Origin of the sequence: Brevibacterium moorei, assembly GCF_024580735.1 — a bacterium.
Lineage (GTDB): Bacteria > Actinomycetota > Actinomycetes > Actinomycetales > Brevibacteriaceae > Brevibacterium > Brevibacterium moorei.
This window is the reverse complement of record NZ_JANIJX010000002.1, coordinates 113,879-213,167: the sequence shown is the minus strand read 5'-3', so window position 1 is coordinate 213,167 and position 99,289 is coordinate 113,879. Positions and strand designations below refer to the sequence as shown.

The following is a 99,289-nucleotide window of genomic DNA, read 5'->3' as shown; positions in this document are numbered from 1 at the left end:
GGTCCCGGCGGATCACTGTGGATCCGCCGGGACCGCCGCCCCCGTCGTCAAGCCGCGCGAATCGGGGCGCGGCAGGGAGGGGTGCGGGACCCGGTCAGGCCGCGGAACCCTCGGTCGAGCCCGAGTCACCGGCCGTCGGATCGTCGAGCTTGTACTTCTTGGTCGCCTGGGCGGCCAGGGCCGAGTCGACCAGTCCGAGATCGGCCAGGCTGATGAGCGTCTGCACGACGACAGAGGCGGCATCGATGAGGTAGTGACGGCGTGCGGCCGGACGGGTATCCGAGATCGCATAGTCGTCGGCGCCCAGCGACACGAAGTGATTCGGCACGTACTGCCGGATCATATCCGGCACGCCACGGGAGAAATCACTTGTGGCGATGACGGGGCCGTCGGCGCCGGCCAGCTGCTGGGCGACGAAGGGCACGCGCGGCTCGGCCTCCGGATGGAGCAGCCGCTCGTCGTCGCAGGTCAGGCCGTCACGACGCAGTTCCTGCCAGCTGGTGACCGACCAGACGTCGGCGCTGACACCCCAATCCTCTGCCAGCATCTGCTGGGCCTGCAGGATCCACGGCACACCAACGCCGGAGGCCATCAGCTGGGCCTTGGGCGCTCCGGAGATCGCAGGTCCGTCCTTGAGCTTGTACAGGCCCTTGAGCAGGCCGTCGACGTCCAGGCCCTCCGGCTCGGGCGGCTGAACCATCGGCTCGTTGTACATCGTGATGTAGTAGCTGACGTTCGGGTCGCGGGAATCGGCCGGGTCGTACATACGGTGCAGACCGTCGCGCACGATGTGGGCGATTTCGTAGACATAGGCCGGATCGTAGGACACGATCGACGGGAAGGTCGAGGACAGGATGTGCGAGTGACCATCGCCGTGCTGCAGGCCCTCGCCGACCAACGTCGTGCGGCCGGCGGTGGCTCCCAGGATGAAACCGCGCGCCATCTGGTCGCCGGCGGCCCAGAATCCATCGCCGGAGCGCTGGAACCCGAACATCGAATAGAAGATGTAGAACGGGATCATCGGCTCGCCGTGCGTGGCATAGCTGGTGCCGGCTGCCGTGAATGCGGCGGTGGAGCCGGATTCGTTGATGCCCATGTGCAGCAACTGGCCGTCCGTGGCCTCCTTGTAGGCCAGGAACAGATCGCGGTCGACGGAGATGTAGTTCTGTCCGTGCGGGTTGTAGATCTTGGCCGTCGGGAAGAACGAGTCCATGCCGAATGTGCGGGCCTCGTCGGGAATGATCGGGACGATGCGCTTGCCGAACTCCTTGTCGCGCATCAGATCCTTGAGCACGCGCACAAAGCCCATGGTCGTGGCGATCTTCTGCTTGCCCGAGCCCTTGTAGCCGACCTTGAAGTCCTTGTCATCGGGCAGCTTGATCTGCGTGTACTTCGAGCGGCGCTCGGGGACGAAACCGCCCAGCTCGCGGCGGCGTTCGCGCAGGTACTGGACCTCCGGGGCGTCGGGGCCGGGGTTGTAGTACGGCGGCTTCTTCGGGTTCTCCTCGAGCTGCTTGTCGCTGATCGGGATGTTGAAGTGGTCACGGGCCAGCTTCAGATCCTCGATCGTGAGCTTCTTCATCTGGTGCGTCGCGTTGCGGGCCTCGAAGTGCGGTCCCAGTGAGTAACCCTTGACGGTCTTGACCAGGATGACGGTCGGCTGTCCCTTGTGCTCCATCGCCGCCTTGTAGGCCGCGTAGACCTTGCGGTAGTCATGGCCACCGCGTTTGAGGCCCCAGATCTGGGCGTCGGTGTACTCCTCGACCATGGCCTTGGTCCGGGGATCGCGGCCGAAGAAGTTATCGCGCACGAAACCACCGGACTCACCCTTGTACGTCTGGTAATCGCCGTCGGGGGTCTGGTTCATCAGGTTGACCAGTGCGCCGTCACGGTCGCGGGCCAGCAGGTCATCCCATTCGCGGCCCCAGATCACCTTGATGACGTTCCAACCGGCACCGTGGAACTGTGCTTCCAGCTCCTGGATGATCTTGCCGTTGCCGCGCACCGGGCCGTCCAGGCGCTGCAGATTGCAGTTGATGACGAAGGTCAGGTTGTCCAGGCCCTCGTATGCCGCGGTCTGGAGCATGCCGCGGCTCTCGGGCTCGTCCATTTCGCCATCGCCCAGGAAGGCCCAGGTGTGCTGTTGCGAGGTGTCCTTGATGCCGCGGCCCATCAGGTAGCGGTCGAACTGGGCCTGCGCGATCGCATTCATCGGCCCCAGGCCCATGGACACGGTGGGGTGCTCCCAGAAGTTCGGCAGCTGGCGCGGGTGCGGATACGAGGGCATGCCGAAGGGCTTGCCGTCGATGCGGTGGGAGACCTGCTGGCGGAAACCGTCGAGCTGGTCTTCGCTCATCCGGCCCTCGAGGAGGGACCGGGCGTACATCCCGGGGGAGGCGTGGCCCTGGAAGAAGATGTGATCGCCGCCGCCGGGGTGGTCCTTGCCGCGGAAGAAGTGGTTCAGGCCGACCTCGTAGAGTGTCGCGGCAGAGGCGTAGGTCGAGATGTGACCGCCGACCTCGATGCCGGGACGCTGTGCACGGTGGACGAGCATTGCGGCGTTCCAGCGGTTCCAGCTGCGGTAGCGGCGTTCGACCTGTTCATCACCGGGGAACCACGGTTCGTTCTCCGGGGCGATCGTGTTGATGTAGTCGGTGGTGACCAGGTTCGGCACGCCCACGTTCTTCTCGCGGGCCCGCTCGATGAGGCTGAGCATGATGTAGCGGGCGCGCTCGGGGCCCGCGTCCTTGACGACTCCATCGAGGGAGTCGAGCCACTCGCGCGTCTCCTCCGGATCGATGTCCGGTACCTGGGCCGGTAGGCCGTTGAGGATCGGACCGTTGCTCTTGTTGTCCAAGGCGCATTCCTTCCGCTTGGGATTTGGTCGGAAACGTTGTCTGCCCATGCCAGTTGAACGGTCGTTCGAAAGGTATGGAGTTTAGACTTTTACCGTCACTAGTTTATGACAGTCAGGGTCCCGATATGTCGTGGCCGGGCGCATTGTGCCCTGTCAGAGCCCTGATCGGGTTGTGGAACCGATCACCGGCGCTGGTCGGTGTCTCCCATGGTGGGACGGACGGGCACGTTTCTGGCCGGGCATTTGCCCGAATGCCGCTTCACATGAAAAATTAAGGAGTATGGCAACGACTTCCTCTAGTAGGACGAGCAATAAGGATTCCGCACCAACCGCAGCCACCGACCCGGGGGCGAACAATCCACTGGGGCTGAGCGCGGGACAGTACATTCAGGAATTGGGCTACGACGACGATGTCGACTTCGCGCTGCGCGATGCCATCGCACAGATCACGGGCGAGGACATGGCCGCCGACGACGTCGAGGACGTTTTCGACGCCGTGGTGATGTGGTGGCGTTCGGACGACGAAGATCTGGTCGACGGCTTGGTCGACGCTCAGACCATGCTCTCCGAGACCGGCACGGTCTATCTGCTCACCCCCAAGGCCGGGCGACCCGGACACATCAGCCCGGTTGAGATCAACGATGCGGCGCCCACCGCCGGCATGCACGTGACGACCACCGTCAGCGTCGGCCCGGACTGGTCGGGCGTGCGTTTGGTCGCCAAGAAGAGCAACGGCTGAGATGAACGGCGCGGCTCCGGTCCCCGGCGTTCCGGCGCCGGAACTGATTCTGCCGGACCAGTACGGCTCGACCTTCGTGCTCTCCGAGGCCAGCCGGGAGTCGGCAGTCCTCTTGGTGTTCTACCCGTTCGCATTCTCTCCTGTGTGCGGCCGGGAGATGTCACTGCTGACGGATCTGGCCCGGACCGGGGAACCAGGCGGCGGAATCCGTGCAGTGGGCATCAGCGTCGACTCGAAGTACACCCTGGCGGCCTGGAGCCGGGAGGCAGGGATCGGCATCGAGTTGCTCAGCGATTTCTGGCCGCACGGTGCGGCCGCACAGACCTATGGGGTGTTCGACGAACAGCGTGGTGCCGCCCGACGTGGTACTTTCCTCATCGACACCCACGGAATCATCCAACGCGCGGAGACCGGCCCTGTGGACCGGGTCCGCGACCTCGCTTCATGGTTGCACTGAGGAGGCCACACCATGCCCAGCATCTTCTCCAAGATCATCTCCGGTGAAATCCCCGGCACTTTCGTCTACCAGGACGACCTGTGCGTCGCGTTCCTGGACATTCAGCCACTGACCGCCGGCCACACGATGGTCGTCCCGCGCCAGGAGATCGACCACTGGCTCGATCTGCCCACCGAACTCAACGCACACCTGTTTACGGTGGCGCAGCTGATCGGACAGGCCCAGCAGGCCGCCTTCGGCTGCCAGCGGGTGGGCGTCATGGTGCAGGGCTACGAGGTGCCCCACGTCCACATCCATGTGTGGCCGACGAACTCGCTGAAGGACTTCCATGTGCTCGAGCGCGGCTCGGTCGCCTCGCCGGAGACCCTGGAGGCGGCGGCGGCCAAGATCCGCGCACAGCTGGGCGAGCAGGCCGCGACCGGCCCCGGCGCCACGGCCTGATGCCCGAGGGACATTCGGTCCACAGAATCGCGGCCCGCTTCGCCGACCTGATGGTCGGCAGGCGGGTCGCGGTGTCCTCGCCCCAGGGCCGGTTCGCAGCCGGCGCCGCGCTCCTCGACGGCCGGACGATAGAGGAGTCCTACGCGGTGGGCAAGCAGCTCTTCCTGTCCTTCTCCGGCGAGCTGTGCCTGCGGGTCCACCTGGGGCTCTACGGGGCCTGGGATTTCGCCCGGCTGACCGGGCAGGGGGAGCGCGCGGGGCAGACGGGCGAGTACTCGCTGGCCCAGCGCAGCATGGGCGCGCCCAGGAAATTGCGCGCTGGCCGGGTGACCCGGCTGCGGGCCGGTGAGAACGAGTTGCCCCGCCCGGATGAAACCGCGGCCGAAACCGTCGGCGGGCCCGTCTGGCCCCCGGAACCCGTCGGCGCGGTGCGTGCCCGCCTGCTGACAGCCGACGCCTGCGCCGATCTGCGCGGGCCCACCGCCTGCGAGGTCTTGGAGCCAGGGGAACTGACGGCCCGTTTGCGGAAACTGGGTCCCGATCCGCTGGTCGACGGCCGGGCCGCCGGGGGCCGCCGGTTCATCTCCGTGGCCCAGCGCAAGCGCACGCCGATCGGCACAGTGCTGATGGACCAGGCGGTGGTTGCGGGAATCGGCAATATCTACCGGGCCGAGCTGCTGTTCCGGGCCCGGGTGAACCCCCATACGGCGGCGAATGCCCTGCCCGTCGAGGTGCTGCGGGCCCTGTGGGACGATTGGTGCCGACTGTTGCCGATCGGCGTGGAGACCGGGGTGATCGTCACCCGTACCCGACTGCGCGGTGCGGCGAAGCAACTGGCCCTCGAAACGGTCGAGGGCCGACACGCGGTCTACGGTCGGGCCGGGCAGCCGTGCTACAGGTGCCACACCCCCGTGGCCCTGGAAGTCGTGGCCGGGCGCAAACTGTACTGGTGCCCCGGCTGCCAACTCGCCTGAGCCTGCAGCCGGGGCGCCGCGGGCATCACCAGGCGGCTTTGGCCCGCTGGACCTGCTTCATGCCGATGAACAGGCCGATGGCCGAGAGTACCCCGCCCAGTGCGACATAGGCCGAGATGCCCGCCGAGCCGGCGCCGGAGGCCAGCAGCGCCTGGGCGATCGAGGGGGAGAGGCCCCCGCCGAGTACGGCTCCCAGGTTGTAGGACACTGCGACCCCGGAATACCGGTGCGCCGGGTCGAACAGGCTGACGTAGAACGCGGCCATGGGACCGAAGACGAAGCTCAGTCCGATGTAACCGACGACCACGGCGAGGTAGAGGCCGACCACGGAACCCGAGTCGATCAGCAGGAAGTACGGGTAGGCCCACACCAGCTGGAACAGGGCCCCGCACATCATGACCTTGATCAGGCCGAAGCGGTCGGCGGCCCAGCCGGCGACGAAGACCGCGATCAGCATCCCCAAGCCGCCGACCAGTCCGGAGATCAGCGTGTCGGTCTGGCTGAACCCGATCTGCTTGACGGCGTACGACGTGGTGAAGGAGTTGATGATGAACATGAACTGGTTGAAGCCCAGGTTCACCAGGACGCCGGCGATGAGGAACGGCCAGGCGTGTGCGATGACGCCGGCCAGGGGCAGTTTGGCGACGGCACCGGCCTTGGAGATCTTCTTGAAGGACGGGGATTCGTCGATGCCCACGCGCACGTAGATGCCGATGATGATGAGGATGGCCGAGGCGATGAATGGGATGCGCCAGCCCCAGGTGGCGAAGGCGTCGCCGGTGAACAGGGCCGTGAGCTGGAATACGCCGATGCCCAGCAGGGTGCCGATGGGGGAGCCGGCTGTGACGAAGGCGCCGAAGAAGGCCTTGCGGCCGCGCGGGGCGTGTTCGGTGACCATGATGAAGGCGCCGGACTGTTCGCCGCCCATGAAGAAGCCCTGGAGGATGCGCAGGGACACCAGCAGGACGGGCGCCAGCGCACCGACCGTGCCGTAAGTGGGCAGGCACCCGATGAGGACCGTGCAGGTGCCGGTGGCGACCAGGCATATGACCAGCATGGTCTTGCGCGAGACCCGATCACCGAAGTGGCCGAAGACGATTCCGCCCAGGGGCCGGGACAGGAAGCCCGCGCCGAAGGCCATGAAGGACTGCAGCGTGCCCATCAGCGGATCGGAGCCGGGGAAGAACAGCTTGGGGAAGATAAGGCCCGCGGCCAGGCCGAAGATCAGGAAGTCGTAGAGCTCGATGCCGGTGCCGAAGGCGCTGGCGGTGGAGATCTTGCGCATATCCTTGGGGGATGTCTGATTGGCGGGCGCCGGGGACGCCGCCGCTGGAGCGGTCATAGGAGAACGGTCACTTTCGATTCCGGGGAGTTAACCGGAATATTATCCGCCCGCCGCCCGCCCCGACGCGCGTCGTCTCAGAGTGCAAGAATCACTTCAGACATGTGTTTCACGCGTTCGCGGCCTCCAGGGTCTGCCGGGCGATTTCCAACTCCTCGTTCGTCGGCACCACCAACACCGTGACCGGCGAATCGTCCGGGGATATCACACTGATGCCGGAGCCGGCTTGGGCATTGCGCACGGGATCGATGTGGATGCCGGCGAAGCCCAGCGTTGACAAGGCATCCGCCCGGACCGCGGGGGAGTGTTCGCCGACCCCGGCTGTGAACACGATGACGTCGGCCCCGCCGAGCTGTGCCAGATACGAGCCCGCATAGGCGCGCAGCCGGTGGACGTAGACGTCGTAGGCCAGTGCGGCATCCTGATCGCCTGCCTCCCTGCGTTCGAGGACGTCGCGCATATCGGATGCCCCGGTCAGGCCGAGGAGGCCCGAGCGCTTGTTGAGCAGCGTGTCAAGGTCACCGGTGGACATATCGGCGCGCCGGGCCAGGTGGAACAGCGCGGCCGGATCGATATCGCCGGACCGGGTGCCCATCACCAGGCCCTCCAAGGGGGTGAAGCCCATGGACGTGTCGACGGATTTGCCACCGGACACGGCAGTGGCAGACGCCCCATTGCCCAGGTGGAACACGATCTGTTTGAGTTCCTCCGGCTGCCTGCCCAGGAACTGGGCCGCGCGTTCGGAGACGAACTTCACACTGGTGCCGTGGAAGCCGTACTTGCGGATACGGTTCGACGTGGCCACCTTCTTATCGATCGCGTAGGTGTAGGCCGCCGGCTCGATCGTCTGATGGAAGGCCGTGTCGAACACCGCCACATGCGGCACCCGGGGGAAGGCGACCTCGGCGGCGTGGATGCCGGCCACAGCACCCGGATTGTGCAGCGGGGCCAGCAGGGAGAGCTCGTCGATGTTGATCTCCACCAGCGAGGTGATGACCGTAGGCGCGAAGAACCGGGCGCCGCCGTGGACCACCCGGTGACCCACGGCGACCGGCGGGTGCTCGTACAGGGAGGGCCCGTACTGGGCGAAGGCGTCGAGCATCACCCGGCAGCCGGCGGCATGGTCCGGGATCGGCAGGTCCTGGGTGAACACGCTGTCACCGCCCTCTGCGTGCGGCCAGTGGTGCACGGTGTGCCTGGCCCGGCCCATGTCCTCGCCGATCCGCTCGACCACCCCGGAGGCCAGCGGGATCTCCGCTTCGACGGCCATCAGCCGGTACTTGAACGAAGAGGAACCGCTGTTCATGACGAGCACGACGCTCATGACCTACCACCCTGTGCCTGGATCGCGGTGATCGCGATCGTATTGACGATATCGTCGACCAGCGCGCCACGGGACAGATCGTTGATCGGCTTGTTCAAGCCCTGGAGCACCGGCCCGATCGCCAGTGCGCCGGCGGACCGTTGGACCGCCTTGTACGTGTTGTTTCCGGTGTTGAGGTCCGGGAAGACGAACACCGTCGCCCGGCCCGCCACCTGCGAACCCGGCAGCTTCTTGCCGGCGACCGCAGCATCGGTCGCGGCGTCGTACTGGATCGGACCCTCGACTGCCAGATCCGGGCGACGCTGGTGGACCAGTCGGGTCGCCTCGCGGACCTTGTCGACATCCGCACCGGATCCGGAATCGCCCGTGGAGTACGACAGCATCGCCACCCGCGGCTCGATGTCGAATCCAGCGGCTGTGGTGGCCGAGGAGATCGCGATATCGGCCAGTTGCCCGGCATCGGGATCCGGTATGACCGCGCAGTCGCCGTAGACCAAAACCCGGTCGGCCAGTGCCATGAGGAAGACCGAGGACACGACCTGTGCGTCGGGGCGCGTCTTGATGATCTCGAACGCCGGCCTGATTGTATGCGCCGTGGTGTGCGCGGCTCCGGAGACCATGCCATCGGCCAGACCCTCGTGGACGAGCAGGGTGCCGAAGTACGACACGTCGGTCACGGTATCTGCCGCCCGGTCGTACGTCATGCCCTTGTGGGCCCGCAGCCTCGTGTAGACCTGGGCGAAGCGGTCGACATATCCGGGATCGAAGGGACTGATGACCGTGGCGGCGTCCAAATCGCAGCCCAGCTCCGCTGCCCTGGCGCGCACCTTCGCCTCGTCGCCCAGGATCGTCAGGTCCGCGATGCCGCGACCCAGCACGCGCGCCGCCGCCCGCAGGACTCGGTCGTCATCGCCCTCTGGCAGGACGATCCGCTTGCGGTCATTGCCCGCCCGCTGCGCCAGGCCGTACTCGAACATCAGCGGGGTGACGACCTGCGAGCGCGCCAGGCCCAGGCTCTTGGCCAGCACCCCCGCGTCGATGTGGCGCCGGAACAAATTCAATGCCGCATCGTAGCGTGTCGGCGAAGCCGCAGCCTGTCTGCTCTGCGTGCGCATCACGCGCGCCGCGGTGTCGAAGGTGCCGCCGGGGGTGGTCAGGACGGGCAGCGGCGAGCCCAGACCCGCGACGAGCCGGTCGACGGCCTCTGGCAGGTCGAAGGGGCCGTTGAGTACGATGCCGGCCAGGGATGGGAATGTGGCCGATGCATGGGCCAACAGACACGAGAGCAGCACCTCGGTGCGGTCGGCGGCGACGATCACCAGGGAGCCGTCGTGCAGGCGGGGCAGTACATTGTCCATCGACATGCCCGCCATCACGACTCCCATCACCTCGCGCTCGAGCAAGGCGGGATCCCCACCGACGAACTCAGCGCCCAGGCAGTCGCGTACATCGGCCACCGACGGCGCCACCAGAACCGGGTCCTCGGGCAGGGCCCACACCGGCAGCGCGGCATCCGTACCGCCGACCGGCGGAACGGCGCGGGCCGCGGCCTCGCGCACGGCTTCGGAGGTAGCCTCCAAAGCGTCCGGGTCCGCCCGGTTGACGGCGATCGCGAACAGTTCAGCCCGTTCCTGGCCGAGTTCGGAGAAAGCCACGGTGGCCACCTGCGCGAGTTCGGCCGGGGTGCGGGCGGTGCCGCCGCCCAAACGCACGTTCTCACCCTGTGGGGCGCGCCCGCCGAGTACCAGCAGGACCGGGGCGCCCAGGTTCGCAGCGATCCGCGCGTTGTCCGCCAGCTCGGCCGGGGTGGACACATCGGTGTAGTCGCTGCCGAGCACGACGACGAATTCGCACTGGGCCTCGACGGCCTTGAAGCGCTCGACGATGAGCGCCAGAGCGGCGTCGGGATCCGCGTGCAGCTGTTCATAGGTGGTGCCGATGCACGTCTCGTAGTCCAGGTCGGCGGTGGTGTGCTCCAGGAGCATGTCGAGGACGTAGTCGCGGGAATCCCGGGTGCGGGTGACCGGCCGGAACACCCCGACCCGTGGGCTGGTGCGGCCGATGACGTCGAGTACTCCGAGTGCGACCGTGGACTTCCCGGAGCGACCTTCTGCTGATGCGATGTATACGCTTGCGGACATGCCTCAGCCTAAACACGGATCGGGCGCCGAAGATAGTGCGGAGTCCGAATATGATCGCCGGGCGCTCGCAGGCTGGGATAGCTGGTCATCACAGGGGAAAAGGGCCACACTGGCGGTTGGTGAGCCCTTGCGGGCCCACCGGGAGCGACCGACAGTGAAGTCGGCGACATCGAAGGAGAGTAGTGATGAAACTCAAAGCGGCATTCATCTTCCTGGCACCGGGTGCCGATTGGCACACCGACAGGCAGACCGTCGAGACACCGGGGGTCGACCTGACGGTCGTCGGTGCTGCGGACTACGCCGATTCCGAGGCCGCGGCCCGGGAGCTGGCGGCCGCCGGGGTCGGCGCGATCGAATTGTGCGGGGGCTTCGGGATCGAGGGGACCGCGCGGATCAAGGCCGCGGTGCCGGATACCGTGGCCGTCGGCGTGGTCCGCTTCGAGAACCACCCCGGGCTGGAGTACAAGAGCGGCGACCAGCTGTTCGGGTGAGGTCGGGGACTGCCTGCACGGTGGGCTGCATCGGGACGCGGGAGAAGGGGCTGATCATCTCCGTTGGCAACAATGGTTGACAACTGACCGGTAGCAACATAGGTTGACTGCATGGAGTCAACACAGATAGCCGAAACGGCTGCCGACACACGGGATCCCCGAGCGGGGCTCAGAGCCATCTCCTCCCTGCGTGCGCTCACAGAGCGCCTGGAACTGGCGCAGGTTGAAGCAGGACTGTGGGCCGGGATGAGTTGGCAGGACATCGCCGGCGCGCTCGGAGTCTCACGCCAAGCGGTGCACAAGAAGTATGCGAAGCGAATCGACCCGTCGATTCCCGTCCCCAGGAGGACCCGATGAACAAGCTCAGCGTCCAAACCGCAACCAGTCACACTCTGTCCATCACGGCCATGGAGGAAGCGTCCCGCCGCAAAGAGCGGACTGCGGGGATCGACGACCTGTTCCTCGCCCTCGTCCTCAGTGAACAGCGTGCCGGCCAACTCCTACGGAGCCTCGGCATCACCCTGGAAACCGCTCGCGACGCCATAGAGCGGCAGCACGAGGAACAGCTGAACTCACTCGGGATCCGGACCGAGTCCCCACAGCCCGGCAGGATCACCTTCCATGAAACCGGAGCAGTGGATTGGCACCCCCGGGCTTTGGAAATCATCAAGAACTCGGCTCGGGATGGGAAGCGGGGCGATGCGGCAGCGATTCTGCGTGAACTGGTCGTCGAACCCAGCGGATTGATCGAAGCCGTGCTCGGGCGCCTGGGCACGACGCCCGCAACCGTGATCGCCCGACTCGACGAGGCCGAACGCCATGCCCACGACGCTGTGGGTGGAACCGAGGCGGATAGCCTGTCGGGGACACGGGAGTGCTTCGTGCCAGCCCCCATCGACCGGGTATGGGAGCTGCTGGCCGACCCTGCGCGAATGCCGGAATGGGAGCCAGGCACCGGATGGATCGAGGCTCCGCCCGCCGTGGTGAGTGTCGGTTCGACGTGGACGGCACACGCCGTGACCGAACACCCCGACGGCAGACCCTCCCGGGTGAAAGCGCAGCATCGATCCGCGCGAGTGGAGACAACCGACTGGCAGGAGGGGCTGCTGGGCGAATGGCGCTTCACCTGGCCCGATGCCCCGAAGGCCAACGCCCGCGTGATCCGGATCGAATTGGAGCCGGCCGCCGGCGGCAGTCACCTGCACATCACCACCGCGTGGGTGCACAAGGGTCGCCGGCGAAACGTCCTCCGGGCTGCAGCGGGCCGGGTGCTGCGACCGGTGCATCACTTCGCCATCTGGCTGCAGCTGAGCCAGTTGGCGGCGGCGATCAGCCGGGTGTTCCGGTGACCGGCCTCGGGCTCATCGAGAGTGCCGGCTATCTGAGAGCAGCAGGGGTCGCCACCTCGATGCTGGGCCAATCGGATATGTCCCGGCGCAGCTGCCGGTCATGGGTCGACATGACCACGGCGGCACCAGTCGCCCCCAGGGCCTCGGTGAGTTCATCGACGAGTGCGATGGAGAGATGGTTGCTCGGCTCGTCCAACAACAGCACGTGCGGCCGACGCGCCAGCACCAGGGCCAATTCGAGGCGCCGCTGCTGCCCCATCGAGAGCTCTGCCACCCGTTTGCCCGACTCGCCGGGCTTCAACAGGCCCAGCTGCGACAGGCCGATCGCCTCGGCCTGCGGCAGAACCCCATCCGCTAGGAGCGCAGCGAGGCGCGAGGCGTAGAGCTCGCTTGCGCGCAGCTGGCCGGGCAGCGCCGATTCCTGGTGCAGGAAGCCCAGCCGTGTGCCGCCGGATAACCGGGCCGAACCGGTATCGGGGGCCAGGTCACCGGCACAGACTCGGAGCAGGGTCGATTTGCCCGCACCGTTGGGGCCGAGCACTGCGAGCCTGCCGTGCTGTGAGAGCGAGAAGGACACCGGTCCGGCCAGTCGGCCGGAGACGCCGACCTGGTCGACGGTCAAGAGCGATGCTCCGGCGCGTACGTGCAGTTCGGGGAAGTGGAACACCTGGGGCGGCTGCGGAACCGTAATGGCGTGCGCCTCGAGTGCTGCCTGGCGACGGTGGACGCTCTGGACCAGACCGCCGGCCCGTGTGGCGCGGCCGTGCTTGTTCGTGCCCTTGTCCGGCCGCCAACCGGAGACCAGGCGATTTTGCGCGGAACTGAGGCTGTCCTGCAGGCGGCCTCGTTCGGCTCGTTGGCGCTCATACTCCTGCTCCCACCGTTCCCGCAGGGCGATGCGCCCCGTCCGGTAGCCCTCATATCCACTGCCGTAGATCGCGGGACGGCCGTCCGGAGTCGGATCGAGGTCGACGACGGTCTCGGCGAAGTCGGCAAGTAGCGCCCGGTCGTGGGTGACGACGGCAACGCCGCCGGACCTGGAGCGCAGCTGGGCCGTCAGGAATTCGAGACCGCCGCGGTCCAGGTGGTTCGTCGGTTCGTCGAGCAGGAGGAAGTCGGTCTCGGTGCCCAGCAGGCAGGCCAGCCGGACACGATACCGTTGTCCGACGGACAGTTCGGCCAGGGGCCTGGCCATATCGGAATCGGCCTGGAGTGCATCGAGGGCGATCCGGACGCGACGTTCGGCATCCCAGGCGTCGAGCGCCTCGGCGCGCTCCAAAGCGGCGGTGTATCTCTGGACTGCTGTCTCGGCTCCGCCGGCCAGGGCGCCGCTTGCCGCGTCGAGCTCGGCGAGTGCCGCCAGGGATTCTGCGATCGCCTCCGCGACTACCTGGCCCACAGTGCGGCCATCCGTGGCGTCGAACTCCTGTTCGGCCACGGCGATCGTGCCGATCCGGTCAACCGTGCCGGCATCGGGGGCGAGATCACCGGCGAGCACGTGGAGCAGCGTGGACTTGCCCCTGCCGTTCTCGCCGACCATCGCCACGCGCGACGTCGGCGAGAGGTTCAGATCGACATGGTTGAGGATTGGCGTTGCACCGCGTATGACGGAGACGTCGGTGGCAATGAGTTGCGCGCTGGAGCGCGCATGGGCGTGAAGTGATGAGGTTGGCACAGTAGATCCTTTGAACAAGCGCAGCCACTGGCTCGGAGGCCCGGAAAATGGGTGCGCGAAATGACGGTGACCCGCACAGGGGTCGGGAGAGGCGGTCGCCGCGGCTCGGAGGAATTTCGACGAGTGCGGTGGACCTACTCGGCCGTCACAGGAAATACAAATGCATGGGCGCAAGTCTAGCGCCCATCATCGGGCAGTGCTACGGCCGGTCCGTCCACTGTGCGCCGTGCCGGGCCAGTGGTCCGGCAGGATATGCCCAAACCGGCTGGACACCCGCTATATGGCCGGGCAACGGCACCCGTAGTGCGGGGCCCCAATCCGTTTGGGTCTCCTCCAAGCCGGGCTCGGCCTGATTCCCCGGCACCGGTGGTCCATCCGGTGGACTCATGGCATAGGGCAGATTGGCCGTGCCGATCAGCGAACCGGTGATGTGTGAGACGGTGGACGATGAGAGCCGACGGTGCAGCGCTCGGGTGATGGCCGTGGCCAGGAGCCACCCGCTCGCATGATCAAGGGCTTGGACGGGCAGCGGGACCGGCTCCTCACGGGCGTAGGCGGATGCTCCAGTGGCGGCGATTCCACAACTGAACTGCACGAGGCTGTCGAACCCGCGCCGATTCCGCCAGGGCCCCGCCCATCCATAGGCGTTGAGCTGTGCGGTGATGAGGCCCGGATTGAGGGCGGCCAAGCGGGCCCTGTCATAGCCGATGCGTTCCAGGGCATCGGCCCGGTAGCCCATCACAATGACGTCGGCCGTTCTGACCAGCTCCTCGAACGTGCTTCGCCCCGCACGGTTAGCCAGATCGAGCGCTGCCGCGCGTTTGCCCAGTGTGGTCTCAGACAACAGGGAGGCCACCTCGGTGAAACCTGGCGGGTCGATGCGCAGCACTTCGGCACCGTAGCCGGCGAGGATCTTGGTGTACACCGGCCCTGCGATGACGCGCGTGAGGTCGAGGAAGCGGACTCCGCTCAGGGGTAGATCCGCAGTGGTCTGCGCCCAGCCGACCCTTGCGGTGCCGGGGTGTTCCCGGACTGTGATCGGGGGAGCATCACGGGCGGCGCGACCCGCTGCGGAATCCAGCCAGGCCTCACGGGTGTGCAGGGTTGCTGCCGCGCCGCCCGCAGCGACGACGGCGCGCTCGATCTCCTCGGCCGGGAGTGTGGCCACCGCTGCCTCCACGCCGGCGCGGTCGTGAACGCCCAGCACATGGACGACTGCGTCACGGTGGTGACTGTAATTGGTGTGCAACCGGATCCAGTCGGTCGCAGTGCGATAGTCGCCCGCCAGGGGATCCCACAACGGGGCAGTTCCCAGCCGACTGGTGTGAACAGCCGTTCGGCGGCGAACGCGGCACAGGCCTCGGCGCTGTCGACGGTTACAGGGGCGGCAGGCCTTGCCCATCGGGCGGCGTGCAACCGAGCCAGCGCCAGCGTGGTGGCCGCGATTGCCCCGGTGGCCAGCCCCGTCACGTCGAAGGCGGAGGGAAGCACCTCCCGGGGGCCGGCGAAGGTCACCGCGTCGAGGGCCTGTGGCACCGTGGAGTCGGACGTGCCGGTGATCGCCCAGATGCGGGACAGGATGTCTGGGAAGGGTAGGGGTTCCGGGTACGACGCGGCCATGGTTCGATCATCCCCATTGGACCCCTACTGTCAAGCGATTCGTTACGTTCGGTTTCGATTCACCCTGGCCGGGTGGGCTCGTCATAGCATAGGATGAACATGTTCAGTGAACATGTTCATAAGGGTGGGGACGATGAAGACTCGTGACGTTCAGCGCCGCGCGACCAACGCGAAAGTGCTTGCAAGCGCGGACCGCTTGTTCCGCACCCAAGGATTCGCCCAGACGACCATTCGAGAAATTGCAGCCGCCGGCGGGGTGAGTGTCGGGACGGTCATGTCCGTCGGTGATAAAAATGCGCTGCTCCTGGAGTGTTTCGACCAGCGGATCCGCGAAGTCCATGTCCAACGAGGCGGTGCTGCCGATAGTCGGGTCCAGGCGGGCATCACCGAGCAGATCATGGAACTGTTCGGGCCATTCCTCCTCCTGTTCTCCAGTGACTTTGCTCTGGCGCGCACCTACGGTTCCATCCTGGTCCTGGGCGCACACGAGTCGTCGGTCTTCACGGAGTTGGCCGCGCGGCTGTCCGGTGAAATAGCCGCGGTCCTGCGCGAGGGAGGGGTACCCGTCGAGCGGGCCGCTGCGCTCGCCGGGGGAATCTACTTCGCATACATCGGGCGGCTCTTCACCTGGCCTGGTGATGCCCCGGATGTCCACGCACTGCGCGATAGTCTGCGCAGCGTGATCGCCGCACTCACCAAACACGCGGGGGAGGGGGAATGAGCCTGATCCCCGATCCCTGGTGGTTGTCCTGTCTCCTCGGCGCAGCGCTGCTCTTCGATGTGATCGTCTCGCTCCGGCCGCCGAGGTTCATCAGCGACTGCCTTGAAGGTGTGCGGTTCCCGCGTGATTGGTGGTGGGCGCTCGTCGTCGTCAAGGCGTGTGCGGTGGTGGGTTTGATCGCCGGTCTGTGGGTGCCCGGCGTCGGACTGGCCGCGCATGCCGGGGTCATCGTGTACTTCCTCTGTGCAATCGCAGCGCATCTGCGAGCGCGGTTTCCGGGGCGCGCGTGCTGGGTTGAACTGCCTGGGAATGTTCGGCCGTGCAGTCGTCACCCTGGTCTTCGGTTACCTGATCTAGGAACTGTGCATTCCGACGTTGACGACTTTTCCGCCGCTGTCGCGGTAGAAGAACCGGGTGACTCCCCATGGTTCTTCAGTGAGTGGATGCACGATCTCCAGCCCGGCCGAGCGGACTCGATTCAGCGCTTCGGCCACGTCGTCTACGAAGATCGAAACCGCCGGGTTCATCGGGGCGGAGGCGTCGGCGGTCATCAGACTGAGCTGATGTCCTTCATCGTCGCCAAGCGTGACAATCCAGCCATGGTCCATGAGCACGTCTAGCCCAAGAGCGGCCCGGTGTTCGTCGACTGCTTTGGACAGGTCCGTGACGGTCAAGTTCGGCACTACTCTGTGAACGATCATGCTGCCCATTGTGACAGCGGATGTGCGCGATGGCGGTGGCGTCGTACTAATTGAACAGAACTGCCATTCCGATTCACGCCCTGGCCGCCGGCGCCCTAGGTGTGAGGAGTGAGCGAGATGCTCGATGAGCTCGGTAGTGGGCACGATGACGCAGCTCGGGGAACCGGGGCCGGGGTGCGTGGCATGATGGGCCGCCAACCAGGCACACAGTTCCTCGACGGTTGCGAACGAGACGACGGCGAGCTCCTCTCCACGGTCGGGGAGGTTGCCTGCACGGCCCTCTACCTCGGGCCGGCCGCGAACGCGCGCTCCATCAAGGACACTGACATGACACCACGAATCAACGACTCACGCGGAGACCGCCCGGTTCCACCCCTGATCCTCGTCGGCCTGGGAGCCCAGATAGTCGGAGTAGCCGCGCAGGCCGCCTTCCACCTGTCCGATGGGAACCTGCCATCGTTGACGGAGGCGGGCACCTCTGTCATGGACCACGTCATTTCAAATGTGGGCGTCGTCTGCCTGGCGTGGCAGGCGGGGCGCTGGCTCCGCGGGCGGTCCGCATGGTCGACTCTTAGTAGGCGGCTCATGATGATCGGTACCGGCGTCGAGGTTGCAGGAGCGATGCCCGACGGGATCGGACACGTCGTCGGAGGCGAGTTCCGAGCCGCCTTCGCCGCCATCGGCGTTGGCTTCCTTCTGGTCTCAGGAGGTGCCATGATCAGCACTCGGTCCGCACACTAGACCGACCCCGCCAAGAGCTACCAGTCACCCATCCGCAAAACCGGATGAACCCCCATCCGAGTCCGGACAACACGAAGGCCCCGGAGGGAAAACTCCGGGGCCTTCGTGTCAGCCCTGTCGCGGCTCATCTGTCAACGATCTCGCGACTCAGGACGTGGGTGGGCCCAGAGGGACTCGAACCCCCGACCCCCTCGGTGTAAACGAAACAGCCCAACGCCGCCCCCGGCGTCGGCCGGACGACACGCCCGCCACCGCCGCCACCCAAACGCCGAACCAACCCGCCACAGCCGCCACCAACGCCACACGGGTACACGGGCGCGCGCCATTCCTGCGCCACCTCAATCACCCTGGATGATAGCCCCCAGCGAATCGTGATCCGCCCACGTCCGCACCATCCGCGCGAAGTCATCCCAGCTACCACCGGCATCCGCCACCGCACCATCGAACGAATCCCACGTGGCATGAGCCGCCACCGGCATCAGCTTGAACCCCGCCGGGGTCGCGCCATACGCGCTGATCTTCTCCCGTACCGCATCGACACCACCAGCCGCCAGCAGGTGCGCCTCATCCGTCAGGACGTAGATCGTGAACGGAATATCAGGGTCAGGGAACACGGCCAGCTTCGTGTCCTCGCCCAGCACATAGGCGGCGGCCTGCCCGATATGCGACCGGGTACCCACCGCCGGGGCTCCATCCTGCAGGCGGGCCTGCAACGCCTTCCGCAGGTCAGCCGCGTTCAATCCCCGATCCCGGGAACCCAACACCTGCGCCAACCACCGCAGCACCTTCTCATTGGCGCGGCCCGGGTCAACCCACACGCCCGCGTCCACATCGTCCAGCACGCCCGCCACCGCGGTGAGGAGACCTCCCGGCCCGTCGAGGAACCGCCGCAACGGCTCAGCGGGCTCCTGCAGAGCATCCTGGGTCCGGTACTGCTGGGGGAGCATGTCGTACAGCTCCCGCCCCATATCGTCCACCATCAGGTTCAACCCCCAACCACGGTCACAGTCACACTGTCCAGGTGGGGGAGAGCACCATACCCGGCATCCGTCAGCTCCACCACGTCCGCGGGCGCGCTACCGGTCTTCGCCACCGTCGCCGCCTGCACGTAGGCGACGCCCTCAGCCTTCGCCGCCGCCGACAGCACTTCGTTCTTCGACACGCGGGCCCGCCAATCCCATGACCCCGCCGACATGAACCCGGCCACAGCCTCCTCCACGGCCGCCACCACGTCCTCCGACACCGCGGTGGAGTCCTTCACAACCTCCACCGTGACCGTCACCCCGGTCACTACCGGCGTCACACAATGGACGACCAGCCCGGCAACAGCCTGAGCCGTCAGCGCGTTCCGTACCGTCTCCACCTGCTCCGGCGACAACACCCCGGCCCCGGCCTCACCGGACGACAGCACCGTGGTGACATGCCCCAGCGTCTCCACGTCTGGGTGGGCGGGGTCCAATAGGCTGTACGTCTTCGCCCGGTCCACGAACGGGAACGTTGCCGCCGCCAGGCTGAACTGGTCCGGCAACACCAGGGTGGACGTCTGCCGCGCAAACATCGCGGCCCCCCGGTCGAAGTACGATTCGTCATCCTCCGGGTCCATGCCGCCCGCAATCGCTCCCAGGAACCGCGCGGCCTCCACCTGCGGCAACGACTCCAGCACGTCCACCGGTTGATTCGCCACGCCGTTCAGTTCAGCGCCGACGTCCTCCGCCAGCACCCGCGCGGTACCCTTCAGCGTCTCCACCGTGGAGACCGTCACACCCTCCTGCGTCACCAGGTCGAACGACTCACCCGTCGTCTCATCCGTCCACCGCACCGTGGTGCCAGCCGGGACGGTCTGCGACGGGTCAGCACCGGAGAATGTGAACTCCACCAGCCCGGACGCCTGCGCGCCCGGGTCGCGCTCCAGGCCGTACACCTCCAACAGCTGCGCCACGACCTGCTGCGGCACGTCGTTGACCTCGAACATGACCATGCCCACCAGCACGCACATGGCCTCCAGCAGCACCATTTCAGTGTTCGACTCGTCCGGCGCCCACTCCGGCAGGGACACGCGCATCCGCGCCACCGCCGCATCCAGCAGTTCATCCTCCGCCGTGGTGTCGAACAGCTCCAGGTCTTCGTATTCCGGCACCTCGTCAGTAGCCACCGTCGTCCCCCTCATCCTCGTCTTCGTCATCGTCGTCGTCTTCCAGGTCTTCCGCGGTCGGCTCCAGGCTCAGCTGCCAATCCATCTCCGCCCGCTGCACACCCTCCTCCGGGAACACCGTCCGCACGTCCTGCAGTTCGATCTGCTCGAACCCGAATGTGGACAGGACCACCTGCACATCGGACTGCGTGAACCCGAAGAACACCGGATCGGGGATACCGAACTCTTCCGCCATTGGCCGCTCACCCAGCAGGGTTGACGCAATGACGGTGAGCACCTGCGCGCCCTCCTCCTCCGTGCCCTGGTCAACCGTCCGAACATTGCCCTGCGGGCCGATACTGAACGGGAACGCAATCACTCCACTCATGCCCCTAGAATGCCGCGCGGCCCGGCCCCCGGGTGGGAGCCGGGCCGTGCGGGCCGGAACGGTTATTCGGTTGGAGGTTCAGGGGTATCCCCGCCCGGGTCGGAATCCCCGCCAGGCGCGTCTACAACGCCCTCCGGGTCGTCCGCTGGGGGATTGTGGTGCCCATGCCCCACGAACACTTGCGGCTCATACTCCGAGTCACCCAGGGACACGTGAACGCACGCGCGGCACGCCTGCACCCCATCCTGATCCACATCCTGTTGCAGAACGGCCTCCGGCGTGTTCGCAACCACCGCGGCCACCGCCTGCGCCACCTGGTCTACGAACACGGCCGTGTCCTGCCGCAACAGTAGTTGGCGGTTCGCCTCCGCAATCCAGTCCGACAGCGCATCATCCGACATGCTGCTGAAGTCCGGGCCGCTCAATGCCGGGCCTCGTAATCATCCGGCACCGGCGTCGCATCCCGCTCAGCTTCGATCTGCGCATCCAACTCCGCCTGAGCCTGCACCGACGGGGTGGACTCGTCCGTGTCCTCGTCTACCGGGAGACCGTCATCTTCCATACCGTCGTCGCCGTCAGTGTCATCGTCGGTGTCTTCCAGGTCAACAACGTCCCCCGGTTCATCCCCGACGGGCACCGCGGTGGACTCCACCACGCCCCCGCCCAGGACTGCACCCGCAGCCCGGGCAACACCGGTCGGCTTCCACAGGCCGTAATGCGTGGACACGGCGATAGCGAACGTGCCCAGCGCGAGCACAAGCGCCTGGCCAATGTCGTAGGTCTTGCCCGCATTGTGCGCGGCCAGCGCTTCCGTCCCGATGGACGTTGCAATCGACAAGGCCGCCAGCAGGCACGCCTTCAGCCCAGCGTTGGCATTGAGCTTGGTGACCAGGCCGACGATGATCGGCAGGATCACGGCAACGACAACCTGGACCAGCTGCCAGGCGTCGAACGTGAAAGTGAGAGTGTTCATGCTGTTCTCCTAGTGTTTCGCGGCATACCAGGCCCAATCCGCCCGGCTGCCGTAGTAATGATTTGCGTCCACCGTGTGGCCCTGGAGCCGGTACGATTCCGTGTACTGCCACATGATCGGCCGCGCCCAATGCTTGAGAGTGCCCAGGACGGAGTTGTAGCGCGCCACCCACAGCGGATACAGCTTCGCTACCTTCGACCAGTCGTGCGCCAACTCCACCGCCCGGTACGTGTACAGCCACGGCGTCACGCCCGTCTGCGCCTTCACATAGTCCAGCCAGCGTTTCGCCGCCGCCGTGTCATGCTCCGTCGCCTTGTCCTCCCAGTCGAGGATCAGCACCGCTTTGCCCAGGTACGGGCGCGCGTGCTTCAGGAAATGCTTGGCCTCAGCGATGGAACCCCCGCGGGCGAAATGGTAGATCCCAACCGGGATTCCAGCCTTCTGTGCCTGCGCGATATACCCGGCCGCCGTCGGGTCCACATACGTTGTCCCCTCCGTCAACTTCACGATGACGAACGCCTGCCCGCTCTTGGCGAGGTTCAGGCCGGACTCCCAATGCGATATGTCAATCCCGTGCGACTGAGCCTTCAGCGCCGGGACGGGGGCGGCCCCATTGCTGGGGCCGACTATTTTCCCACGAGGCCCGCCGTCCGCAGGTCGTCCAGGTCCGTCGCCTGATTCGACGTGACCCGCAGGTACAGGCGGTGGTTGGCGTCCGTGAGTTCCCCAGCCGCACTGATCTGCTTCGTGGTCATCCCAGCGGTGCCGTTGATCTCCTTCTTCGCCAGGGTCCGGTAGACCTTCTTGGTCTTCGTGTGGATGATCACCAGGGACGCGACCGCGGTAGCTCCGGGCTTCAAATCCAGGAAGCGCAGGGTCTCCGTCACCACGAACTGCGTTCCCTTCCCCTTCGCCAGGTAAGCGCGGGCACTGTCCTTGTCGCTCACCTTCGCCGTGATCGTCTTGCCCTTGCCGATGTGCTGGTTACCCGTCTTGTGCAGGTACAGATCGGAACTCATGTTGAATAGCCCTCCTCCGGCTTTCGTGTATTTGGGCCGCGCGGCCCGCTTCACCTTCGACAGCGGCACCCACTTCTCGTAGACGCCGCCACCGTCACGCTGATTACCGCCCGACCCGGGAGTGGTATTCCCAGCCACAACCCGAACCTTGCTGCCAACGACCTTCGACGTGGCAATACTGAAATGCGAATACGTGTGCTCAACAGCATCACCCGGCTGAATATCATGCTTGGGAATGATCTTCATTCCGTAGTCGTCAGCTCGGTTGAAGAAATCCCGGACGCCAGCGGTCCGCGGGAAATCAACGTTCGGCTTCAGCCCGCATTGCTTGAACACCCACCAGCCAAAAACAACGCACCACGCCGCCCATTTTTGGTAGGCCTTCGGGTACTTCCCGCCGTAGTATTCGTCGTTGTATTCCACCGAGTTCGTGTAGCCAACCTCATGGACGCCGATCTGCGTCCGGGCCTTGGCGATCACCTGATTCGGTGTGACCATCCCGCCTCCCTGCCTGAGCTTCCCTTAACCCCCATAGGGTGACCGGAAACCGTGGCGGCGGGTGGGAGGTTACGGGTAGTCAATCCCATGCTCGGCAAGCACCTGCAGAATGTCGTACTTCTCCGCGCGCAGGGCCAGGTTCTCCTCCCGCGCCTCATCCAACTGCTTCAGGAACTTCGTACGCAGGTCCTCCAACTGCTGGTCGAAATGCTCCCGCATCTCCGCCATTTCATCCTGCAGCGACTCCAGCTTGCCGTTCAGCTCCTTGTTCTCCGCCTCGGCCTTCTTCCGCCGCTCAGCGTCGATCTTCCCCCGCTGCGACAGCACGAACGCCACCGCCAACACGACGGCCGCTATACCCAGCAGGAACGGGTCAGCGTGCGAAAGGCCAAAGTCACTCGGCATCCGCTTCTTCCTCCTTGTGAGCCACCACGGCAGTCACGAACAGCAGCCAGAACATGACGCACACGAACGCGGGAGCGGCCACGATACGCAAGCCGCCCTGCTCCGCGAACACCCGGAGAGTGCCCTGGAGCAGCACCCACGCCCACATGAGCCACACCGTCCCGGCCAGCGCGGTGGAGATAATGATCCCAGCTATCCACCGGAACAGGATCGTGCCGACGACGAGGGCCCCGGCGATAGCCTGCATGATGCCCCAGGCTTGCGTGCCGACGAGGTTGGCGAACGCGAACACTTCGTTCTCTGTCGTCTGGTCGATTGCCAGGTCAACCCCGGCAATGAGGGAGTACAGGCCCGCAGCCAACGCGGCCGCTGGGAACAACCAATATTGCGGCTGGCGGGACGCGTAGGGGGCAGTCCAAAACGGATGAGACATAACACCACCTCAGAACACGTACGTGAACGACACTTCGCACACGGGCAAGGCGTTAGTGCCAAGCCCCTCAACGTACAACCAACCGCCTGAGTCAATCCTGGCAATTTTCCCAGTATTCGTTAACGCGCAGGCCTGAACACGCGGTTTATAATCATTTAAGTAAAAAGCACTGTACGAACCACCGGAATCGCGCTTAAGATTCTTAATGCTTAATGTGGCTACATGACCAGCAAAACAAACATATACTTCTGGTTCAGCCCAGCCATTTTTAATGTCGCTTGAGTTGATGATAATATGAGCAACTATAGGAGAGATTTTTTCGGAAAAATAGTCTTTTGAAATCGCCGCATCTCCAGAAATCGGGTACTTACGTACAAGGATTTCTTTATTTGAATCTCGCATGACGATATTTCCAATAGGAGCAATTCCAGAAGGTACCGCAGAGCTTGCAGCGTCTAGCTTCGCCTTGTCCGCCGCAGACATGGCTCCACTAGTGGACGGTGTTGCAAGAATGGCTGTCTGGGAGTCCACGTAGGCTTTCGATGCGGCAACGTTCGCGGAATCCGGCACCGCAGGCACCCCGATCTGCCCCGACCCGAACCGCTGCACCAGCGCATTGCCAGTGGCCGCCGTGGTGGCCGTGTTCAGTTTCGCCTTGTCCGCCTTGTCCATCGCGCCATGCGCCGTCGGGGTGGCCAGGGGCAGGTTATGCACGTGATTCTGCCGCGCGTACAGGGCGGAGTTGCCAACGTTCGCGGAACCGCCCGCCACGATATTCGACGGGGCCCCCGTCGCCGCGCGCCCATCCACGTACGCCTTCGACGCCGCATCATACGTGTTCACAGGCACTTCAGGAACCGGGATAGACGCGTCCGCCTTCCGCAACACCAGCGCTCCAGGATTTCTTAGGTCCGAAGCGCCGTCGAGCTTCTTCTTATCCGCCGCCGACATGAGCCCATCCGTCGAAGCCGTAGCCGTCCGGCCGCCCACCAGCGTCCACGCCTTCCACGCATTCGTCACGAACGCCCGAACCCACACAGTCCCACCATCGGTCACGTACATCTGCGTGTAGTTCCCGGCCCCGTACTCATCCGCCACATACAGGGTGCCGTAATTCGTGACCGGGTATCCGTTCGCCAGAGTGGGCGCGGCTGCGGGCTGATACACGCCCGGCGTCTTCGCATTGTCGATGTTCGCTGGAGCCGTGCCCCGCGGGAAACTCGCATTCTTCGCCGCCGACTCGGCCGCCGACTTCGCGGAATCCACATAGGTCTTCGTGGCCGCATCGTTCGGGCCAACAGGGTCAACGAACTGCGCCCGCCCGTTGCCGTCCCGCTGAACCAGCTTCGACCCCGTAGGGGAAGCCGTGGCCCCAGCCAACGCGGCCCGGTCGGCAGCGGGCATGGCACCGTGTGCCGTCGTCGTGGCCAGGGGGATCGCATGGACGTGATCCGCGCGGGCCGCCACCGCAGACGACCCCTCCCCATTCGAGCCGCCAATCAGCACGGACGACGGAGTGACCCCGCCGACCCGCAGCACCTTCTCCCAGTCCGACCCAGACCACCGGTACAGGGTCTTCTCACCCTTCACCCACATCAGGGCGCGTGCCTCCGGCGTGGCAGGCCGATCCGCGTAGGTGGCAACCTCGTGATCTACGGCCACCTTCGCGTCCAGGACGGCCTGCTGCGCATCCCACTCAGCCCGGTTCGGGTGAGGGTCGGAACCGTCCGACCAACGATCCAGCTGCAGGCGGGGAGTCTTCGTAATAGCCATACCCGCATGGTGCCGCCGCCAGCCGCCTGCGTGGGGGAGGTTAGGCTCCCAGGACTCCCAACACGATCAGGTCATCCCGCGACCCATCCACCGCAGCCACCAGGACACGCTGCCCTTCTGCGTACGGCTCCGGGCCCTTCACCGCCTGCACCGGCCCCACCGGCTCATCCTGGAACCACCGCGGCACCAGCAGCCACACGCGGTCACCCGCCACGGACTTCACCGTCCCGCGCGTCACCACCGGCCCAGATTCTCCGGCCGTGAACTGCCTGGGCCTCCACCCCGTCTTCGCCATAGCCCTTACTCCAATCCAAGATAGGCGACGTTCGGCAACTCAAACGCCGCAGAATACCGGTCATCCTCCGGGGCCCGATTGATCGTCAACCCGTCCCCGAACGGCTCCGCCACCGCATCCGGCCCCACTACCAGGCACACCGCATCATCCTCAGCCCGCACCAACACGATCCCCGTCACGTCGTACGCCACCACAGCCTCATAACCCTCACGCTCCAGGAACGCAATCAGCTCCGCATCCTCCGCGGGCCAGTCGTCAGAGTTCAGTTCTCCCAGATCGGACAGCACATCGGCCAGGCAGATAGCCCACTGCGCGGGGGAGTCGTACAGGTCCAGGAAGTCCTCCACCAACCCATCAATCTCATCGCACTGCGCTGCAACCTTCGCGCCAATCCACCACCCATACAGGTCATCAGACACCGCGGCCTCCCCTCTACTTCTTCCCCGTCGTCTTCTTCGCTGGCGTCTTCTTCTTCACCCGCCGGGTAGTCCGCTTCACCGGCTTCTTCTTGTTGGTCGCGGCCTTCTTCTTTTTCTTCGCCGCCACCTTCTTCTTCCGCGAAGTCAACTTCTTCTTCTTCGTGGACCGCTTCTTCTTCTTCGCCTTCTTCTTCTTTTTCTTCTTCTTCCGGCTGTCCGTCGTCTTCTCCGGATTGATCACCCGCTGGCACTGCACCTGAACAGCCTCCATCGACGCCAGCGGGATCGTCACATTCGTCACGATCCACACGTCAGAGTTCAGCTTGGAGAAATAGCCCGTGAACTTCACAATGTCCCCGGGCTTGATCTCCTCCGCATCCGCCGAAATCAGGTTGAACGAACACTGCTCATGCGGCGTTGAATCAGCCGTGTACGAATACTCCGGAGACCCCGCCAGGCCAGCGTGCATCGACTTCGTGGACTTCCACCACAGGTTCCACCGGTTCACGCCCTTCGGCAGAGTCTTGAACCACGTCGGCCGCCCGCAATATCCGTACTTTCCCGCCTCGAACAGCCACAAGCCCAGCTCGTCCTTCAGGTTGTTCATCACGTCCCACGTGGACTGCTTCTCACCCCCGGACGGCTTCGTGCGAACGATCTTCTTCTTCCCCAAACCAGGCTGAACCACCGCAGTCAGCCCGGCTTCCTTGAACCGCTTTTTGATCCACTTGGACACGTCCTGCGTACCCCAGGACTTCCCGCCCGTCTGGTCCTTCAGCTTCGCCGTGCCCTTCGACCTGAGGGTGACGCCAACCTCCCCGTCATCCGGCTTCGCATCGTAGCCGCGCACCTCAAACCGCAACCACTTGTTGAACGTGACGGTGGAGCCCTTGCGGATACCACCCCGCCGGTACACGGTCATGCTCGTGTCGTCCTGCAGGGTGAGACTCATCTGGTTCACCTGGTCATACGCCAGGGACACGTTCGCGCCCGCCCGGACGTACCCGGTGAGGGTGCGGGAGCCCTGCGACGTGGACTTGAAGACAACCTTGCCCAGCCGGTTGTTGCCGTTGGCTGCCCTGTACTTGGTCGCCATTACGGGATCACAACCCGGCGGCTGTTATCGGCCCGTGCGGCGTTCAATACCGTGCATGTTGAGGAAGTGATACAACTGCCCGGCCGTCCGCAGCCCAAGCGCCTCAGCGATGCTCTTGACTGGCATCCGCAGTTCCTCATACATTCTCCTCAGTTCGCCCTCTCCAGGGCACGTGTTACCTTGCCCGCAATGGTGCAGCACCCTTGACTTAGTACCGCACATACTGCGGCCCCGGCGGGGGATTTCGTGACGATCCAGATATCCCATAACGCTGCCGGTGTTGCAGTTCATCAGGTCGGCCATGTCCTGAATGATCCAACGTTCGTCCACGTACATGCGGCGCAGTTCCTTCTCCCCGGGGCAGGTGTTTCCCTTGCCGCAGACGTGCCGCTTTGCGCGGGGCCGCTCTACCCGAACCGGAGCCGGGAGCGAAGCGGGTTCAGCGCGGAGGTAGGAGAACACCCGTTCCCAACCTTCTGCAGAGTCCCCGAACATTCCGAGACCGGTGTTGCACTTCCGGCACAGCGCCCCGCGAATCTTGCCCGTCTGGTGATCGTGATCCACCGCAACCGGGGGAGCCTCGCGGCAAATTGCGCACATGCCGCCCTGGCTTTCCACCAGGAACTCCCATTGGTTCTGTTCGATCTTGTACAGATACCTCCGGACGTTGATCTTTTGCCGTTCTGTGCTGTCCCGAATTTCTTTCGTCATGCCATTATTATATCAATTCCAGCTGTCAATCAGGGGATGACAATCTTACGACCAATGCGCAATCTCCTGGGCTTGATTGGGCGGTTGGCCGAGGCAATGCGCTTCCATTTGTAGGGGTCTTTATAATACTTGCGGGCCAAATCCCAAAGCGTATCACCCTTCTTAATCTTGTGATAACGCTTCTTCTTGCCCTTCTTCTTTTTCTTCGCCTTCTTTTTCTTGCCCTTCTTCTTTTTCTTCTTCGCCTTAGCCTTCACCGTCGGAATATCCGACGCCTCCGTCAACGTCAGGGTAATATCCGCGCGGGACACCTCACCCTTCTTGTTCCGCGCGGTCACGTCAATGGACCACTCCGAAATGATCCACCACAGGCCCTCCTCCAGCGCGGGACTGCCCGACCCGGAGAACCTGATCTGCGTGCCAGCCTCCGCGCGGGTCCGGAACCACTTAGCTTGCGTCTCACACGACGTCTGGAGGTTGGCCGCGCCCACGGTCACCTTCCACGACAGGGTGCGCAGCTTCCGGTTGCCGTACCGCATCAACGGCTTCAGCCCGGAACGCTTCACCTCCTGCCACTCGGACCCGCCGCCCGCGTTGATCTCCCGCGGCTGCCGCATCTTCCGGTCCCCGAGCACGTACGTGTACCCGTTCTTGTCCCGGATGATCGGCCGCCCGCCAATGAACCGGCTATCCGCCACATACGACGGGCCCAGCAGCGCCTTCTTCTTCGCCATTACCGGCGCTCCTCCCACTCACGCAGCACGCGTTCCATACCTTCTTCAATGCCGTCCTGCAGACGCTCCTCCAGGTCGTCCACGCCGTACACGTCACCCGTCACAGTGACCTCCACCGTGACCATGCCGCCACCACCGGCGGGGGCCGCCTGCATCTGCCGCAGTCCAGCCGTGAGGAGGTCCGACTGCGGGCCCGTCAGCACATACTCCGACGACGACGACAGGTTCAACCCGGCCCCGCCCGGCGGCATGAACCCGCCGTTGTCGTACACGCCCAGGCTCGTCGGAATCACGCCGCCCTGGTCATACCAGTGGTGCGACTGCCAAAACGCCTTCGCCTTGGCGAAGTTCCCGAACCGGCCGTCCACATACCGCTTCATAGCCTGGAGCTGGAACTCCATGCTGTACTGCGACAGCGGAGCCGCGAACCCCTGCTCATCGCACTGCATCGTGAGGAACTGGGGGAGTCCCGTTGCGGACGACGTACCGCCCGTGGACTTGTTATTCCACCCGGATTCCCGCTGGATGATCCAGTCCATGTCCTTGACCTCAGCCGGGCCCCAACCCTGCTGCAGCGCCCACGCAATGCCCTTGGCGCGCACGGCCATAGCCTTCCCCGCGGACACCCACTTGGAAGCCGTCTCCGCGATAGCACCACCGCCACCGAAAGGCGTGGCCACGGACACCAGCTTGTTGATCATGCCCTTCACCGCGCCACTGATCATGTCCGACCAGCCGCCCGCCTTCGGAATCTTCGCCAGCTTCTTGATCAGGTTCGTCAACGGGGACAGGTTGATGAGCGAACCCCCGCCGCCGCCTCCAGTCCGACCGCCGCCGGACACGAACTGCCCGCCGACGGTTGGCAGGTGGAACTTCCACGGGAACAGGCTGTCGTCGGCACCGCGCGCCCCGCCGCCGGTTGCCGGGCCGTGGTGGCCATAGCTCTCCACGTTCATGCCGCCCAGCGTGCCCGCCGTGTGACCAATACCGGAACCCGTGTTGGGAGACACGCCAATGGAGAACGCGGACCCCTGCAAGCCCGGCTGGAAGCCCGCCACGCCACGATTGCGACCGAACGACCCCGTAGCGAACAGACGATTGTACGGAGACCGGCCGGTGAGCACGTTCGTGATCGCGGACATGAACCCGGAGCAGTCATACCCGGCCGGTCCCGTACCGCCCCAGATGTACGGCTTGCCGACCTGGGACCGCGCCCACGCCTGCGCGCGGGACACCGCCGACGGCAGAGCGCCGCCGTTCTTCCCGGCCGCCGCCCACACGCCACCATCCGCGAACGCGCTGGAGGACTCCCCGCCGAACTTCAGATAGTTCGCCAGGCCGCGGCTCCCGCCCTGCTTGGCCGCCGTGTTCATCTGCGCGATACCGACGGGCCCGCCGACCGCGCGGGTGAACTCCGGCCGCATGATCGCCTCACCGCCGGACAGGTGCAGGCCGCCCGCGGTGGGGGAGTAGAAGTGATGCACGTCCCGGCCGGGCGTGTACCCGGGCATGACACCGCCGTCAGCGAACTTCACATCGGGCAGCGTCTTGTCCTTCATGCCGACAGCGTTGGCGATGCCGTTCCAGACCTTCTGGATACCGTTCGTGTAGACCGTGTTGACGATGAACTCAACGGGCTTCCGGGTGATTTCCTTCAGCTTCCCCCAGGCCGTCCCGATACCGTCTTTCGCCTTCTCGAAGGCGGTCTTCACCGCGTGGACGGCCTTCTTGATCCCTTCAAAGACCGGATCAATGATGGACGTCTTGACGTTGCGGATTCCGCCCGCCATGACGCTCCAGGCGGACTTGATCCCGTTGACGGTTGGCGTCCACACGCTGTCCTTCAGGAACTTCACGGCGGTGCCGACCGCTGACAGGGCGGGTTTCAGCAGATTGGTCCAGGCCGCCTTGATGCCGTTGACCATCAACGTCCACCCGGCCTTGATGCCATTTAAAGCGGGCTTGATCGCGCTGTTCCACAGCCAACCAGCGAATGCGCCAACAGCACTGAACGCCGGGCGGAGGACGGACTCCCATAGCAGTTTGATGCCGTTCACGAGGAAGTTCCAGCCGTTCTGAATCCATCCGAAAACGGGCTTCAGAACGGTGTTCCACAGCCATTGCGCCACCAGGGAGATAGCCGTGAAGACGGGCTTCAGCACGATCTTCCAGTACAGGCCGATTGCGGTTGCCAGGGCGAGGAACGCGAACTGAATGACGGTCCAGATAGGTTTGATCACGAAATTCCACAACCACTGTAGGGTTGTGGCGATGCCGGTCCAGACTGCCTGGAAGACCGGAACCACGCTAGTCTGGAACCATCCCACGACCGCCTGAACGGCCGTCATAATCCCCGCCCAAACGCCAGAGAACACGCCAGCGAACCAGCGAACGGCGGCCGGTATGACCTGAGTAAAGAACGGGATAATGCCACCCAACACCCCGGCCACGATATTCAGCGCCACCGTCACCACACGGGCAACCACCCCAAACACGGCGGAGAACACCGCGGCCAACACCTTCACGACGGGAATCAGGATCGCCGCCAGCACCTTCACCAGGACAGACACAATCGGCATGACGGCCCCGATGACAGCGCCGATAGCCTGCACCACGGGCGACAGAGCCCCGATGACGGAGGATATGGCGGGCATGAGGGCCTTCACCAGCGTCATCACCACGCCAATAACCGTCCCGATCAGCGGAACTATGGTCTGCAGAAGCGACTGGATCAGCGGGGTAGCCATCTTCACGACCTGCGCCAGCACCCCCGCCACCTGCATCAGAATGTCCTTCAGTCCGCCGCCCAACGCCGGGCCCGCGTCCTTGAACAGGGGGAGGAGGGTATCTCCCAGCATGGTCACCACGCCCATGAGCGCGGACCGGAGTTCCGGGGAGATAGCTACCAGCCCGGCCAGCACACCCACCAACGGGTTGATCGCCGGGAACAGGGAACCCAGCAGGGGAATCTTCGACAACAGGCCGGACGACATGGCAGCCAGACCTCCGAGCAGCGGAGCCAACACCGGGGCCATGTCCTGAATCGTCTTCACCAGGCCGTCCATCACACCGTCATCAGCGAGGGACGCAAATATCTTGCCCAGCTTGTCCGCAACGGGCTGCAGCGCCTTGCCGATAGCCTCCGACGCCGGGGCCAGTGACTTAGCCAGGGCGGAGATGAGTTTCTGCGCGCCCTGGCCCAGCACCGCAACCGTCGGGAAGATGCCTTCCAGCATGGTCGCGCCCATGCGACCCAGGGCCGCGTTGAGGTTCTGGAACGTGCCCGTGAGGGTGTTACCCATCTCGTCCGCCACCGTGCCGGAGGCTAGCTTCGCGGCCTTCGCGTACATGGCAAAATCGACCTTGCCGCCCGACACGAACTTGTTGAGTTCGTCGCCGGTTTTCCCCGTGACCTGCTGCAGGGCGGTGAAGATCGGCAGGCCGCGGTCGGCCAGCATGTTCAGGCTGTCCGTCTGTGCCTTCCCGCTGGCGGCCACCTTGTTAAAGATGATGCCCATCTCGCCCATATCGGACCCGCTGGCCGCAGCCGAGTTTGCCACGGTCTTCAGAACACCGGTCAGTTCTTTACCAGGCTTGATTCCAGCCGCGACGGCACCAGCGGCCGTGGTGGCAGCCGCGTCCAGGCTGAAAGCCGTACCGGAGACCGCCTCATTAGCGTTGGCCATGATCGTGTCCACGGACTTCGCATCGTTGCCAAGGCCCTTCAGCTTCGCTTGGGCGGCGTCGATGTTCGACAGGCGGTTGAAGCCCTTACCCAGCGCGGTTCCAAGCACGCCGACGACAGCGCCGCCAGTAACCTCCGCCGTCTTCTTGACGCCTTCCATGCCCTTCTTGAACGAGGACTCGAACGCGCCCGCGGCCTTCTGCCCCAGCGGAGCCATTTTCGACCCAAGCGCCTTGAACGGGGACGTAACCCGGTCGGCGGCGGAGCGGGTCCGGGTGGCGATACCGTTGACCGCTGACGTCACCCGGTCCGCGCCAGTGCGCGCGGACCCGCCCATCCGCTCCATCGCGGCCGACATTCCATCGGTCTTCTTCGCGGACCCGTCCATCGCGGACCCAGCCCGGTTCATGGCGTCAGCCATTGCGCCTCCGGTGCTGCCAACCTTCCGGCCGGAACCGTTCACCCGGTCCAGGGCCTTCTCGAACGCGCCCGCGCTCTTGGCCGCGCCCTCATACCCAAAATTCTTCTCGTCGGACGCCTTCGCAACGTCCTCCGTGGCGGCGGTGGCTCCATCCAGTGCGCTCGTAACCTGACGGATTTTCGCGCTCATCTGATCGCGCAGGTCGATTGTGAACTGGACTGTTTCAGCCACCGCCACCCCTCATTTCTTCTTGCCGATTTCGTCGGCCGCCCGCTTCTTCTCCTCCTGCACGTACAGGGCCGCAGCGAGACGGGCCGCCACCTTGAACTGATCCGGTTCCTCCAGGACCATCGCGGGATCGAGCTTGAACACTTCGCACACCAGCGCGGCCGCTTGCAGCTCGTCCTCCGCCTGGAGGAGGGGGATCAGTTGCTGGACATAGGGTTTCCCGCGATAACCTCCGAGCCGTACCCTGCGGCCTGCACCAGGGCATCGGAGAACGACGTGGCCAGGCCGTCACCCAGCAGCGCGCGGACACCATCCGCAGCATTCGTGACCCCGGTCAGCGACATCATTTCCTCCGAGCGGAGAGTCACCGCGTCCCCGTCGCCGTCGGTCAGCTTCTTGCCGCCCATGTACACGGCCACGGACTTCTCCACCAGCGCCAGCGCGGCAACCTTGCCCGAGTCCACGTCTTCCTTCTGACGCGAACCCTTACGCCGGGACCGCTTCTGCCACGTCTCCAGCTCCGCCGTGCTGATGTTCGCGTTGAACTCCAGTGCCAGGTTCACGCCCTCCAGCACGTCATCGGGCACGTCGTAGGTGACCGTGTTCGTCGTCTTCGACTCCACCGCGCGCTTGAGCCGCGACAGGGCCGAATCCAGGCCGAGCGTCTGCACCTCACTACCGGTCTCCGCCTGCGGCTGGTCACCGTCGTACGTGATGTTCTCCATGTCGTTCCCCACAGCTGTCTCCTCTTGGGGTTGTGCCCGCCCGCCCGTATGCGGTCGGGGCTCTACCGGATAGGTTCAGACAGAACGGCCCCGCCGGGTGGGAGGTACGCAGTAAAGCGCACCCCCGCACACGGCGGGGCCGTAACGGGGTGGGGACCAACAGGCTGTGATGTTGTGGGCAAGACGCCCATTGGCCCCCTACAGGCCCGCCCGGGAGACTCGGGCGGGCGGTCTATAGGGGTCAGGCCGAACGCGGAACTGCGAACGTAAACGTGACCTCAGCGACGTCACCACTGGAGGCGTCGGACTCCGGAATCTTGATCGACTTCAGCAGCGCATCCGGGTACGTGGTCGGCTTCCCAACCTTCACGAAGTCCGCATCCGTCGGCTGACGGCTGATCGTGTACGTAGCCGACCCGACCAGCTTCACCAGCTTGTCGATGATCGGCTGATCGCGCTGCGCCCGGTACGGGCGCGCCAGCTCCACATCGTTCGTCTTCGGCGGGCCGCCCAACTGTTCCGGGTAGGTCGCGCCACCCTCCCAGACCTCGGACGAATCCGCTTCGACGTCGCCGCCGGAGAACTTCGCCCACGTGTCCGGCACCGGGACGGGGCCGCCGGTGAGCGTGGTAATGAAAGACCGCTGAGCGGTCGCCTTGCCAGTTGCCATCGTCTTTCACCTTCCTTTCTGGTCAGAGGGCCGCGGTGAACGGAACCTTGACGATTTCGAGTTCGATCAGGTTGGCGGTCGGGGACAGGCGCACAGCCACACGCGCCATGATCTTGTTCTCCGCCAGGGTCGCCGGGGTGTTCAGCGAGTCGTCCACGGTGACCTGATAGCCGGGGTCCAGCTCGTTGCCCTCAGCGTCAAAGCTGGGGTAGAAGCCATTGCCGCGGGCGATGGGGTCCAAGACGCCCACCAGCGCCGACTCGATCTTCCCGGTGAGGAGACCGCGGCCGTCGATGGTGTCGAACACGAACTCCTCCAACGCCTGCTGGCAGGACACGGTGAGGTAGTTCAGCGTGTCCCGCGCGGTCAGCATCTCGAAGTGCTCCGAGTTCTCCGACAGGCTCCACCAGCCGTACAGGCGGGTCTTCCCGTTGCCGGTCATGATGCCGGTGACGTTCTGGTCCACCAGCTCCTCGTTGAGGGACTGGGAGACGTTATCCACGGTGCCCAGCAGCCAGTCGGCAGTGGAGAAATCACCCGCCGGGGTACGCCAGGGGCCGTAGGTCGCGTGCGCTTCGGAACGCTTCGCCGCCGCATAGCCCTCCGGCGGGCACTGGCGGGACGCGGAACCATCCGGCACCGTCACCCACGGGTACAGGATCGCGCCATAGTCCGCGGCCGGATGCTGGCCCAGCTCAGCGGCAGCACCCTCCACCTCGGACACCGGCGTGTCAACGTCCATCGCCATGAGCGCCACCCGGTTGAACTGCTGCGCATGGTTCAGCAGCACGTCACCCACAGTGTCGGCGGTCAGGCCGGGCAGGGCCACGGCTCCGGTCCCGTACTCGGTTCCGATCTGGCCCAGGGCGTCCGCGATGACAGCGCCGCCAGCGGCCGCGCGGTCGTCATCACCGGCAGTCAGTACGACGGGATCAATTGTGGCGGACGGCAGGCCGTTATCACCCGGAACAGGGGTAGCCACGAGGTACTTGGAGCGGCGGTTGATCGACTCAACCAGCTCCAGCACGGTCGCCTCCGTGAAAGACTCCACCCCGGCCGGACCGGTCACGGTCAGGCGGGAGCGGGCGGGAGCGAACGCGGTAGCGCCCACCTGCGTCACCACGATGGACACGCCAGCGGACCATGCGCCAGCGCTGGAGGCCGTCAGGGTGACAGTATCGGCGTCAGCGTTGTCCTTCAGGACCGCGTTGCCAGTCGTAGCGGCCGGACCGACCGCGCGCACGAACACGGCCTCACCTCCGCCCTCCTCGAAGAAGGATCGGATCGTGTCATACAGGGGCGAATTATAGGCAGTCCGCCCGCCAAACGTCGTAGCGAACGCGGCCGCGGAACGGACAATGGTGGGAGTGTTGGCGGGCCCGCGCTCAGCGAGACCAGCCAGGAAGAACCGGCCAGACGCGACACCGGTACCAGCCCGGCCCGCCTGCGCGGTCGTAGTGACGTGTACACCTACACGGCTCATGCTTCATCCTCCTCGGGATCATGAGTTTTCCCCCGCGGCTTGGACGCCGCAGGCTTGGAGACGGGAGCCGCCACAGGGGCGACCGGGGCCAGCACACCGCGTTCGATCAGCCGCGCGGTCCGCGGATCGGCCGGGTCACCCTTGCAGGTGCCCAGACCGTCCACAGTGTGCCCGGCAGAGTCGAAGACACGCGGCTGCATGTCATGGTTTCGATACTCCATACCCGTCACAATGGGGCACCCAACCGCGGCCGGGTGGGAGGACGGCCGTTTACGATTCCCACGGCACCGCAGCCACCGGAATATCCGCCGCCCGACCCATCGACGGGAACGGCGACCCCACCTGCTCGTCCGCGGTGATCGGGAACTCCACATACACGGCGGAGATGAACCGGTTGTTCCCGTCCGGCATCACGTCCCACGGTTCAGCGGACACACGGGTCGGATCAATCACAATGGTCTCCTCCGTCGTGATCCACTCCGGGGTAATATCCCGCCGCTCCAACACCACCGCGCGCACCGCCTGCTCATACAGGCGGGCCTGCCGCTCAGTCGTCTGCCGGGACGTGTGCCGCACCAGCGCATACACGCGCACCGTGTACCTGAACTCATAGGACTCAGTGAGCACCCCGGACTCCGGGGCCCGCAGGTCAACGTCCTTCTGGTCCACCGTCGTCCACGCGCAGAACACGCACGGCCAATCCCCGATAGACTCAATGGCCGGTTCCGCATCCAGGACGGGAGCGGGGTCGGGGAGTTCATCCGCGGGGAGCTTAAACGCCCTGCGCAGCCCGGCAATCTTCTCTACCAGCGCGGCCTCCATCCGTTCCTGCACGGCTCTCAGCACAGTGTCAGCACCCAGCATGACGATCCCCTTTCATCGGTTGTGCTCCAAAATCCACCGCTGCAACTGTTTCTCCACAGCGCGCTTGAACGTCTTGTCGGTCCGGATCAGCACCGGCCGGGCTGGCATCGTCTTGGTTCCGTTCTGGTGGTAGGCCGCGTACTCCACCAGCGTGCCGAACGTCAGCGTGCCATTGTGGACCGCACGGATACCGGACCCCGACGTGGTGAGTGACGTCTTCAGGTCGCCCGTCCGCTCCAGAATGCCCTTCCCCGGGTAGTGCTGGCCCTTCCACTTGGCGTACTCCTTCGACAGGGCCGCCCACTTCGGCGGGTAGGCCCCGCCCTCCTTCTTGAACTGCTGCGCCTCCTGCTCCTCGATCCACTTGGAGAGGTTCGTCAGGAAGCCGTCAACGTTCTTCAGTTGGCCCTTGATGCGGGACAGTTCGAGGTTCATATCCTCGATGCCCGTACCGCGAACCGTGAACATTTGAACCACGGGCTACCACCTCATGTAGTCGCGGATCGCGGGCCGGGGGAACCGGCCGCCAGACGGCCGCCCGCCCGAATGCCGCCCGCCGTCCTCAGGATGATCACCCAGCCAGTCTTCCAGTGCCTTCGCCAGCGCCTCCAGACCGTCCAGGTACCGCTGCCACAACACCTCCGAATACGCGGTGCCGTCCGCTATCGCGGCCTTCTCCGGGGCCGCGGCCGCATACAGGTACGATCCGGCCCCGTTGGCCACCACGTCCCGTCCGGACGCCACCACGGAATCGAAGATCAGCGAGGTGTCGCGCAGGTCCAGGAACCGCGCCAGGCGCGCCCGCACCCGGGACGCCACCTGCCCAATCCACTCCTCCACCATTTGCTCCGTCACATACCGTTCACCGTCACGAATCCGGCCACCGTGCTGCGTCTCCCCGGTACGCATCTTCACCGCCACCGTCATGTTCAGGTTCAGCACGTCCGTGACCTTGCATCCGAAATCTGTCTGCCCCGCCAGCGTTCCCGCCACCACGGCCACCACCCTTTCTGATATGACGGTGGCCCGGCCCTGCAATAGGACCGGGCCACCAATACGCTGCCTTCAGGCTTCTTCGAGAGCCCCGATACGGGCCCCGCGCTCCAGCTCCTCCGGCGTCACGCCGATCACGTCACCCTCCCGGGCCGGGACGACAACCCCGCCGACCTTCCGGCCGTACATCGTTGCCGTCACCCGCGCCCGAACTGGGGCCGCTTCCGGGGCCTCCGCCTCGGCAGGGGCTTCCACCTTGGCTTCCGGCTTCTCAGCCGGGCTCCTACGACCTGCCATAACGCGCCTCCGATCAGCTAATGCCCGTGATCTTCACGGCCGAGAACGGATCAGTAACGACGGGCACGCAGGCGCGCCACGCCTGAAGAACCTGCACCTGGCGGTGCTTCTCCTCATAGCTGTCCGCCTTCAGGCCGCCCTCCTCGTCACCGACGACACCCAGCGAGTTGCGGTCAGCAATCCACGCGGTACCCTTCGTGACCATAGGCGACTTGATCCACTCCAGCTCCAGCAGGCCGGAGAGGTCGCGGGACAAGACCGGGCTCAGCTCCTTCGTCTCCCGCGGCAGGGCGTCACGAACGTCCTTGCGGGTCTTCAACAGCAGCGCATCCTCCGGGTTGATCAGCGCGACATTCGACTGGTAGCCGTTGTCGTTGTCGTCCACGAGGGACTGCGCCCGCATCAGGTCCGCCAGCGGGTCCGCGGCACCATCGGTCCACGCGGTACCCGACGCATACGACGGGATCAGCGGGTCCGCGAGCAGCGTTGCCACGGCAATCGTGTTGGTCTTCCGCACGACAGTGTTCGCCAGGCGGGTGACCTTGTTCGTGTAGTATGCCTGATCGTTGCGGCGGATAGCCTCCAGCGACATGTCAACTTCACCGCCGTACTTCTGCACGCGCGCCAGACCCGGCTCAATATCGGTATCGGTCAGCTTCGGGAACTCAGCCCCGGCGTCGATTGCCTGCGCGTCACGCTCCAGGTACGGGTTGGAGATATTCCGGTCGAACACAATCGCACCACCGTCAGCGGGGGAAGCCCCAAACAGGTAGTCGATGATGTACTTGCCCTCGTTCAGGGATTCCAGACGCGACTGGATGCGGGTCGGGTTGACGACCAGGGCGGCAATGTCGGCCTGCGCCAACTTGGGGGGAAAGAACGAATTAACCACAGTTGTAGTTCCTTTCAGATGCTCAGCAGGACCGAGACAGGTTCACCGGCCGCCGCATCCGCGAGGGCCTGGCCGACAGCAGTAGCACGGTCAGCGGCCACAGCCGCCTTCCCGTCCGCACCTACACCGATGAGCGCACCAGCCGTAACGGCGGCTCCAGCGGTCACGGGCACAACGCCGCCGGTATGCACCAGCACGCGCTCCGCGTTCTCCGCATCCCGGGCAACCACGCCGAACGGGATGTCGTCCTCCCCGGCTGCGGCGATGTGCGGCGCATTGTAGACGCCGCCGGTCGCCAGCTTGACGAACGTGGCTCCGGTCAGGGCCGCGGTAGCCACCGCGGTAATGTCCTGGCCGGGCTTGAAGTAATGCAGCGAAGTAGCCATATCAGCGGGCCCCCCAAATCTGTGCTTCGTAGTCGTCCAGGGCCTTCTCGCGGGCCTCGGACATGCTGGACACCTCAGGTGCGATAGCGGACCCGAGTTCGTTCACGGGGACGACCTGCGCACGCTGGGAGAGCAGCGTGGTGATCGACTCCTCGTTGTCGTCCAGGGCGGTGCGCCAGGCGTCCCGCTCGGACGGGTGTAGGCGGCCCTCAGAAAGGGCCGTGTTGATGATCCCGTCACGGCGGTCAGCGTCCCGCGCGGCAGTCAGCTCAGCGAGCTGCGTGGCCATGGACTGATTGGACGCGGTGAGTTCGGAGAACTGCGCTTCGGACACCAGGACGGAACCGGTGGGGGCCTCGGACGCGGCCACCGGGTTCTCCCCGTCTTCACCGTCGCTGTTCTTGACGTCGGTGAACGCCTGAGCAATGGCCTCCACAGCCGCATCCGGGATTTCAATGGCCGTGTAGTCCTCACCCTCAGGCGGGTCCACTTCGACGGCCGAGAACAGGTCAGCGAGAGTTGCCATGCCCGTTCCTCCTTCGCTTGTTGAAAGGTTGTCGATCTGAGCTTGCGGGCCCGCGGGGGCGGCGGGTGGGACGTTGGCGGTTTGAGTTCCGGGCTGCTTCGGCACAAACGACCGGCCGGGGTCTTCCTCCACCTCCACCGGTTCGCCCGTGACCTCCACGACGCCCTGCGATTCCGTGTAGGTGCCCTGCATGTACCGCAGCTGCCCGGTGAGCGGGTCACCGTCAATGGTCGTGTACCAGTACAGGGTGTCGGTGAAGTCGAGGACTTCTCCCGCGCCCGGCGTGGCATCCAGCAGTGCCTTCCGCAGCTGTTCTGCGGACAGGGGATCACCCAACTTGAACGCCACCAGGGCCCCGGCGTCGGAGTCCAGTGCGGTCCCGTCGGACAGGGCCGCGTGAACGGTGCCGAGGCCCTTCACGGCCGGGGGAGTGGAGCCCAGCAGCGCAACCGCGGTCAGCACCTTCTTGAACTTCCGCACCACCTCACCCGCAGCGTCCTTCAGGGTGACGTTGGATCGGAACTCAGCCGACCGGTACGGGTACGCGGAATCCGCCTTCGCCGCCAGCTCCTCCGGGACGTTCACGAAATCCCCCAGGAGAGTCTGCCCGTCGTCGGAGAGCCGCACGTTGGCCACCTGCCCGTAGGCGGGTTCACCGTCCTGCCCCAGCTCCGGGAACCGCTGGTCAACGTGCCCGATCTTGATCACGGGCATGTCCAGGGTATTGTCGGCCGCCGCATCGGCCATTGCCTTCAGGTCCGCGGCCGTGACTGGCTGCGTCCCGCCGACGCTTGCATTCCAGGTGCCCGTACGGATCAGGGGGACACCCGGGATCGTTGTATATCCCATACCCGCATCATGCGGAGCCGGGGGCCGGTTTGGTGGGAGGGCGGCGGCGGGCACAAAAGAACCCCGGAATGCGAGCGAACATCTTGCCGGATATGACTCGCAGCCCGGGGCCTGGACCCTCAAGGAGGGCACACTCATGGTTGATTCTACGCGAAAGGCCCCCGCCTGAACGAATCAGACGGGGGCCTCCCACACCAGCCCGAGAACCACCCGGAGAGAATCACGCAACGCTAGGTCAGACACAAACGCGATCAAGAACAACTGTAGCGCATAACCCGGACGTCACGCACCATCATCTGATGATGCTGCGTCGATTACCTCAGCCGCGACGCCGCTGATAACTTCCTCCGGTTCGTCAAGGTTCCGCGCCCAGGCGATAAGCCGGGCTGACAGCTCACGCGGTATTGGACGACCGGCCTGCGTTGCAATCTGGTGAGTCACTGACAGTAGGGCGTCATCGAACTCACCCGCCATAACAGCAGCCCCGGCCGACATGTTCGTCTTCAGTCCAGCCTCAGCCGCGAACTGTAGAGCGTCCTTCAGTAGGGCAATTTCGTTCATGAGCGTCTCCTTGGATACCTAACATTATACTATAATAAGCTACTACCTGAAGCGTCCTCTTGGGGCAACGCTTTCCCGTCGAAACCTACGCGCACAACACCCGGTCCGTATACAGGATAGAACTTGCTGAGCACTCCGTTCCATCCAATCTGAACCCTGCAAAACACGCCAAATGCGAGCCCCGTAAGCACCCATCCAGAAGGCCCGTCATCCTGAACGGTTCCAGGCGATGAGAGAACCTGGCTCAAGGCCTGTTCGGCCTTGTCTGAGTCCCACCCTTCCGGAAACTTCGTCTTCCCGACCGCCCGCGAACTGCGCAGATGACCGCCAGCCCATTTCGGCTTGCCTGGGTCGCCGTTTTGAAACTTCGGTACGCCCGCCTTGTTGGTCTGCCGCCGACCACCGAGGATCGTCTCCCAACCGTTCCGGCCGACAACTACAGAGCTAATCGCATCTTCCGCAGTCGCAAGATTCGGCCTTCCAAATTGCTCCTCGTCATTGATGAACTTCACGGAGCGGAGCTGCTTGTTGCCAGCAGGTTCAGGCTCCGGCTTGGGTTCTGGTTCCGGCGGGTCTTCCGGCCGCCCCTCAGCGCCCCAGTCGATTACCAGAATGCCACGGCACCGGTTCCCACCCTCACAGTTCTTGTAGCCGGACACGGGATAGTCCACATATGCCTCATCCAGGCTGGCGTAGTCCTTCCCGTCGATGTGATCGCAGGGGATGCAGGTGGACCCGTCAAGCAATTCTGAAGCCCAGATGTCCTCCGGTTCGCGCTGCACCTCCGCCACTCCGTCCCGCCTCCCGGAACCGTGCTGCACCAGGGTCTCTTGGCGTGCCGCGTCCACTACGCCCTTGTAGGCGTGCCCGGCCGCGGCCTCCAGCGCGTCCCCTACGGTGGCTTTCTTCGGGTTGGCGGCCGCGGTGCCGAGTTGCTTCAGGACGTCCTGCCACAGAACCCCGGCTACCCCGGTCCCGGCGGCCTGCATCTGTTGCCACCCGGGGGTCTTCTTCATCCCGCGGGAGGCCATTGCGGCGGCAACCTCCACGCCCTGCCGTTCCGCCTCACCAATCACCGACTCCCGACCGCGTTCCCGTACGGTGGCCAGCAGCCCGGCGAGACGTTCCGCATACCCGGCCAGGGCCTTCTTCACGGCCTCCGGCGGGGCCAGTAGCATCCCGGCCAGCGCGGCCTGCAGTTCCTGTGGCGTGTCCACGGTGTCGGGTAGGTATTCGGTGACGGCGGCCAGCACGTCGTCCACGGCGGCCTTCGTGGCGGCGTTGACGGCGGCCTCCGCGTGCTTCAGGGTGGAGTCGATTTCTCCGAACCGTACCCGGGCGCGGATCTCGTGCGGATGCAGGGCCCGCTTCGCTCCCGCGAACGATTGCCCCGCCTCCGCCTCCTTCAGGATCAGCAGGCGTTCCGCTTCCATCAGCAGGGCCCGGCGCTCCAGGCGGCGGGCGACACCGCCAAGGGAGGTACGCCCACCCACGGTCACGCCTCCAGCTCCGACATGCGGGCCAGAATTGACTCCACCCGCGCCAGGGCCGTGTCGTCTTCGGCCAGGGTGGGAATGGGTGCCCCCGCGGGTGTTGGCGTGTCTACGTCCTGCTGGCGGGCTGTGGACGGGTCTGCCTCCGGGAGACCGGACCGGGTGCGCACATAGTCCTCCAAGCGGGCGTCCGGAGTGAGGAGACCCGCGGTGGTGAGCGTCGCCAGGGACTCCGACGTGATCGCCCCATTGTCAGCCAGGCGGCCGGGGGACATGACCGGGTACGGTTCATCCGGGCCCCAATTGACCTCCACCAGGTCGCGGATGATGTGCTCCGTTGCCACCTCCGCAATATCGTCCGCAACGGACTGGAGGGACGACAGGAAGAAATCCGTTTGGGATTCGCCCAGGCTTCGGGCCCCGGCGTCGTGGCCGAGGTCCAGGAACATTGCCAGGGCCGACCGGGAGGTCTGCTGGTCGTGGTAGTTCATGCGGGCCACCGCGTCCACGGTGGAGCCGGACACGCCCACCAGGCTGAAGTCGGATAGCCCATCTCCGACGGGGAGGGCAACACCCGCGGCTTCGCCCGCGCGGACGTTCCGCACGATCTCCTCCGCGTCCTCCTTCGCGCCCGGGATCGTCGGATCGTACTTCACCACGGGGATACCCATGCCGTTACGCTCCACCGACTGCGCATCAACCCGCATCAGAACGTCCTTGATCAGCCAATGCTTGTAGGCGGTACGGAGGATGGAACTGCCCGTCCAATCTCCGCCCTCCTGGTCGAGCACGTACCCGACCAGCCGGTCCACGGGAATGAAGATCGGTTCATGCACCCGGGTGAGGTCCAGGGGTTCCTGCCAGATACCGGCCAGGCCGCCGTCCCGCTCCACCTGAATCTGCGTGATGGTCTGCGGCATCCGCGGGGCCAGCTTCCGCAGGTGAATATGGGTGGGATCGGTGGGGGTGAAGTGATAGACCTGCTCGAAGAACATGTGGCCGTAGGCGAGCATGTTCAGGGCTTCCCGCACGTGGTGGCCCCACACGATTCCGTTCCTGCGCCGCCGGGTCCGGCCCTCCCCGGGAAGAGTGACGCCCAAGTCTTTCGTCACGAACTCCATAACCTCCGGGCGGACGTCATCCCCGGTGAGCTGCCAGTGCGCGCCCTGGATCGGCAAGCGGATCGCCTTCAGTAGGGACGCCACCTGCCCATCAGACCGTTTCATCTGGCTGTAGACGGCATTGCAGAGCGGGTATTCCAGCTCCCACGTGTGCTCGTCCGGGCGTGGCGTGTACGTCGTCTTGCGGTCCCTGCCCGGCGTGTACGACGCTTCCATGCCGCCAGGGTTGCCAAGTTCAGGTCGGATGATCGTCATAACGACACAATGCGGCCCCGCCCCCCGAGTGTGGGGGACGGGGCCGCTCAGCCGCATCAGTTGCCCGGAGTCGGGAAGGTGTTCCCGTCGATCACGCCGCCGGTCATCTCCGGGACGGGATCGGCTCCGAGGTCGATCACGCCGGGAGTCATGGCCGGGACGACGGTGGCGGGCGGGTTGGCGGCGGCCTGGCTGGGGGCGCAGGCGGCGAGGGTGAGGGCCGCGGCCGCGAGGGCGACGGCGAGGGTGTAGCGGTGCATGGTGATTAACTCCTTCGGTTCAGTTGGTGGCGGGCTGTTCGCCGTCTTCGATGTACACGCCCACGGTTCCGGTCTCGTCCACCCGTTCGATCCACACCTGGAATCCGTGCTCCCGGGCCTGCTGGTCGAGCGCTGCGAGGCTCTTGGAATCCAGGTCGTTGCCGTCCTGGACCCGCAGCACCTTCAGTGCGGGGGCCTGGCGCATGGCAATGGCCGTTGCGACCCTGAGGCGTTCGGCGGTGGAAGCCTGCTGCAGCGGCACGTCGTGGTAGGTGACGCCGGTGTCGTTGAATCCGAGGCCGGGCACGGGCATGTCGGCGGCGGCGAGGCCTTCCCGCTTCTGCTCGTCCAGTTCTCCGATCCGGGCGGTCAGGTTCTCGGACTCCTCCTTGGCGGCTTCCATGTCCGCGGTGAGGGCTTCCAGACGTTGCCGCTGCTGGAATGCTTCCGCCCGCGCGTCTGCCGCGCGCAGGTCCAGCTCCACTTCGTCGGGGTCGCGGTACAGCGCGTAATTGCTGTTCGCCTTGGACAGTTCCGCCTCCCACGCGCGGGTCTTATCCTCCAGCCGTTTCACATTGGCGCGGGCGTCTTCCAGGTCAGCCCGTGCGTTGTCCAGCCGGTTGTGCGCTTCCTCCATCACACCCCGGGCGTTCCTCGCCCGGGACAGTTCATCGGTGAGCGCGGCAATGTCCACCGGCTCAGCCGTCACGTCCACGTCCCCGAGTGAGCTGATAGCGCCCGCCAGGCGCTTCGCATCCCGGTTCACCGCGGTCCGCTGGTCGTACGCCTCCTGCCGGTCGGCTTCCAGCTGCGCCGGATCGAATGGCAACTCCACCAGGTCCAGCAGTTGCGAAACCTGATCGGCCGGGCGGAGGCGGAGGAACGCCGTCGGATCGAACGACAGGGAACCCAACAGGGCGTTGAGCACTGCCTGGGGGCTGGAGAGCTTCGCGCCCTCCTTCGACGTGACCTTCAGAGCGGGCATCTTCCCCTCCTGCCAGGTGCGCTCCACGATCAGGTCATCCAGCTCCAGGCGGACGCTGGCAGTGTGCGCGCCATGCCGGATCACGTCGGGGTTCTGCTTGGACGTGGTGGCGTTGTCCAGGGCGGACCACAGGGCGTCGAGCACGGACGTCTTGCCCTGCCCGTTGGCTCCGGTGATCTGCACCAGGCCGTCCGCGTCCGGGGTGATCCGTACGGCCTTCAGCCGCTTGTAGTTCTCCGCGCGGAGTTCCACGATTCGCTGCTGCTGGTATCCGGTGGTGGTCATGATGGTGTCTCCTCTTTCTGGGTGATGGTGATGGACTGAATCTGGGAGCGGAAGCCGATGATGACTTCCACGGTGGAGCTGGTTGGCATGTCGAGGCGGTAGGCGCGGGTGATGACCGCGGCCACCTCCTCCAAGGTCATGCCGGTCTTCTTGTCGAGGGCCTTGGAGGTGATGGACTGCTTCACGGTGTCCTTTCAGTAGACGGGGATGAGGGAGTCCAGCGGGTAGTCGCTGAACTTGGTGTTGGAGAACCACAGGCGGGCCTTGGTACGGACCTGGCGGCCGGTCTCGGTGTCGTAGCCGCTACCCGCGCGGTTGACGCGGTAGACGCGGGCGGGCCATTCCTCTCCGGCGGGGACGGCGTAGTCGTCAACAGAGATGGTGCGGGCGGTCTTGAAGATGCTGTGGTTCATGGCGGGGTCCTTCCGGGCGGGGCCCCGGGCCGGTTGGCCCGGGGTGTAACGAACGGGTTATGCGTCAGTTCGCGTAGTCGGAACCGGTGGCGTTGCCGGAGCCGAGGCGGCGGAGCAGTTCGTTCTTGATGTCGGACTGCTCGAAGGCGTCCCGGCGGTCAACCGCGTGGGTGAGGGCGTTGATCAGCATGTCGTTGGTCATCTTGGTGAAGTCCTGCATGATTCCTGCTTTCCGGGGGCCGTCCCCCTTGTTCGTGCTTGTAGTTATACTATAACATATTGCACGAGGGGACGGCAAACCCCGGCCCCTACTCCCACACGATCCGCAACCCCGGCACCTCCTCAACCACCTGAACCGCCACAACCTTCCACCAATCCAACGACGGCCAGAAGCTCAACCCCAACGCCTTCCGGTCCAGCGCCCACCGCTCCAGGTCCACCGGCGTCCGCGGTATAGCTATACGGCCCGGGCGTCCATCCCGCACCTGAACGCGAGTGTGCTGGCGGACCAGATAGTCAATGGCCTTCTCCGTCTCCTCCCGCCATGCGCTGAACTCCAGCACGACACCCGGCGGCATCGCCCGCTTGCCCTTGTCCCAGTCGCGCACGGTCCCCGAATCCACGTCCAGGCCCCGGGCCACGTCTCCAATCGACAAGCCCAGGTACACGCGGATAGCGCGGAACTCCGCCGCCGTCATCTCCGGCAATTCGTCTCCCATATCTCTCCTTCTCTCCATAACGGGGCCCAGGCCCGCTAGCGGTTGCCAGCAGGCCCGGGCCGGGTTCACTTCTCCTTGAACAGGTCTCCGAACGACGTTCGACCCCATCCGCCCAACTCCGCGCTGAACCAATGTACCCACGACGGCCCACAGTAGGCCCGATCCTTGCCGACGAACGCTACCGATTCGCCGTCATCGAACAGGTGCCCGTACGTCCCCCGGTCGGTCGTTCCCGGCTCCAGCTGGCGCAGGCAGTGCGCTTCAGCGTCCTTGTGCAGGTCGCGGGCGCGGGCCGCGTTCATGAGCGCGTCCATGCCGTCGTTGTCAGCGGCCAGGAAGTCGTCCATGTAGGCGCTGGCGAGCTTGCGGGCGGTTCGGGTGATGGTCTCCAGGTTGGTCATGGTGTGTAGTTCCTTTCGAGGGGGCGGGGCCGCTGTTGTTCGCGGCCCCGCCGGGGGAGTGATGGGGATCAGTACTTGCGGACGTTGTGGAAGTAGGGGTGGGTCGGAGTGAGGTGCGCCAGGGTGACGGGGGTTTCCGCGGGAACGTCCATGAACACGTCGCCGTACAGGTGGACGATGTAGTCGCTGGAGCGGTGGCAGGTCTTGATGAAGACGGGTTCGGTGAACTCGCGGTCGCCGATCTTGCAGAGCCATTCGCGGGGTTCGATGAGGTCGGCGGCGGTGGTGATCCCGGGGGTGTAGGCGGTGTTCATGGTGTGAGCCTTTCTGCTCGCGTTGCCGGGGGCTCATCCCCCGTGCTGATAGTTATACTATAACACTCTGCACGGCGGGAGGCAAAACCCGGGTCAAAACCCCCGATCCCGCAACCCCGCCGACACCGACCGAACCCGCTCCCGCCGACCAGCCACAGACTCCAACGACGACCGCCGCTGCCCCCGCAACACCAACTCCATCACCAAATACCGCAAGGCGTCAGGCACGTGGTCATTCACGTTATGCGTTGCCGCGTCCTCCGGGTTCCGCTTGTCCCGCGGCAGGGATGGAAGATCGCGGATCACGTTCACGCACGTCGAATACACCACCAGGCGCGGATGCCCCGGGCAGTCCTCCCGCCCGCACGATCCTTCGCACGGCCGGGGCCGCAACAGCTCGTCTATCATCGCCCACCCGGCCAGCCGGTCGGAGTTGGAGCGGTGCAGTTGCCCGCCAAAACGCTTGTAATACTCGTACGCGATTGAACCCTTGTCGGGCGCGTCAGAACCGGGCGCGAGCTTCGCCCCCGAATTGCCCATACGATTCCACATGGACCGGTCGGCCGCCACCGGCACCGGACGCCCACGGTCCCGCTCACCCTCCGCCTCCGAGTCCAAGATCAGCTGCGCCTGCTGGCTGGCCGTCATGTCCGTCTCCATCAGCTCCCGATAGATCACCACGGTGCCATCCGGCATGAGCGCACCCCACACGGCCGCGAACGGATCAGCCACGCCATAGTCCACGCCGACCGCCCGCGGATGACCGACCAGCTCCAGCGGGTAGTCTTCCGGCTCCACCACATGCAAGTCCCGCCGCCACTGCGGGAACCGGACGGAACCCAGGAGGATATCCCAGTCGCCTTCGATCATAGCCCGCCGCATCACCGGGTCCAGGCCCGACAACGCCTGCAAATATGCTTGCTGGTCCAGGTGGGGGTTGTCCGTCAGGCGTGACGGCACGTAGGCGCGCACGGTGCCCGTCTGCGTCCGGAACCGCTGGAAGGCGGGCGCGGGGGAGATGAACCGCTGCTTCACCCACGCATGGCCAATACCGCCCGGGTTCGCCGTCGCCAGGGAATGCGGCCTGATACCCAGCTCGTTCATCTTCTGCAGGACGGTCCCGGAAGCGCGGAGGCGGCCCCGCAGGTACGTGTACTGGTACTTCGTGAACTGGGTCAGCTCGTCCACCAACAACAGCTGGAGTTCCGCGCCCTGCCACTTCTGCACGTCGTCGTCGTACTGAGCGTGCCCCAGGCGGAACTCCGAGCCGTTCGGGAAGTAGAAGATCGCTTCGCCCTTGTTGAACGTCGCTTCGGTCGCGTACTCGCCAATACGACGGCGCAGCTCGTGAAGTTCCTGGTGGGTACGGCGGAGCAGGAGGACCGCTGAGCCGGGCACCAGGCGGCACATGCGCAACCCGGCGGCTATCAGGGCATACGATTTCCCGCCGCCAGCACTACCCCCGAACAGGAGTTCGTCCACGTCCAAGCTGAGCGCCAGCCGTTGTTTCTCCGTGGGGACAATGACCGGCCGCTCAACCCGCGTCAGGGTGGCCGTCAATCCTCATCCACCACCACGTCGATGATGTCATCATCGTCGGACGCTGGAGCTCCGGTGAGGGCGTGCGCCATGTTGTTCGTCAGCGTCTCCGCCTCCACGATGATCGTCCGCGTGGTGATCTGCGCGGCCTCCGGCTCCACGTTGACGCCCATCATGCGGTTCACGGATTCCTGCGTGCGGACGATCAGCCGGGCCGCGGCCAGGCGGTCCTTGGGGGAGTGGGTGGGAATGCGTTTCGTCTCCACCCCGTCCTCCGTCATCTCCGTGTGTTTCTCGGTCGCGTTGAGGATGCTGGCGGCCTGGCGGAACACGTTGTCGTACCGCTCCAGCGCCACCCGGCGCAGCTGGTCCACGCCCTCCACCTCGTTGCGCTTCAGGAGCTTCTTCACGGCCATGTAGGCGCTGGAGCGGTCTTTCCACCCCAGGGCTTCAGCTATCTGGTCGTAGGTGGCTCCGTTGGCGCGCAGCTGTAGGGCTTTCTGCGCCCGCATCTCGTTGTTCGTGTCGAGCTTCGGCCGTCCGCGTCCTCCCATCAGGCGGCCACCTTCCGGCGGCGGTGGCCAGCGGCCCCGGCGTGGGCGTCCAGCAGGGTGCGGGCGCGCTGCAGCCGGTACCGGTGCTCCCGCGCGTCCCGGCGGGTGTCTCCCAGCGGGTCCGCGGGGTCGGCCAGCATGGACAGGGCGGACGGGTGTCCGGACGCGGACAGGACGGGGAGGCCGCGCGCAAGGGGCCGGTCCTCCTCCGTGTACGCGTACAAGGGCAGGGCAGGGTCGGACACGTTCATGTCGAACAGGGTCAACTGCACGCCGGTGACGTGCTCCGCCAGCTCCCGGGCGGTATCGAACTTCGGCGGGGCCGGGCGGCTGGTCTCCTCCCAGAGCAGGCCCGCGTCAATCAGGTTGCCCAGCGCGGCTGAGAGGAGGGTCTGCCGGGGGATGCTCAGGTGCATGTCCGCGGCAATGTCCCGGGCGTAGGCTTCCAGCGCGTACCGGACGGCGGTGGCCACGGTCTCCGGGTCGTAGATGGACAGGGCAGGGTCTCCGAGTCGGAGCCAGCCCGCGCCCTGGCAGATAACGCAGGTGGGGCGGATGAGTTGGTAGGTGGTGCGGGTGCAGGCGGGGCACAGCATCCACGATGGTTCGACAGTGCGTTGGTTCACGGCGGTCTCCTGGCGCGTAACGAACGGGTTACACGTCAGGATACCGCTGGAGGCTGGTTACCAGGCTTGACGGTTCAGCGCGTGTCGCGTATCTACGGCCTTCGCGCGACGGTCTCGGAGGCGCTGGTTGAACTCGTAGGCGGCGGCGAGGGCTTCGGGGGTGCGGCCGCATCGGGTGGCGATGGTGTCTACTGGGGCGGCTAGTTCGGCCAGCCAGGTTATGTCGCCGGTAGTGTATTCGCGGGGTTCCGGGATGGGTGCCATACCCCCGATTATCCCATGTGTTCAGCCTTTGCGGCGGCGGAACGTGTAGGTGGAACCGCGCCAGAACCGGCGGGGCTGCACCAGTTCGACCTCCCAACCCTTCTCCAACATCTTCTCGTACTTCTTCCGGTCTTTCCGGTCTTGCACGATTAGGTTCATGACCTTGGTGTCGTACTTGATCCCGGGTTCGCGCGGGGTGGGGGTGCTCATGGTGTCGTTCTCCTTGCGGGTTGGGGTGGTGGTTTTCAGCCTACACGGGCCGGGCCCGAACCTGAGTTGGTCCGGGGCCCGGGTTGTTAAGCCGTCCGGCTCGGACGAGCGGATACCCTGCGTGCGGCTGCTACGCTACAGTGCGTTGATGGATTCGACCTTCACGGCCTTGAAGTTTGCTTCCTTGTTCTGGTGGCCGTGCGGTGCGAATACTTCCAAGCCGAGACGCTTGGCGGTTGCTGCGATTTTCTGCGGGGTTACTTCGAGGACGTACGCAAGTGTCATGAGGGACACGACTTCACCTTCGTGCATGGAAAGTGTGTATCCGGCGAAGTCTTTGGATTGAATGGTGTTGAGCGCGGTCTTGAGGTCTGCGGCGGTGAGTTTCGCGGTCATGGCGGGTTCCTTCCCGGTTAGCCGGGGGCTCGTTCCCCCGTGCTTATGTTTATACTATAACACATTGCACGGCTGGAGGTAAAGCGGCCGGGCGAACCACTGTCCGCCCGGCCGTCCCCTCACTCCGACTTCGGAGGCCGCCCACCGTGACCAGGCCGCCCGGCATTCCACCGGTCGATGGTCTCCGGGAGCCACCCCCGCGCCCGCCCGATCTTCGCATCCGGCTCCGGGAGCTGATACTTCGACAGGCTCCGGGAGTCAGCTAGGCCCAATCGGGCGGCCACGTCGGCTAGTGACAGGTAGTGGATCACCGGTGGTCCTTGCGTTCCGCGTTGGCTGCGCGGATCGACGCTACGGCCGTGACGATGGCTCCCGCGGCGAAGACGACCTTGAGGGCCGTGTGGTCTGCGGTCGTGCAGGCGATTGCCAGGGTGCAGGTGATTGCGGCTAGTGCTGCTGGTTTCATGTTGTTCATTGTCCTATCCTGGGGTGAGGCCCCGCCCGGAGCTAATTGGTCTAGTTCCGGGCGGGGGGTTCTGTTTACTCGTTATCCTCCTCGTCCTTCCGCTTCTTGTCTTCTCTCCGGTTCCGTTGATCCGAGTAGATCACGTATCCGAGTGAGATGATTCCGGCGGCTTGGCTGAGGTGGTTGAGTATCTCATCCCATGTCATGTTCACCTCCTTTCATACCTTTATTCTACCGTAGTCAACGGTAGAAAACAAATCCGGAGGCCCGCCAATCACCCCAACCTGAGATGATCCCGGAACACCGCCGCCACCTCACCAGGCCCCGCCGCCGACGTATCCACCTCCAACACCCGAACCCCAGCACCCTCCAAATCCTGCGCAGCATTCGCCGCAGCCGTCACCCTCCCAGCAACCCACGAATCCGACTGAGCCGACCCCCGCACAGCAAACCGCTCAGCCGTCACATACTCCGCCGCCACCAAATGCCCCACCAACAGATCACACGACGACGACAACGCCGCCAAGAACTTCGCCGTACCCAACCGCGCGCCCTCACCCACGACAATCTCCGGAACCCGGTTCGACAACGCCCACTCCACCGCCTGAGGAGACACCGCCATGCTCAGCCGATCCGTCCCCGGGAACCGGCCCCCGCGCACTCCCAGATACGCGCCCGACCGGCCCCGGAACGGCTGGACCTTCAGCAGCGGCCAAGCATCCCCGGCCGCGTCCGGCGGGTCCAACCGCACCCCGTTGAGCACATGCCGGACCGTCGTAGACTTGCCCGTCCCCGGCCCGCCAATCAGGTACACCGCCCGCCGCCTCACGTCGTCACCTTCAACGCCTTCAGCATTCCGCCGATAATCTCCGGCGCAGCACGGACGCCAGAATGATGAGCCGGGGGAACAATGATGCGCCGCCCGGCCTTCAGCGGCGTCAGATCATCCGGGTCTGCCCCGTACGGCCTCCAGCCCTCAACCGGCGCACCGACCTCCTCAACGATGACGCCGGGGAAGTGTGTCTGTAGCTGCTCGATGCGTTGTCCGAGATGCCTCAGCGCCGTATCCGGGTGACGCCGGGGAGTATGAATGCGGGAGGTTCCGATGAGGAACCGCCCGGGCTTGGACGGGACGGACGTTGCGTATGCGACGACAGACCGCTGAGGTCGTCCGTACAGCTGGAGCCCTCCAACCCTGTCCAACGCGTCCTGAGCTTCCGGGGGGAGCGTCAACCGCGCGGGCGCGGTCCACCCCCATTCGAGCCGGACTGTCCGGGAGGAGAAACCGTGAGCCACCGCGATTGTCGATCCCTCAGGCGCGGAATCCCGGCGGCGGCCCGCGAACCGTTCCCGCGTACTGGAGACAATCGCAGGCACGTCAACGATGTACGTCGTTTCGCTTGGCGGAGTGCACTTGACTCCGGGCCATAGTTCGACGGGCTTGTATTTGGCGTACTGCGGGGGCTTCTTCGAGAAAAAGGCGAACACCGCGGGGGTGACGGTCCCCTTCGGGAAGATACCCGACCGCGCCCAAACGTCCCAGGCGCGCTTGTTCTGGACGTAGCGCGGTTTGACGTCTGGCATTACTACACCGTTCGTCGCCTTCCAGGCGGTCACGGGTGAGTCGTTGTCGTTCCAGGTGAACTCGATCCCGTGCGCCGCCAACTGCAGGGCAAGCGCCGAACCGATCCACCCCATGCCCTCGATATGCAGGCTCATTTCTTCGCCTCCGCTTCACCGATGAGGTCCAGCGCCGATTGCACGATGACGGGCGCTAGACGGACTCCAGACGATCCCGCGCTGGGAAGTTCGATCCCGCTGGGCGCGCGCCTAACCGTGTAGTCAGGCCGGGCTGGGAACGGCCGCCAACCCTCAACGGGCGAATCGGCGTCTAAGACGGTCAATCCTGGGAACAGGGTTTCGGCCTGGCCTACACGCTTGGCGAAGTCCCTCAGCGCTGCTTCCGGCCGCCGGTTCGACACTCCGGGCCGGGACGACGTTCCCAGCTTGAACTGGCCGGGTTCGCCGGGGATGGACGTCACATGCACTTTCTCGAACTTGTTGACCAGGCCGTACAGCTCCAGACCGGCCCCGGAGTCGATGACTGCCCGCGCTTCGGCGGGTAGTTTGATCCGGGCTCGCGCGGTCCAGCCCCACACGTACCGCTTCAGCATCCGCCCGTTGCCCCGGGCGACGACTTCCAGCGATCCTTCCGGCGCAGAGTCCCGCCTGCGGTCCGAGTATCTGGAGCGCGCCCACTTCACGACCGCGGCCACGTTGACGATGTACGCCGACAATCCCGGGGCGCGCTTCACGCCCGGCCAGAACTCCAGCGGCCGATAGGTTCCGCCGTGGGGCACGGTGACCTGGGTGTATCCGAACGCGGCCCGGCAGGCGGCAGACTCCGGGAGTAGGCCCTGCGCATACCAGCGGTCCCACGCTTCCAGTCCGCGAACTGCCAGCGGGTCACCGTCGGGGTATACGACACCGTTGGAAGCCCTCCAGGCTGTCCGCCAGGAATCAATGTCACTCCACGTGAAGTCAATGCCGTTGCGTTCCAGGTTGACGGCCAGGGTGCTTCCGAGCCAGCCCATGCCGTCAAGGTGGACGGTCATCGTGTCACCAGCTTCCCGGTCTCCTTGAACACGCGTTTGCGGGCCTTGTCGGGGCCGGTCCACCCGTTGAGTTCTCCGAGGTACGCGTGGGGGAGTGATTCGTGGCGGGCTTGGAGGATCATGCCGCGCATTGGTTCGGGCGCTGCGAGTGTTACCGACAGCATCACGTCAATGTCCCGACCGGTGTAGTAATCCCCGTGTGTGAGGGCGTTGAAGTCGCACAGCATCGTCTCCGCGTGCTCCACTCTCACCGGCAGGCCTGTGCTCTCCGCCAAGCTGGAGGTTATCCGGCGGCCCAGCCTGTCAAGCTCCGCAACGTCCTCCGCGGAGTTCCCCGTGGGCGCGTTCGGGAAGATCAACCGCATTCCCTTCCGGGGCCCGGATGAGTCCTTGTGCGCCATGTCTCCGATAGCGAAAGGGGCGCTGAGGACTTCCAGCGCGATTTCCGCCAACTTGTAGCTCGCCCACCGGCCATTCCCCGGCACTGATTCGACCCGCCTCCGGAACTCGCGCCACGCTTCAGCGCGGGAGGTCGGGAGGCCGTCGAACAGGAACGTGTTGAGAGACCCGGCCGCGCGGGCGGAGTTCACCCAACCGCGCATGTTCGCAAGCAGGACGGATTCCGCCCTGTTGCCCCGTCGTTCCGTCGCGCAGGGGAGCTTCCTGGGCGGTTGCGCGGCCGGGCCCATGTTGGAGGTCAGCCAGACTTCCAGCGCTGAGGCGATGTTGTAGAACGTCAGATAGTGGACGCACAGCCATGCGGCTTGTTCCCGGCTCGCTCCAGTCGTGTCGATCAGGCGGGCCAGGATCGGGTACAGGGGGTCAATGTCGCGTGAAGTGATCTGGTTGTAGGTGAAGCGCGATAGGTCTCCCAGCGCTTTCGCGTTCACCTTCGCAAGCGCGGTTGTCACGCCTGTTCCTTGTTCAGGCCGAGCTGTTCGCGGGCTTCTGCTGCCATGCGGCGTTCCCGCTCAGTCCGGCGGGCGGCGGCCTGCGTCGTCTCCTCCGCGTATGTGCGGCAGTTCTTCATCCCCTGGAGGGCGTAGAACACGCACGTGTACCGGTAGGCCGTATCCTTCTTCCCCGGGCGGGGCTGCATCGGGGTGACGCCGTGGACGACTTTCTTCCCGAAGAACCATGACACGTCGCCGTCTCCGATTGGCAGGGTGAGGTCGTATTCGGGGAGGTGGAGGTGGCCGCCGTTCATGCCGTACCGGATCGACGGCATGGCACTCCAGGTGTCGAAGTTGTTGCCGTCCCGGTGGTAGGGGAGCGTGGTCGTCTGGTTGATGACGCCGGACGTCCAGAGGGACTTCTCTCCCAGACGCCAGTCGTTCAGGATCGACTCACCCAGCAGCGCCGAATCAGCGTCGAACTGGGACCGGTTCAGCTCCGCGAACTGCTCGGCAAGATCGACGGCCAGGCGGTCCAAGATGTCCTGAATCTGCGGCATGCGTCCGGAGAGGATCGACGCTGAACAGGCTTCCCTCCCGGCTATGGGGCGTTTCGGCATGAACCCGAACGATGCGCCCTTGCCGACCATTGCGCCCTTGCCGCGCAACTGCCGGGACATGATCTTGTCCGACCCGAGGAGGGCCGCGCGGAGTTCCTTCCGGCGGTCTTCCGGGAGGCGGGTCACGTAGGCAATATCGTCGCCGGTCTCCGCGTCAACCACGGCCGTGTATGTTCCGGGCCGCGGGGACTTGAAGCCCGGCGTCAGGGTTGTTCCTACGGGCGTGCCCACGAGGGCGCTTGCCGCGTCCGAGGTGAGGACGCGGGACGCTTGTACTTCCGTCCGTTCTCCGAGACTGAGCGCCGTCATGCCGCCCCCTCCGCGTGGTCGTCCTGGTGAACGGGGCAAGCGTTGCCGGTGAGGCGTTCGATTGCCGTGATGATCGTCCACGTGTTCGAGTCGGTCCCGTACTCCTCCGACAGGTCGATCAGCTGGTCGTCCAGCCAGGTGAACGCCGCCACGGGGAGGTTGAGAATCATGATGCGCTGCTCGTCGTTCATGCGGCTGCCATCGTCCGTGATCCCAGTCGATTCGACGCCCGCAGCTCCCGCATCCTCCGGCCCGTCTTCGTCGCCCCCAGTCTGGAAGTCGTCCAGGGTCAAGTCGTTCTCCATGAGGGCCTGGAGGTCGCTGAGGTCATCATCCGCGAACCCTGTGCCAGTCAGGTCATCGTCCCCGTCCAGCAGCAGCAGTTGATCCAGGAGTGCCTGATTATCCCAGGTGGCGTCGTCGGAGGTCTTGTTGTCGGCCAGGTTCATCTTCGACGCCCTGGTGTCGTTGACGTCGATCATGATCACGTCCACGGTCGGCCCGAACTTGTCCGGCTGCTCCCCGTGCAGCTCCACCAACGCCTGCCAGCGATGGTTTCCAGCGATGATCTTCCGGGTGGACTTCTGCACGATCAGCGGCTGGAACACTCCGTTGACCATCATGGATTCCTTCACTCCGGAGACGACACCCCGGCGGGCGTTGCCGGGCCAGGGGGTGAGGGAGTCGAGTGGGACGGCTTCGGTTTTGAGGGTGGGGGCGTTGCTGTTTTTCGTGTTGGTCACGGGGGTCTCCTGTCCCGGTCTCTTGTGTGTTTGGTTTCAGGGTGGCGCGGGGGTTGGTGGTTGGGTGGGAGGTGGCTGGTCTGGAGGGTTGCGGGATGGAGGGCGTCCCGGGTCTGGAGGTTTCTCCGGGCCCGGGACGTTGAGGGGTTGGGTTACAGGTATCGGACGATCCAGCAGGCGTCGGATAGTAGTTCTTCGAGGGTTGCGCGGGTGACGTATTTGCGTTTCCCGTCGAGCTGGAAGGGTTCTTGGCCGGTTTCTACTCTGTCGATGGTGTCGCGTATCCAGCGGGTTGGGACTCCTCCTATGAGCGCTGAGGCTTCTTTGAGGGTGTAGCCGCGGGGGTTGTTGGGCGGCGGTATGGGGATGAGGTTTCCGTGGGGGTCTTCGGCCATGATTTGTTTCCCGTTGGGGGTGTCTATGAGTGCCATGTTGGTGTCTCCTATTCGGTTTGTTCGCGGCCGTCGAGGCTGTGATGGGTGAGGATTGTCCCCTCGCCCTGGTGTTCGACGGTGGGGCCGCAAGGGCATTCGGTGCCGCCGGTGTGGGTGATGGTGTCGTGGATGGGTTTGACTTCCACCGTGGTTTCGACGGTCCAGCCGGGGTTCATGCGCGGGCCTGCTGGCGGTAGTGGTTGACGGTTTGGCGGTAGTCGTCGGTCTGGAAGTATGCGGCCCAGTCCGTGGGGCCTTCAGCGGGCTGTTGGCGGTCGGGTGGGGGTAGTGGTGGGAGGCCGAGTTTGGCCCTGTAGGCGGCCTGCCCGGCCCTCCCTACGCATTGAGGTGAACAATGGGTGCGGTGTTGGTAGATGGATTGGGTGTCGCCGGGTTTCGGTGGCATGTGATCGCCGCACACAGCGCAGGTTTTCGCGGGGTCGTTGGTGGCGGGGGTGGTGTCGCGGTATCGGGCGTTGATGGAGTCGTCCCGGCGGTTCGTTCCGGCGCATTTGGGGGAGCAGTATCGGCGTTTCCCGAATTGGGCTCCGTTCTCCTTCGGGCGGGGCTTCAGTGGGGTTCCGCAGGTCTCGCAGGGCTTCGGAGGGAAGATGCGGTCGTGGCGGGCGCGGACGGCTGCGGTGCGGCATGTCTTGTTGCAGTATTTGCGGCGGCCGTAGGCGGAGCGGGTTTCTCCGGGGTGCGGGTTCATTGCCTGCCCGCAGTATCCGCAGACTTTCCTCACGTACGGGTCAGGGTGGGGTATGTAGGTTCCGCGTTTGCGGCTCATTCGTCGGCCTCCAGTTGGTGTAGGGCGGCGTGGTATTGGCGGGTGAGGTCGGTGCGGGCGGTGGCCTGCTGCCATGCCCGGTGGGCGACGGGGAAGTGCTCCGCGATGATCTCTTCGATCTGCAGGGCGGCCTGCCGGGTCTCGTACTGGGCGTGGGGGTCGGTGCGGGCGGTGAGGATGAACAGCCAGTCTCGGAGGCGGGCGGACATGATCATGGCGATGTAGTGGTCCGGGCCGAGGACTCCGCGGGCCTGCTCCTTCGACCAGCCGAGGTTCAGTTTGGTTTCGTAGGCGTCCCACGCGGCCTGGTGCACGGCCCGGGTGGCGGTGATTCCGGCCTGGTAGGCGTCTTCCGGGAGGGTGGTGCGCTGGTAGTCCATAGCGCGGCCCTGCTGCGCTAGTGGCGCGCCTGCTGGGGGGAGGTAGAAGACTGGCTGAAGGGTGCGGTAGCGGGCGGATTCGATGGAGAATCGGGCGGAGTGGTGGCGGACCAGCTGGTCGCGGACGAACGTGGGCACCTCCAGACCGATCTTCAGGAATGCGTGATCGAACGGGGACACGTGGCCCTCGCTCCAGAGGGTGCCCACCATGTTCTCGTAGCCGGTCGTGTGACCCTCCAAGCCTTTTGTGGAGGTGCGGGCGTCGGAGGCGATGGTGGCGTCGTCGCCGTAGTGCCCCAGGTCGGTGACGGTCATGGTGTGGCGGTATTGCAGGTCAGTCACTGGCGTGCTTCTTTCGGTAGGGCGTTCAGGATTGCTTCAGCCATGTCCAGGGTGTTTCCGGGCGGGACGGGAGCGGTTGAGTATTGGGCGATGCTGGCGGCGTAGTCGAGCTGGTTGATGATGTACGGGGCTGCGGCCGTGAGCATGAGGAGGAGTTCCGCGTGGTTGCAGTCCGGGTCCACGACGTCTCCCAAGCTGTCCTGCACGTAGCAGCCGTCTGCCGTCCACGGGAACGGACTGAACACGGCGGTTGACTCGTACCAGCCTTCAAGCTCGTTGCGTGCCGCGATGAGCGTTTCGTATGGGGTCACAGTTCACCGTCCTCGCAGCGGGCGCGGAGCTGCTGTATGGCAACGGCCGCGCGGTAGGTGCGGGCGTCGTCCGGCGTTAGGGCGGGCTTGTCTTCGACCTGCTGGAACTCCTCGATGAGTTCTTCCAGCCACTCCCGGGCGGACGTGATGCGGCGTTTGATCAGGATCGTTTCAGCGCTCATCGTTGGCCCCCGTCTCGGGTTCCCCGAACGTCTGGAGGGCGTTGGCGCACAACTGCAATACCTGGTCGCCGGTCATGGTGTGTTCCGCGTAGATTCCCATCGGCAGGTTCTCCCCGGGGCCCACGCCGGTGATGACGGCTACCCACGACACCACTTCGGTGCCGGGCTGGGACTTCTTCACGGCCTTGCGGACGGCCTTGTCGATGATCTGTTGGGCGTTCATTCGTTGTCTCCTTCTTCGGGTTGCAGGATGGTGTCCTCGCACATGCGGAGGAGACCGAGTTGGGTGACCACGGGCATGTCGCCGGTGGAGTCGTAGGTGGTTACCAGGTCACCGTCGGTGGTGGCGTGGTAGTCGATGGTGATTCGGCCGATGAGGACGGCCCCTTCCAGCGGGTCAGTCATGCTGCACCACCGCGAGCCGGGGGACGTACGGGGCCGGGACCGGTTCCGCGGTCGGGGTTGCGGGCGGGATACCGGAGGCCAGAGCCGCGGTCGGGCACGGGTAGGGGACGGGCTGGCCGTCGTCATCCCGACACGTCTGGCACAGCTGGCCAAGCTGGACATTCTGGTGGATGACGTCACCCCACCGGTCCGTGGCGTGCTGGCAGTCCGGGACGGGGCAGGGGCCCTCCGGCGGGAAGATCGCGGCCATGCAGTACTCGAACTCCATCACCGGCTGGTGCAGGTCCATAACAGCCTGGAGGTTGTCGGCGGCGGTCATCGGGTGGCCTCCGGCGTGTACCGGCGTCCGTCCCGCAACACGATGTAGCGTTCCGGGTGGTTGAGGGCCATGTCGAGGTCGATCATGTGGTTGCAGTTCGGGTTCCGGCAGACGAACCCGCCGACGGGCTCCACCCATTGCAGCGGATACCAACCGCCGGTACACGGCCACTCGCAGAAGTGCATGTGCTCGGAGCCGTCCAGGTCGAGGAGTTGGAGGTTCATGCGCGGTCCTCCAATGCGACGAGGAAGTCCACGAACATCTGCGCGCGCCTCACGTACACCTGTTGTTCGGTGGGGGAGAGGTTCTGCCAGGGCCGGTCCGGGTGGGCGTTCGGCCAGTACTCCTGCAGGGCGGCTTTAGCGCTTGCGCGGAGGTTTTCTGCGGTGTCGTGGGCCGCGTGCAGGGCGTGGTTCCTGCGGCCGGTGACCGCGGTGCCTTCGAGGTCGGGGACGGTTCCTGCAGGAATATCCGTGATGTAGGGGCGGCCGGGTTCGATGCCGGTCTGGATGCCGCAGCCGCAGGTGATTGCTCCGTACTCGTTTGCACGCTTGGTCTCGTGGCGGTTCAGCGCCGCCTGGAGGATGTTCATGCGCGGGCCTCCAGCTGTGCGGCCTGGCGTCCGGCGTCACGTCCGGCGTCGAATGCGGCCATCATGTCCCCGGCCCGCTTCAGTTCCGCGCGGCCCAGGGCTTCTGCGTGGTCGGCCTGGATGCGTTCCAGGCGTTCCTGGTTCAGGCGGCGCTCCTCCGCCAGCTTCGCCTGATACATGTCGGCGTCCTCCTGGCGGGCTTCCCGGATGCGGGCCTCAGCGGCGTTCATGACCGCGCGGACGGTTTCAACCTGGATGGATTCCACCAGGGCGTTCACGTCGTCCATTGCCTCCCGGTGGATGCGGGGCCGGGACATGCTAACTTCGGGGAGGCCCTGGGTGCGGTGGTCGGCGTACAGGCGGCGGGCGTCGGTGAGGGTCAGGTTCAGCGCGGGGTGGGGGAGTTCCAGCCTGATTTGCTGGCAGGTGTGGCAGTGGAGCCAGTGGCCGGGCGTGTGGTCGTTGGAGCCGCAGAGTTGGCGGGTCATGGTCGGTTGGTCCTTTCGGGTGGGGCCCGGGCATTGGCGGGCCGGGCCGTGAGTATTCGGGAGGGTCAGGCGGCAGCTTTGCGGCGTTCCAGGTCGAGAATTTCCAGGAAGGAGACGCGTGCAAGGGCGCGGTCTTCGCCATCTTGTTCGAGGTCAAGGGCGTGGTGTTCGGCGTCGATCCAGTCCTGGACCAGACGGAGGCTGGCGGGGCCCCAGATGGTGTTCCGGCGGCCCTGGATGTGCAGGAACGTTCCTGCGGGGCGCGGGGGAACGAATCCGGCCGTGGTGTCTTCGACGCTGATGACGTCGCCTTCGATGTTGAGGTTAAGGGCCAGGTTGCCGGGCGTGCTGTTGACCAGTTGGGCGATGCGGTGGGTGACGGGGGCGATGTAGGTGTTGAGGTTCATGGCTGATTCCTTTCGGTGCCCCGGGCGCGAGGCCCGGGGCATGACGGGTGGGGTATGCGTCAGTTGCGGGTTGCGAAGCGGCGCTTCAGTTCCGCTTCCATGCTGGAGACTTCCGCGGAGAGCTGGTCTGCCAGGTCGTCGTTTCCGGCGGCGAATGCCTTGCCCATGTTGTAGGCCTTGACGTTCATGACGCCGATCAGTTCGTCTAGGTCCATGCCGGTGTGGTCGTTCATGGTGTTTCCTTTCCGGGGGCCGTCCCCCTTGGTGTTGATAGTTATACTATAACAGAATGCACGCGGGGAGGCAAAATCATTCCCCTGCCACCAACCCCCGCATGAACGCCGCCAGCACGTCCGCCGACCACACGCGCGGCTCCGTGTCCGTCCCGGCCTCCAACTGCTCCAGCGTCCCCAGGGCCAACGTCGCAGCCTCCGCGGCTGCTTGCGCGGCCTCCGCGCCCTGTCGCGCCTTCACCGCAGCATCCCGCGCGGCCTCCGATCCCGTGCGCGCAGTCTCCGCGGCCGCCTTGGCGGTATCGGCCCCGGACTTCGCCGTGTCAGCGCCCTCCTTCGCCGTCTGCGCCTGGGCACGCGCGGTCTCCGCCTGCGTCTTGGCCGTCCCCGCGGTGTCGGCGGCGGACTCAGCCCCGGCCCGGGCGTCTTCGGCTCCGGTCTTCGCGGTCTCTGCGGCCGCCTGAGCAGTAGCGGCAGACCCGGCCGCAGCCTCCGCGGCAGTGCGCGCTTTCCCTGCGGCACCCGCCTGGGTGGCGGCATCGTTCCCGGCCGTCTCCGCCTTCCCCTGCGCGGTCTCAGCGCGGCCCGCTGCCGTGCCCGCGGTAGTTGCAGCCCCCGCCGCCGTCTCCGCGCTGCTTCCCGCCTCATCCGCCGAACCAGCGGCCGCCGTCGCCACCTTCTGCGCCTGCACGGCCGCGGTCTCAGCGGCGGTGCGCGCGGTACCGGCGGACGCGGAATGGTCTTGCGCCGCCACGGCTGCCTGCCCTGCTGCGGTAGCGGATTCCCCGGCCGCATCCCGGGAACCGGTGGCCGTACCGGCGGCGGTCTCCGACCGTTCGGCGCTTTCAGCGGCGTCTTCCGCGTTCGTTCGGGCCATAGTTGCGGCGGCGGCCGCGTCCGTGCGCGCTTGGCCCACAGCCTGCCGGTCCGCGCCCGTCTGCGCCACAGCCTCATCGGCGGCGGCCTGCGCCGTCTCAGCTGCCGTGCGCGCAGCCCGCGCTCCATCCGCCTCCGCTTTGGCAGTATCGGCCGCAGCCTCCGCGCGGGCCGCCGCCTGAGCGGCGCCGTCCACGTTCACATAGGCCGCCTCAGCCCGGTCCGCGGCCCGGCGGGCATCATCCCGCGCGGCCAACGTATCCAGGTACACCTGTTCGTTCACGACCGGCTTGAACTCCGGCGTGGGCTCAATGGGTGCGGCCAACGGAAGTTGCAGCGGGTCTGCGGCCGTGTGCTTCGCCTCCACGCGGATACGGAATCCCGGTACGGTCCCGTCCGTCATGCGGAACTCCACGTCGTACAGGCCGACCATGAGCCACACGCCAGCCCGGCCGTCCCCGCCCAGCAGAACGCCCGTCGTGGGGTCGTAGGGGCAGACGATGGAATCCCGCACGACCGTCACCGGCGGCATGGCCAGTTGCGCGGACGGCACCACCGGCGTGAACAGGACATGCCCCGCCGCTGGGGTCGGGTCCGGGAGACTGTCCCCGTCCCGATCCTCCCCGTTCGGGCGGACTGCCCTGCCCGTCACAAACCCGTACTCAATAGCCATGCTGCCACTCCTCGAATTGTCGTCTCCTCACATAGTGCCGCCCTCCACCCCGGACAGGGTGGAGGGCGGCGTTTTCGCGGACCTGTCGACCCAGCTATTCACTGGGCAAGCGGCCGATTTCGACGGGTTTTCAGGCAGGGTGGTCGACCAGGGTTTCCAGCCATGCGTCGAGGCGTGGCGCGGCACCGTTCTTGACGGACCTCCAGCCGCGGTCGTAGGTGGACAGGGGAGCGGTTGACACCCATCCCGCGCTGGCCGCCGTGTCCCGCGCTGAGATTCCCGCCTCCTGCGACAGGGTGACGAACGTGTGCCTCAGCATGTGGGGGCGCACGGTCCGGCCGGTGCCCGCCGCTCTCGTTACGACGTCCATCCGGGAGTAGAGTTCATCCACCGTGACCGGGCCGCGCAGGCCCATCAGGATCGGCCCCTCGTCCCGCCCCTGAGCGTGCAGCCGGATTGCGGCGACGGTCCGCGGTGCCAGGGCCAGGCGGTCCGCGCGGGAGGCTTTTCGGCCGGGCAGGACGATCACGGGAACGCCCGCGGTCACGGTCACGTCCTCCAGCTGGGACTGGAGGGCGTCACCCCGGCGGAGGCCGTTGAGCGCGAACATGCAGCCCGCCGCATACACCATGCTGTCGGCGTCCCGGGCGGTATCCAGCCAGGCGGTGAGTTCGCCGGCCGATAGCCAATCCCGCCCGGTAACCGGTAGGCGGCGGTGGACTCGAACGTGCGCTCCCGGGTCATCGGCGGTGACTCGGGAGCGGTACGCCCAGGCGTAGAACGACCTGAGGCACCCCAGCGCGCGGCCAACCGTGGATGGTGCGCAGCCGCGCGCCCGCTCCTCCGCCGACCACGCTTCAATGTCGAGCGTGGACACTGCCAGCGGGTCCAGACCGCGCCCGGCGCACCAGTGAGCCCAGTGCTTCAGGATGCGCCTGTACTCGTAGTGGTTCGGGTAGGCGGTCAGGAACCGTTCAGCGTGGCCGGTGAAGTCGTCCATGCGGGGTTCTCCTTTCAGCTGGGCCTCAGTCCCAGCGTCTTGTATTCCTCCAGGTATGCGAACGGTGGTTCGGTGAGGCCCGCGGCCCGGTCTGCTTCCCGCCATTCGCGGGTGAGGCGGCGGCGTTCCGTCATCGTCAACTCCACAGCCCGGTCCAACACCGCGGCCACCTGGAAGGCAGGCGCGGTAATCGACGGCATGGAATCCTCCTGGGACGCCCGCCAGACGCCTATGGGTTCCACGCGGTATAGGTCACCGTGGCCGTACAGGCTGGCATGGAATCGGGCATACAGGCGGGAGCACGACGCATACACGCGGTCCGGGTGCAGGCTGGGTCCGTCCATCCCATTGAACGCCTCCCCCTGGGCGCGGGCCTCGCACCAGGGGCACCCGTCATGCTGCTTGCGTTCATGGCCGGGCTCAATCAGGTCTCCGGGCTTCAGGCCGGGGATACCGCCGTGGTACCAGCTCATGCGTTGACCGCCCTCACCAGGTGGTCGGCCAGCTCGTCGGTCGTGTACGACTTCCAGCCGGGGAAGGAGTCCAGCGCTTCCTTAAGATTCTGATACCGGGCCTCGTCTTCCTTGGACCTCTGCGGGGCACGCCGGTACACGCGGGTCTGGCGGCTGGATGACGGCCAATCGGAATCCGCAAACCTCGTGTGGAATCCGCGAGGCTCCAAACGATCAATCACCAGATCGCCCTTGCGCGGTGGCGCATCCTCGGTCAGCTCCGCCCGCTCCCAGACCTGCTGTAGGTACTCCGTCAGGTCCAGGTCGGCGGGCTGCTGGCTGTACCGGGTCAGAGCCCACTCGGCACCTTTTCTAAATGCGACTCTGGCTACCGCGTTTACACTACCGTGCCGTAGGAGCGCCTCTGCGTTAACAGCCCGCTCCCAGTCCTCCGGCAACGGCTTCTGCTGGTTGGCCTGCAGCTCGTCCAGGCGACGCTTCACGCCCTCGATGCCCGTACCCCGCCCCAGGTTGGTCATGGCCGGGTGGTCCAGCACCTCAAGCCACGCCTGCGCCTGCCGCTTCATCACCAGGTCCGCCTCCACCACGGGATAGCATCGGCCCTCCGCCATTTCGGCATCCGTAAACGCACCACCGCTTGCTGTTAGCCACCGGTATTTCACCCCAGGATCAGGGTCGCGGGTTAGCAGAACCTCCCCGGCTTCCTCGGTCTCCATAACCGCGAACCTCGCCCGGGCGAAGTCCTCTTTCGTGTAGCTCATCCCTCGTTCTCCTTCACATCGTTCTTGTCGATCCATGAGCCCCCGTAGAATAGTGGGGAGTGAACCAGGAACCTCTCGGTTTCCTCGTCATAGTCAACGGCCCGAGCGTTCGGGACCGTCACCCGGCAATCAAACGGCGTCACGGTCGCCCCCGATCAGCGCGGCCAAGACGCTCTCGGCCACGGTTTCCAGGTCCCACTCATCGGACACCACGCGGTGCTCATCTAGTGCCCGCTCTACCCGCTCCACAGCCTCGTCTCCCATCAGCGCGGCACGCACCGCCTCCGCTTGGTGGGCGATCCTGGCTCGATAGGCAGTCGAAACTCTCGCCTTGCAATTGCAGGTCCAGCTTTTCCAGTCACGGTTCAATTCGGAGAACTGGTGTCTTGCCAGCGTCTCCGCGATCACGTCAGTCATATTCCAGACACCTCATTCGGTCGATACTTCTTCTTCAACTCGCGCTCAATTGACCCTTCACGATCCGGTACGCCTGCGGGCACGCATCGTGATAGCCGTTCGCACACAGGTCACTCCGCCTAGCAGCCACCACGGTTGGCCTCCTTCGGCTTGTCTTGGTACTGCCACCACTCGGGCGCTCCTGGAACATCCGCAAACACCCTGCGGCGGATCATTACCCGCAACCACACCAGCCGGTACGTATCCCGCTCCCGCACGGGATGCCAAGCGAACCAGTTGTGGGCCCTGCCGTACGTGAACAGGCTCATGCCGCCTCCTTCAGTAGTTGGCAGACAGCCGCCAGGGCCTCCGCATGAGTCCGGTGGCGGGTGGTCTTCTGGATCCTTGTTGGTTCCAGAGGCGGAAGGAGCATTCCACGCCTGATCTGCCCCGTATCCGCGATCCACGGGCGCGAAGACTTCAGGAACTCCGACCTCCACACGGCCCCGCGCAGGTCACTCGCCATTGCTCACCGCCTCTTGGAACTCCGGGTGTTCCTCAAGCGCGTCCACGGCCTCCTGCCGGGTGCACTGCCCCGCTTGGATCAGCTTTTCGATGGGAGGGGTGAACTGGGCGATAGCGATGATCACTTCCGTTTCCAGCCCCCGTTCGATCCGCTGCTGGCGAGTCGGGTTCATTATCCGGATGCGGTGGCCCAGATTCCCGTACAGGTGTTCGTCAGCGGCCTCGCGCGTCTGGAGGGTCTGGCGGCAGGTCTTGCAGGCCCCGTAGGGTTTCCCCGGGGTCGGATCGAATATTCCCATGACGGTCTCCTTCACTTCGTCCAGAACAGGGCGGCCAGGGCGGCGGCCCCCATTGCTGCCAGCGACACCGCCAGCACGATCCAATCGGGCATCAGAACTCCCTCCCGTGTTTCGGCGGGCGGGACGTGTTGTATGCCAGCTTGGCTCCGATCTGCTGGGCCAGGGCGGTCTCCAGCCCGTACTTGCCCACCAGGTCGGCCAGGCGGATGATGACGTCCGCGATCTCCGGGAGGAATCCCTCCGGCTTCCCGTCCTCGCGGTGATACACGTGATCCATTGCGTTGCCGGACCGGAGTTCTTCCAGCGCCTCGGACAGTTCCGAATGGACCAGGGCCAGCTTCATGCCGACTTCGTTGTGTTGTTCCTGCTGGGTCTGCGCGCCTTCGCGGTCCCGGTCCCAGAAGCCTTTTTCGCGGGATGCCTGGTTGGCTGCCAGGCAGAGTTCGGCCAGGTCCACGCGCGGGGTGGTGGTGTTAGTCATTGTGGTTTCTCCGTTCAGTGGGGGTGAGGTCTTCGCAGCCGGTGAGCATGTCCCACCGGCCTTGTTCGCGGGCCTGCAAGAGCATGTCCCGGGTGATGCGTTCAGCAAGAAGTTGCGCAGCCGCGTATCCGACCGCCAGGGCCAGAACGATGGTGAGGTTGTTCCAGAACCGGCCGCCTTGCCAGTAGCGGTCGAGTGCAGCGGCCACGGCCACGCCGAACATGTAGCCGAACGTCCAGATTGTCGAGGTGATCCTGGAGGCTTTCCCGCGTTCCCGGGCCACGGTTGCGCCGAGGAACGTGCCCGGGGAGCGGAACAGGGTTCGGCGGTGTTCAGGGTCGATCCGCATCCGCGTTCTCCTTCCGCCGCTCGTACCCGGTCGGCTGATAGCCGGGCGGGGTGTAGAGCGTGTAGGTGCCGTCAGGGTTGAGGAGCCTCCAGCCGTCCCAGGCGAGGACGGGGATGGTTTCCGCGGGCCGGGGGTCGAACCTGTCGATCTTCCAGCCGTTGCGGCGGGCCAGGTCGGCGGCGGCCGGGTCGGATTCGATTGCGGTGTTGAACTCCCAGCACAGCAGGATGGTGTTCTCCGGGCCGTCCAGGCCCTTCGCTCCTCCCATCCCTCGGCCCCGCCTGTGTTGGATGCTGAGGTTGGAGCCGGTGCCGCAATGCGGGCACTGGCGGCCGTCCCGCTCGAACACCGTCTGTCTGTTCACGACCATGCCGGGTGCCGTTCCAGGCTGATCATCGCGGTCATGTCCCTGTCGGGTGCGGTCAGGGTGTCCAGGTGGATGTTGATGCTCTCCGGGCCACCCTCGAATGCTTCTTCTCCCAGGATGGTGAGCGAGTAGAGGGGGCGGGGTTGGCCGGGGAACTGGCCGATGAGGACGGCGGCGAGGATTCCGGACTTCTCGCCTTCCTCGGTTTCGAGGGTGACGTGGCGGCCTAGGTGGCCTTCTCCGATTTCGTGTACGGGGACTTTCACGGTGGTCATGGTGCGCCTTTCTTGGTTGGGGTGCCCGCGCCCGGGGTGGGCGCGGGGTGTAACGAACGGGTTATGCGTCAGTTGGTCCAGGCTTCGCGGATTGCGGCGGCGTCGTCTTCGCTGATTTCGGTGTCTCCGCCGTCGGTGGCGTTGAGGGTCTGGTCGAAGTCTGCGATGTGGTCCCAGCGGACGGGGGTGGTGATGCCGGATTCTTCGACGGTTCCGAGCTGGGTTGCGAGTTCGTTCAGGGTGATCATGGCTTGGAGCCTTTCTATCGGTTGGCCGGGGGCTCATCCCCCGTGCTCATATTTATACTATAACACATTGCACGGCTAGGGCAAAGCCAGCCGGGAAACAATCTCCTCCGCATCCAGGTACGGCAGCAGCGACACCTCGAACCGGAGCCGCTGAGGCACAGGGCCCCGCGCTGCGAGCCCCCGATCCACCCCTGCCGGGACGATCAGCGGGCCCGTCACGAACCGGTTGGAATCCTCATCCAGCACACCCATCCGCACCAACTGGTCAACCACAGCCTTCAGGGAGGGTTGCATATTTTGCGCGTCATACGCTTGCCGAGTCGCCTTCACCACGCCACACACCACCGTCGCCCGACCAACCGGCTTCAGGCCCCGCGCGGACACCGCGGTGAGCTGCGCAATGAGCTGCTTCCGGGTCACGGCCGCCCGCCAGTGCAGGCGGCCGTTCGCGTTCAGCGTCTCCTTCACTGGCATGGTGAAGGCAAACCGCGGGGGAGTCACTGGCCCGCTTCCTCCCGGAACCGTCGGAATATCAGGTCCAGGCCCTTCCCGGTGATCCGAACCTGAGGCGCGGACGACTCTCGAACTTCCCCGGTTTTCTGGTCCGTGTACACGCGCGCCTTCGGCTTGAACAATCCTTGGTTAACGTACTCCTGCCGGGCGTGCGGACGGCCCTTGGAGTCCCGATACAGGTAGTTCCAATCCACCAGCTTCTGCACCAGGCGCTTCTGCCCGACACGGCAGATGTTCTTATCGAACATGACCTTGGCGGCTTCCTCGTAGGACCACGACCCTGCGCTGTTCACGATGTGGTCCCAGGCCGCGACTTTCGGGCGTTGTTCCTCCACGGTGGCCTCCAACGCGCGGACCTTACGTGCGGAGATTTGGAGGGCCTGGTGGACGATCTCGTCTTCCGTGAGTTCCCGGGCGGGCGGGGTCACTTCCGCCTCGCGCGTCTTCACCGCGAAATATGCTTGAGCGGCGGCGACCTCCGGCTTGCGCGGGTCACCGTTCATCGCCACCAGGTAGGCGGCGAACCGGACTAGGTGGAAGTCCTCCCGCGGGCGGCCTCCGGTCTTTTCGGTGGCGTCACCGAAAAGGTCTTCCGGGCGTTGGCCCTGGTTCTGAGCGGTCATTCTCGCGCGGCTGATCGCCGCAGCGAAATTCCTCCAATCGGCCCCGTATCCCAGCAAGGGCATGAGGTCGCGGGCGGACCAGTATTCGGTGCCGTCCGGGCGGGTCCGGCGGATCGCATCGAACGGTGATCCAGTCGTGTCGGTGAAGAGGTCGAGTTGTGCGGTCATGGTCACTTCTCCTTGTCGTGCGGTTCGTGATTGCAGTCGGTACAGCAGGGGCGGCCGCGGTCCCGGGTGAGGATGGAGCAGGATTGCCGCGACGTACCGCAAGCGCACCTGAGGTACCGATCCCGGGCCGGGGGCTTCATGCCGGTTCGGCTTCGAGCAGGTACAGGTGGGCGTCGGCGTCCGGGTCCACTCCGGCCCGTGCGGCCGCCAGGCGGGCCTGGGCGTCGGACACGGCCATTTCCAGGCGGAGCAGTTCGTTCTCCGTGGCGGGCTGCGGGGGTTCCGGCCGGGAACGGCGGGCTTCCCGGTCCTCGTGCCGGACGCGGGCCAGCATGTGCTCACGTTCCCGGAACGCGGCCGGGAGGGCTTCCAGTGCCGCCGGGGTGAGTAGGGGCATGGTGGCCAGGGTCATCCGGCGGTTCATGCCGCCTCCTCCGGGGTCCAGGTGCCGGGCATCTGCCACATGGCCCGCTTCGCGTTCCAGACCAGGCCCTCGGTCGTGCAGCAGAAGCCCTCGGGGGACAGGCGTTTGCGGTGGGCGTTGCCGGATAATTCCGAGCTGAACGTCTCGTGGCAGAACAGGCAGTGCCGGGCATCGGGGCCGCTCCAGGTTTTCTTGCATTCGTTGCAGCGATTCTGTGCCATGATCGGTTTCCTTCCGTAAACGGCCCTAGGCGGGCCTAGAAATTGTTGAGTGGGTAGTTGGGTGGATTCGGGCCGATAGCCCGCCTACGGCGAGCCCCGGGGTGCGTAACGCACGGGTTACGCGTCACCGCGAGGTCACCTGACGGGACGGCCACGACTGAGCGAACTCCGCAAACGACAGGTTGGAGTCCAGATACGCCTGGTATGCCCGACGGTTCAACGTCCCCGCCCGGGCCCCGGCAATGATCCGCTTCCGCGCGGACCGGCCCAGGTCCGGCGCATCCTCATCCGCGGCAGTCAGGTGCAGGCTCCCCGTCAACCCCAGAGCGTCGTTCATGCGGCGCTTCTGCAGCGCTTCGACTCCGCGGGCAATGTGGGCGGGCTGAATCCAGTCCGCGGACTCCCGCCGGAACGCATCCACCGCGGCCTTGCAATCCTCCAGCGGCAGGTCTCCGATCACCTGGTGCCAAGCGGCGGCCGCATCGTCGGTGTTGGAACGGTTGTCGATCACGGACATGTACGTGAGCAGCGCGGTCATTTCGGTGAGCGTCATCGTCCCAGCAGCCTCCCCACCGTGTCCGACACCTGCGCGCCCTGCGCCGCATCGCGGTCCATCGCCCGCTGCAACACGGCCAGGTTCTCACTCATCCGGGCCTGCCGTTGAGCGTGCGCCGTGGATTCGGGGGTGCGGTCGGGGAGGGCTTCGTTCTCCCAGGCGTCGGCGTTGAGCCAGGTTGCGGGATTCTTCGTGAACTGGGGACGGCGGTTGGGGTCGTCACGGTAGGCGGCGGCCGCAGCCATGAGCGTGCTGGGGTTGGTGCGTTCCCGAGCTGCCCGCCAAGCCTTCAGCGCGGCCCGCTTGTCGGCCTTCTTCGGGTAGACCTTCCACCAGGCTTCAAACTCCTCCGGGTATCCGCCCTTCGGCGTGGACTTCCGTTTGGCCGGTTGCAGGTTGAACAGCTCTCCAGCGTCATCGGCCGGGCCGGGGTCGCTCGCGCGCACGCACGGCGGCGTAGCCGCCGGTTGTGACGCGTTAGCGTCACGTTGGTTTTCTTCCCCATGTTCTTCTTCAACCTGGTCTTCTAAGAACATAGTCTTCTTAGTCGCGGGTTGCCCGTCATTGGAGAACCCGTCAACGGGTTTCCCGACACCGGTGTGACCGTCACCGGTGAATGGGTCAGTCAGGTGGTAGTCCATCCCCGCGAACTTCCTCCCGGAATCTAGGCGCTGAACCCGGACCAGATACCCGGCTTCCTCCAGCTGTCGGAGCTGCGTCCGCACGGCATCGCGGCCCTCCTTCGTGGCCGCTTGCAACGACTCCACGGACAGTCTCCAGCCCTCCCGATGGGACATGATCTGCGCCAACAGGCCGCGGGCTCCGTTACTGATGCGCGTGTCCCTCAGGAACTCGTTGGGGATCATCGTGAACTGCGCTTCTCGCGCCAGGCGGTTCCGAACAATACTCACCTGGGAATCACCTCCAGGTGCAGTGCTGCCATGCTGGCGGCGGATGCTGATATGATCGACATATCCAACCATTCCTTTCAACTGGTGTTGGTGTGAGGCCCCGGGGTTCCTGCCCCGGGGCCTCCTTTGATTTTAGCCTAGTAGTGCGTAACCCGCGGGTCACGCGCCGGGCCTGACATACTGCCAAGCCCGACGCAAGAACAACCCTAGAACGGCGGTTCTTCACCGGTGGGATTTCCCCACCCGCCCGACTGCTGGCCGCCACCCTGAGCGGCCTGATTCGGGTTCTGGCCCCACTGCGCGCCCTGCGCCTGCTGGCTGTCCCAGGAGTCTCCGCCCTGCTGGTTGGGATTCTGGCCGCCCTGGAAGCCCTGGCCGGAGGATTGGTTACCCCCACCCGGATTGCCGCCGTACCCGCCACCCTGGCCGCCCTGCTGGCGTTCCCGGTGATACTGGATAGCCCACACCGACACCTGAAGGTCAGCAGCCGCCGCACCCTCCTTCGTCATGTACGGGTTCACATACCCGTTCCCGTACACGGTCACCTCCCGGCCCTTCCACAGCTGGCCCCGGTACCGGTCCATGTCCTCCTGCCCGATCACGCACGACACCCACTGCTGCTTCGTCTTGACGAACTGCCCGTCATTGCCCCGGTGGCCCTTCGTGTCGTTCACCGAGAACACGACGAACTGCTGCCCGTCCTCCCGGGTCTTCACCGCCGGGTCGCTGCCCAACCAGCCGTGAATCTCCATCCGATTCGTCATACTGCTATCCTCCCTTGCCGGACTGAGCCCGGCGATTCCAGACGGGCCGCTAGTCGGCCCGTCAAATCCGTACGCCCTGCCTCACGCAGGTACGTCACCAGCGTGTCCCGGGTGAACCCCAGGGCCGCGGCCACCTCCGCCAAATCCAGGTCCGTGTAGGCGGTGAAATGCTCAACCTCAGCCAGGCTGTCCAGGCTGATCTGCGACCGCTTCACCATCCTGAATCACCCCCTCAACCGGCTGCTGCTCCAACTCCGGATGCTCCACCGCAGCAAACACGTCCGACCCCATTTCCGTGTTCGACCGCACCCCACTGTCGGCGTACAAGCCCTGCTGGAGGTCGAACGACTTGGGCGCGTACTTGAGCGCCTGGAGGATCATCGTCTTGCGGGCCATAGCCTCGAAGTTGTCCCGCCACGGGCCCACCACGCTGCCGTCCCGCTTCTTCGCCATAGCGAACCTGTCCCGGTGGTCTTCCATCTGCTGCACGGTCCACGGCCGGTTCACCGTCACGGTCCCGTTGGTCAGCTTCACGACCGTGTACCAGCCCAACAGGCGGCCCGGATTCTGCCAGTCCACACGGTGCTCCAACCGGTCGTAGTCGTAGGAGAACCGCAGGTCGTCGTGCTCGCAAATGTCTATCACCTGCACGTCACCCAGCGCGGGGGACCGGCGGGCCAACTCCAGGTATCCCTGGTAACCGATGATGAGCTGCGCGACCATGCCGCGCTTCCACACGTTCATCGGGATCAACCAACCCATGCCCCCAACGCCCGGGCGGAGGTTCAACTGCGCCATTGTGACGAGACCGCCCAGCACGGTCACGGGGTCACACTGCCGCAGCTTCGGGTTCGCGCGGAACAACTGGATAGCGTCCGCGACAATCTGCCTGGCATTCCCACCGTCCGGCATCAGCGCGGCAAGCTGAGACTGCATGGACGCAATCTCCCTCTCAGCGCCGTCCCGCTGGTCCACGACCGGCTTCTGTTCGCCCGGCTGCAACAGGTCCGCGTTGGCGGACTGCATCCGCTCCTTCAAGTGATTTCCCATGATGGTTCCCTTCTTGGCCCTCAGGCCGTCTTCTTCTTAGCCGCCCAGAAAAAACGGGTGTAGGCGGATTCCTTCTTGTACTTCGCCGGGTCCAGGCCGTCTTCGACCATCAGCGCCTCATCCAGCCGGTGAGACACAACCCGCTTCAGCGTGCCCAACTTCCTGTCGCCTTGCATGATCACTCCACGGTCACCCACCAGGGCCCGCAACTGCGCCTCCCGGTCCGCCGCAATCTTCGCCGCAGCCTTCTCCGCCTGCTTCGCGGCCTGCATGTCCTCCAACAGCTGCAGGCCGTCGTCACCAATGTCCGCAATGTCCTCCGGGTCCGGGCGGGTCCAGGTCTCCTTCGCCCACCCGAGCGACGCCCCCGTCAACGGCGGCTCCACGCTCTTCTGCACGTACTCGGTCCAGAAAAACTCGGCCACCGTCAACATGTCCTCGATGAACGCGTCATCCCGCTCCACCACACGGATATGGAACCGGTCAGGATTCCCGTCGATCATCGCCGCCACATACGCCCGAGACCGACCGGTGACCGCCATAGCGGCCTGCACCTGCACCTCGGCATGGTCGGCTACCTGGTCATCCGCCCAATCGTCCTCCAGGTGCCACGATGTTGTCTTCGCCTCGAACAGCGCATCATCCCCGATCAACCCATCCGGGCTGTAGTGCAGCCACGGGTTCGGGATCGACCGGAGCATCCCGCACTCATCGACCTGTAGGCCGGTCTCCTCCTGGAAGATTCCCCGCACGACGGGCTCCAGCGCGTGCCCGACGTCGAACCGCCACGTGTGCGCGGTCTTGACTCCCATGACCTTCTGCATCCAGACGGAATGCTGGTCCGCCCAGGGGTTCAATCCGAGCACGGCGGACATGTCGGAACAGCCCAGTGACTTGTTCCGTTCCGCCTCCCACTCCGGTGTGTTCGACTTGACATTGGCTACTAGTTGGCAGTGAGTTGCCATATCAGCCGGAGTTGTCGTGATAAGAGCCATAGCGGCCTCCTAAACTAGTGGTGTGGGTAAGACAAAATTTGAATCACTGAGCGCTCTCGTTGAAGCGCGATTACAGGAACTCGGCTGGTCCGGACGCCAAGCCGGGCTGGAAGCCGCGAAACGCGGAATCGACATTTCCGCGACGACGATCAACAAGGTCCGCGTCAACCAGATCAACCTCACCGCTGAACGGATCGAAGCGCTGGCCGCGGTCCTGAAACTCCCGGTCGATGAGGTGATGGAAGCCGCCGGGCACGAATACCACGGGGACTTCGCATCGGAACTGCCGCGCGACGTGAACCTGCTAACCCGGTCCGAACGGGACGTGGTGCTGGCAGTCATTGGGGCATTCCTCGGCCGCCGTTAACCCAGTCCTCCAGGTCCGCCCGCCAGACCCTCCATTGCCCGCCCGGGCCGGTGGGCTGGCGGGCGTCGATCACCTGCTGCTGGAACAGGCGTTGCAGCGTGCGTTCGGAGAACTTCGTGAACGCGGCCGCCTCCTGCACGGTCATGAGTTCGTCGGTCATTGCCGCCACTCCCTTTCCGCGTCCGCGTACTCATCGGCCCAAGCGTCGAAGTCCGCCCGCTCATCCAGAGCGTCCAGGGCCTCTTCGTAGGCGCATTCCTCATTCCACTCAGCGATCCGATCCACGGCCGGTCGCCTCCTTCCAACACATGACTGCGCCGACGGCCAGGACGGTGACGGCGGGGAGAACGACGATGTTGCTGGGGCCCGCGTGGACTGCCAGATACCAGGTGGCCGCGGCCCCGGCCAGAACCATCGGGGCCCACAGGCCGAACGCCCGTCGGGCGCGGTAGGTCTTGGCCGGGTTCATGCCCGCGCCCCTGCGGTGAGGGCGGCGGCCGCGCGCAGTCGGGCGACGGCATCCCCGCTGATTGGCAGTTCCGGCTCCTCTGGGTAGGGGAGGGCCCGCGTGGTGGCCGACAGGCTCATGCCCAGCGCGTACAGGGTGGGGTAGTTCTTCGGGTCCGCGGCCGGGAGGGTGAACCCGGCTTCTTCAGCGATCATGGCGAGCTGATCGAACGCCAGGCGCTGCACCGTAACCTGCGGGTTATGCGTCGGTGAGGGCAAAGAATCAGGGGCCGTGGCTGGTGTTGCGGTTGGTATGCTGGGGGTGTTCATTTCGATCCTTTCGGGGTCTGGGTGGCCTCCTGGTAGGACAGGGGGCCATTCGTTTTTTCGGGGCTGATCATGCCGCCTCCTCCAGGTCGGAGACCACGGTGACCAGGCGGTCGATGGGGAGGCCGGGGAACTGAGCGGAGACCTTGCCGATGAAGTCCGCGCCAACGCCAACGCGGCCAGTGAGGGCGTTGCTGAGGGTTGTTGGGTTGATCCCCATCGCCTTGGCGGCCTCCTCTTGAGTCCTCCACCGGCGGGATTCGCGCAAGGCGTTGAAGGCCTCGCGGTTGAGCTGCATCCGGTAACGCATGTGTTTTTCACCTCCGTTCTTAGTGTTTACGCTAAGTCTATATTAGCGTAAACACTAACGCAAACGTCATGCGCAACCGCCCCCACACCCGTAGTTATTAGGGAGAAGCTGCGGGCGGGCGCGTATAGGTCTTAGTGTCCGCGCTAAGTACAATGGCGGGGTGACTTGGACAAACTGGATGCGAGAAACCAGCGGCGGAGCCAGCAACGCAGACATAGCGCGGACCACCGGCCGCTCATACGTCACCGTGTCCAAATGGCGAACCGTCACCCCCAGCGTCGAATCCGTCATCGCCTTCGCAGACGCCTACGGAGCCAGCCGCGCGGAAGCCCTCGTAGCCGCCGGATACCTCCGACCCGACGACCTCACCGGCCCACCCTCCCGCGGCCTCTCAGCCATACCCTCAGACGTCCTCCTAGACGAACTCCGCCGCCGCATCCGCGACCTCGAAGACCGGGCATCCTAATGGCCTACGCCCGCCGCACAACCTCCGGCCGCTGGTCCGCCCGCTACCGTGACGCCCTCGGCAACCTCCACACCGCCAGGGGCGGCCCCTGGCCCCACAAAGAGGCCGCAATACGCGCGGCCACCCTCCAAGAGGCCACAGCCCGTAGGCGCGGTTGGGAGACCGGAGACAGCAAACTCACCTGGAGCGCCTGGTGCGACGAATGGCTGAAGACCCGCGTGGTCGAAGACGCCACCGCCCGGGCCGACAAGCAGTTCATCGCGCGGCATATCCGCCCCAAATGGGGGAAAGCCCGCCTGGTATCCATCGGCCCCCACGACGTCCAGCAGTGGGTGACTCAGCTGCGCGAAGGCAAGGCCGCAACCAGCCTCCAACCGCTACGACCCAAGACTGTCGCGCGCATCCTCAACGTGCTTTCCTCCAGCATGACCGCGGCCGTCCGCGCGGGACACATCGACATGAACCCCGCCACCAACATCGCCATCGGCGGGGGAGAAGAAGACAACGAACGATACCTCACCCGCGAGGAGGTGCAGGCGGTGGCGAGCCAGCTGGAGCAGCAGCGCGCCATAGTGGTCTACACCCTGGCGTACACGGGCCTCCGATGGGGTGAGCTGGTGGCGCTTGATTGGTCCGACATAGACCCCCGACGGAAGACGGTACGGGTCAGCAAGACGTGGGTTAGGCAGACCAGACAGGTTAAGCCCTACCCGAAGAGCAAGAAGCCGCGCACGGTCCCCGTCCCGGAGTGGATCATGGAGGAGTTGCCGCACACGTCCCCGATCTTCACCGGCCCGGGCGGCGGCCGCCTGGCAGCCAAATCGTTCCGCCTGGCTCTCACCCGCGCCACGGAGGCGGCGGGAGTGGAGCCGTTCAGGATTCACGACCTCCGCCATACGTTTGCGTCATGGCTGGTGCAGGGCGGCGTCCCCCTGTTGGAGGTCGGGAAGATGCTCGGGCACCGGTCCGTCACGACGACGCAACGCTACGCCCACCTGGCTGAGGAACCGTCAGCCCTCGTCCGGGAACTCCTCGGATGACTGCTGAGCGTGGCGCGCCCGAGTGCGGGCCCGGCCCTTCAGGACATTGGCGACGTGTGCAGACCCGGATTTGAACCCGCATTCCTTGGCGATCCGGTACATGGACACACCCGCATCCACCGCGGCCTGCATGGCGGCTGCGCGGTCGTCGGCAATCCGTTCCCGCCGCTTCGCAATTTTCGCATATTCCGGGTATTTCGCCCGGGTGACGCTGGAAGGCTTGATCCCGTTGTCTTCAGCGATCATGGACTTCACTGTGTCGGCTAAAAGGTCCGCGTCCATGTACTGCGCGTGGAGGTTACGCACTACCTTCAGGTGCTTCTCCCACTCGGGGGAGACCTCAGTGACCTTCGGGCGTCCGCCTGGCATAACCTCTCCGTACATCATATTTATACTATAAATGCCGCGGATGAGAGGAGCTTGGAAGTGCGCCCTTTGCGCCATTTCTGCGCCATTCACATCCGCGCCCAACGGCGGCGAACCGCCGCCAGCCCCGGAATTACTGGGTGGGCCCAGAGGGACTTGAACCCCCGACCCCCTCGGTGTAAACGAGGTGCTCTAGCCAACTGAGCTATAGGCCCAACGGAAACCAAGTATGCCACAGGTGTGGTGGACCGCCAAAAGCGGAGTCAGGCCTCGGAGGCGGTGCCGACCAGCCTCTGCAGTCCGGCGGCGAAGACCTCCTCGGCGCTGGGCGTTCCGAGCGGCGAGGAGTTCCTCGCCGCTGCGCGCGCAGCCGAACCGGGCCCTGTGTCCAGCCGGGCCAGCAGGTCCCGATTCTGTTCGATCGCGGTCAGCCCCAGCACATAGCCGATCCACGCGTCGACCTCGCCGGTCCGGTCCGCGGCTGCCGCCGCTGCGGTCAGTGTGCCGGGCAGGACCTCGGTGCCGGCCTGAGCGTAGGCGACAGTGAAGATCTCCGCACCGTCGCGGTAGCGCAGCAACACCGTGCGCAATGCCGCGAGCGCCTCGGCGATCCCGGTCTGCGTCTCGGTGTTCGGGCCGCCCTGTCGCGAACCACCCTGCAGGGAATCGACCTGTGCGGACATGCGTTCGGCCAGCAGGACGAACACGTCCTGTTTGTTCTTCACGTGCCAGTACAGTGCCGAGGGTTGCACGCCCAGGTCGCGGGCCAGTCTGCGCATGGACAGATCGCCCAGGCCGAACTCGGTGAGGATCGCCAGGGCGGCGTCGGTGATGAGGGCGCGGGTCAATGCCATAGGGCGATCCTATCGGCACCGCCGGCGGCTCCCCGATAATCACCCTACAAACGTGTGCTTGCTCACTTTGGGTCGAATCGGGCCGTCTCGATTTGCGCGGCACCCTGGGACCGGATATTGTTTTATTCGTTGCCAAGCACGGCAATGAGAAGTGAATACGGGATATGGCGCAGGTTGGTAGCGCGCCTCGTTCGGGACGAGGAGGTCGTGGGTTCAAATCCCGCTATCCCGACAGATACCCTGGGTCTTCGGACCCGGGGTTTTTGTTTTCCCCAGACTCATACTCCACGGAGGCAGGCATGCGATCCGACCACCACCTGACCGAACTGCTGCGTCGCCTGGACGGGCGCAGCTACGGGGGATATAAAGAACTGCGCGGGGACTTCGACTTCGGCGATGTGATCGTCTCCATCGACAAGGTGCAGACGGACCCCTACGCCCCACCCTCGCTCATGCGCGCGGCCTTCGACATCCGCGACGCCGCCATTCCCTCCCACCTCATCGACGACCGCGAGGGCCGCATCGCCACCGCGGACTTCCTCACCCGCGCCTTCGAAGCGGCCATCGGCAACCGGGCGATCGGCGTGGGCCGGGTGGGTCAGGAGGTGCTGGAGCGGACCAATGTGCTCATCGCCCCGGACTTCGTCGAGGCCCGTCTATCGGTCCAACTGCCTGCCGCCGGTCGGCGCATCAAGGGCCGCGAGGCCGAACGCCTGCTGACCCGCGAACTGCCGGCGGCCGCTCGCGCCGGCCTGCTGTACGAGAACCTGGACCATGCGGCATTGGCCGCGCACGTCGCGCTGTACCGCGATCAACAGGCACTGCGCCGGGCCCTGCGCGAACGCGGCCTGGTGGCCTTCGTCGGTGACGGGGCGATCCTGCCGCGGCGCTCCGGCGATTCCGACCTGCCACTGGCCCGCGGTGCAGTGCCCTTCACCTCACCCGATTCGCTGCGCTGCACCTTCGAACTGCCCAGCGGACGCACGGTCACCGGAATGGGAGTGCCCGTGGGCATCACCGTGATCGTCGGCGGTGGCTATCACGGAAAATCGACGCTGCTGCGCGCCCTGGAGCGCGGCGTCTACCCGCATATCGCAGGCGATGGCCGCGAATGGGTCCTCACGGTCGACGATGCCGCGGCCATTCGCGCCGAGGACGGCCGGGCGGTGACCGGTGTGGACATCTCCCCGTTCATCTCCGGTCTGCCCTCGGGTGCCGACACCCGCGATTTCTCCACCACGAATGCCTCGGGGTCGACCTCGCAGGCGGCCAATCTGGTCGAGGCCGTCACCGCCGGGACGAGCGCGCTGCTGATCGACGAGGACACCTCGGCGACGAACTTCATGATCCGCGACGAGCGGATGCGCGAACTCATCCCGGCCGACCGTGAGCCGATCACCCCCTTCGTCGACCGGATCCGGCCCCTGTACGAACAGGCGGGGGTGTCCACAGTGCTGGTCGCCGGCGGCTCCGGGGCCTTCTTCGCAGTGGCCGACACCGTGGTGGCGATGGACGCCTATGTCCCTGCCGAGGTCACTGCGCGCGCCAGGGAGATCGCAGCCGCCCACGCCGAGCGGCCTGCGCCGGGGGAGGCCGCCGCAAACGAGACCACGATCGCGGGGCTGTTCGCCACCTCGGGCCGACGGGTGCCGGTCGCCGGCGCGCTGGAACCCGCCGATAAGCGCAAACCGGCGCGCGCCCGCGGCCTGGGGGAGATCCAGCTGGGCCGCGAGTCGATCGACATGTCTGCGGTGGGCCAGCTGCTCGACGCCGCGCAGACTGCCGGTGTGGCCGCTGCCCTCGAGCGGTTGTCCCGCCGGTTCGACGGCCGCGTCGACGCCCTCACCGCAATCGCCGAGCTCGCAGCCGAGCTGGATGCCGAGGGCCTGGACGCCCTGGCCGTCGGCCGGGCCAATCCCGGCCATCTGACGCGGCCCAGGATCCAGGAGATCCACACGGCGCTGTGCCGCTATCGCGGCCTGCGACTGTCCGCTGCGCGCCAGTAGGCGCGCACCGTCTCCGTAGGGCCGGAGAGTTCGGTCAGACCGGCGTCCACGATCGACACGGGACGCTCGTTCACCGCCCATTGCGCTTGCGTGGGGACGCGCACGTCGATGGCGTAATCGGCTGCCCGCCAGGCGGCGAGGACATCGTCCGGCGCCTCATCGAGGACGGCCTGCACGGCGTGACCCACCTGGGCCGCGGTCTTGCCCGTGCTCATCTGAAGACCGGGGTCGACCTCCACGATGACGATGGCATCCGCTGCGCTGTCGGCGGATCCGGTTGTATCACCCGACTCGTCCGTGCGCGGGAACTCGGTGCCGCCGACCTGCAGTCTGGACAGCTCCCTGGGCAGGGGCCGCAGGGGAGCCGGGGGATAGGCGCGGACCCGCGCGGTACCCGAGGCCCGGGTCACCCCGGGCAATTCGATCGCGTCACGCCAGCGCTTTCCATCGGCGCGGCGGGCCACCTTGCGCACCCAGCCGGCCCGCCAGTGTTCCACCGCCGAGCTCCAAACGCCGCTGCGGGACCGCTCATCGTCGAGCAGGGCCGCCACGGCGGCACCGGCGGCGCGCAACACCTCGGTATGGCCGGCAGGGTTCGCCCGATCGCGGAAGATCACCATCTGCAGTGCCCAGGGCTCGGCGTGGTCGGGCCGGAGCTGTTCTGCATCGGGCTCGCTCATGCCCCGTCCCCCTGGTGTGGGTGAACCGGGAGTACGCGCACTGCGTCGGCGGCGCTGAGCCCCAGTTCCACTGAGCGGTCGTCGATGCGCACCGAGACCGTTCCGGCGATCGGATTCGCCGAGACCAGGGTGAGCTCGGTGCCTACCTGCAGGCCGTGGCCGGCCAGATAGCGCAGCAGTTCATCGGACCGGTCGGAGACCCTGGCGACTCGGACGGTGACCTCCTGGGCCACATCGAGCAGGGGGATGGAGGAGTCCACGGCGACGGTGCCGTCGGCTGTCGGAATCGGATCTCCGTGGGGATCGTGGCTGGGATGTCCCAGGGCGGCGTCCATCTTCGCGAGCACCAGATCCGACAGGGCGTGTTCGAGCCGATGCGCCTCCTCATGGACCTGGTCCCAGGTCAGGCCCAGGGCCCGGACCAGGTAGGTTTCGAGGATCCGGTGGCGGCGCACGACGCCGATGGCGATCTGAGTGCCCGCCGGCGTCAGGGTGATGGCCCCGTAGGGGCGATAGTCGATGAAACCGTCGCGCGAGAGCTTCTTGAGGTTGGCGGAGACCGTGGGCGCGGTGACGCCGAGCTGTTCGGCCAGATCACCGGTCGACGGGCCCTGGCCGGGCAGTTCGTGGGCCTTCCAGATGATCGAGGTGTAGTCCTCGACCAGGCGGGAATTCATGGGAGTGGACATCGCCACGATTCTACTTTGATTTCGTCTGGGTCTGCGGTCGTGTAGCGTATAAGGTAAGGCGCGCCTACGAACGTTTGCGCGTCCGTGTGAACGCTCACCTGAACGAAGGAGAGAATCCTGTGAAGCATCAGTTGCCCGACCTCGACTACTTGAAATCCGTCATGGTCTTCAAGAACCCGGTGAAGAACCCCAAGACCGTCCGTCTTGCCAAGGCTCCGACGGTATGGGATCTGCGCCGCATCGCCAAACGCCGCACTCCCAAGGGCCCCTTCGACTACACGGCGGGCGCGGCCGAGGGTGAGGTTGGCCTGCAGCGGGCCTATGACGCATTCCGAGATGTGGAATTCCATCCGACCATCCTGCGTGATGTGTCGAAGGTCTCGACCTCATGGGATGTGATGGGTGCGCCGGTCGCCTATCCCTTCGGCATCGCCCCGACGGGGTTCACCCGGCTGATGCACGCAGCGGGGGAGCGCGCGGGGGCTGCGACCGCCCAGGAATTCGGCGTGCCGTTCGCCCTGTCGACCCTGGGCACGACGGGACCGGAGGCCGCGCGCGAGGCCGCGCCCACCGGGCGGCTGTGGTTCCAGTTGTACATGATGAAGGAACGCTACCGCTCCTATGAGCTGGTGGAGAGGGCCAAGGCGCAGAACTTCGACACCCTCCTGTTCACCGTGGACACCCCGGTGGCCGGGGCCCGGCACCGTGATAAGCGCAACGGCATGTCCTTCCCGCCCCAGCTGACCTTCAAAACGGTGCTCGACGCGGCACCCCGTCCGGAATGGTGGTTCAACTTCCTGACGACCGAACCCTTGGAGTTCGCGGCCGTGCGCAACTGGAACGGCACTGTCGGAGAACTCCTCGACTCGATGTTCGACCCGACCGTTAGCTTCTCGGACCTGGCAGAGGTCCGCGAAGTGTGGGGCGGGAAGATCCTGGTCAAGGGAGTGCAGAACGTCGACGACGCCAAACACCTGGCCGATCTGGGAGTCGACGGGATCCAGCTGTCCAACCACGGCGGTCGCCAGCTCGACCGCGCACCCGTGCCCTTCCGCCTGCTGCCCGAGGTGGTGCGCGAGGTCGGACAGGACCTCGAGGTCCATGTGGACACGGGCATCATGTCCGGTGCCGACGTCGTCGCGGCCATCGCCCATGGAGCCCGCTACACGCAGGCCGGGCGCGCCTACCTCTATGGCCTGATGGCTGGCGGCCAGGCGGGTGTCCACCGGATGTTCGAAATCGTCACCGGGGAGATCGAACGGGTGATGCGCCTGCTGGGCGTGTCCTGCCTGGAAGAACTCGAACCCCGCCATGTGACCCTGCTGGACAATCTGCGCCCCCGCCTGGCACAGGAGGCCGCCCGCGAGGCCGAACGGGCCTGAGGTCGGCCCGCCCCGGGAATGTCCGAATCCCGGGGCGGCTCCCACTCCGGCGATGGCCGCCGGCACCGGGGCGGCATAGGCTGGCCCCGTGAGCGCTACACCACCGCAACCATCCTGCCGGCACTTCGCCGCATTGATCATCGGCGCAGGACAGGCGGGACTGGCAGCCGCGCACGAGCTGGTGCACCGCGGCCTGGTACCGGGAGAGGACTTCCTCGTCGTCGACGCGAACACCGGTCCCGGGGGCGCCTGGCAGCACAGATGGGATTCCCTGACCCTGGGCCGGGCCCACGGAATCGCCGACCTGCCGGGCCTGCCACTGGGCGATCCGCCGGCGGATGTCCCCGCCGCGCGCATCGTCGCCGACTACTACGGCCGCTACGAGGACGCCTTCGACCTGCGGGTGCACAGGCCCGTCACTGTCACCAGGGTCGACTCCCCACAGGGCCGGCGTGAAGGACCCTTGCACGTCACCCTCCGCGACGAGTCGCGGCCCGGGGCCGCTGGGGCGGACCAGGCGCTCACCGCCGACCTGATCCTCAATGCGACCGGCACATGGACCAGGCCATTCATTCCCTACATCCCCGGACGGGAGACCTTCACCGGCCGGCAACTGCACACCCACGACTACACCAGGGCCGAGGACTTCCGCGGCCTGCGCACCCTCGTCGTCGGCGGGGGCCTATCGGCCGTGCAGTTCCTGCTCGAGCTGGCTCCGGTCACCAAGACCCTGTGGGCCACCCGCCGACCGCCGAACTTCCTGGCACGCGCACACGACCCCGAATGGGGCAGAGCGGTGGAAGCCGGCGTCACCACACGCATCAGGGCAGGTCTGCCAGCGGCCAGCGTGGTGCGCCATACCGGGATCCCCCTATGGCCCGAATACGTCGAGGGAGTGCACGACGGCACGCTGATCAGCCACGGCATGTTCAACCGGATCACCCCGCATGGTGTCGTCTTCGCCGGCCCCACGACGAATGCCACCGCCGGACTGGGACCGGCCGGCGGGCGAACCGCCCTGGTCCAGCCCCGATCCTGGCAGCCCTACCCGGGCGGACACACCGAGGACGTCGACGTGATCTTCTGGAACACGGGCTTCCGCCCCGCCCTGGACCACCTCGCACCCCTGCACCTGCGCGGGCCCAACGGCGGCATCGCGATCGCCGACGAGGTCACCGTCGACGCCGACCCGCGGATCTACCTGATCGGCTACGGTTCCGCGGCCTCGACCATCGGAGCCACCCGCGCCGGCAGACTGGCCGGACGCGCGGCCGCCCGAAGGCTGACTCGGGAGGGCCACGGTGTGGAATCCGCGCACGTCTAGAGACCACGACAGAAGACAACCGAAGAAAGGCACTCGATGAAACACCAACTGCCCGACCTGGACTACCTCAAGCAGATCCTCGTCTTCAAGAATCCGGCGCGCAACGCCGCCGTGGCCCGTCTGTCCAAGGCCCAGACCGTCTGGGACTTACGCGACATCGCCCGCAGGCGCACCCCGAAGGGCCCCTTCGAATACACCTTCGGGGCAGCCGAGAACGAAGTCGGCCTGCAGCGGGCCTATGACGCCTTCCGCGACGTCGAATTCCACCCGACCATCCTGCGCGACGTCTCGCAGGTCTCCACCGGCTGGGACGTCATGGGACGCCACGTGGACTATCCCGTGGGCATCGCGCCCACCGGTTTCACCCGCCTCATGCACTCCGCCGGGGAGTCCGCCGGGGCGAGGGCCGCACAGAACTACGGGGTGCCCTTCGCCCTGTCCACCATGGGCACGACCAGCCCCGAAGACGTCAGGGCCGCCGCACCCGGCGGCCGCCTGTGGTTCCAGCTCTACGTCATGAAGGAACGCGAGCGCAGCTTCGAACTGGTCCGCCGTGCCAGGGAACAGGGGTTTGACACCCTACTGCTGACCGTGGACACGCCCGTGGCGGGCGCCCGGCATCGCGATAAGCGCAACGGCATGTCCTTCCCGCCCCAGCTGACGCTCAAGACCATGTACAACGCCGCACCGCGGATCGAATGGTGGTTCAACCTGCTGACCACCGCACCCCTGGAATTCGCCGCGATCAAGAACTGGCAGGGCACACCCGGCGAACTGGTCGACGCGATGTTCGACCCGTCCCTGAGTTTCGATGACCTCGCCGAAATCCGCGACATGTGGGACGGCAAGATCATGATCAAGGGCGTGCAGAACGTCGACGACGCCCGCCGTATCGCGGACTTCGGCGTCGACGGGATCCAGCTGTCCAACCACGGTGGTCGCCAGCTCGACCGGGCGCCCGTGCCCTTCCGCCTGCTGCCCGAGGTGGTGCGCGAGGTCGGACGGGACCTGGAGATCCACATCGACACCGGCATCATGTCCGGTGCCGACGTCGTCGCGGCCATCGCCCAGGGTGCCCGCTACACCCAGGTGGGGCGGGCCTATATGTACGGGCTCATGGCCGGGGGTGAAATGGGGGTCAACCGGATGTTCAGCATCATCACCGGGGAGATCGAACGGGTGATGCGCTTGCTGGGCGTGTCCTGCCTGGAAGAACTCGAACCCCGCCATGTGACCCTGCTGGACCGGCTGCGCCCCCGCCTGTCCGAATAGCTCCGGAGCAGTCGACCGGGGCCGGTGGCCCTCCGATCGCGTTATACCCCGGAGGATCATCGGCTCCAGTGTTGTATTGCGGTAAGGTTTACGGCGAATATCCACTATGTGTCATAAATCACCGGATGAGGAAAAACACGTTAGGATTCCCTAGGCCAGTACACCGACAACAAAGGACACAGCACCCATGAAGGGGATGAAGACGCTTGCGGCGGCAGCCTGTGCCACTGCGCTCGCGTTCACACTCAGCGCCTGTGGCGCCAGACCGCTCTCGGAGCTCTACGAACAGAAAGCCGGCGGCGCCGTCGAGGTGAAGGTCCCCGCAGACGAGAAGGCCAAGGGCGTTCTCGACGCTGTCCAGGCCGATCCGCAGCTGACCGAACTGGTGCCCGAGGACATCAGGGCCACCGGTATCAAAATGGCCAACTCCGTGGGATATCCGCCCATGGAGCTCTTCGCCGACAACGGCAAGGACATTCTCGGAGTCGATCCTGCGATCGCCGCGGCCATCGCCAAGAAGTTGGGCATCGGCTTCCACATCGAGGACCAGGAGTTCGCCTCGATGATCCCCGGTATGAAATCCGGCCGCTACAACTTCGTCATGTCCTCGATGACAGACAACAAGGAGCGCCGGGCCCAGGCCTTCATGGTCGACTACGTCAAGGCCGGCAACGCCATCCAGGTCTCCAAGGGCAATCCCAAGGGGATCAAGGGCCCGCAGGACTTGTGCGGCCAACCGGTGTCGACGGTCCAAGGCGGGTCCTCCGAAGCCCGGCTGAAGACCTTCTCCAAGGACTGTGAGTCCAAGGGGAAGCCGGCGATCAAGATCCTGGGCTTCTCCGCCGACGGGGAGGCGGGGCTCGCCATCAAATCGGGCAGGTCCGTCGCCTCGCTGACCGACTATCCGCCCGCAGCGGATCGTGCCGCAGATCCCGAATCCGGATTCGACGCGGTCGAGGTCTCCGGTGGCGAGTCCATCTGGGGGATCGCCATCGACAACAAGAACAAGCCCTTTGCCGAAGCCGTGCAGAAGGCCCTGCAATCGTTGATCGACGACGGTAGCTACGGCAAGATCCTCGATGCCTGGAGCGTGGACAAGCTGGCCATCGACAAGGCGACCATCAACGGAGGCGACTGAGATGAGCAAGCACAGAACCGCCGATATCGTCGCGGCCGACGGCACCGCCGTCGCGATCAAGCGCCGGATCCCCTGGGCCCGGGTCGTCGTCGCCGTCATCGTCGTCTACATCGTCGCCTGGATGCTCAAGACGCTGTTGTTCAACGAGAACATCCAGTGGGCCAAGGTGGGCGAATACCTGTTCAACGAACGCATCGTCTCCGGCATCGGCGTGACCATCTGGATCTCCATCGCCGCGACCGTCGTGGGCCTGGTCCTGGGCGTCCTCCTGGCCGTGATGAAACTATCGGTCAATCCGGTGCTGCGCTGGATCGCCGAGGCCTATATCTGGTTCTTCCGCGGCACCCCGGTCATCGTGCAGCTGATCTTCTGGTTCAACCTGGCCTTCCTGCTGCCGCACATCATCGTGAAGATCCCCTTCACCATGGTCGGCGTCTACTGGGACACCAATGAGCTCATCACCGGTTCCACCGCCGCGATCCTGGGCCTGGGCCTGAATATGGCCGCCTACTTCGCAGAGACGGTGCGCGCCGGTATCCAGGCAATCGACGCGGGCCAGTCGGAGGCCGCGCAGGCATCCGGTATGACCCGTGGACAGACCATGCGATTGATCGTGCTGCCGCAGGCCATGCGGATCATCATCCCACCCACGGCCAATGAGTTCATCTCCATGCTCAAGACCACCTCTCTGGTCATGGTCGTCGCCGGCACCGACCTGATGACCAACGCCTCGCAGATCTACAAGGTCAACAACCTGGTGATCGAACTGCTCATCGTGGTGAGCATCTGGTACATGCTGATGACCGCGATCGCCACCTATCTGCAGAGCCTGTTGGAGAAACGCTTCGGTCGCGACCGGGTCCGCCTGGTCCGGAAGGGCTCCTGGATGCAGCGCCTGTTCGATACCCGGTCGGGCACGAAGCCCGTCACCACCCTTCCCGATTCCGCCACCGAGGCCAAGGAGAACATCTAATGGCCGAGTCCATCATCACCGCGCACGGCGTCACCAAGGCATTCGGTGATCACCAGGTCCTCAAGGGCGTCGACTTCGCCGTCGCCCCGGGAGAGGTCAGCTGTATCATCGGGCCCTCGGGATCGGGCAAGTCGACTTTCCTCCGGGCCGTCAACGGGCTCGAGACCATCGATTCCGGCAGCCTCGAGGTGCTGGGCGATCAGGTCGGCTACTCCCGCCATGGCGATCACTTCACCGAATGGGGCGATAAGCGCTTCGCGGAATTCCGCGCCCGGATCGGTATGGTCTTCCAGCGTTTCAACCTCTATGCCCACCTCGACGCGGTGGAGAACGTCGCGCTGGCGCTGACCCACGTCAAGGGGATGAGCCGGCATGCAGCCCAGGCCAGGGCGAAGGAGGAACTGGCCAGGGTGGGCCTGGCAGAGCACGGGCACAAGAAGCCCCACCAGCTCTCCGGTGGCCAGCAGCAGCGGGTGGGCATCGCCCGTGCGCTGGCGATGGATCCCGAGCTCATGCTCTTCGACGAGCCGACCTCGGCACTGGATCCAGAACTCGTGGGGGAGGTGCTCACGACCATGCGACAACTGGCGGACGACGGGATGACAATGGTCATCGTGACCCACGAAATCGCCTTCGCCCGCGAGGTCGCCGACACCGTGGCCTTCTTCGACCAGGGGATCGTGATGGAGAAGGCGGCGCCGGCCGACCTGCTGACCTCGACGAATCCGCGCGTCAAGGGATTCCTCGACAAGGTGCGCTGAGCCAGCACCACCGCATCGCACGGACGAGACGGGGGCCGGAAGTCCATCGACTTCCGGCCCCCGCTAAATGCCCACCCCATTGTGGGCGAGGACGTGGTGCGTCCGCGCCGCCTACGAGGCCTCGGCCCGGCGCAATTCGCGCTTGAGGATCTTGCCCGCGGAGTTCTTCGGCAGGGTCTCGACCAGGTGGACGGCCTTGGGCACCTTGAAGCCGGCCAGGCGGGTCCTCGTATGGGCGATGACCTCCTCGGCGCTCAGCGCGCCCTTGGGCACGACATAGGCTGTGACCGCCTCGATCCACTTCTCGTCAGGCAGCCCGACCACCGCGACCTCGGCCACATTGTCCAACTCGAAGATCGCGTCCTCGACCTGCCGCCCGGCCACCAGTACGCCGCCGGTGTTGATGACGTCCTTGACCCGGTCGACGACCTGGATGAAGCCATCGGCGTCCTGGATCACCAGGTCGCCCGAGTGGAACCAGCCGCCGGCGAAGGCCTCGGCGGTGGCCTCCGGTTTGTTCCAGTAGCCCTCGCACAGCTGCGGGGAACGGTAGAGGATCTCGCCCTGCACTCCGGGTTCGACATCCACGCCGTCGCCGTCGACCACGCGGGTCTCGACGAAGAGCACCGGCTTGCCGGCCGAACCGGGATGCTCGACATGGTCCTCCGGACGCAACACGGTGCACAGGGGGCCCAACTCCGACTGGCCAAAGCAGTTGTAGAAGCCCAAGTCCGGCAACAGCTCCTGCAGCCGGCCGAGGACCGGTCCCGGCATAATGGAGGCGCCGTAATAGGCCTTCCGCAGAGTGCTCAGATCGACCTTTGTCAGATCCGGATGATTCGCCAGCGCCACCCACACGGTGGGCGCGGCGAAGAACGTGTCGATGCTCTGCTGGGCGAACATCGCCAGCAGTTCTCCCGGCACAGGGGCCGGCACGATGATGTTGTACGACCCCTGCATCAGGGCCGGCAGCAGGAACACGTGCATTTGCGCCGAATGGTACATGGGCAGTGCGTGGACCTGCCGGTCAGTCGGCCCGAAGTCCAGGACATTGACGGCGGAGAGGTACTCTGCGACCAGAGCCCGGTGCGTCATGATCGCGCCCTTGGGAGCGCTGGTGGTGCCCGAGGTGTAGAGCAGCTGGGCGATATCGCCGTCGGTGGCCGCGAACTCGTCGAGGCCGGCCGGCTCCCCGCCGGTGCGCGCGGGCTCCAGCAGCGATTCGAAGGTCGCGAAGTCCGTGGCCCGGCCGGTATCCGTGGCCTGGACATAGGTGGAGAAGTCCTGATCGGCGATGACGAGGTCGGCGCCGGAATCGGCCAGAATGTATTCGAGTTCGTCACCGGTGAGTTGATAGTTCACCGGCACGTGGATCAGTCCGGCCCTGGCGCAGGCCAGGAACAGGAGGAGGTACAGGTCCGAGTTCTTCCCATAGGCGGCGACCCTGCACCCGGGCGTCAGCCCCTGGGACAGCAGGTGCCGGGCGACGTCGGTGATCGCCTGGTCCAATTCCGGATAGGACCAGGATCGGTCCCGGAAGACCACGGCGGTTTTATCGGGGTAACGGGCGGCCGAACGGCGGACGATATCGGCGATGGTATTCGTCCGCAAACCTGTGAGGTGCGTCATGTGTTCAATGTAGCAATGCGCCGTGCGCCTGCCAAGCGGCCGTGGACGCCAGTAGAGTTAATCCTATGACCGCACGTGTATCCGATGTCATGGCAGCAGCAGAGTCCCTCTGGCCGGCGGCCTGGGCCGAACCCTGGGACACGGTGGGCCTGGCCGTGGGCGATCCCGACGCCGAGGTCTCCACCATCCTGGCCGCACTCGATGCCACCGACACCGTCGTCGACCAGGCGATCGGAATCGGCGCCCAATTCCTGTTCACCCACCACCCCCTGCTGCTGCGCGGGGTCACCTCGGTGGCGGCGGACACCCTCAAGGGTGGGGCCGTGACCAGGCTCATCCGCGCGGGGATCGCGCAGTTCAACGCCCACACCAATGCCGATTCCGCACCCGGGGGAGTCACCGATGTGTTGTGCGATGCGATCGGACTGGGACAGCGCGCCCCATTGGTTCCCCAGAACGTTCCCGGAGTGGGCATCGGACGTGTCGGCACCCTGGCCACCGCCTGCACGGTCGAAGAGCTGGCCCGTCGGCTGGCAGCATCCGTTCCCGCCACTGCCACCGGAATCCGCATCGCCGGAGACCCCACCGCCCGCATCGAACGGGTTGCGGTGCTCGGCGGGGCGGGGGACTCCGAATTCGATGCGGTCCGCCGGGCCCGGGCGCAGGTCTACATCACCTCCGATCTGCGCCACCACCCTGCCACCGAGGCCATCGACACGGGCCACCGCACCGGGGCCGGTCCGCAATTGATCGATATCGCCCACTTCGCAGCGGAATCCCCGTGGATCACCACCGCCGCACACCAGCTCACCTCCGTTTTGGCCCAGGCCGGGCACCGGGTGCGCCTCGCGGTATCCCACGTCAACACCGACCCCTGGACCATGCGCATCGCGCAGGCCGGTGCACCGGCTGCGGAATCGAATACGAACACGGAACGAGGAAGCATCACATGGCTTTGACCACCTGGACGGCAGACCCCGCCGCAGCCGCAGAACTCATCGCACACCTCAGGGAGTCCCGCCGGGAGACCCATCGCAGGGCCCAAACGGAGCTCGTGGCCGAACTGACCGCACTGGCCGCCCGGCACCGGGAACTGGCCGTCCGGAGCGGGGAACTCACGACCGCGTTGGAGGACAAGCACAGACAACAGCGTGAAACGGCGGCCAGGACCGCTGACCAGCAGAGCAAGATCTCCGCGATGGAGGCCCGGCTGAACGCAGGCGAGGGCATGACCTCGCGGGACTTGGTGGCGCTGCAGGGCGACATCGACTCCGCCAAGGCGGCTCTGGCGAAGCTGGAGGACGCGGAACTCGAGCTGCTCGAATCGATCGAGGAGCTCCAAGGGGACGTCGCCGGGCTCAAACAGGAGTCTGCCGGAATCGCCGCGCAGGGCAAGGAGAAGCAGGCACTGCGCAAACAGGTGGAAGCCGAGATCGCCACCCGGCTGGCCGAACTGGAAACGGCCACCGCCCAGGACCTGGCGCAGATGGGCCCCGCCGCAGACCCGGTCAGGGCTGACCTGGACGCCAGTGGCCCGGGCCTCATGCCCTGCGATGCCGGCGCCTGCGGTAACTGCGGCGATGCCCTGGCCGGGGCGGACCTGGCCGAGTTCAAGGCTCTGCAACCGGGCACCGTGTTCAGCTGCCCCGACTGCGAGGTCCCCCTGCTCAGGCAGTGAGGATGATCGCCAGCTCGGCCGGCTTCCTGGGGCCGGCGGCCGTCAGCTCGACCGTGAAGGCCTCGCCCGCGGCCCCGGCCAGTTCCTGCGGAGAGTCCGGGTCCGAGCCGGTGCGCTCGAGCAGGTGCCGGGCCAGCAGGCCGCGGGTGTGTTTGGCATTGTGGCTGACCACGCTGCGTTTGCCGGCCCGCTCGGTGTAGACATTGACCACCACCGTGTGGGCCGGATCGCCCGGCCAGGACTTCCGGTAGTCGCCCGAGCGGCAGTCGACGACGAGTTCATCGGCGAAACGGGCATCGAGCACAGGGGCCAGGCGCTTCTTCCACCAGGTCGAGAGCACGCCGGTTTCGGGCAATCTGACCTTCATCGCCAGTCGGTAGGCGGGGATGAGGTCGCCGGCTGCCACGATTCCGAACAGCCCCGATGACACATACAGCGAACCCAGCCTGTGCTGGGCCGTGGTCGTCAGGGTCGGTGCATCGAGGGCTGCGAACAGCACCCCGGTGTAGGTCTGGAGTGCGGGGGCGCAGGGGATCCGGGTCAATTCCAGATTGCGCGCCACCTCGCCGGACAGGGTAGGTCCGACCCCCAGGATCTGCAGGGAGTCCGGGGCGGCCGAGGTCTGCTGCAGGGCCTCGAGGACCTCGAGCCGGGCGGCGGTGAGTTCGGGGAAGGCCAGGTCCTCGAGGTTGAGTGCGGGTCCGGTGGAGGCGGGGGTCTTGCCCTCGGAGGGCGGCAGCAGAATGATCACAGTCCAACCCTACCCAGGTAGGGGAGTAGACTTGGGCGCGGACAGGTCGTCGAACGGTCGCGTCGACACGCCCGGAAGGGTGCGTCGCCGAGGAACGTCCGGGCTCCACAGAGCACGGTGGTGGGTAACGCCCACCCGGGGTGACCCGCGGGATAGTGCCACAGAGAACAGACCGCCCCTGCTCCACCATTGGTGAGGCGGGGGTAAGGGTGAAACGGCGGTGTAAGAGACCACCGGGGACCCAGGTGACTGGGTCTGCCAGGTAAACCCCACCGGGAGCAAGATCAGACAGATGGTTCGGGCTGCTCGTCATGCCATCGGGTAGATCGCTCGAGGCCGTCGGCAACGGCGGTCCTAGATAGATGACCGTTGATTGGGATCCGGGTAACCGGCCCATGCACAGAACCCGGCTTATAGGCGGCCTGTCCACCCTCACCAGGGAAAACGCTAGATTAGGGCGCGTTTCGTCACCGAATCGTCACAGCGCACTGGCCAGGACGGTCGCCGTCATCTCCTGGACCCGGTCGAGCTGCTCGGTCTGCACCTCACCTGTCCACACGACCGGCTCGTGGACCAAAGACCACCCCAGGCCCGTGGTGATGGCCTCCATCGCCCGCTGCGCGCCCGTCGTGTCGTAGCCGCCGTGGATCCAATACGAGAACGGCCTGCCCGCCGTGGGTTCGCGCACCTGGTCGTAGACGGTGTCGAAGAAGTGCTTGAGCGCGCCGCTGATATAACCGAAGTTCGCGGTCGTGCCGAGCACATAGGCATCGGCGGCCAGGACCTGGTCGATGTCCGGTTCGAGCGCTGCGGTCTCCACGAGTTCGAGCTGCCCGTCGCTGACCAGGTCGTGCAGATCATCGAGCCGGAGGGCCGCCAGGGCGGCATCGGCGATCCGCCTGGTCGCGGGAGTGGGCGAGTGATGGATGAGGAGTACGCGTGTCATCCCTTCACGCTAACGCACAAGCGCCACCCCGGGGCGGATCAGCGGGATTTCTTGCCACGCAGTCGCTTGGGCACCCCCGCCTTGGGCTTGCCACCGTGGGCGGCGAAGAGAGCGGCGCCCACGATACCCGCCTCATTGCGCAACTGGGCGGGTATCAGGGCAGCATTGGTATGGATGAGCGGGAGGAATTCCGCATGCCGTTTCGACACCCCACCGCCGACGATGAAGGCATCGGGGTTGAGGATCTTCTCCAGCTCCGCATAGTACCGTTGCAGGCGCTCGGCCCAAGCCGGGAAGTCCAGTCCTTCCCGCACTGCCACTGACCGTGCGGCCACGGCCTCGGCCTCGGCCCCGTCGAGTTCGATATGGCCCAGTTCGCTGAACGGGAAGAGCCGGCCGGCGGTGAACAGTGCAGTGCCGATCCCGGTGCCCAGCGTGGTGATGACGACGGTGCCCCGTCTGAAGCGCCGACCGGCCCCATAGGCCATCTCCGCCAGTCCAGCGGCATCGGCGTCGTTGAGCACATGGGCACAGCCGGTCAGCCGGCCTGCCAGCTCGCCCAAGTGTGCGCCGATCCAGGAGGGGTCCAGATTGGGTGCATAGCCGACCACACCCTCTTTGACGACCCCGGGGAAGGCGGTGCCGGCCGGCAGTCGGTCCAGCCGCGGCGCCCTGTCCGTACCGTACTCGGCCACCGTCTGCGACTGCAGGTCCGCCAGGGCCGCACGCAGGGACTGCTCCACCGCCGCCGGCGTCGCCGGCTGTGGCGTATCCACTCTGGCCCGTTTGCCGACCAGGCGCCCGCGTGCCACGTCGACCAGCCCGGCCTTGATGCCGGTGCCGCCGATGTCGATGCCGATGGCGAGATTTCCGTGAGTGGGCATGCTCGGGGTCCTTTACGTCGAGGCTATTTCCAGAAGTCGGTGAGCTCGTCTGCGAATTCGCCGGTGGGCAGGGTGAGGATCTCCGGACCGTCCTCGGTCACAACCAGGGTGTGTTCGAACTGGGCGGAGGGGAGCAGATCGGCGGTCACCACTGTCCAGTCGTCGTCCCATTGCCGCCAGTCGGCGGTCCCCAGGTTCAGCATCGGCTCGACTGTGAACACCGTGCCCGGCTCGATCACCTCGGCATGGGCCGGTGCGGCATCGTAGTGGGGGACCACCAGGCCGGAGTGGAAGTCCCTGCCGACTCCATGACCCGTGAAGTCGCGCACCACGCCGTAACCGAAGCGCTTGGCGTACTTCTCGATGACGCGGCCGATGACGTTGACCTGCCGACCGGGACGCACCGCCTTGATCCCGCGCATGGTCGCCTCGTAGGTGTGTGCGACCAGGTCCTTGACCTCCGGGGCCACTGTGCCGACGCCGAAGGTGAAGTTGGTGTCCCCGTGTACGCCGTCCTTGAAGACGGTGACGTCGAGGTTGAGGATGTCCCCGTCGGATAGCACCGTGGAGTCGGGAATGCCGTGGCAGATGACTTCGTTGACGGATGTGCAGATGGACTTGGGGAATCCTCTGTATCCCAGGCACGAGGGATATCCGCCCATATCGCAGATGTACTCATGGGCGATCCGGTCCAGTTCGTCGGTTGTCACGCCGGGGGCGATGGCACGTCCGGCCAAGGCGATCGCGTTGGCGGCGATGGCTCCGGCGGAGCGGATATGCTCGATTTCCTCCGGTGTGTGTTTATCACCGGTGCGCCCTTCACGCGGCTCTGGCCGGCCCACGTACTCGGGGCGGTCGATGGAGGTGGGAACTCTCCGGTGCGGGCTCAGGGTGCCTTTTTCAACGTGGGTGTTCTTTGCCATGATAGGAATCAGTCTAGACGTCCGAACAATCGAACAAGCGAACAATCGAACAGGTGGTCGTTTATGCAGGAACTCAAAGGGTTGGAGACAGTGGTCTCCGTGCCGACGACGGGCCAGCAGATATCCGATCACATCCTCTCGGCGATCGCCGTCGGCGCTCTACCGGTCGGTACGCCGCTGCCGAGCGAACGTGAGCTCGCACAGGCCCTGCAGGTCTCGCGCTCATCGGTGCGCGCCGGGTTGGACCGCTTGGAACGGGCCGGCTTCGTACTCCGGCGTCGCGGCAGGGGCGGGGGCACCTTCATCGCAGCGGGCGACGCGGGCGAACTGGCCGGACAGCAGGAGCACCTGGCGACCTTCCGCGCCGAACGCGAATCGCTGCTCGACGCCAGGGCGATCGTCCACGGGCGACTGGCCCATGTGGCGGCGCTGCGCCGCACGCCGGCGGACGCACACGATATCAGTGCCGCCGCCGCCCGCTATGCACAGATGGCTGATCCGATCCACGCCCGCAGCGCTGACGCGCATTTCCACCATACGATCGCCAGGGCGACCGGAAACGAGGAACTGGTCAGGATCTCAGTCGACCTGGACCGGCGGATCAACGCCGGCTTCCGACACGACCCGTTTTCGCCCGAACTGTTCGCAGCAGCCCAGCGCGACCACGCTGCGATCGCCACTGCCATCGCAGCGGGACGCGCGCAGGAAGCCGGCGTCCTGTGCGAGGAGCACTTCCGCGCTACGACGATGCAACGGGGTTCCGCCGGGGCCGAAGAGGACGCTCGTGCACTCGGGGACGACACAGTCGGCAGGCGATAGGCTAGAGGCGATACGCCAGAAGGCGGTCCACGACTCCGCCGGGTGGCGGACACGGCCGAAGAAGGAGACGAGATGGCTGAGGAGAACGGACTTCCCGGTGACGTCAAGTACTGGTTCAACGTGCGCACCGGCCAGGTCGAAGAGGGCCCGCTGAGCGGTTGGGAGAACCGCATGGGCCCGTACGATACGCGTGAAGAGGCACAGGCGGCGCTGCGCACGGCCGCCACCCGCAATCGGGATTGGGACGACGAGGACAAGGACTGGGACGGCAAATGACCGGGTTGAGTAAACAAGAGGAATTCGTCCTGCGCACGGTCGAGGACCGCGATGTGCGCTTCATCCGCCTGTGGTTCTCCGACGTCCTGGGACGGTTGAAGTCGGTGGCGATCGTGCCGGCGGAACTCGAAGGATCCTTCGGCGAGGGCATCGGGTTCGACGGTTCGGCGGTCGAGGGCCTGTCACGCGTGTTCGAGGCGGACATGGTCCTCAAACCGGACCCCTCGACCTTCAGCCTGCTGCCGTGGCGCGGAGAGGAAGAGCCCACAGGGCGGATGTTCTGTGACATCATCTCGCCCGACGGTGGGCCCGCGATGTCGGATCCGCGCAATGTCCTCAAGCGGACGATGGACCGTGCCGCTGCCCTGGGCTTCACGTTCTACGTCCACCCGGAGATCGAGTTCTACCTGTTTCAGTCGGGGGAGCTGAACGGCGGACTGCCCATTCCCGTGGACTCCGCCGGCTATTTCGACCACGTCAACGGCGGCACGGCCAATGACTTCCGCCGCACCGCGGTGCAGACCCTGGAGGCCATGGGGATCTCCGTCGAGTTCTCCCATCACGAGGCGGGACCTGGCCAGAACGAGATCGACCTGCGCTACGCCGACTCCCTGACCATGGCCGACAACGTCATGACCTTCCGCGCGATGGTCAAGGAGGTGGCGGCCGCCCAGGGCGTGTACGCGTCCTTCATGCCCAAGCCCCTGGCCGACCAGCCCGGCAACGGCATGCACACGCACGTCTCCCTGTTCGAGGGCGAGGAGAACGCCTTCTACAGCCCATCGGGGGACTATCAGCTCTCGACCACGGGACGCCAGTTCGTCGCGGGCCTGCTGCGCCATGCCCCGGAGATCTCCGCCGTGACCAATCAGTACGTCAACTCCTATAAGCGCTTGTGGACCGGGCACGAGGCCCCGTCCTACATCTGTTGGGGCCACCGCAACCGTTCGGCCCTGATCCGGGTACCGCAGTACAAATCGGGGAAGTCGTCCTCTGCCCGGATCGAGTTCCGCGGGCTGGATTCCTCAGCCAACCCCTATCTGGCGTATTCGCTCATCCTGGCTGCGGGCCTCAAGGGCATCGAGGAGGGCTACGAACTGCCCCCGGAGGCCGAAGACGATGTGTGGCTGCTCTCCGACGGGGAACGCCGGGCACTGGGCATCGAGGCCATGCCGGCCTCGTTGAACGAGGCGATCATCGCGATGGAGAACAGCGAATTGGTCGCGCAGACCCTGGGCGAGGAGGTCTTCGACTACTTCCTGCGCAATAAGCGCAAGGACTGGGAGGACTACCGCGCGCAGGTCACCCAATTCGAACTGAGCCGCGACTTCAGTTCCCTGTGAGCAGCTGATGCCGCAGACGCGACGGTCCCAGCCGACGGGCCGGCCGGGCAAATCGGGCCGGCCCCAGGCCAGTTTCCGCTATCCCCGCTTCCTCACCGAGGCCGCGCAGTTGCTGGACCGACCTGCGCTGTCCGCCGCTGCCGCCACGGCACTGGCGCGTTCGGTGGCCGACCCCGACGCCGCCGGCCTGGCGGTTATCCGTGTGGCCGAGGCCGTGGCAACTCATCCGGATGCCTCTGGATTGGCCGACCTGCTGGCCACGTCACAGGTCCTGCGTCGGGTCATCGCCCTGGGTGGGTATTCCGAGGCGTGCATCGACTTCATTATCCGGCATCCGCAGTCCCTGCGAATGCTGGCCCTGCCGGAACCGGGGTCCACCACCTGCCTGCTGGGAACCTCTGCGGCGGCGCAGCCGGCCCTGCGCGCGCACCTGTTCGACGCCGTCGGAGCGGACCCGGAGGCACCTGCGCCAGTGGCCATGGTGCGCGGGGAGGAAGGCCGGACCGCACTGCGCGTGGCCTACCGGGAACTGCTGATCCGGCTGACCGCCGATGATCTGCTCGCACAGTGTCCCACTGATGTGGTCGCCGAGGTTTGCCGGATCCTGGCGGACATGGCCGCCTCGGCGATCGATGCGGCACTGGCGGTGGCACGGGCGGAATTGGATCCGGATGCCCGAGTCCGCTTGGCCGTCATCGGAATGGGCAAGTGCGGCGCACGCGAATTGAACTACGTCTCCGATGTCGATGTCGTCTACTGTGCGGAGCCTGCGGCCGAACGCGAACTGGCCACTGCACTGGCCAACCGCGTCGCCGAGCTCATCGACCGGCCGGCCGCGGAGCCCGCACTGTGGGAACTCGATGCGGCACTGCGTCCGGAGGGCAAGGCCGGCCCGCTGGTCCGGCCCCTCGAGGAATTCCGCTCCTACTATGAGCGAACCGCTGAGAACTGGGAGTTCCAGGCCCTGCTCAAGGCCCGTCCGATCGCCGGCGACGTCGCGCTGGGGCACGAGTGGTTCGAGGCGTTCAATCCGCTGGTGTGGACGGCGGCGGCCCGTCCGGGCTTCATCGACGGGGTACGCGCCATGCGGCGGCGCGTCGTCGATCTGATCCCGGCCAACGAGGCCGCCCGCCAGCTCAAACTGGGCAGCGGCGGACTGCGCGACGTGGAATTCTCAGCCCAGCTGCTGCAATTGGTCCACGGGCGCGAGGAGCAGGAGATCCGTGTTACGGCGACCCTCGACGTGATCCCGCGGCTGGCTGGATTGGGCTATATCGGGGCCGATGACGGCCGCGATC

131 protein-coding genes, 2 tRNA genes, 1 other RNA gene and 1 pseudogene (1 of these 135 only partly in view) are annotated in these 99,289 nt (G+C 65.7%); 30 read left to right on the top strand and 105 right to left on the bottom strand.

Annotated features, from left to right (window positions below; translation table 11 throughout):
• Positions 1–94: 94 nt before the first annotated feature.
• Positions 95–2,857, bottom strand: a complete 2,763-nt coding sequence (gene aceE / locus NQ034_RS02845) for a pyruvate dehydrogenase (acetyl-transferring), homodimeric type (protein WP_257046919.1) — start codon at positions 2,855–2,857, stop codon at positions 95–97.
• 280 nt (positions 2,858–3,137) lie between these two features.
• On the opposite strand from aceE, the gene NQ034_RS02840 reads away from it, so the two are divergent.
• From NQ034_RS02840 to NQ034_RS02825, 4 genes are read left to right on the top strand one after another with little or no spacing between them, the layout of a single operon-like run.
• Complete coding sequence (locus NQ034_RS02840) at positions 3,138–3,596, top strand: DUF3052 domain-containing protein (protein ID WP_257046918.1); 459 nt, start codon at positions 3,138–3,140, stop codon at positions 3,594–3,596.
• 1 nt (position 3,597) lies between these two features.
• Complete coding sequence (locus NQ034_RS02835; protein WP_257046917.1) at positions 3,598–4,053, top strand: redoxin domain-containing protein; 456 nt, start codon at positions 3,598–3,600, stop codon at positions 4,051–4,053.
• Positions 4,054–4,065: 12 nt separating this feature from the next.
• The gene (locus tag NQ034_RS02830) at positions 4,066–4,494 is read left to right on the top strand and encodes an HIT family protein (protein WP_257046916.1); all 429 of its coding nucleotides are present in this window, start codon (positions 4,066–4,068) and stop codon (positions 4,492–4,494) included.
• Positions 4,494–5,468 (top strand): Fpg/Nei family DNA glycosylase, encoded by a 975-nt coding sequence (locus NQ034_RS02825; protein WP_257046915.1) that lies wholly within the window; start codon positions 4,494–4,496, stop codon positions 5,466–5,468. Before NQ034_RS02830 ends, NQ034_RS02825 begins: the two co-directional genes overlap by 1 nt.
• Positions 5,469–5,493: 25 nt before the next feature.
• Here NQ034_RS02825 and NQ034_RS02820 read toward each other — a convergent pair whose 3' ends face one another.
• The 3 genes from NQ034_RS02820 to pta all read right to left on the bottom strand — a co-directional run bounded on the left by NQ034_RS02820 (position 5,494) and on the right by pta (position 10,275).
• Positions 5,494–6,810 (bottom strand): MFS transporter, encoded by a 1,317-nt coding sequence (locus NQ034_RS02820; RefSeq protein WP_257046914.1) that lies wholly within the window; start codon positions 6,808–6,810, stop codon positions 5,494–5,496.
• A gap of 109 nt (positions 6,811–6,919) precedes the next feature.
• Positions 6,920–8,134, bottom strand: a complete 1,215-nt coding sequence (locus tag NQ034_RS02815; protein WP_257046913.1) for an acetate/propionate family kinase — start codon at positions 8,132–8,134, stop codon at positions 6,920–6,922.
• Positions 8,131–10,275, bottom strand: a complete 2,145-nt coding sequence (gene pta / locus NQ034_RS02810) for a phosphate acetyltransferase (RefSeq protein WP_257046912.1) — start codon at positions 10,273–10,275, stop codon at positions 8,131–8,133. Before pta ends, NQ034_RS02815 begins: the two co-directional genes overlap by 4 nt.
• 185 nt (positions 10,276–10,460) lie before the next feature.
• Here pta and NQ034_RS02805 point away from each other — a divergent pair, with 185 nt between their 5' ends.
• From NQ034_RS02805 to NQ034_RS02795, 3 genes are all read left to right on the top strand, one after another.
• A complete protein-coding gene (locus NQ034_RS02805; RefSeq protein WP_257046911.1) occupies positions 10,461–10,766 on the top strand; it encodes a DUF6506 family protein in 306 nt (101 codons plus the stop codon).
• 111 nt (positions 10,767–10,877) lie between these two features.
• On the top strand, positions 10,878–11,123 hold the full coding sequence (locus tag NQ034_RS02800) for a hypothetical protein (protein ID WP_257046910.1): 246 nt from the start codon (positions 10,878–10,880) through the stop codon (positions 11,121–11,123).
• Complete coding sequence (locus NQ034_RS02795; protein WP_257046909.1) at positions 11,120–12,115, top strand: SRPBCC family protein; 996 nt, start codon at positions 11,120–11,122, stop codon at positions 12,113–12,115. The genes NQ034_RS02800 and NQ034_RS02795 overlap by 4 nt, the downstream gene beginning before the upstream one ends.
• Positions 12,116–12,143: 28 nt before the next feature.
• Here the strand turns inward: NQ034_RS02795 and NQ034_RS02790 are convergent, their stop codons facing one another.
• Together NQ034_RS02790 and NQ034_RS02785 are read right to left on the bottom strand one after the other, a co-directional pair.
• Positions 12,144–13,790: an ABC-F family ATP-binding cassette domain-containing protein gene (locus NQ034_RS02790; protein WP_257046908.1), complete on the bottom strand. Its 1,647-nt coding sequence runs from the start codon at positions 13,788–13,790 to the stop codon at positions 12,144–12,146.
• A 199-nt stretch (positions 13,791–13,989) separates the two neighbouring features.
• Positions 13,990–15,090: a CoA transferase gene (locus NQ034_RS02785; RefSeq protein WP_257046907.1), complete on the bottom strand. Its 1,101-nt coding sequence runs from the start codon at positions 15,088–15,090 to the stop codon at positions 13,990–13,992.
• Between the two features lie 453 nt (positions 15,091–15,543).
• Between NQ034_RS02785 and NQ034_RS02780 the strand changes: the two genes are divergently transcribed.
• Together NQ034_RS02780 and NQ034_RS02775 are read left to right on the top strand one after the other, a co-directional pair.
• A complete protein-coding gene (locus tag NQ034_RS02780) occupies positions 15,544–16,131 on the top strand; it encodes a TetR/AcrR family transcriptional regulator (protein ID WP_257046906.1) in 588 nt (195 codons plus the stop codon).
• Positions 16,128–16,349, top strand: a pseudogene (locus NQ034_RS02775) (DoxX family protein); the annotation flags it as partial. The gene NQ034_RS02780 and the pseudogene NQ034_RS02775, both read left to right, overlap by 4 nt.
• A 135-nt stretch (positions 16,350–16,484) precedes the next feature.
• Here the strand turns inward: NQ034_RS02775 and NQ034_RS02770 are convergent.
• Positions 16,485–16,841 carry a VOC family protein gene (locus tag NQ034_RS02770; protein WP_257046905.1) on the bottom strand — a complete coding sequence of 119 codons (357 nt, stop codon included), beginning with the start codon at positions 16,839–16,841 and terminating at the stop codon, positions 16,485–16,487.
• A 108-nt stretch (positions 16,842–16,949) separates the two neighbouring features.
• On the opposite strand from NQ034_RS02770, the gene NQ034_RS02765 reads away from it, so the two are divergent.
• Complete coding sequence (locus NQ034_RS02765; RefSeq protein WP_257046904.1) at positions 16,950–17,573, top strand: hypothetical protein; 624 nt, start codon at positions 16,950–16,952, stop codon at positions 17,571–17,573.
• A gap of 338 nt (positions 17,574–17,911) precedes the next feature.
• On the opposite strand, the gene NQ034_RS02760 is transcribed toward NQ034_RS02765, so the two are convergent.
• From NQ034_RS02760 to NQ034_RS02750, 3 genes are read right to left on the bottom strand one after another with little or no spacing between them, the layout of a single operon-like run.
• The gene (locus NQ034_RS02760; RefSeq protein ID WP_257046903.1) at positions 17,912–18,541 is read right to left on the bottom strand and encodes a hypothetical protein; all 630 of its coding nucleotides are present in this window, start codon (positions 18,539–18,541) and stop codon (positions 17,912–17,914) included.
• Positions 18,542–18,558: 17 nt separating this feature from the next.
• A complete protein-coding gene (locus NQ034_RS02755; RefSeq protein WP_257046902.1) occupies positions 18,559–19,725 on the bottom strand; it encodes a baseplate J/gp47 family protein in 1,167 nt (388 codons plus the stop codon).
• Entirely contained in the window at positions 19,715–20,092 is a 378-nt protein-coding gene (locus NQ034_RS02750) for a hypothetical protein (RefSeq protein ID WP_257046901.1), read from the bottom strand. The genes NQ034_RS02755 and NQ034_RS02750 overlap by 11 nt, the downstream gene beginning before the upstream one ends.
• Positions 20,093–20,304: 212 nt before the next feature.
• Between NQ034_RS02750 and NQ034_RS02745 the strand changes: the two genes are divergently transcribed.
• Positions 20,305–20,445 (top strand): hypothetical protein, encoded by a 141-nt coding sequence (locus NQ034_RS02745; protein WP_257046900.1) that lies wholly within the window; start codon positions 20,305–20,307, stop codon positions 20,443–20,445.
• A 68-nt stretch (positions 20,446–20,513) separates the two neighbouring features.
• Here the strand turns inward: NQ034_RS02745 and NQ034_RS02740 are convergent, their stop codons facing one another.
• The 77 genes from NQ034_RS02740 to NQ034_RS16555 form a co-directional block, all read right to left on the bottom strand.
• Positions 20,514–21,065: a hypothetical protein gene (locus NQ034_RS02740; RefSeq protein WP_257046899.1), complete on the bottom strand. Its 552-nt coding sequence runs from the start codon at positions 21,063–21,065 to the stop codon at positions 20,514–20,516.
• A gap of 9 nt (positions 21,066–21,074) precedes the next feature.
• A complete protein-coding gene (locus NQ034_RS02735; RefSeq protein ID WP_257046925.1) occupies positions 21,075–21,629 on the bottom strand; it encodes a glycoside hydrolase family 25 protein in 555 nt (184 codons plus the stop codon).
• Positions 21,630–21,691: 62 nt separating this feature from the next.
• Entirely contained in the window at positions 21,692–22,582 is an 891-nt protein-coding gene (locus NQ034_RS02730; protein WP_257046898.1) for a hypothetical protein, read from the bottom strand.
• Between the two features lie 69 nt (positions 22,583–22,651).
• Positions 22,652–22,987 carry a hypothetical protein gene (locus NQ034_RS02725; RefSeq protein ID WP_257046897.1) on the bottom strand — a complete coding sequence of 112 codons (336 nt, stop codon included), beginning with the start codon at positions 22,985–22,987 and terminating at the stop codon, positions 22,652–22,654.
• Positions 22,977–23,420, bottom strand: coding sequence for a hypothetical protein (locus NQ034_RS02720; protein WP_257046896.1), 444 nt, complete (start codon positions 23,418–23,420; stop codon positions 22,977–22,979). The genes NQ034_RS02725 and NQ034_RS02720 overlap by 11 nt, the downstream gene beginning before the upstream one ends.
• A gap of 9 nt (positions 23,421–23,429) precedes the next feature.
• Positions 23,430–25,193, bottom strand: coding sequence for a pyocin knob domain-containing protein (locus NQ034_RS02715; RefSeq protein ID WP_257046895.1), 1,764 nt, complete (start codon positions 25,191–25,193; stop codon positions 23,430–23,432).
• A gap of 40 nt (positions 25,194–25,233) precedes the next feature.
• Complete coding sequence (locus NQ034_RS02710; protein WP_257046893.1) at positions 25,234–25,431, bottom strand: hypothetical protein; 198 nt, start codon at positions 25,429–25,431, stop codon at positions 25,234–25,236.
• A 62-nt stretch (positions 25,432–25,493) separates the two neighbouring features.
• Positions 25,494–25,907, bottom strand: a complete 414-nt coding sequence (locus NQ034_RS02705; protein ID WP_257046892.1) for a hypothetical protein — start codon at positions 25,905–25,907, stop codon at positions 25,494–25,496.
• Positions 25,908–25,920: 13 nt separating this feature from the next.
• Positions 25,921–27,003 (bottom strand): hypothetical protein, encoded by a 1,083-nt coding sequence (locus NQ034_RS02700; protein WP_257046890.1) that lies wholly within the window; start codon positions 27,001–27,003, stop codon positions 25,921–25,923.
• Between the two features lie 24 nt (positions 27,004–27,027).
• The gene (locus tag NQ034_RS02695) at positions 27,028–27,714 is read right to left on the bottom strand and encodes an endonuclease VII domain-containing protein (RefSeq protein ID WP_257046889.1); all 687 of its coding nucleotides are present in this window, start codon (positions 27,712–27,714) and stop codon (positions 27,028–27,030) included.
• A gap of 29 nt (positions 27,715–27,743) precedes the next feature.
• Complete coding sequence (locus tag NQ034_RS02690; protein ID WP_257046888.1) at positions 27,744–28,448, bottom strand: LysM peptidoglycan-binding domain-containing protein; 705 nt, start codon at positions 28,446–28,448, stop codon at positions 27,744–27,746.
• Complete coding sequence (locus NQ034_RS02685; RefSeq protein ID WP_257046887.1) at positions 28,448–32,785, bottom strand: aggregation-promoting factor C-terminal-like domain-containing protein; 4,338 nt, start codon at positions 32,783–32,785, stop codon at positions 28,448–28,450. Before NQ034_RS02685 ends, NQ034_RS02690 begins: the two co-directional genes overlap by 1 nt.
• 9 nt (positions 32,786–32,794) lie before the next feature.
• Positions 32,795–32,926: a hypothetical protein gene (locus tag NQ034_RS02680; protein ID WP_257046886.1), complete on the bottom strand. Its 132-nt coding sequence runs from the start codon at positions 32,924–32,926 to the stop codon at positions 32,795–32,797.
• 53 nt (positions 32,927–32,979) lie between these two features.
• On the bottom strand, positions 32,980–33,519 hold the full coding sequence (locus NQ034_RS02675; RefSeq protein ID WP_257046885.1) for a hypothetical protein: 540 nt from the start codon (positions 33,517–33,519) through the stop codon (positions 32,980–32,982).
• 229 nt (positions 33,520–33,748) lie between these two features.
• Positions 33,749–34,177 carry a hypothetical protein gene (locus NQ034_RS02670; RefSeq protein ID WP_257046884.1) on the bottom strand — a complete coding sequence of 143 codons (429 nt, stop codon included), beginning with the start codon at positions 34,175–34,177 and terminating at the stop codon, positions 33,749–33,751.
• Between the two features lie 22 nt (positions 34,178–34,199).
• The gene (locus NQ034_RS02665; RefSeq protein ID WP_257046883.1) at positions 34,200–35,660 is read right to left on the bottom strand and encodes a hypothetical protein; all 1,461 of its coding nucleotides are present in this window, start codon (positions 35,658–35,660) and stop codon (positions 34,200–34,202) included.
• Positions 35,657–35,860: a hypothetical protein gene (locus NQ034_RS02660; RefSeq protein WP_257046882.1), complete on the bottom strand. Its 204-nt coding sequence runs from the start codon at positions 35,858–35,860 to the stop codon at positions 35,657–35,659. The genes NQ034_RS02665 and NQ034_RS02660 overlap by 4 nt, the downstream gene beginning before the upstream one ends.
• Before the next feature lie 70 nt (positions 35,861–35,930).
• On the bottom strand, positions 35,931–36,482 hold the full coding sequence (locus NQ034_RS02655; RefSeq protein WP_257046881.1) for a hypothetical protein: 552 nt from the start codon (positions 36,480–36,482) through the stop codon (positions 35,931–35,933).
• A 54-nt stretch (positions 36,483–36,536) separates the two neighbouring features.
• Entirely contained in the window at positions 36,537–36,992 is a 456-nt protein-coding gene (locus NQ034_RS02650; RefSeq protein ID WP_257046924.1) for a phage virion morphogenesis family protein, read from the bottom strand.
• Between the two features lie 12 nt (positions 36,993–37,004).
• On the bottom strand, positions 37,005–37,517 hold the full coding sequence (locus tag NQ034_RS02645) for a hypothetical protein (RefSeq protein WP_257046880.1): 513 nt from the start codon (positions 37,515–37,517) through the stop codon (positions 37,005–37,007).
• A 310-nt stretch (positions 37,518–37,827) separates the two neighbouring features.
• Positions 37,828–38,706: a major capsid protein gene (locus NQ034_RS02640; protein WP_257046879.1), complete on the bottom strand. Its 879-nt coding sequence runs from the start codon at positions 38,704–38,706 to the stop codon at positions 37,828–37,830.
• A 14-nt stretch (positions 38,707–38,720) separates the two neighbouring features.
• The gene (locus NQ034_RS02635; RefSeq protein WP_257046878.1) at positions 38,721–39,092 is read right to left on the bottom strand and encodes a capsid cement protein; all 372 of its coding nucleotides are present in this window, start codon (positions 39,090–39,092) and stop codon (positions 38,721–38,723) included.
• Between the two features lies 1 nt (position 39,093).
• Entirely contained in the window at positions 39,094–40,467 is a 1,374-nt protein-coding gene (locus NQ034_RS02630; protein ID WP_257046877.1) for a phage protease, read from the bottom strand.
• A gap of 282 nt (positions 40,468–40,749) precedes the next feature.
• Complete coding sequence (locus tag NQ034_RS02625) at positions 40,750–41,028, bottom strand: hypothetical protein (RefSeq protein WP_257046876.1); 279 nt, start codon at positions 41,026–41,028, stop codon at positions 40,750–40,752.
• A gap of 29 nt (positions 41,029–41,057) precedes the next feature.
• Positions 41,058–42,521 carry a hypothetical protein gene (locus NQ034_RS02620; protein WP_257046875.1) on the bottom strand — a complete coding sequence of 488 codons (1,464 nt, stop codon included), beginning with the start codon at positions 42,519–42,521 and terminating at the stop codon, positions 41,058–41,060.
• Positions 42,522–42,523: 2 nt separating this feature from the next.
• Positions 42,524–43,858, bottom strand: coding sequence for a phage portal protein family protein (locus NQ034_RS02615; protein WP_257046874.1), 1,335 nt, complete (start codon positions 43,856–43,858; stop codon positions 42,524–42,526).
• A gap of 95 nt (positions 43,859–43,953) precedes the next feature.
• Positions 43,954–44,157, bottom strand: coding sequence for a hypothetical protein (locus NQ034_RS02610; RefSeq protein WP_257046868.1), 204 nt, complete (start codon positions 44,155–44,157; stop codon positions 43,954–43,956).
• 19 nt (positions 44,158–44,176) lie between these two features.
• On the bottom strand, positions 44,177–45,427 hold the full coding sequence (locus NQ034_RS02605) for an AAA family ATPase (protein ID WP_257046867.1): 1,251 nt from the start codon (positions 45,425–45,427) through the stop codon (positions 44,177–44,179).
• Positions 45,424–45,612, bottom strand: coding sequence for a hypothetical protein (locus tag NQ034_RS02600; RefSeq protein ID WP_257046866.1), 189 nt, complete (start codon positions 45,610–45,612; stop codon positions 45,424–45,426). Before NQ034_RS02600 ends, NQ034_RS02605 begins: the two co-directional genes overlap by 4 nt.
• A 9-nt stretch (positions 45,613–45,621) precedes the next feature.
• Positions 45,622–45,840: a hypothetical protein gene (locus NQ034_RS02595; protein WP_257046862.1), complete on the bottom strand. Its 219-nt coding sequence runs from the start codon at positions 45,838–45,840 to the stop codon at positions 45,622–45,624.
• Positions 45,841–45,904: 64 nt separating this feature from the next.
• Complete coding sequence (locus NQ034_RS02590) at positions 45,905–46,060, bottom strand: hypothetical protein (protein ID WP_257046860.1); 156 nt, start codon at positions 46,058–46,060, stop codon at positions 45,905–45,907.
• An 88-nt stretch (positions 46,061–46,148) separates the two neighbouring features.
• Complete coding sequence (locus tag NQ034_RS02585; RefSeq protein WP_257046858.1) at positions 46,149–46,559, bottom strand: helix-turn-helix domain-containing protein; 411 nt, start codon at positions 46,557–46,559, stop codon at positions 46,149–46,151.
• 65 nt (positions 46,560–46,624) lie between these two features.
• Entirely contained in the window at positions 46,625–46,960 is a 336-nt protein-coding gene (locus NQ034_RS02580) for a hypothetical protein (protein WP_257046853.1), read from the bottom strand.
• Between the two features lie 68 nt (positions 46,961–47,028).
• Positions 47,029–47,274 carry a hypothetical protein gene (locus tag NQ034_RS02575; protein WP_257046852.1) on the bottom strand — a complete coding sequence of 82 codons (246 nt, stop codon included), beginning with the start codon at positions 47,272–47,274 and terminating at the stop codon, positions 47,029–47,031.
• A gap of 93 nt (positions 47,275–47,367) precedes the next feature.
• Positions 47,368–48,834, bottom strand: a complete 1,467-nt coding sequence (locus tag NQ034_RS02570; protein ID WP_257046848.1) for a terminase large subunit domain-containing protein — start codon at positions 48,832–48,834, stop codon at positions 47,368–47,370.
• The gene (locus NQ034_RS02565; protein ID WP_257046846.1) at positions 48,831–49,367 is read right to left on the bottom strand and encodes a helix-turn-helix domain-containing protein; all 537 of its coding nucleotides are present in this window, start codon (positions 49,365–49,367) and stop codon (positions 48,831–48,833) included. Before NQ034_RS02565 ends, NQ034_RS02570 begins: the two co-directional genes overlap by 4 nt.
• Complete coding sequence (locus NQ034_RS02560) at positions 49,367–49,993, bottom strand: hypothetical protein (protein ID WP_257046844.1); 627 nt, start codon at positions 49,991–49,993, stop codon at positions 49,367–49,369. Before NQ034_RS02560 ends, NQ034_RS02565 begins: the two co-directional genes overlap by 1 nt.
• Positions 49,994–50,278: 285 nt before the next feature.
• A complete protein-coding gene (locus NQ034_RS02555; RefSeq protein WP_257046843.1) occupies positions 50,279–50,467 on the bottom strand; it encodes a hypothetical protein in 189 nt (62 codons plus the stop codon).
• Positions 50,468–50,602: 135 nt separating this feature from the next.
• Positions 50,603–50,863, bottom strand: coding sequence for a hypothetical protein (locus tag NQ034_RS02550; RefSeq protein WP_257046842.1), 261 nt, complete (start codon positions 50,861–50,863; stop codon positions 50,603–50,605).
• A 307-nt stretch (positions 50,864–51,170) separates the two neighbouring features.
• Positions 51,171–51,329: a hypothetical protein gene (locus NQ034_RS02545; protein ID WP_257046841.1), complete on the bottom strand. Its 159-nt coding sequence runs from the start codon at positions 51,327–51,329 to the stop codon at positions 51,171–51,173.
• A 274-nt stretch (positions 51,330–51,603) separates the two neighbouring features.
• Positions 51,604–52,158 carry a P-loop-containing protein gene (locus NQ034_RS02540; RefSeq protein ID WP_257046840.1) on the bottom strand — a complete coding sequence of 185 codons (555 nt, stop codon included), beginning with the start codon at positions 52,156–52,158 and terminating at the stop codon, positions 51,604–51,606.
• Entirely contained in the window at positions 52,155–53,048 is an 894-nt protein-coding gene (locus NQ034_RS02535) for a hypothetical protein (RefSeq protein ID WP_257046839.1), read from the bottom strand. The genes NQ034_RS02540 and NQ034_RS02535 overlap by 4 nt, the downstream gene beginning before the upstream one ends.
• Entirely contained in the window at positions 53,045–53,944 is a 900-nt protein-coding gene (locus tag NQ034_RS02530) for a hypothetical protein (protein WP_257046835.1), read from the bottom strand. Before NQ034_RS02530 ends, NQ034_RS02535 begins: the two co-directional genes overlap by 4 nt.
• The gene (locus NQ034_RS02525; RefSeq protein ID WP_257046834.1) at positions 53,941–54,855 is read right to left on the bottom strand and encodes an ADDT family thymidine hypermodification transferase; all 915 of its coding nucleotides are present in this window, start codon (positions 54,853–54,855) and stop codon (positions 53,941–53,943) included. Before NQ034_RS02525 ends, NQ034_RS02530 begins: the two co-directional genes overlap by 4 nt.
• Entirely contained in the window at positions 54,852–55,766 is a 915-nt protein-coding gene (locus NQ034_RS02520) for a hypothetical protein (RefSeq protein WP_257046833.1), read from the bottom strand. Before NQ034_RS02520 ends, NQ034_RS02525 begins: the two co-directional genes overlap by 4 nt.
• On the bottom strand, positions 55,763–56,509 hold the full coding sequence (locus NQ034_RS02515; protein WP_257046832.1) for a ParB/RepB/Spo0J family partition protein: 747 nt from the start codon (positions 56,507–56,509) through the stop codon (positions 55,763–55,765). The genes NQ034_RS02520 and NQ034_RS02515 overlap by 4 nt, the downstream gene beginning before the upstream one ends.
• A gap of 152 nt (positions 56,510–56,661) precedes the next feature.
• The gene (locus NQ034_RS02510) at positions 56,662–56,940 is read right to left on the bottom strand and encodes a hypothetical protein (RefSeq protein ID WP_257046831.1); all 279 of its coding nucleotides are present in this window, start codon (positions 56,938–56,940) and stop codon (positions 56,662–56,664) included.
• An 11-nt stretch (positions 56,941–56,951) separates the two neighbouring features.
• A complete protein-coding gene (locus NQ034_RS02505; protein WP_257046830.1) occupies positions 56,952–57,119 on the bottom strand; it encodes a hypothetical protein in 168 nt (55 codons plus the stop codon).
• 610 nt (positions 57,120–57,729) lie between these two features.
• Positions 57,730–58,455 carry an FAD-dependent thymidylate synthase gene (gene thyX / locus NQ034_RS02500; protein WP_257046829.1) on the bottom strand — a complete coding sequence of 242 codons (726 nt, stop codon included), beginning with the start codon at positions 58,453–58,455 and terminating at the stop codon, positions 57,730–57,732.
• Entirely contained in the window at positions 58,452–58,766 is a 315-nt protein-coding gene (locus NQ034_RS02495) for a hypothetical protein (RefSeq protein WP_257046827.1), read from the bottom strand. The genes thyX and NQ034_RS02495 overlap by 4 nt, the downstream gene beginning before the upstream one ends.
• Positions 58,763–58,948 (bottom strand): hypothetical protein, encoded by a 186-nt coding sequence (locus NQ034_RS02490; RefSeq protein WP_257046826.1) that lies wholly within the window; start codon positions 58,946–58,948, stop codon positions 58,763–58,765. Before NQ034_RS02490 ends, NQ034_RS02495 begins: the two co-directional genes overlap by 4 nt.
• Entirely contained in the window at positions 58,938–59,171 is a 234-nt protein-coding gene (locus tag NQ034_RS02485; protein ID WP_257046825.1) for a hypothetical protein, read from the bottom strand. The genes NQ034_RS02490 and NQ034_RS02485 overlap by 11 nt, the downstream gene beginning before the upstream one ends.
• Positions 59,168–59,353, bottom strand: a complete 186-nt coding sequence (locus NQ034_RS02480) for a hypothetical protein (protein WP_257046822.1) — start codon at positions 59,351–59,353, stop codon at positions 59,168–59,170. Before NQ034_RS02480 ends, NQ034_RS02485 begins: the two co-directional genes overlap by 4 nt.
• Positions 59,346–59,672, bottom strand: coding sequence for a hypothetical protein (locus tag NQ034_RS02475; protein ID WP_257046821.1), 327 nt, complete (start codon positions 59,670–59,672; stop codon positions 59,346–59,348). Before NQ034_RS02475 ends, NQ034_RS02480 begins: the two co-directional genes overlap by 8 nt.
• Positions 59,669–59,896 (bottom strand): hypothetical protein, encoded by a 228-nt coding sequence (locus tag NQ034_RS02470; RefSeq protein WP_257046820.1) that lies wholly within the window; start codon positions 59,894–59,896, stop codon positions 59,669–59,671. The genes NQ034_RS02475 and NQ034_RS02470 overlap by 4 nt, the downstream gene beginning before the upstream one ends.
• A complete protein-coding gene (locus NQ034_RS02465) occupies positions 59,893–60,264 on the bottom strand; it encodes a hypothetical protein (protein WP_257046819.1) in 372 nt (123 codons plus the stop codon). The genes NQ034_RS02470 and NQ034_RS02465 overlap by 4 nt, the downstream gene beginning before the upstream one ends.
• Positions 60,261–60,752, bottom strand: a complete 492-nt coding sequence (locus NQ034_RS02460) for a hypothetical protein (protein WP_257046818.1) — start codon at positions 60,750–60,752, stop codon at positions 60,261–60,263. The genes NQ034_RS02465 and NQ034_RS02460 overlap by 4 nt, the downstream gene beginning before the upstream one ends.
• 65 nt (positions 60,753–60,817) lie before the next feature.
• Positions 60,818–61,159: a hypothetical protein gene (locus NQ034_RS02455; protein WP_257046817.1), complete on the bottom strand. Its 342-nt coding sequence runs from the start codon at positions 61,157–61,159 to the stop codon at positions 60,818–60,820.
• A 59-nt stretch (positions 61,160–61,218) separates the two neighbouring features.
• Positions 61,219–61,392, bottom strand: coding sequence for a hypothetical protein (locus tag NQ034_RS02450; RefSeq protein WP_257046816.1), 174 nt, complete (start codon positions 61,390–61,392; stop codon positions 61,219–61,221).
• A gap of 76 nt (positions 61,393–61,468) precedes the next feature.
• Positions 61,469–62,941, bottom strand: a complete 1,473-nt coding sequence (locus NQ034_RS02445; protein WP_257046815.1) for a hypothetical protein — start codon at positions 62,939–62,941, stop codon at positions 61,469–61,471.
• Positions 62,942–63,071: 130 nt separating this feature from the next.
• On the bottom strand, positions 63,072–63,941 hold the full coding sequence (locus tag NQ034_RS02440; RefSeq protein ID WP_257046814.1) for a tyrosine-type recombinase/integrase: 870 nt from the start codon (positions 63,939–63,941) through the stop codon (positions 63,072–63,074).
• Between the two features lie 14 nt (positions 63,942–63,955).
• Complete coding sequence (locus tag NQ034_RS02435; RefSeq protein ID WP_257046813.1) at positions 63,956–64,414, bottom strand: hypothetical protein; 459 nt, start codon at positions 64,412–64,414, stop codon at positions 63,956–63,958.
• Positions 64,411–65,175: a hypothetical protein gene (locus tag NQ034_RS02430; RefSeq protein WP_257046812.1), complete on the bottom strand. Its 765-nt coding sequence runs from the start codon at positions 65,173–65,175 to the stop codon at positions 64,411–64,413. Before NQ034_RS02430 ends, NQ034_RS02435 begins: the two co-directional genes overlap by 4 nt.
• A gap of 129 nt (positions 65,176–65,304) precedes the next feature.
• On the bottom strand, positions 65,305–65,592 hold the full coding sequence (locus NQ034_RS02425; protein ID WP_257046810.1) for a hypothetical protein: 288 nt from the start codon (positions 65,590–65,592) through the stop codon (positions 65,305–65,307).
• Positions 65,593–65,711: 119 nt separating this feature from the next.
• Entirely contained in the window at positions 65,712–65,900 is a 189-nt protein-coding gene (locus NQ034_RS02420) for a hypothetical protein (protein ID WP_257046809.1), read from the bottom strand.
• A gap of 186 nt (positions 65,901–66,086) precedes the next feature.
• Complete coding sequence (locus NQ034_RS02415) at positions 66,087–66,395, bottom strand: hypothetical protein (RefSeq protein ID WP_257046808.1); 309 nt, start codon at positions 66,393–66,395, stop codon at positions 66,087–66,089.
• Positions 66,396–66,486: 91 nt separating this feature from the next.
• Complete coding sequence (locus NQ034_RS02410) at positions 66,487–66,876, bottom strand: nucleoside triphosphate pyrophosphohydrolase family protein (RefSeq protein WP_257046807.1); 390 nt, start codon at positions 66,874–66,876, stop codon at positions 66,487–66,489.
• A complete protein-coding gene (locus NQ034_RS02405) occupies positions 66,869–67,225 on the bottom strand; it encodes a hypothetical protein (protein WP_257046806.1) in 357 nt (118 codons plus the stop codon). Before NQ034_RS02405 ends, NQ034_RS02410 begins: the two co-directional genes overlap by 8 nt.
• Complete coding sequence (locus NQ034_RS02400; protein ID WP_257046804.1) at positions 67,209–67,493, bottom strand: peptidase associated/transthyretin-like domain-containing protein; 285 nt, start codon at positions 67,491–67,493, stop codon at positions 67,209–67,211. Before NQ034_RS02400 ends, NQ034_RS02405 begins: the two co-directional genes overlap by 17 nt.
• Before the next feature lie 92 nt (positions 67,494–67,585).
• Positions 67,586–67,867, bottom strand: a complete 282-nt coding sequence (locus tag NQ034_RS02395; RefSeq protein ID WP_257046803.1) for a hypothetical protein — start codon at positions 67,865–67,867, stop codon at positions 67,586–67,588.
• Between the two features lie 68 nt (positions 67,868–67,935).
• Positions 67,936–68,115, bottom strand: a complete 180-nt coding sequence (locus tag NQ034_RS02390) for a hypothetical protein (protein WP_257046802.1) — start codon at positions 68,113–68,115, stop codon at positions 67,936–67,938.
• Between the two features lie 75 nt (positions 68,116–68,190).
• Positions 68,191–68,583, bottom strand: coding sequence for a hypothetical protein (locus NQ034_RS02385; RefSeq protein ID WP_257046801.1), 393 nt, complete (start codon positions 68,581–68,583; stop codon positions 68,191–68,193).
• A 29-nt stretch (positions 68,584–68,612) separates the two neighbouring features.
• The gene (locus NQ034_RS02380) at positions 68,613–69,419 is read right to left on the bottom strand and encodes a phage antirepressor KilAC domain-containing protein (protein ID WP_257046923.1); all 807 of its coding nucleotides are present in this window, start codon (positions 69,417–69,419) and stop codon (positions 68,613–68,615) included.
• A 136-nt stretch (positions 69,420–69,555) separates the two neighbouring features.
• Complete coding sequence (locus NQ034_RS02375; protein ID WP_257046800.1) at positions 69,556–69,843, bottom strand: hypothetical protein; 288 nt, start codon at positions 69,841–69,843, stop codon at positions 69,556–69,558.
• Complete coding sequence (locus NQ034_RS02370; protein ID WP_257046799.1) at positions 69,840–70,064, bottom strand: FDXHR family putative zinc-binding protein; 225 nt, start codon at positions 70,062–70,064, stop codon at positions 69,840–69,842. Before NQ034_RS02370 ends, NQ034_RS02375 begins: the two co-directional genes overlap by 4 nt.
• 124 nt (positions 70,065–70,188) lie before the next feature.
• Positions 70,189–70,617 (bottom strand): hypothetical protein, encoded by a 429-nt coding sequence (locus NQ034_RS02365; protein WP_257046798.1) that lies wholly within the window; start codon positions 70,615–70,617, stop codon positions 70,189–70,191.
• Positions 70,614–71,417: an LvrA C-terminal domain-related protein gene (locus NQ034_RS16555; RefSeq protein WP_507148550.1), complete on the bottom strand. Its 804-nt coding sequence runs from the start codon at positions 71,415–71,417 to the stop codon at positions 70,614–70,616. Before NQ034_RS16555 ends, NQ034_RS02365 begins: the two co-directional genes overlap by 4 nt.
• Between NQ034_RS16555 and NQ034_RS02355 the strand changes: the two genes are divergently transcribed.
• Positions 71,409–71,627, top strand: a complete 219-nt coding sequence (locus NQ034_RS02355; protein WP_257046796.1) for a hypothetical protein — start codon at positions 71,409–71,411, stop codon at positions 71,625–71,627. The two genes, NQ034_RS16555 and NQ034_RS02355, sit on opposite strands and share 9 nt — an antisense overlap.
• A 110-nt stretch (positions 71,628–71,737) precedes the next feature.
• On the opposite strand, the gene NQ034_RS02350 is transcribed toward NQ034_RS02355, so the two are convergent.
• From NQ034_RS02350 to NQ034_RS02340, 3 genes are all read right to left on the bottom strand, one after another.
• Positions 71,738–72,295 carry a single-stranded DNA-binding protein gene (locus NQ034_RS02350; protein ID WP_257046795.1) on the bottom strand — a complete coding sequence of 186 codons (558 nt, stop codon included), beginning with the start codon at positions 72,293–72,295 and terminating at the stop codon, positions 71,738–71,740.
• A 177-nt stretch (positions 72,296–72,472) separates the two neighbouring features.
• Complete coding sequence (locus NQ034_RS02345) at positions 72,473–73,345, bottom strand: recombinase RecT (RefSeq protein WP_257046794.1); 873 nt, start codon at positions 73,343–73,345, stop codon at positions 72,473–72,475.
• A gap of 20 nt (positions 73,346–73,365) precedes the next feature.
• Entirely contained in the window at positions 73,366–74,340 is a 975-nt protein-coding gene (locus NQ034_RS02340; protein WP_257046793.1) for a YqaJ viral recombinase family nuclease, read from the bottom strand.
• A 22-nt stretch (positions 74,341–74,362) separates the two neighbouring features.
• Here NQ034_RS02340 and NQ034_RS02335 point away from each other — a divergent pair, with 22 nt between their 5' ends.
• Positions 74,363–74,707, top strand: coding sequence for a helix-turn-helix domain-containing protein (locus tag NQ034_RS02335; protein ID WP_257046791.1), 345 nt, complete (start codon positions 74,363–74,365; stop codon positions 74,705–74,707).
• Here NQ034_RS02335 and NQ034_RS02330 read toward each other — a convergent pair.
• From NQ034_RS02330 to NQ034_RS02310, 5 genes are all read right to left on the bottom strand, one after another.
• The gene (locus tag NQ034_RS02330) at positions 74,679–74,867 is read right to left on the bottom strand and encodes a helix-turn-helix domain-containing protein (protein ID WP_257046790.1); all 189 of its coding nucleotides are present in this window, start codon (positions 74,865–74,867) and stop codon (positions 74,679–74,681) included. The two genes, NQ034_RS02335 and NQ034_RS02330, sit on opposite strands and share 29 nt — an antisense overlap.
• Positions 74,864–74,992, bottom strand: coding sequence for a hypothetical protein (locus tag NQ034_RS02325; protein ID WP_257046789.1), 129 nt, complete (start codon positions 74,990–74,992; stop codon positions 74,864–74,866). The genes NQ034_RS02330 and NQ034_RS02325 overlap by 4 nt, the downstream gene beginning before the upstream one ends.
• The gene (locus tag NQ034_RS02320; protein ID WP_257046788.1) at positions 74,976–75,176 is read right to left on the bottom strand and encodes a hypothetical protein; all 201 of its coding nucleotides are present in this window, start codon (positions 75,174–75,176) and stop codon (positions 74,976–74,978) included. Before NQ034_RS02320 ends, NQ034_RS02325 begins: the two co-directional genes overlap by 17 nt.
• Positions 75,173–75,370, bottom strand: a complete 198-nt coding sequence (locus NQ034_RS02315; protein WP_257046787.1) for a hypothetical protein — start codon at positions 75,368–75,370, stop codon at positions 75,173–75,175. Before NQ034_RS02315 ends, NQ034_RS02320 begins: the two co-directional genes overlap by 4 nt.
• A gap of 181 nt (positions 75,371–75,551) precedes the next feature.
• The gene (locus NQ034_RS02310) at positions 75,552–75,791 is read right to left on the bottom strand and encodes a helix-turn-helix domain-containing protein (RefSeq protein ID WP_257046786.1); all 240 of its coding nucleotides are present in this window, start codon (positions 75,789–75,791) and stop codon (positions 75,552–75,554) included.
• A gap of 160 nt (positions 75,792–75,951) precedes the next feature.
• Here NQ034_RS02310 and NQ034_RS16340 point away from each other — a divergent pair, with 160 nt between their 5' ends.
• Positions 75,952–76,257, top strand: coding sequence for a hypothetical protein (locus tag NQ034_RS16340; RefSeq protein ID WP_257046785.1), 306 nt, complete (start codon positions 75,952–75,954; stop codon positions 76,255–76,257).
• Between the two features lie 218 nt (positions 76,258–76,475).
• A complete protein-coding gene (locus NQ034_RS02300) occupies positions 76,476–77,297 on the top strand; it encodes a tyrosine-type recombinase/integrase (RefSeq protein ID WP_257046784.1) in 822 nt (273 codons plus the stop codon).
• Here the strand turns inward: NQ034_RS02300 and NQ034_RS02295 are convergent.
• The 3 genes from NQ034_RS02295 to NQ034_RS02285 all read right to left on the bottom strand — a co-directional run bounded on the left by NQ034_RS02295 (position 77,268) and on the right by NQ034_RS02285 (position 78,517).
• Positions 77,268–77,684, bottom strand: coding sequence for a hypothetical protein (locus NQ034_RS02295; RefSeq protein WP_257046783.1), 417 nt, complete (start codon positions 77,682–77,684; stop codon positions 77,268–77,270). The genes NQ034_RS02300 and NQ034_RS02295 overlap by 30 nt on opposite strands.
• 120 nt (positions 77,685–77,804) lie before the next feature.
• Positions 77,805–77,878: transfer RNA gene (locus tag NQ034_RS02290), tRNA-Val, on the bottom strand.
• A 48-nt stretch (positions 77,879–77,926) separates the two neighbouring features.
• The gene (locus NQ034_RS02285) at positions 77,927–78,517 is read right to left on the bottom strand and encodes a TetR family transcriptional regulator (RefSeq protein WP_257046782.1); all 591 of its coding nucleotides are present in this window, start codon (positions 78,515–78,517) and stop codon (positions 77,927–77,929) included.
• Between the two features lie 158 nt (positions 78,518–78,675).
• Between NQ034_RS02285 and NQ034_RS02280 the strand changes: the two genes are divergently transcribed.
• A tRNA-Pro gene (locus tag NQ034_RS02280) sits at positions 78,676–78,749 on the top strand.
• 67 nt (positions 78,750–78,816) lie between these two features.
• Positions 78,817–80,523, top strand: a complete 1,707-nt coding sequence (locus tag NQ034_RS02275) for an ABC-ATPase domain-containing protein (RefSeq protein ID WP_257046781.1) — start codon at positions 78,817–78,819, stop codon at positions 80,521–80,523.
• Here the strand turns inward: NQ034_RS02275 and NQ034_RS02270 are convergent.
• Both NQ034_RS02270 and NQ034_RS02265 read right to left on the bottom strand, forming a co-directional pair.
• Entirely contained in the window at positions 80,487–81,203 is a 717-nt protein-coding gene (locus tag NQ034_RS02270) for an aminoacyl-tRNA hydrolase (protein ID WP_257046780.1), read from the bottom strand. The two genes, NQ034_RS02275 and NQ034_RS02270, sit on opposite strands and share 37 nt — an antisense overlap.
• Complete coding sequence (locus NQ034_RS02265) at positions 81,200–81,892, bottom strand: metal-dependent transcriptional regulator (protein ID WP_257046779.1); 693 nt, start codon at positions 81,890–81,892, stop codon at positions 81,200–81,202. Before NQ034_RS02265 ends, NQ034_RS02270 begins: the two co-directional genes overlap by 4 nt.
• 161 nt (positions 81,893–82,053) lie before the next feature.
• On the opposite strand from NQ034_RS02265, the gene NQ034_RS02260 reads away from it, so the two are divergent.
• The 6 genes from NQ034_RS02260 (at position 82,054) to NQ034_RS02235 (ending at position 88,742) form a co-directional block, all read left to right on the top strand.
• Positions 82,054–83,274: an alpha-hydroxy acid oxidase gene (locus NQ034_RS02260; RefSeq protein WP_257046922.1), complete on the top strand. Its 1,221-nt coding sequence runs from the start codon at positions 82,054–82,056 to the stop codon at positions 83,272–83,274.
• Between the two features lie 88 nt (positions 83,275–83,362).
• Positions 83,363–84,598 carry an FAD-dependent oxidoreductase gene (locus tag NQ034_RS02255; protein WP_257046778.1) on the top strand — a complete coding sequence of 412 codons (1,236 nt, stop codon included), beginning with the start codon at positions 83,363–83,365 and terminating at the stop codon, positions 84,596–84,598.
• A 36-nt stretch (positions 84,599–84,634) separates the two neighbouring features.
• Entirely contained in the window at positions 84,635–85,870 is a 1,236-nt protein-coding gene (locus tag NQ034_RS02250; RefSeq protein WP_257046777.1) for an alpha-hydroxy acid oxidase, read from the top strand.
• A gap of 187 nt (positions 85,871–86,057) precedes the next feature.
• A complete protein-coding gene (locus tag NQ034_RS02245) occupies positions 86,058–87,008 on the top strand; it encodes an ABC transporter substrate-binding protein (protein WP_257046776.1) in 951 nt (316 codons plus the stop codon).
• A 1-nt stretch (position 87,009) separates the two neighbouring features.
• A complete protein-coding gene (locus NQ034_RS02240; protein WP_257046775.1) occupies positions 87,010–87,981 on the top strand; it encodes an amino acid ABC transporter permease in 972 nt (323 codons plus the stop codon).
• The gene (locus tag NQ034_RS02235) at positions 87,981–88,742 is read left to right on the top strand and encodes an amino acid ABC transporter ATP-binding protein (RefSeq protein WP_257046774.1); all 762 of its coding nucleotides are present in this window, start codon (positions 87,981–87,983) and stop codon (positions 88,740–88,742) included. The genes NQ034_RS02240 and NQ034_RS02235 overlap by 1 nt, the downstream gene beginning before the upstream one ends.
• 111 nt (positions 88,743–88,853) lie before the next feature.
• Here NQ034_RS02235 and NQ034_RS02230 read toward each other — a convergent pair whose 3' ends face one another.
• Positions 88,854–90,371, bottom strand: a complete 1,518-nt coding sequence (locus NQ034_RS02230) for a fatty acyl-CoA synthetase (RefSeq protein WP_257046773.1) — start codon at positions 90,369–90,371, stop codon at positions 88,854–88,856.
• Between the two features lie 65 nt (positions 90,372–90,436).
• On the opposite strand from NQ034_RS02230, the gene NQ034_RS02225 reads away from it, so the two are divergent.
• Both NQ034_RS02225 and NQ034_RS02220 read left to right on the top strand, forming a co-directional pair.
• The gene (locus tag NQ034_RS02225; protein WP_257046772.1) at positions 90,437–91,330 is read left to right on the top strand and encodes a Nif3-like dinuclear metal center hexameric protein; all 894 of its coding nucleotides are present in this window, start codon (positions 90,437–90,439) and stop codon (positions 91,328–91,330) included.
• Complete coding sequence (locus tag NQ034_RS02220) at positions 91,321–92,049, top strand: CT398-like coiled coil hairpin domain-containing protein (RefSeq protein ID WP_257046771.1); 729 nt, start codon at positions 91,321–91,323, stop codon at positions 92,047–92,049. The genes NQ034_RS02225 and NQ034_RS02220 overlap by 10 nt, the downstream gene beginning before the upstream one ends.
• Here the strand turns inward: NQ034_RS02220 and NQ034_RS02215 are convergent.
• Positions 92,039–92,800 carry a YaaA family protein gene (locus tag NQ034_RS02215; protein WP_257046770.1) on the bottom strand — a complete coding sequence of 254 codons (762 nt, stop codon included), beginning with the start codon at positions 92,798–92,800 and terminating at the stop codon, positions 92,039–92,041. The genes NQ034_RS02220 and NQ034_RS02215 overlap by 11 nt on opposite strands.
• 41 nt (positions 92,801–92,841) lie before the next feature.
• On the opposite strand from NQ034_RS02215, the gene rnpB reads away from it, so the two are divergent.
• An RNA gene (gene rnpB / locus NQ034_RS02210) (RNase P RNA component class A) lies at positions 92,842–93,230 on the top strand.
• A 48-nt stretch (positions 93,231–93,278) separates the two neighbouring features.
• On the opposite strand, the gene NQ034_RS02205 is transcribed toward rnpB, so the two are convergent.
• The 3 genes from NQ034_RS02205 to map are packed head-to-tail and all read right to left on the bottom strand — an operon-like array spanning position 93,279 to position 95,553.
• The gene (locus NQ034_RS02205) at positions 93,279–93,746 is read right to left on the bottom strand and encodes an NAD(P)H-dependent oxidoreductase (protein WP_257046769.1); all 468 of its coding nucleotides are present in this window, start codon (positions 93,744–93,746) and stop codon (positions 93,279–93,281) included.
• Between the two features lie 38 nt (positions 93,747–93,784).
• Positions 93,785–94,630, bottom strand: coding sequence for a polyphosphate--glucose phosphotransferase (gene ppgK, locus NQ034_RS02200; protein WP_257046768.1), 846 nt, complete (start codon positions 94,628–94,630; stop codon positions 93,785–93,787).
• A gap of 23 nt (positions 94,631–94,653) precedes the next feature.
• Positions 94,654–95,553 (bottom strand): type I methionyl aminopeptidase, encoded by a 900-nt coding sequence (map, locus tag NQ034_RS02195; protein ID WP_257046767.1) that lies wholly within the window; start codon positions 95,551–95,553, stop codon positions 94,654–94,656.
• A 63-nt stretch (positions 95,554–95,616) separates the two neighbouring features.
• On the opposite strand from map, the gene NQ034_RS02190 reads away from it, so the two are divergent.
• From NQ034_RS02190 to NQ034_RS02175, 4 genes are all read left to right on the top strand, one after another.
• On the top strand, positions 95,617–96,372 hold the full coding sequence (locus NQ034_RS02190; protein ID WP_257046766.1) for a FadR/GntR family transcriptional regulator: 756 nt from the start codon (positions 95,617–95,619) through the stop codon (positions 96,370–96,372).
• Positions 96,373–96,444: 72 nt separating this feature from the next.
• Positions 96,445–96,648 carry a hypothetical protein gene (locus NQ034_RS02185; RefSeq protein WP_257046765.1) on the top strand — a complete coding sequence of 68 codons (204 nt, stop codon included), beginning with the start codon at positions 96,445–96,447 and terminating at the stop codon, positions 96,646–96,648.
• Positions 96,649–96,653: 5 nt separating this feature from the next.
• Positions 96,654–97,991 carry a glutamine synthetase family protein gene (locus tag NQ034_RS02180; protein ID WP_257046921.1) on the top strand — a complete coding sequence of 446 codons (1,338 nt, stop codon included), beginning with the start codon at positions 96,654–96,656 and terminating at the stop codon, positions 97,989–97,991.
• 7 nt (positions 97,992–97,998) lie between these two features.
• Positions 97,999–99,289: the 5' portion of a bifunctional [glutamine synthetase] adenylyltransferase/[glutamine synthetase]-adenylyl-L-tyrosine phosphorylase gene (locus tag NQ034_RS02175; protein ID WP_257046764.1), read on the top strand. 1,730 nt of this gene lie beyond the right edge of the window; 1,291 of the gene's 3,021 nt are visible here — the first part of the coding sequence; its start codon is at positions 97,999–98,001; its stop codon lies off the right edge, out of view.

Excerpts from the sequence above, each read along its gene's own strand:
- NQ034_RS02440 (WP_257046814.1), bottom strand. The coding sequence starts at position 63,941 with ATGGACGACTTCACCGGCCACGCTGAACGGTTCCTGACCGCCTACCCG.
- NQ034_RS02245 (WP_257046776.1), top strand. The coding sequence starts at position 86,058 with ATGAAGGGGATGAAGACGCTTGCGGCGGCAGCCTGTGCCACTGCGCTC.
- NQ034_RS02760 (WP_257046903.1), bottom strand. The coding sequence starts at position 18,541 with ATGGGGCGGGAGCTGTACGACATGCTCCCCCAGCAGTACCGGACCCAG.
- NQ034_RS02510 (WP_257046831.1), bottom strand. The coding sequence starts at position 56,940 with ATGGCACTCATAGACACCCCCAACGGGAAACAAATCATGGCCGAAGAC.
- NQ034_RS02315 (WP_257046787.1), bottom strand. The coding sequence starts at position 75,370 with ATGATCGCTGAAGAAGCCGGGTTCACCCTCCCGGCCGCGGACCCGAAG.
- NQ034_RS02820 (WP_257046914.1), bottom strand. The coding sequence starts at position 6,810 with ATGACCGCTCCAGCGGCGGCGTCCCCGGCGCCCGCCAATCAGACATCC.
- NQ034_RS02350 (WP_257046795.1), bottom strand. The coding sequence starts at position 72,295 with ATGACGAATCGGATGGAGATTCACGGCTGGTTGGGCAGCGACCCGGCG.
- ppgK (WP_257046768.1), bottom strand. The coding sequence starts at position 94,630 with ATGCCCACTCACGGAAATCTCGCCATCGGCATCGACATCGGCGGCACC.
- NQ034_RS02805 (WP_257046911.1), top strand. The coding sequence starts at position 10,461 with ATGAAACTCAAAGCGGCATTCATCTTCCTGGCACCGGGTGCCGATTGG.
- NQ034_RS02715 (WP_257046895.1), bottom strand. The coding sequence starts at position 25,193 with ATGGCTATTACGAAGACTCCCCGCCTGCAGCTGGATCGTTGGTCGGAC.
- NQ034_RS02235 (WP_257046774.1), top strand. The coding sequence starts at position 87,981 with ATGGCCGAGTCCATCATCACCGCGCACGGCGTCACCAAGGCATTCGGT.
- NQ034_RS02190 (WP_257046766.1), top strand. The coding sequence starts at position 95,617 with ATGCAGGAACTCAAAGGGTTGGAGACAGTGGTCTCCGTGCCGACGACG.
- NQ034_RS02550 (WP_257046842.1), bottom strand. The coding sequence starts at position 50,863 with ATGACCGCGAAACTCACCGCCGCAGACCTCAAGACCGCGCTCAACACC.
- NQ034_RS02240 (WP_257046775.1), top strand. The coding sequence starts at position 87,010 with ATGAGCAAGCACAGAACCGCCGATATCGTCGCGGCCGACGGCACCGCC.
- NQ034_RS02395 (WP_257046803.1), bottom strand. The coding sequence starts at position 67,867 with ATGACCACCGTGAAAGTCCCCGTACACGAAATCGGAGAAGGCCACCTA.
- NQ034_RS02460 (WP_257046818.1), bottom strand. The coding sequence starts at position 60,752 with ATGACCCGCCAACTCTGCGGCTCCAACGACCACACGCCCGGCCACTGG.
- NQ034_RS02720 (WP_257046896.1), bottom strand. The coding sequence starts at position 23,420 with ATGTCTCATCCGTTTTGGACTGCCCCCTACGCGTCCCGCCAGCCGCAA.
- NQ034_RS02605 (WP_257046867.1), bottom strand. The coding sequence starts at position 45,427 with ATGACCACCACCGGATACCAGCAGCAGCGAATCGTGGAACTCCGCGCG.
- NQ034_RS02225 (WP_257046772.1), top strand. The coding sequence starts at position 90,437 with ATGACCGCACGTGTATCCGATGTCATGGCAGCAGCAGAGTCCCTCTGG.
- NQ034_RS02185 (WP_257046765.1), top strand. The coding sequence starts at position 96,445 with ATGGCTGAGGAGAACGGACTTCCCGGTGACGTCAAGTACTGGTTCAAC.
- NQ034_RS02660 (WP_257046882.1), bottom strand. The coding sequence starts at position 35,860 with ATGCAGCCGCGTGTCTTCGACTCTGCCGGGCACACTGTGGACGGTCTG.
- NQ034_RS02770 (WP_257046905.1), bottom strand. The coding sequence starts at position 16,841 with ATGGGCAGCATGATCGTTCACAGAGTAGTGCCGAACTTGACCGTCACG.
- NQ034_RS02415 (WP_257046808.1), bottom strand. The coding sequence starts at position 66,395 with ATGGGAATATTCGATCCGACCCCGGGGAAACCCTACGGGGCCTGCAAG.
- NQ034_RS02410 (WP_257046807.1), bottom strand. The coding sequence starts at position 66,876 with ATGACTAACACCACCACCCCGCGCGTGGACCTGGCCGAACTCTGCCTG.
- pta (WP_257046912.1), bottom strand. The coding sequence starts at position 10,275 with ATGTCCGCAAGCGTATACATCGCATCAGCAGAAGGTCGCTCCGGGAAG.
- NQ034_RS02530 (WP_257046835.1), bottom strand. The coding sequence starts at position 53,944 with ATGACCGTCCACCTTGACGGCATGGGCTGGCTCGGAAGCACCCTGGCC.
- NQ034_RS02665 (WP_257046883.1), bottom strand. The coding sequence starts at position 35,660 with ATGAGCCGTGTAGGTGTACACGTCACTACGACCGCGCAGGCGGGCCGG.
- NQ034_RS02365 (WP_257046798.1), bottom strand. The coding sequence starts at position 70,617 with ATGACGCTCACCGAAATGACCGCGCTGCTCACGTACATGTCCGTGATC.
- NQ034_RS02655 (WP_257046881.1), bottom strand. The coding sequence starts at position 36,482 with ATGGAGGCCGCGCTGGTAGAGAAGATTGCCGGGCTGCGCAGGGCGTTT.
- NQ034_RS02445 (WP_257046815.1), bottom strand. The coding sequence starts at position 62,941 with ATGGCTATTGAGTACGGGTTTGTGACGGGCAGGGCAGTCCGCCCGAAC.
- NQ034_RS02260 (WP_257046922.1), top strand. The coding sequence starts at position 82,054 with ATGGTCTTCAAGAACCCGGTGAAGAACCCCAAGACCGTCCGTCTTGCC.
- NQ034_RS02590 (WP_257046860.1), bottom strand. The coding sequence starts at position 46,060 with ATGCAGGACTTCACCAAGATGACCAACGACATGCTGATCAACGCCCTC.
- NQ034_RS02815 (WP_257046913.1), bottom strand. The coding sequence starts at position 8,134 with ATGAGCGTCGTGCTCGTCATGAACAGCGGTTCCTCTTCGTTCAAGTAC.
- NQ034_RS02265 (WP_257046779.1), bottom strand. The coding sequence starts at position 81,892 with ATGTCCACTCCCATGAATTCCCGCCTGGTCGAGGACTACACCTCGATC.
- NQ034_RS02375 (WP_257046800.1), bottom strand. The coding sequence starts at position 69,843 with ATGAACCGCCGGATGACCCTGGCCACCATGCCCCTACTCACCCCGGCG.
- NQ034_RS02230 (WP_257046773.1), bottom strand. The coding sequence starts at position 90,371 with ATGACGCACCTCACAGGTTTGCGGACGAATACCATCGCCGATATCGTC.
- NQ034_RS02635 (WP_257046878.1), bottom strand. The coding sequence starts at position 39,092 with ATGGCTACTTCGCTGCATTACTTCAAGCCCGGCCAGGACATTACCGCG.
- NQ034_RS02425 (WP_257046810.1), bottom strand. The coding sequence starts at position 65,592 with ATGACTGACGTGATCGCGGAGACGCTGGCAAGACACCAGTTCTCCGAA.
- NQ034_RS02390 (WP_257046802.1), bottom strand. The coding sequence starts at position 68,115 with ATGATCACCCTGAACGAACTCGCAACCCAGCTCGGAACCGTCGAAGAA.
- NQ034_RS02780 (WP_257046906.1), top strand. The coding sequence starts at position 15,544 with ATGAAGACTCGTGACGTTCAGCGCCGCGCGACCAACGCGAAAGTGCTT.
- NQ034_RS02650 (WP_257046924.1), bottom strand. The coding sequence starts at position 36,992 with ATGTTCACGGTTCGCGGTACGGGCATCGAGGATATGAACCTCGAACTG.
- NQ034_RS02355 (WP_257046796.1), top strand. The coding sequence starts at position 71,409 with ATGGGACATGATCTGCGCCAACAGGCCGCGGGCTCCGTTACTGATGCG.
- NQ034_RS02295 (WP_257046783.1), bottom strand. The coding sequence starts at position 77,684 with ATGATGTACGGAGAGGTTATGCCAGGCGGACGCCCGAAGGTCACTGAG.
- NQ034_RS02205 (WP_257046769.1), bottom strand. The coding sequence starts at position 93,746 with ATGACACGCGTACTCCTCATCCATCACTCGCCCACTCCCGCGACCAGG.
- NQ034_RS02285 (WP_257046782.1), bottom strand. The coding sequence starts at position 78,517 with ATGGCATTGACCCGCGCCCTCATCACCGACGCCGCCCTGGCGATCCTC.
- NQ034_RS02545 (WP_257046841.1), bottom strand. The coding sequence starts at position 51,329 with ATGAAACCAGCAGCACTAGCCGCAATCACCTGCACCCTGGCAATCGCC.
- NQ034_RS02670 (WP_257046884.1), bottom strand. The coding sequence starts at position 34,177 with ATGGCAACTGGCAAGGCGACCGCTCAGCGGTCTTTCATTACCACGCTC.
- NQ034_RS02310 (WP_257046786.1), bottom strand. The coding sequence starts at position 75,791 with ATGCGTTACCGGATGCAGCTCAACCGCGAGGCCTTCAACGCCTTGCGC.
- NQ034_RS02610 (WP_257046868.1), bottom strand. The coding sequence starts at position 44,157 with ATGCACCGCTACACCCTCGCCGTCGCCCTCGCGGCCGCGGCCCTCACC.
- NQ034_RS02505 (WP_257046830.1), bottom strand. The coding sequence starts at position 57,119 with ATGAACCCCGGCTGGACCGTCGAAACCACGGTGGAAGTCAAACCCATC.
- NQ034_RS02615 (WP_257046874.1), bottom strand. The coding sequence starts at position 43,858 with ATGGAAGCGTCGTACACGCCGGGCAGGGACCGCAAGACGACGTACACG.
- NQ034_RS02690 (WP_257046888.1), bottom strand. The coding sequence starts at position 28,448 with ATGGCGAAGAAGAAGGCGCTGCTGGGCCCGTCGTATGTGGCGGATAGC.
- NQ034_RS02700 (WP_257046890.1), bottom strand. The coding sequence starts at position 27,003 with ATGGCGACCAAGTACAGGGCAGCCAACGGCAACAACCGGCTGGGCAAG.
- NQ034_RS02455 (WP_257046817.1), bottom strand. The coding sequence starts at position 61,159 with ATGAACCTCAACACCTACATCGCCCCCGTCACCCACCGCATCGCCCAA.
- NQ034_RS02400 (WP_257046804.1), bottom strand. The coding sequence starts at position 67,493 with ATGGGAGGAGCGAAGGGCCTGGACGGCCCGGAGAACACCATCCTGCTG.
- NQ034_RS02485 (WP_257046825.1), bottom strand. The coding sequence starts at position 59,171 with ATGAACGCCCAACAGATCATCGACAAGGCCGTCCGCAAGGCCGTGAAG.
- NQ034_RS02765 (WP_257046904.1), top strand. The coding sequence starts at position 16,950 with ATGCTCGATGAGCTCGGTAGTGGGCACGATGACGCAGCTCGGGGAACC.
- NQ034_RS02585 (WP_257046858.1), bottom strand. The coding sequence starts at position 46,559 with ATGGGAGACGAATTGCCGGAGATGACGGCGGCGGAGTTCCGCGCTATC.
- NQ034_RS02555 (WP_257046843.1), bottom strand. The coding sequence starts at position 50,467 with ATGAGCACCCCCACCCCGCGCGAACCCGGGATCAAGTACGACACCAAG.
- NQ034_RS02595 (WP_257046862.1), bottom strand. The coding sequence starts at position 45,840 with ATGAACCACAGCATCTTCAAGACCGCCCGCACCATCTCTGTTGACGAC.
- NQ034_RS02575 (WP_257046852.1), bottom strand. The coding sequence starts at position 47,274 with ATGAACACCGCCTACACCCCCGGGATCACCACCGCCGCCGACCTCATC.
- NQ034_RS02420 (WP_257046809.1), bottom strand. The coding sequence starts at position 65,900 with ATGAGCCTGTTCACGTACGGCAGGGCCCACAACTGGTTCGCTTGGCAT.
- NQ034_RS02330 (WP_257046790.1), bottom strand. The coding sequence starts at position 74,867 with ATGACCGACGAACTCATGACCGTGCAGGAGGCGGCCGCGTTCACGAAG.
- NQ034_RS02490 (WP_257046826.1), bottom strand. The coding sequence starts at position 58,948 with ATGAGCGCTGAAACGATCCTGATCAAACGCCGCATCACGTCCGCCCGG.
- NQ034_RS02320 (WP_257046788.1), bottom strand. The coding sequence starts at position 75,176 with ATGAACCCGGCCAAGACCTACCGCGCCCGACGGGCGTTCGGCCTGTGG.
- NQ034_RS02475 (WP_257046821.1), bottom strand. The coding sequence starts at position 59,672 with ATGACCGCCGCCGACAACCTCCAGGCTGTTATGGACCTGCACCAGCCG.
- NQ034_RS02565 (WP_257046846.1), bottom strand. The coding sequence starts at position 49,367 with ATGGGAGGACGCGGACGGCCGAAGCTCGACACGAACAACGAGATGCGG.
- NQ034_RS02795 (WP_257046909.1), top strand. The coding sequence starts at position 11,120 with ATGAACAAGCTCAGCGTCCAAACCGCAACCAGTCACACTCTGTCCATC.
- NQ034_RS02835 (WP_257046917.1), top strand. The coding sequence starts at position 3,598 with ATGAACGGCGCGGCTCCGGTCCCCGGCGTTCCGGCGCCGGAACTGATT.
- NQ034_RS02480 (WP_257046822.1), bottom strand. The coding sequence starts at position 59,353 with ATGACTGACCCGCTGGAAGGGGCCGTCCTCATCGGCCGAATCACCATC.
- NQ034_RS02630 (WP_257046877.1), bottom strand. The coding sequence starts at position 40,467 with ATGGGATATACAACGATCCCGGGTGTCCCCCTGATCCGTACGGGCACC.
- NQ034_RS02535 (WP_257046839.1), bottom strand. The coding sequence starts at position 53,048 with ATGAGCCTGCATATCGAGGGCATGGGGTGGATCGGTTCGGCGCTTGCC.
- NQ034_RS02520 (WP_257046833.1), bottom strand. The coding sequence starts at position 55,766 with ATGACGGCGCTCAGTCTCGGAGAACGGACGGAAGTACAAGCGTCCCGC.
- NQ034_RS02380 (WP_257046923.1), bottom strand. The coding sequence starts at position 69,419 with ATGACCGCACAACTCGACCTCTTCACCGACACGACTGGATCACCGTTC.
- NQ034_RS02750 (WP_257046901.1), bottom strand. The coding sequence starts at position 20,092 with ATGAGTGGAGTGATTGCGTTCCCGTTCAGTATCGGCCCGCAGGGCAAT.
- map (WP_257046767.1), bottom strand. The coding sequence starts at position 95,553 with ATGGCAAAGAACACCCACGTTGAAAAAGGCACCCTGAGCCCGCACCGG.
- NQ034_RS02695 (WP_257046889.1), bottom strand. The coding sequence starts at position 27,714 with ATGACGAAAGAAATTCGGGACAGCACAGAACGGCAAAAGATCAACGTC.
- NQ034_RS02740 (WP_257046899.1), bottom strand. The coding sequence starts at position 21,065 with ATGAACACTCTCACTTTCACGTTCGACGCCTGGCAGCTGGTCCAGGTT.
- NQ034_RS02580 (WP_257046853.1), bottom strand. The coding sequence starts at position 46,960 with ATGACCAACCTGGAGACCATCACCCGAACCGCCCGCAAGCTCGCCAGC.
- NQ034_RS02220 (WP_257046771.1), top strand. The coding sequence starts at position 91,321 with ATGGCTTTGACCACCTGGACGGCAGACCCCGCCGCAGCCGCAGAACTC.
- NQ034_RS02465 (WP_257046819.1), bottom strand. The coding sequence starts at position 60,264 with ATGAACATCCTCCAGGCGGCGCTGAACCGCCACGAGACCAAGCGTGCA.
- NQ034_RS02825 (WP_257046915.1), top strand. The coding sequence starts at position 4,494 with ATGCCCGAGGGACATTCGGTCCACAGAATCGCGGCCCGCTTCGCCGAC.
- NQ034_RS02730 (WP_257046898.1), bottom strand. The coding sequence starts at position 22,582 with ATGGTCACACCGAATCAGGTGATCGCCAAGGCCCGGACGCAGATCGGC.
- NQ034_RS02725 (WP_257046897.1), bottom strand. The coding sequence starts at position 22,987 with ATGCCGAGTGACTTTGGCCTTTCGCACGCTGACCCGTTCCTGCTGGGT.
- NQ034_RS02430 (WP_257046812.1), bottom strand. The coding sequence starts at position 65,175 with ATGAGCTACACGAAAGAGGACTTCGCCCGGGCGAGGTTCGCGGTTATG.
- NQ034_RS02340 (WP_257046793.1), bottom strand. The coding sequence starts at position 74,340 with ATGGCTCTTATCACGACAACTCCGGCTGATATGGCAACTCACTGCCAA.
- NQ034_RS02800 (WP_257046910.1), top strand. The coding sequence starts at position 10,878 with ATGGAGTCAACACAGATAGCCGAAACGGCTGCCGACACACGGGATCCC.
- NQ034_RS02275 (WP_257046781.1), top strand. The coding sequence starts at position 78,817 with ATGCGATCCGACCACCACCTGACCGAACTGCTGCGTCGCCTGGACGGG.
- NQ034_RS02840 (WP_257046918.1), top strand. The coding sequence starts at position 3,138 with ATGGCAACGACTTCCTCTAGTAGGACGAGCAATAAGGATTCCGCACCA.
- NQ034_RS02370 (WP_257046799.1), bottom strand. The coding sequence starts at position 70,064 with ATGGCACAGAATCGCTGCAACGAATGCAAGAAAACCTGGAGCGGCCCC.
- NQ034_RS02435 (WP_257046813.1), bottom strand. The coding sequence starts at position 64,414 with ATGAGCTGGTACCACGGCGGTATCCCCGGCCTGAAGCCCGGAGACCTG.
- NQ034_RS02345 (WP_257046794.1), bottom strand. The coding sequence starts at position 73,345 with ATGGGAAATCACTTGAAGGAGCGGATGCAGTCCGCCAACGCGGACCTG.
- NQ034_RS02270 (WP_257046780.1), bottom strand. The coding sequence starts at position 81,203 with ATGAGCGAGCCCGATGCAGAACAGCTCCGGCCCGACCACGCCGAGCCC.
- NQ034_RS02625 (WP_257046876.1), bottom strand. The coding sequence starts at position 41,028 with ATGAACGAAATTGCCCTACTGAAGGACGCTCTACAGTTCGCGGCTGAG.
- NQ034_RS02250 (WP_257046777.1), top strand. The coding sequence starts at position 84,635 with ATGAAACACCAACTGCCCGACCTGGACTACCTCAAGCAGATCCTCGTC.
- NQ034_RS02470 (WP_257046820.1), bottom strand. The coding sequence starts at position 59,896 with ATGAACCTCCAACTCCTCGACCTGGACGGCTCCGAGCACATGCACTTC.
- NQ034_RS02450 (WP_257046816.1), bottom strand. The coding sequence starts at position 61,392 with ATGAACGACCACACCGGCATGGACCTAGACGAACTGATCGGCGTCATG.
- NQ034_RS02830 (WP_257046916.1), top strand. The coding sequence starts at position 4,066 with ATGCCCAGCATCTTCTCCAAGATCATCTCCGGTGAAATCCCCGGCACT.
- NQ034_RS16555 (WP_507148550.1), bottom strand. The coding sequence starts at position 71,417 with ATGTCCCATCGGGAGGGCTGGAGACTGTCCGTGGAGTCGTTGCAAGCG.
- NQ034_RS02405 (WP_257046806.1), bottom strand. The coding sequence starts at position 67,225 with ATGCGGATCGACCCTGAACACCGCCGAACCCTGTTCCGCTCCCCGGGC.